This is a genomic window from Corallococcus exiguus, from assembly GCF_009909105.1.
GTDB lineage: Bacteria > Myxococcota > Myxococcia > Myxococcales > Myxococcaceae > Corallococcus > Corallococcus exiguus.
Window position 1 is genome coordinate 688,707 of record NZ_JAAAPK010000002.1, and the last position, 113,679, is coordinate 802,385.

95 protein-coding genes, 2 tRNA genes and 2 pseudogenes (2 of these 99 running past the window's edge) are annotated in these 113,679 nt (G+C 68.7%); 50 read left to right on the forward strand and 49 right to left on the reverse strand.

From position 1 onward, the window contains the following. From GTZ93_RS09210 to hutH, 12 genes are all read right to left on the reverse strand, one after another. Window positions 1-10,491 carry the 5' portion of a non-ribosomal peptide synthetase gene (locus GTZ93_RS09210; protein WP_161662739.1) on the reverse strand. 4,431 nt of this gene lie to the left of the window's left edge, so 10,491 of the gene's 14,922 nt are visible here — the first part of the coding sequence; it begins with the start codon at window positions 10,489-10,491; its stop codon lies off the left edge, out of view. Next, a complete protein-coding gene (locus tag GTZ93_RS09215) occupies window positions 10,488-12,008 on the reverse strand; it encodes an FAD-dependent oxidoreductase (protein WP_161662740.1) in 1,521 nt (506 codons plus the stop codon). The genes GTZ93_RS09210 and GTZ93_RS09215 overlap by 4 nt, the downstream gene beginning before the upstream one ends. Beyond that, entirely contained in the window at window positions 12,005-13,108 is a 1,104-nt protein-coding gene (locus GTZ93_RS09220) for a Gfo/Idh/MocA family protein (protein WP_139919547.1), read from the reverse strand. The genes GTZ93_RS09215 and GTZ93_RS09220 overlap by 4 nt, the downstream gene beginning before the upstream one ends. A gap of 47 nt (window positions 13,109-13,155) precedes the next feature. Continuing rightward, window positions 13,156-14,796, reverse strand: coding sequence for a cyclic peptide export ABC transporter (locus tag GTZ93_RS09225; RefSeq protein ID WP_139919546.1), 1,641 nt, complete (start codon window positions 14,794-14,796; stop codon window positions 13,156-13,158). A gap of 72 nt (window positions 14,797-14,868) precedes the next feature. Then, a complete protein-coding gene (gene sbnB / locus GTZ93_RS09230) occupies window positions 14,869-15,882 on the reverse strand; it encodes a 2,3-diaminopropionate biosynthesis protein SbnB (protein WP_139919545.1) in 1,014 nt (337 codons plus the stop codon). Between the two features lie 43 nt (window positions 15,883-15,925). Beyond that, on the reverse strand, window positions 15,926-16,885 hold the full coding sequence (gene sbnA / locus GTZ93_RS09235; protein WP_257979278.1) for a 2,3-diaminopropionate biosynthesis protein SbnA: 960 nt from the start codon (window positions 16,883-16,885) through the stop codon (window positions 15,926-15,928). A gap of 415 nt (window positions 16,886-17,300) precedes the next feature. Next, window positions 17,301-18,686 carry a serine hydrolase domain-containing protein gene (locus GTZ93_RS09240; protein WP_139919544.1) on the reverse strand — a complete coding sequence of 462 codons (1,386 nt, stop codon included), beginning with the start codon at window positions 18,684-18,686 and terminating at the stop codon, window positions 17,301-17,303. Between the two features lie 2 nt (window positions 18,687-18,688). Continuing rightward, window positions 18,689-19,465, reverse strand: coding sequence for a serine hydrolase domain-containing protein (locus tag GTZ93_RS09245; protein ID WP_139919543.1), 777 nt, complete (start codon window positions 19,463-19,465; stop codon window positions 18,689-18,691). 241 nt (window positions 19,466-19,706) lie between these two features. After that, window positions 19,707-20,927 carry a phosphorylase family protein gene (locus GTZ93_RS09250; RefSeq protein ID WP_139919542.1) on the reverse strand — a complete coding sequence of 407 codons (1,221 nt, stop codon included), beginning with the start codon at window positions 20,925-20,927 and terminating at the stop codon, window positions 19,707-19,709. Continuing rightward, window positions 20,924-21,379 carry a response regulator transcription factor gene (locus GTZ93_RS09255; RefSeq protein ID WP_161662741.1) on the reverse strand — a complete coding sequence of 152 codons (456 nt, stop codon included), beginning with the start codon at window positions 21,377-21,379 and terminating at the stop codon, window positions 20,924-20,926. Before GTZ93_RS09255 ends, GTZ93_RS09250 begins: the two co-directional genes overlap by 4 nt. Next, entirely contained in the window at window positions 21,372-24,833 is a 3,462-nt protein-coding gene (locus GTZ93_RS09260; RefSeq protein ID WP_139919540.1) for a hypothetical protein, read from the reverse strand. Before GTZ93_RS09260 ends, GTZ93_RS09255 begins: the two co-directional genes overlap by 8 nt. Before the next feature lie 78 nt (window positions 24,834-24,911). Continuing rightward, window positions 24,912-26,435 (reverse strand): histidine ammonia-lyase, encoded by a 1,524-nt coding sequence (gene hutH / locus GTZ93_RS09265; protein WP_139919539.1) that lies wholly within the window; start codon window positions 26,433-26,435, stop codon window positions 24,912-24,914. A 146-nt stretch (window positions 26,436-26,581) separates the two neighbouring features. Here hutH and GTZ93_RS09270 point away from each other — a divergent pair, with 146 nt between their 5' ends. From GTZ93_RS09270 to GTZ93_RS09285, 5 genes and pseudogenes are all read left to right on the forward strand, one after another. Then, a complete protein-coding gene (locus GTZ93_RS09270) occupies window positions 26,582-27,859 on the forward strand; it encodes an aspartate kinase (RefSeq protein WP_139919538.1) in 1,278 nt (425 codons plus the stop codon). 119 nt (window positions 27,860-27,978) lie between these two features. Beyond that, entirely contained in the window at window positions 27,979-28,278 is a 300-nt protein-coding gene (locus GTZ93_RS09275; protein WP_233601410.1) for a ComEA family DNA-binding protein, read from the forward strand. Window positions 28,279-28,287: 9 nt separating this feature from the next. After that, window positions 28,288-28,386, forward strand: a pseudogene (locus GTZ93_RS43405) (zinc-ribbon domain-containing protein); the annotation flags it as partial. A gap of 6 nt (window positions 28,387-28,392) precedes the next feature. Beyond that, window positions 28,393-30,306: a tetratricopeptide repeat protein gene (locus tag GTZ93_RS09280; protein WP_257979277.1), complete on the forward strand. Its 1,914-nt coding sequence runs from the start codon at window positions 28,393-28,395 to the stop codon at window positions 30,304-30,306. Window positions 30,307-30,461: 155 nt separating this feature from the next. Next, entirely contained in the window at window positions 30,462-31,658 is a 1,197-nt protein-coding gene (locus GTZ93_RS09285) for a glycosyltransferase family 2 protein (RefSeq protein WP_139919536.1), read from the forward strand. Between the two features lie 95 nt (window positions 31,659-31,753). Here GTZ93_RS09285 and GTZ93_RS09290 read toward each other — a convergent pair whose 3' ends face one another. After that, the gene (locus GTZ93_RS09290) at window positions 31,754-32,602 is read right to left on the reverse strand and encodes a C40 family peptidase (protein ID WP_139919535.1); all 849 of its coding nucleotides are present in this window, start codon (window positions 32,600-32,602) and stop codon (window positions 31,754-31,756) included. Window positions 32,603-32,736: 134 nt separating this feature from the next. Between GTZ93_RS09290 and GTZ93_RS09295 the strand changes: the two genes are divergently transcribed. The 7 genes from GTZ93_RS09295 to GTZ93_RS09325 all read left to right on the forward strand — a co-directional run bounded on the left by GTZ93_RS09295 (window position 32,737) and on the right by GTZ93_RS09325 (window position 39,728). Further along, the gene (locus tag GTZ93_RS09295) at window positions 32,737-34,425 is read left to right on the forward strand and encodes a serine/threonine-protein kinase (protein ID WP_139924199.1); all 1,689 of its coding nucleotides are present in this window, start codon (window positions 32,737-32,739) and stop codon (window positions 34,423-34,425) included. A gap of 46 nt (window positions 34,426-34,471) precedes the next feature. Continuing rightward, window positions 34,472-36,532 (forward strand): ATP-dependent helicase, encoded by a 2,061-nt coding sequence (locus GTZ93_RS09300; RefSeq protein WP_161662742.1) that lies wholly within the window; start codon window positions 34,472-34,474, stop codon window positions 36,530-36,532. Window positions 36,533-36,686: 154 nt separating this feature from the next. After that, window positions 36,687-38,309 (forward strand): Hsp70 family protein, encoded by a 1,623-nt coding sequence (locus GTZ93_RS09305; protein ID WP_120581305.1) that lies wholly within the window; start codon window positions 36,687-36,689, stop codon window positions 38,307-38,309. A gap of 9 nt (window positions 38,310-38,318) precedes the next feature. Then, window positions 38,319-38,744 carry an SCP2 sterol-binding domain-containing protein gene (locus tag GTZ93_RS09310; RefSeq protein WP_120581303.1) on the forward strand — a complete coding sequence of 142 codons (426 nt, stop codon included), beginning with the start codon at window positions 38,319-38,321 and terminating at the stop codon, window positions 38,742-38,744. A 15-nt stretch (window positions 38,745-38,759) separates the two neighbouring features. Beyond that, a complete protein-coding gene (locus GTZ93_RS09315) occupies window positions 38,760-39,044 on the forward strand; it encodes a hypothetical protein (protein WP_120581302.1) in 285 nt (94 codons plus the stop codon). Window positions 39,045-39,130: 86 nt separating this feature from the next. Then, a tRNA-Val gene (locus GTZ93_RS09320) sits at window positions 39,131-39,202 on the forward strand. A gap of 235 nt (window positions 39,203-39,437) precedes the next feature. Beyond that, complete coding sequence (locus GTZ93_RS09325; RefSeq protein ID WP_169822488.1) at window positions 39,438-39,728, forward strand: YacL family protein; 291 nt, start codon at window positions 39,438-39,440, stop codon at window positions 39,726-39,728. 99 nt (window positions 39,729-39,827) lie between these two features. Here GTZ93_RS09325 and GTZ93_RS09330 read toward each other — a convergent pair whose 3' ends face one another. Continuing rightward, window positions 39,828-40,793, reverse strand: a complete 966-nt coding sequence (locus tag GTZ93_RS09330) for a TerC family protein (protein ID WP_371878347.1) — start codon at window positions 40,791-40,793, stop codon at window positions 39,828-39,830. 392 nt (window positions 40,794-41,185) lie between these two features. Here GTZ93_RS09330 and GTZ93_RS09335 point away from each other — a divergent pair, with 392 nt between their 5' ends. Both GTZ93_RS09335 and GTZ93_RS09340 read left to right on the forward strand, forming a co-directional pair. Next, entirely contained in the window at window positions 41,186-42,238 is a 1,053-nt protein-coding gene (locus GTZ93_RS09335; protein ID WP_161662743.1) for a carbohydrate-binding protein, read from the forward strand. 249 nt (window positions 42,239-42,487) lie between these two features. Continuing rightward, the gene (locus GTZ93_RS09340) at window positions 42,488-44,119 is read left to right on the forward strand and encodes a Rieske 2Fe-2S domain-containing protein (protein WP_139918886.1); all 1,632 of its coding nucleotides are present in this window, start codon (window positions 42,488-42,490) and stop codon (window positions 44,117-44,119) included. A gap of 20 nt (window positions 44,120-44,139) precedes the next feature. Here the strand turns inward: GTZ93_RS09340 and uraH are convergent, their stop codons facing one another. The 10 genes from uraH to GTZ93_RS09390 all read right to left on the reverse strand — a co-directional run bounded on the left by uraH (window position 44,140) and on the right by GTZ93_RS09390 (window position 54,584). Next, entirely contained in the window at window positions 44,140-44,481 is a 342-nt protein-coding gene (uraH, locus tag GTZ93_RS09345; RefSeq protein WP_014397447.1) for a hydroxyisourate hydrolase, read from the reverse strand. Next, the gene (gene uraD / locus GTZ93_RS09350; protein ID WP_139918884.1) at window positions 44,478-44,990 is read right to left on the reverse strand and encodes a 2-oxo-4-hydroxy-4-carboxy-5-ureidoimidazoline decarboxylase; all 513 of its coding nucleotides are present in this window, start codon (window positions 44,988-44,990) and stop codon (window positions 44,478-44,480) included. The genes uraH and uraD overlap by 4 nt, the downstream gene beginning before the upstream one ends. Next, a complete protein-coding gene (alc, locus tag GTZ93_RS09355) occupies window positions 44,987-46,009 on the reverse strand; it encodes an allantoicase (RefSeq protein WP_139918882.1) in 1,023 nt (340 codons plus the stop codon). Before alc ends, uraD begins: the two co-directional genes overlap by 4 nt. Before the next feature lie 27 nt (window positions 46,010-46,036). Further along, entirely contained in the window at window positions 46,037-47,383 is a 1,347-nt protein-coding gene (allB, locus tag GTZ93_RS09360; protein ID WP_139918880.1) for an allantoinase AllB, read from the reverse strand. After that, a complete protein-coding gene (locus GTZ93_RS09365) occupies window positions 47,380-48,822 on the reverse strand; it encodes an FAD/NAD(P)-binding protein (RefSeq protein ID WP_139918878.1) in 1,443 nt (480 codons plus the stop codon). Before GTZ93_RS09365 ends, allB begins: the two co-directional genes overlap by 4 nt. Window positions 48,823-48,909: 87 nt before the next feature. After that, complete coding sequence (locus tag GTZ93_RS09370; protein WP_257979197.1) at window positions 48,910-49,695, reverse strand: hypothetical protein; 786 nt, start codon at window positions 49,693-49,695, stop codon at window positions 48,910-48,912. Further along, window positions 49,692-50,819 (reverse strand): hypothetical protein, encoded by a 1,128-nt coding sequence (locus GTZ93_RS09375; protein ID WP_121754909.1) that lies wholly within the window; start codon window positions 50,817-50,819, stop codon window positions 49,692-49,694. Before GTZ93_RS09375 ends, GTZ93_RS09370 begins: the two co-directional genes overlap by 4 nt. A 32-nt stretch (window positions 50,820-50,851) precedes the next feature. After that, entirely contained in the window at window positions 50,852-51,952 is a 1,101-nt protein-coding gene (locus GTZ93_RS09380) for a coiled-coil domain-containing protein (protein ID WP_139918876.1), read from the reverse strand. After that, window positions 51,949-53,202, reverse strand: coding sequence for a glycosyltransferase (locus GTZ93_RS09385; protein WP_139918874.1), 1,254 nt, complete (start codon window positions 53,200-53,202; stop codon window positions 51,949-51,951). The genes GTZ93_RS09380 and GTZ93_RS09385 overlap by 4 nt, the downstream gene beginning before the upstream one ends. 194 nt (window positions 53,203-53,396) lie before the next feature. Then, window positions 53,397-54,584 (reverse strand): phosphatase domain-containing protein, encoded by a 1,188-nt coding sequence (locus tag GTZ93_RS09390; protein ID WP_139918872.1) that lies wholly within the window; start codon window positions 54,582-54,584, stop codon window positions 53,397-53,399. A gap of 106 nt (window positions 54,585-54,690) precedes the next feature. On the opposite strand from GTZ93_RS09390, the gene GTZ93_RS09395 reads away from it, so the two are divergent. Beyond that, a complete protein-coding gene (locus GTZ93_RS09395; protein WP_139918870.1) occupies window positions 54,691-55,473 on the forward strand; it encodes a 4'-phosphopantetheinyl transferase family protein in 783 nt (260 codons plus the stop codon). 13 nt (window positions 55,474-55,486) lie between these two features. On the opposite strand, the gene GTZ93_RS09400 is transcribed toward GTZ93_RS09395, so the two are convergent. Both GTZ93_RS09400 and GTZ93_RS09405 read right to left on the reverse strand, forming a co-directional pair. Continuing rightward, window positions 55,487-56,242 (reverse strand): hypothetical protein, encoded by a 756-nt coding sequence (locus GTZ93_RS09400; protein ID WP_139918868.1) that lies wholly within the window; start codon window positions 56,240-56,242, stop codon window positions 55,487-55,489. Window positions 56,243-56,258: 16 nt separating this feature from the next. Further along, the gene (locus tag GTZ93_RS09405) at window positions 56,259-57,032 is read right to left on the reverse strand and encodes a thioesterase II family protein (protein WP_121759690.1); all 774 of its coding nucleotides are present in this window, start codon (window positions 57,030-57,032) and stop codon (window positions 56,259-56,261) included. 235 nt (window positions 57,033-57,267) lie between these two features. Between GTZ93_RS09405 and cysD the strand changes: the two genes are divergently transcribed. The 6 genes from cysD to GTZ93_RS09435 all read left to right on the forward strand — a co-directional run bounded on the left by cysD (window position 57,268) and on the right by GTZ93_RS09435 (window position 66,402). Further along, window positions 57,268-58,173 (forward strand): sulfate adenylyltransferase subunit CysD, encoded by a 906-nt coding sequence (gene cysD, locus GTZ93_RS09410; protein ID WP_120578874.1) that lies wholly within the window; start codon window positions 57,268-57,270, stop codon window positions 58,171-58,173. Next, window positions 58,173-59,438, forward strand: coding sequence for a sulfate adenylyltransferase subunit 1 (locus tag GTZ93_RS09415; RefSeq protein ID WP_120578875.1), 1,266 nt, complete (start codon window positions 58,173-58,175; stop codon window positions 59,436-59,438). The genes cysD and GTZ93_RS09415 overlap by 1 nt, the downstream gene beginning before the upstream one ends. A 10-nt stretch (window positions 59,439-59,448) precedes the next feature. Then, entirely contained in the window at window positions 59,449-60,009 is a 561-nt protein-coding gene (gene cysC / locus GTZ93_RS09420) for an adenylyl-sulfate kinase (RefSeq protein WP_120578876.1), read from the forward strand. Between the two features lie 99 nt (window positions 60,010-60,108). Beyond that, entirely contained in the window at window positions 60,109-61,896 is a 1,788-nt protein-coding gene (locus GTZ93_RS09425; protein WP_139918867.1) for an ATP-binding protein, read from the forward strand. An 8-nt stretch (window positions 61,897-61,904) separates the two neighbouring features. Beyond that, window positions 61,905-65,987 carry a TOMM system kinase/cyclase fusion protein gene (locus GTZ93_RS09430; protein ID WP_261778183.1) on the forward strand — a complete coding sequence of 1,361 codons (4,083 nt, stop codon included), beginning with the start codon at window positions 61,905-61,907 and terminating at the stop codon, window positions 65,985-65,987. Between the two features lies 1 nt (window position 65,988). Then, window positions 65,989-66,402: a BMA_0021/BMA_0022 family TOMM bacteriocin gene (locus GTZ93_RS09435; protein ID WP_161662745.1), complete on the forward strand. Its 414-nt coding sequence runs from the start codon at window positions 65,989-65,991 to the stop codon at window positions 66,400-66,402. A gap of 16 nt (window positions 66,403-66,418) precedes the next feature. Here the strand turns inward: GTZ93_RS09435 and GTZ93_RS09440 are convergent, their stop codons facing one another. From GTZ93_RS09440 to GTZ93_RS09455, 4 genes are read right to left on the reverse strand one after another with little or no spacing between them, the layout of a single operon-like run. Beyond that, a complete protein-coding gene (locus GTZ93_RS09440) occupies window positions 66,419-67,816 on the reverse strand; it encodes a SagB family peptide dehydrogenase (RefSeq protein WP_126933531.1) in 1,398 nt (465 codons plus the stop codon). A 10-nt stretch (window positions 67,817-67,826) separates the two neighbouring features. Beyond that, window positions 67,827-68,984 (reverse strand): amidohydrolase family protein, encoded by a 1,158-nt coding sequence (locus GTZ93_RS09445; RefSeq protein WP_139921034.1) that lies wholly within the window; start codon window positions 68,982-68,984, stop codon window positions 67,827-67,829. Window positions 68,985-68,987: 3 nt separating this feature from the next. Next, window positions 68,988-70,940: a radical SAM protein gene (locus GTZ93_RS09450; RefSeq protein ID WP_139921032.1), complete on the reverse strand. Its 1,953-nt coding sequence runs from the start codon at window positions 70,938-70,940 to the stop codon at window positions 68,988-68,990. A 3-nt stretch (window positions 70,941-70,943) separates the two neighbouring features. Beyond that, entirely contained in the window at window positions 70,944-73,136 is a 2,193-nt protein-coding gene (locus GTZ93_RS09455; RefSeq protein WP_139921031.1) for a TOMM precursor leader peptide-binding protein, read from the reverse strand. Window positions 73,137-73,231: 95 nt separating this feature from the next. Here GTZ93_RS09455 and GTZ93_RS09460 point away from each other — a divergent pair, with 95 nt between their 5' ends. After that, window positions 73,232-74,905, forward strand: a complete 1,674-nt coding sequence (locus tag GTZ93_RS09460) for a S53 family peptidase (RefSeq protein ID WP_139921029.1) — start codon at window positions 73,232-73,234, stop codon at window positions 74,903-74,905. Between the two features lie 29 nt (window positions 74,906-74,934). Continuing rightward, a complete protein-coding gene (locus tag GTZ93_RS09465; protein ID WP_139921027.1) occupies window positions 74,935-75,426 on the forward strand; it encodes a DUF3592 domain-containing protein in 492 nt (163 codons plus the stop codon). Window positions 75,427-75,465: 39 nt separating this feature from the next. Here the strand turns inward: GTZ93_RS09465 and GTZ93_RS09470 are convergent, their stop codons facing one another. After that, entirely contained in the window at window positions 75,466-77,055 is a 1,590-nt protein-coding gene (locus GTZ93_RS09470; protein WP_121755755.1) for an MBL fold metallo-hydrolase, read from the reverse strand. Window positions 77,056-77,220: 165 nt separating this feature from the next. Then, window positions 77,221-77,343 (reverse strand): hypothetical protein, encoded by a 123-nt coding sequence (locus tag GTZ93_RS42685; protein WP_257979386.1) that lies wholly within the window; start codon window positions 77,341-77,343, stop codon window positions 77,221-77,223. Window positions 77,344-77,864: 521 nt separating this feature from the next. Between GTZ93_RS42685 and GTZ93_RS09475 the strand changes: the two genes are divergently transcribed. From GTZ93_RS09475 to GTZ93_RS09500, 6 genes are read left to right on the forward strand one after another with little or no spacing between them, the layout of a single operon-like run. Next, entirely contained in the window at window positions 77,865-78,914 is a 1,050-nt protein-coding gene (locus GTZ93_RS09475) for a hypothetical protein (protein ID WP_161662746.1), read from the forward strand. Then, window positions 78,896-80,170, forward strand: a complete 1,275-nt coding sequence (locus GTZ93_RS09480; RefSeq protein WP_139921022.1) for a condensation domain-containing protein — start codon at window positions 78,896-78,898, stop codon at window positions 80,168-80,170. The genes GTZ93_RS09475 and GTZ93_RS09480 overlap by 19 nt, the downstream gene beginning before the upstream one ends. Next, window positions 80,167-80,778, forward strand: coding sequence for a methyltransferase family protein (locus GTZ93_RS09485; protein WP_139921020.1), 612 nt, complete (start codon window positions 80,167-80,169; stop codon window positions 80,776-80,778). The genes GTZ93_RS09480 and GTZ93_RS09485 overlap by 4 nt, the downstream gene beginning before the upstream one ends. A 6-nt stretch (window positions 80,779-80,784) precedes the next feature. Then, window positions 80,785-81,765, forward strand: coding sequence for a fatty acid desaturase family protein (locus tag GTZ93_RS09490; RefSeq protein ID WP_161662747.1), 981 nt, complete (start codon window positions 80,785-80,787; stop codon window positions 81,763-81,765). Then, complete coding sequence (locus GTZ93_RS09495) at window positions 81,762-82,991, forward strand: CapA family protein (protein WP_139919918.1); 1,230 nt, start codon at window positions 81,762-81,764, stop codon at window positions 82,989-82,991. The genes GTZ93_RS09490 and GTZ93_RS09495 overlap by 4 nt, the downstream gene beginning before the upstream one ends. 2 nt (window positions 82,992-82,993) lie before the next feature. Further along, entirely contained in the window at window positions 82,994-83,611 is a 618-nt protein-coding gene (locus GTZ93_RS09500) for an iron-containing redox enzyme family protein (RefSeq protein ID WP_139919917.1), read from the forward strand. Window positions 83,612-83,850: 239 nt separating this feature from the next. On the opposite strand, the gene GTZ93_RS09505 is transcribed toward GTZ93_RS09500, so the two are convergent. The 3 genes from GTZ93_RS09505 to GTZ93_RS09515 all read right to left on the reverse strand — a co-directional run bounded on the left by GTZ93_RS09505 (window position 83,851) and on the right by GTZ93_RS09515 (window position 84,843). Further along, window positions 83,851-83,924: transfer RNA gene (locus GTZ93_RS09505), tRNA-Arg, on the reverse strand. A 242-nt stretch (window positions 83,925-84,166) separates the two neighbouring features. Continuing rightward, on the reverse strand, window positions 84,167-84,445 hold the full coding sequence (locus GTZ93_RS09510; RefSeq protein ID WP_139919916.1) for a hypothetical protein: 279 nt from the start codon (window positions 84,443-84,445) through the stop codon (window positions 84,167-84,169). A gap of 164 nt (window positions 84,446-84,609) precedes the next feature. After that, window positions 84,610-84,843 (reverse strand): hypothetical protein, encoded by a 234-nt coding sequence (locus GTZ93_RS09515; RefSeq protein WP_139919915.1) that lies wholly within the window; start codon window positions 84,841-84,843, stop codon window positions 84,610-84,612. A 277-nt stretch (window positions 84,844-85,120) separates the two neighbouring features. Here GTZ93_RS09515 and GTZ93_RS09520 point away from each other — a divergent pair, with 277 nt between their 5' ends. Next, complete coding sequence (locus GTZ93_RS09520; protein ID WP_161662748.1) at window positions 85,121-85,639, forward strand: hypothetical protein; 519 nt, start codon at window positions 85,121-85,123, stop codon at window positions 85,637-85,639. 185 nt (window positions 85,640-85,824) lie between these two features. Further along, on the forward strand, window positions 85,825-86,358 hold the full coding sequence (locus GTZ93_RS09525; RefSeq protein ID WP_139919913.1) for an SGNH/GDSL hydrolase family protein: 534 nt from the start codon (window positions 85,825-85,827) through the stop codon (window positions 86,356-86,358). 24 nt (window positions 86,359-86,382) lie between these two features. Here the strand turns inward: GTZ93_RS09525 and GTZ93_RS09530 are convergent, their stop codons facing one another. Continuing rightward, window positions 86,383-87,399, reverse strand: coding sequence for an MBL fold metallo-hydrolase (locus tag GTZ93_RS09530; RefSeq protein WP_167547952.1), 1,017 nt, complete (start codon window positions 87,397-87,399; stop codon window positions 86,383-86,385). Between the two features lie 95 nt (window positions 87,400-87,494). On the opposite strand from GTZ93_RS09530, the gene GTZ93_RS09535 reads away from it, so the two are divergent. Continuing rightward, the gene (locus tag GTZ93_RS09535; RefSeq protein WP_121755786.1) at window positions 87,495-88,424 is read left to right on the forward strand and encodes a LysR family transcriptional regulator; all 930 of its coding nucleotides are present in this window, start codon (window positions 87,495-87,497) and stop codon (window positions 88,422-88,424) included. Here GTZ93_RS09535 and GTZ93_RS09540 read toward each other — a convergent pair. Beyond that, window positions 88,421-88,759 (reverse strand): UBP-type zinc finger domain-containing protein, encoded by a 339-nt coding sequence (locus GTZ93_RS09540; RefSeq protein ID WP_139919912.1) that lies wholly within the window; start codon window positions 88,757-88,759, stop codon window positions 88,421-88,423. The genes GTZ93_RS09535 and GTZ93_RS09540 overlap by 4 nt on opposite strands. A 37-nt stretch (window positions 88,760-88,796) precedes the next feature. Beyond that, a complete protein-coding gene (locus GTZ93_RS09545) occupies window positions 88,797-90,542 on the reverse strand; it encodes an FAD-dependent oxidoreductase (RefSeq protein WP_139919911.1) in 1,746 nt (581 codons plus the stop codon). On the opposite strand from GTZ93_RS09545, the gene GTZ93_RS09550 reads away from it, so the two are divergent. The 3 genes from GTZ93_RS09550 (at window position 90,541) to GTZ93_RS09560 (ending at window position 91,718) form a co-directional block, all read left to right on the forward strand. Continuing rightward, window positions 90,541-90,744, forward strand: coding sequence for a hypothetical protein (locus tag GTZ93_RS09550; RefSeq protein WP_139919910.1), 204 nt, complete (start codon window positions 90,541-90,543; stop codon window positions 90,742-90,744). The two genes, GTZ93_RS09545 and GTZ93_RS09550, sit on opposite strands and share 2 nt — an antisense overlap. Further along, a complete protein-coding gene (locus tag GTZ93_RS09555) occupies window positions 90,722-91,021 on the forward strand; it encodes a hypothetical protein (protein WP_257979318.1) in 300 nt (99 codons plus the stop codon). Before GTZ93_RS09550 ends, GTZ93_RS09555 begins: the two co-directional genes overlap by 23 nt. Before the next feature lie 67 nt (window positions 91,022-91,088). Then, entirely contained in the window at window positions 91,089-91,718 is a 630-nt protein-coding gene (locus tag GTZ93_RS09560; RefSeq protein ID WP_257979317.1) for a DUF2306 domain-containing protein, read from the forward strand. A gap of 175 nt (window positions 91,719-91,893) precedes the next feature. On the opposite strand, the gene GTZ93_RS42690 is transcribed toward GTZ93_RS09560, so the two are convergent. The 4 genes and pseudogenes from GTZ93_RS42690 to GTZ93_RS09575 all read right to left on the reverse strand — a co-directional run bounded on the left by GTZ93_RS42690 (window position 91,894) and on the right by GTZ93_RS09575 (window position 93,940). After that, on the reverse strand, window positions 91,894-92,157 hold the full coding sequence (locus GTZ93_RS42690; protein WP_257979320.1) for a hypothetical protein: 264 nt from the start codon (window positions 92,155-92,157) through the stop codon (window positions 91,894-91,896). A 34-nt stretch (window positions 92,158-92,191) separates the two neighbouring features. Beyond that, window positions 92,192-92,278, reverse strand: a pseudogene (locus GTZ93_RS42695) (oxidoreductase); the annotation flags it as partial. Then, window positions 92,275-92,829: a TetR/AcrR family transcriptional regulator gene (locus GTZ93_RS09570; RefSeq protein ID WP_139919908.1), complete on the reverse strand. Its 555-nt coding sequence runs from the start codon at window positions 92,827-92,829 to the stop codon at window positions 92,275-92,277. The pseudogene GTZ93_RS42695 and the gene GTZ93_RS09570, both read right to left, overlap by 4 nt. A 133-nt stretch (window positions 92,830-92,962) precedes the next feature. Next, window positions 92,963-93,940 (reverse strand): hypothetical protein, encoded by a 978-nt coding sequence (locus GTZ93_RS09575; protein WP_139919907.1) that lies wholly within the window; start codon window positions 93,938-93,940, stop codon window positions 92,963-92,965. A 156-nt stretch (window positions 93,941-94,096) separates the two neighbouring features. Here GTZ93_RS09575 and GTZ93_RS09580 point away from each other — a divergent pair, with 156 nt between their 5' ends. The 4 genes from GTZ93_RS09580 to GTZ93_RS09595 all read left to right on the forward strand — a co-directional run bounded on the left by GTZ93_RS09580 (window position 94,097) and on the right by GTZ93_RS09595 (window position 97,842). Next, entirely contained in the window at window positions 94,097-94,267 is a 171-nt protein-coding gene (locus GTZ93_RS09580; RefSeq protein WP_161662749.1) for a hypothetical protein, read from the forward strand. 343 nt (window positions 94,268-94,610) lie between these two features. Further along, entirely contained in the window at window positions 94,611-95,615 is a 1,005-nt protein-coding gene (locus GTZ93_RS09585; RefSeq protein WP_139919906.1) for a hypothetical protein, read from the forward strand. Window positions 95,616-95,648: 33 nt separating this feature from the next. Next, on the forward strand, window positions 95,649-96,422 hold the full coding sequence (locus GTZ93_RS09590; protein WP_139919905.1) for an SMI1/KNR4 family protein: 774 nt from the start codon (window positions 95,649-95,651) through the stop codon (window positions 96,420-96,422). Window positions 96,423-96,576: 154 nt separating this feature from the next. Next, window positions 96,577-97,842 carry a DEAD/DEAH box helicase gene (locus GTZ93_RS09595; RefSeq protein ID WP_139919904.1) on the forward strand — a complete coding sequence of 422 codons (1,266 nt, stop codon included), beginning with the start codon at window positions 96,577-96,579 and terminating at the stop codon, window positions 97,840-97,842. A gap of 103 nt (window positions 97,843-97,945) precedes the next feature. Here GTZ93_RS09595 and GTZ93_RS09600 read toward each other — a convergent pair whose 3' ends face one another. Continuing rightward, window positions 97,946-99,223, reverse strand: coding sequence for an APC family permease (locus GTZ93_RS09600; RefSeq protein ID WP_161662750.1), 1,278 nt, complete (start codon window positions 99,221-99,223; stop codon window positions 97,946-97,948). A gap of 235 nt (window positions 99,224-99,458) precedes the next feature. Here GTZ93_RS09600 and GTZ93_RS09605 point away from each other — a divergent pair, with 235 nt between their 5' ends. The 3 genes from GTZ93_RS09605 (at window position 99,459) to GTZ93_RS42700 (ending at window position 101,044) form a co-directional block, all read left to right on the forward strand. Further along, window positions 99,459-99,896: a DUF6210 family protein gene (locus GTZ93_RS09605; RefSeq protein WP_139918326.1), complete on the forward strand. Its 438-nt coding sequence runs from the start codon at window positions 99,459-99,461 to the stop codon at window positions 99,894-99,896. Between the two features lie 26 nt (window positions 99,897-99,922). Continuing rightward, window positions 99,923-100,672, forward strand: coding sequence for an ATP-grasp domain-containing protein (locus tag GTZ93_RS09610; RefSeq protein ID WP_139918328.1), 750 nt, complete (start codon window positions 99,923-99,925; stop codon window positions 100,670-100,672). 135 nt (window positions 100,673-100,807) lie between these two features. Then, window positions 100,808-101,044 carry an Rdx family protein gene (locus GTZ93_RS42700; RefSeq protein WP_257979164.1) on the forward strand — a complete coding sequence of 79 codons (237 nt, stop codon included), beginning with the start codon at window positions 100,808-100,810 and terminating at the stop codon, window positions 101,042-101,044. Between the two features lie 55 nt (window positions 101,045-101,099). Here the strand turns inward: GTZ93_RS42700 and GTZ93_RS09620 are convergent, their stop codons facing one another. Beyond that, complete coding sequence (locus GTZ93_RS09620; protein ID WP_139918330.1) at window positions 101,100-101,807, reverse strand: glutathione S-transferase family protein; 708 nt, start codon at window positions 101,805-101,807, stop codon at window positions 101,100-101,102. Window positions 101,808-101,937: 130 nt separating this feature from the next. Here GTZ93_RS09620 and GTZ93_RS09625 point away from each other — a divergent pair, with 130 nt between their 5' ends. Both GTZ93_RS09625 and GTZ93_RS09630 read left to right on the forward strand, forming a co-directional pair. Next, on the forward strand, window positions 101,938-102,825 hold the full coding sequence (locus GTZ93_RS09625) for a LysR family transcriptional regulator (RefSeq protein WP_139918332.1): 888 nt from the start codon (window positions 101,938-101,940) through the stop codon (window positions 102,823-102,825). A gap of 79 nt (window positions 102,826-102,904) precedes the next feature. Then, on the forward strand, window positions 102,905-103,171 hold the full coding sequence (locus GTZ93_RS09630; RefSeq protein ID WP_139918333.1) for a hypothetical protein: 267 nt from the start codon (window positions 102,905-102,907) through the stop codon (window positions 103,169-103,171). Window positions 103,172-103,292: 121 nt separating this feature from the next. Here the strand turns inward: GTZ93_RS09630 and GTZ93_RS09635 are convergent, their stop codons facing one another. The 4 genes from GTZ93_RS09635 to GTZ93_RS09650 all read right to left on the reverse strand — a co-directional run bounded on the left by GTZ93_RS09635 (window position 103,293) and on the right by GTZ93_RS09650 (window position 106,326). Beyond that, window positions 103,293-103,751, reverse strand: a complete 459-nt coding sequence (locus tag GTZ93_RS09635; protein ID WP_139918335.1) for an SMI1/KNR4 family protein — start codon at window positions 103,749-103,751, stop codon at window positions 103,293-103,295. Between the two features lie 10 nt (window positions 103,752-103,761). After that, window positions 103,762-104,403: a hypothetical protein gene (locus GTZ93_RS09640; RefSeq protein WP_139918337.1), complete on the reverse strand. Its 642-nt coding sequence runs from the start codon at window positions 104,401-104,403 to the stop codon at window positions 103,762-103,764. A 71-nt stretch (window positions 104,404-104,474) separates the two neighbouring features. Next, the gene (locus GTZ93_RS09645) at window positions 104,475-105,668 is read right to left on the reverse strand and encodes a sensor histidine kinase (RefSeq protein ID WP_180946060.1); all 1,194 of its coding nucleotides are present in this window, start codon (window positions 105,666-105,668) and stop codon (window positions 104,475-104,477) included. After that, a complete protein-coding gene (locus tag GTZ93_RS09650) occupies window positions 105,658-106,326 on the reverse strand; it encodes a response regulator transcription factor (RefSeq protein ID WP_139918339.1) in 669 nt (222 codons plus the stop codon). The genes GTZ93_RS09645 and GTZ93_RS09650 overlap by 11 nt, the downstream gene beginning before the upstream one ends. Before the next feature lie 117 nt (window positions 106,327-106,443). Here GTZ93_RS09650 and GTZ93_RS09655 point away from each other — a divergent pair, with 117 nt between their 5' ends. Next, entirely contained in the window at window positions 106,444-107,217 is a 774-nt protein-coding gene (locus GTZ93_RS09655) for an alpha/beta hydrolase (protein WP_139918341.1), read from the forward strand. A gap of 109 nt (window positions 107,218-107,326) precedes the next feature. Further along, window positions 107,327-108,496: a serine/threonine-protein kinase gene (locus GTZ93_RS09660; RefSeq protein WP_139918342.1), complete on the forward strand. Its 1,170-nt coding sequence runs from the start codon at window positions 107,327-107,329 to the stop codon at window positions 108,494-108,496. A gap of 4 nt (window positions 108,497-108,500) precedes the next feature. Here the strand turns inward: GTZ93_RS09660 and GTZ93_RS09665 are convergent, their stop codons facing one another. Next, complete coding sequence (locus GTZ93_RS09665; protein ID WP_120577785.1) at window positions 108,501-108,860, reverse strand: helix-turn-helix transcriptional regulator; 360 nt, start codon at window positions 108,858-108,860, stop codon at window positions 108,501-108,503. 197 nt (window positions 108,861-109,057) lie between these two features. On the opposite strand from GTZ93_RS09665, the gene GTZ93_RS09670 reads away from it, so the two are divergent. The 4 genes from GTZ93_RS09670 to GTZ93_RS09685 form a co-directional block, all read left to right on the forward strand. Further along, window positions 109,058-110,902, forward strand: coding sequence for a serine/threonine-protein kinase (locus GTZ93_RS09670; RefSeq protein ID WP_306464190.1), 1,845 nt, complete (start codon window positions 109,058-109,060; stop codon window positions 110,900-110,902). Window positions 110,903-110,929: 27 nt separating this feature from the next. Beyond that, window positions 110,930-111,853: a DUF2381 family protein gene (locus tag GTZ93_RS09675; protein WP_180946061.1), complete on the forward strand. Its 924-nt coding sequence runs from the start codon at window positions 110,930-110,932 to the stop codon at window positions 111,851-111,853. Window positions 111,854-112,006: 153 nt separating this feature from the next. Next, on the forward strand, window positions 112,007-113,533 hold the full coding sequence (locus tag GTZ93_RS09680; RefSeq protein ID WP_139918344.1) for a hypothetical protein: 1,527 nt from the start codon (window positions 112,007-112,009) through the stop codon (window positions 113,531-113,533). Window positions 113,534-113,604: 71 nt separating this feature from the next. Continuing rightward, a protein-coding gene (locus tag GTZ93_RS09685; protein ID WP_139918346.1) for a hypothetical protein crosses the window boundary here: on the forward strand, window positions 113,605-113,679 show its 5' portion. The gene runs 1,146 nt beyond the window's last position; the window shows 75 of its 1,221 coding nt (coding positions 1-75); the start codon lies at window positions 113,605-113,607; the stop codon falls past the right edge of the window.

The window sequence follows — 113,679 nt, forward strand, 5'->3', positions numbered from 1 at the left end:
AACGAAGGACTGCCAGACCGAGATGTCGAAGCACTGAGAAGCTGTCTGCGCGACGACGTCCTTGGGCCCGAGGCCGAGCGCAAGCACCTTGGCATGCAGGTGGTTGAGCATGCCGCGCTGCTCGACCATGGCGCCCTTGGGAGTGCCAGTGGAGCCAGAGGTGAAGATGACGTAGGCGAGGTGCGAAGGAGACGCGCGAAGCGAGAGACGCGAAGAAGGAACGTCCGCGTTCAGAGAAGCTTCGAGCGAAAGGACGCGCGGGCGAGAGTCCTCGGGAAGCAGTGCGAGGGCGGAAGCCAGCAGCGGCGCGAAGACATCCGCGACGATAACGAAGGGGGCGCGGCTGAGGGAGAGAATCTGGGCGAGGCGCTGGGGCGGATGGAGCGGGTCGAGGGGCAACCAGGCCGCACCAGCCTTGAGGACGCCAAGGTTGGAAGCGACGAAATCACAGCCACGAGGAGCCAGCAGCGCGACGAGAGAGTCGGGCTGGACGCCAGAGCCGACGAGGAGGTGGGCGAGGCGATTGGAGCGGGCGTCGAGGGCGCGGTAGCTGAAGGAAGAAGACGCGTCGCGGACGGCGACGGCGTCGGGAGCGCGGTCGGCCTGGGCCTCGAAGAGCTGATGGAAGCAGACGTCGAGAGGGACGTCAGCGTGGGTGCGGTTGAAGTCGAGGAGCACCTGACGCTGCTCGGCCTCGGGCATGAGGGGCAGCGAGGACAGCGACGCCTCAGGGCGAGCGACGGCGGCCTCCAGCACCGTGCGCAGGTGCTGGGTGAGGCGCGCGATGGTCGCCTCCTCGAACAGGTCGGTGCTGTATTCGAAGCGACCGCGCAGGCCGTCGGCGGCTGCGGTCAGCACCAGCTCCAGGTCGAACTTGGAGGTGCCGTGATCCACGTCCAGCCGGTGCAGCTCCAGGCCCGCGTGGGCGGTCTCCGGCAGGCGGGTGTTCTGGAACGTGAACATCACCTGGAACAGCGGTGAGCGGCTCAGGTCGCGCCGGGGCTGGAGCTCCTCCACCAGCTTCTCGAACGGCACGTCCTGGTGCGCGTAGGCCCCGAGCGCCGCCGTGCGCACGCGCGTGAGCAGCTCCCGGAAGGAGATCCCGTCATCCAGACGCGTGCGCAGCACGAGCGTGTTGGCGAAGAAGCCAATCAACCCCTCCAACTCGACGCGGCTCCGGCTGGCGACGGGCATGCCGATGCAGAGGTCGTCCTGGCCCGAGTACCGGTGCAACACCACCTCGAACGCGGACAGCAGCACCATGAACGGGGTGACGCCTTCACGTCGGCTCAGCGCCTCGACCGCGTCGGACAGCTCGCGGGGCAGGTGGACGAACCAGCTCGCGCCCTGGAGGGACTGGACCGCGGGGCGCGGTTTGTCGGTGGGCAGCTCCAGGACGCGCGGCGCGTCCCCCAACCGCTGACGCCAGTACGCCAGCTGCGTCTCCAGCGCCTCGTCCCGCAGCCACTGCCGCTGCCACGCGGCGTGATCCGCGACCTGGATGGACAGGTCGGAGAGCGGCGAGGGCTGGCCCCGGGTGAACGCCGCGTAGAGGGCCATCAGGTCCTCGACGAGCACGTTCATGGACCAGCCGTCGGAGACGATGTGGTGCATCGTCAGCAGCAGCACGTGCTCGCGTTCGGCCAGGCGCAACAGCGTGACGCGCAGCAGGGGGCCGCGCGTCAGGTCGAAGGGCCGGCGCGCCTCCGCGGTGGCCCGGTGCTGGACCTCCGCCTCGCGCTCAGCAGAGGAGCGCGCCGACACATCGATGACCGTGAAGTCGGGAGCCAGCGAGTCGGCGATGCGCTGCTCGGGTCCATCCACGCCCTCGTGGAAGGTGGTGCGCAAAGATTCGTGGCGATAGGTGAGGGCGGAGAAGCCACGGCGCAGGGACTCCACGTCCAGCGCTCCGCTGACGCGCACGGCGGCCGGCACGTTGTACGCGACGCTGCCCGGCTCCAACTGCTCCAGCAACCAGAGGCGCTGCTGCGCGAAGGACAACGCCAGGGACCCGGTGCGCTCCGCCGGTGAGAGCGGAGGCGACTGCCGGCCCTGCTTCGCCGCGCGCAACGCATCCACCTTCTCCGCGAGCGCCGCGAGTGTCGGGGCCTCGAAGAGGCTGCTCAGGGGCAGCTCCACCTGAAGCGCCTCGCGTATCCGCGAGACGGCCTGGGTGGCCAGCAGCGAGTGCCCGCCCAGCTCGAAGAAGTGGTCATACGCGCCCACGCGCTCCACGCGCAGGACACGTGCCCACACGGAGGCCAACAGCTCCTCGGTGAAGGTGCGCGGCGCGACGGTGCCGGACTCCACCGCGGTGGCCTCCGGCGCGGGCAGCGCCTTGCGGTCCACCTTGCCGTTGGGCGTGAGGGGCAGCGCGGCCAGGGGCACGAAGGCGGACGGCACCATGTAGCGGGGCAGGTGTCGCTGCACTGCTTCCTTGAGGACTGCCGCGTCCGGCACGTGGCCGGGCTGGGCCACGACGTAGGCCACCAGCCGCTTCTCGCCCGGAGCGTCCGAGCGCGCGTGGACGACGACGTCCCGCACGGACGCGTGGGCGCGGAGCACCGCCTCCACCTCGCCCAGCTCGATGCGGAAGCCGCGCACCTTCACCTGGTTGTCGATGCGGCCCAGGTACTCCAGGTCGCCGTCCGGCAGCTGCCGGACCAGGTCCCCGGTGCGGTAGAGCCGCGCGCCGGGCTCGCGTGAGAACGGATGGGGGATGAACCGCTCCGCGGTGAGCTCTGGCCGGTGGAGATACCCGCGGGCCTGCCCCGAGCCTCCCAGGTGCAGCTCACCGGGGACGCCCAGGGGCACGGGGCGCCCGCGCGCATCCAGCACCCACGCGGAGGTGCCGGGCAGCGGGCGCCCGATGGTGGGCTCGCTGCGCGCGTCCTGGGGAACCCGCGTGAACGTGGAGTAGGTGGTGTCCTCCGTGGGGCCGTACAGGTTGAAGACGTGCTCCACCTGACCCGTGCGGTACAGGTCCGCCACCAGTGAGCCCGGGAGCGCCTCGCCCGCCAGGTTCACCGTGCGCAGGGACGCGGGCAGTGCACCGGCCCGCACCAGCTCCGTCATGGCCGACGGCACCGTGTTGACGAGCGTCACCTCACCCGCCGCCGCGAGCCCCGCCAATGCCAGCGCGTTGTCCGCGAGGATGACGGTGCCTCCCCGTGCCAGCGGGGCGAACATCTCGAAGAAGGACAGGTCGAAGCAGAACGACGTCGCGGCCAGCACACCGGACAGCTGCTCGCGCGAGAACACCGACAGCGCCCAGCGCAGGAAGGCCACCGCGCTGCGGTGCTCCAGCGCCACGCCCTTGGGCCGGCCGGTGGAGCCGGACGTGTAGAGGACGTAGGCCAGGGAGTCCGGCCCGATGCTCGCGGGCGCCAGCGGAGCCAGCGACGCGGGGACCTCCGCGCCCGCCTCCAACCGGACGACCCGCGCTCCGTGCGAGGGCAGCGTCCCCTCCAGCTTCGCCGTGGTGATCAGCACAGGCGCCTGGGAGTCCTCCAGCATGAAGGCCAGCCGCTCGGCGGGGTAGGCCGGATCCAACGGGACGTAGGCGCCGCCCGCGCGCATCACACCCAGCAGGGCGATGACCAGCTCGGGCGTGCGCTCCAGGCACACGGCGACGCGAGTCTCCGGACCCACGCCCAGCTCACGAAGCGTGTGCGCCAGCTGGCGCGTGCGCGACTCCAGCTCACCGTAGGTGAGCCGCCGCGCCTCGTGCACCAGCGCCACCGCGTCCGGCGTGCGCGCGGCCTGCGCCTCCACCAGGTGGTGGACGCACGTCTCCCCCGAAAGGTCGGCGCGCGTCCCGCTCCACGCGCGCAGTTGTTGCCACTCGCGCTCGGGCAGCAGCTCCGCCCGGTCGTAGCGGTCCTGGGGTGCCTTGGCCATGGCGCCCAGCACGCTCAGGTAATGCGCCTTGATGGACTCGACCTGCTCTGCGCCCAGGCCGTTGCAGTCCAGGGCGATGTGCAGCTCGGTGCTGGCCGTGTTGACGTTGAAGTAGGCCGTCCAGGCGAAGTACGTCTGGTCGGTGGCCATCATGTCCAGGACCTCCAGCCCGCGCAGCTCGCGCAGCCGGTCCAGGATGTGGAACTGGGTGAAGTTGAAGGCCGTGTCGAAGAGGGGCTGACCGCCTCCGAAGGTCTTCTGCAGCTCCGCCAGCGGGAAGCGCCGGTGCGGCAGCCGGGCGCGCTCCGCCTCGAAGGCATCGCGCGTCAGGTCCAGCCACGACCCGCCCGCCACGTCCATGCACAGCGGCAGCGTGTTGAGGAAGATGCCCAGCACCTGATCGCCGCCGGGCACCTCAGGGCGTCCGTTGGCGATGATGCCCGTCATCACTTGGTCCTTCCCGGTCAGCAACGCCACGACGCGCGCGTGCGCGGCGACGAGGACGCTCTTGAGCGGGAGGGTCGTCTCGGTGGCGATCTGCTTGAGGCCGGTGAGCACCTCGTCGGCTACCGGGAAGATGATCCGCAGGTGCTGTCCGGCCGGCTCTCCTTCGGCCAGCGGCCAGGGCATGAGCGGGGCGCGCTCCAGCCGGGACAGTTCCCGGGCCCAGAAGTTCTTCGACGCCTCGGAGGCCAGCGCTGCCCGCTCCAGCGCGATGAAGTCCCGGTAGGTGGTGGCGGGCGGAGGCTCCACTGGCGTCGGGCCATCCAGCGACGCCACGTAGAGCCGCAGCAGCTCCGACCACAGCGAGGCCACGCTCCAGCCGTCCAGGAAGGGCTCGGACAGGGTGATGCGGAAATCGTCGTCGGTGAGGCGGTGGACGTTGATCCGGATGAGCGGCGGCGCACGCCAGGTGAAGCCCAGACGGCGCTCGGCCTGGCTCCAGGCCTTGAAGTCCTGCCGCTGCTCCTTCTCCGGGCGATCCCGCCAGTCGAACACCGCGAGCGGCGCCTGCGCGTGCGTGTACACCAGCTGCAACGGCTCGCTGAAGGAGACGTCGAAGGCCGAGCGCAGCATGGGGTGGCGCCGCGCCATCTGTTCGAGCGCCCGTCGCAGCGCGTCCTCGTCGAAGCGCACCCGGACGTGGAAGCTGGTGAGGTAGACCTCGTAGCCCTGGCGCAGCTCCGCGTGGAAGACGAAGCCCGCTTGCAACCGCGACAGCGGATAGGCGTCCGAAAGGCCCGCGGGCAGCGCCGCGAGGTCCGCGTCGGACACCAGCGAGAAGGGCTCGGTGCGCACGGCGGTCTCACCCGAGCGGCGCAGCGCCTGGGCCAGCGCGCCCACCGTCTGGTGGTCGAACATCTCCGCCACGCTGAGCGTGAGCCCCCGCTCGCGAGCTCGCGCTACCACGCGCAGGCTGCGGATGGAGTCGCCTCCCAGCTCGAAGAAGTTGTCGTCCACGCCAACCTGATCCACGCCCAGCGCCTCGCTCCACACCTGGCACAGCAGCCGCTCCAGGTCGTTGGTGGGCGCCACGTAGCCCTCGCTCAACGACGGGCGCAGGCGCTCCGGTGCGGGCAGCGCCCGGCGGTTCACCTTGCCGTTGGCGGTGAGCGGGAGGGTGTCCAGGAAGACGAACGCGGCGGGCACCATGTGCTCGGGCAGCCGCTCGCGCAGGAAGGCGCGCAGCTCGCCCACGGTGGGGGCTTGCGCGCCCGGGCGCGCCACCACGTAGGCCACCAGTTGCTTCTCGCCAGCGGCGTCCTCGCGCGGCACGACCACCACTTCGCGCAGCGCGGGGTGCCGGGCAATGGAGCTCTCCATCTCACCCAGCTCGATGCGGAAGCCGCGCACCTTCACCTGATCATCCAGGCGGCCCAGGTACTCCACGTCGCCGTCGGGCAGTCCGCGAGCCAGGTCTCCGCTGCGGTAGAGACGGGCGCCTGTCCCGGGGCGGAAGGGGTCGTCCAGGAAGCGCTGCTGATTGAGCTCGGGCCGCTGGAGGTAGCCGCGCGCGACGCCCGCGCCGCCGACATACAACTCCCCGGGCACGCCCACTGGCACCGGCTGCTGGTGCTTGTCCAACAGCAGCAGGGACAGGTCCTGGATGGGCGCGCCAATCACGCTGCCCGGCGCCTCGTCAACGTCACGCGCGCGGAGGGGCCGGTAGGTGACGTGCACCGTCGTCTCGGTGATGCCGTACATGTTGACCAGCCGGGGCCGCGCGTCCCCGTGGCGCTCGAACCAGGGCCGCAGGCTGCCCAGCGGCAGGGCCTCGCCGCCGAAGATGACGTGGCGCAGGGCCAGGGCGTCGGCTGGCACCGTCAGGTCCTCATGGATGAGCGACCGGAAGGCGGACGGCGTCTGGTTGAGGACGGTGACCTGCTCGGCGCGCAGCAGCGCGTGGAAGGCCTCCGGGGAACGGCTCACCCGGTACGGCACCACCACCAGCCTGCCGCCGTACAGCAGCGCGCCCCACAGCTCCCACACGGAGAAGTCGAACGCGATGGAGTGGAACAGCGTCCAGACGTCGGAGCTGTCGAAGCGGAAGTCGTCCCAGGTGGCGTCGAAGAGCCGCGTGACGTTGGCGTGCGTCACCTGCACGCCCTTGGGGCGGCCCGTGGAGCCCGACGTGTAGATGACGTACGCGAGCAGGTCGCCCGACACCGCGACCTCAGGCCGCGAGCGAGGCGCGTCGGTGAGGCCCGGCGACTCCTCATCCAGCGCCACCACGTGGACCGCCACGTCACCGAGGGAGTCCGCCAGCCGGCGCTGCGTGAGCAGCACGCGAGCCTGACTGTCCTCCAGCATGAAGCGGGCCCGTTCGGCGGGATAGGCCGTGTCGATGGGCACGTACGCCGCCCCCGCCTTCAGGATGGCGAGCACGGCCACCACCATGTCCAGCGAACGCTCCAGGTACAGCCCCACCAGGTCGCCCGGCACGACGCCCTGGCGCACCAGATGGTGGGCCACCTGGTTGGCGCGGGCGTCCAGCTCCGCGTAGGTCCACGAGCGCTCCTCGAGCGTCACCGCCACGGCGTCCGGCCGCTCCGCCGCGCGCGCCTCGAAGCGCTGATGCAGACAGGCCTCGCCCCGGGGCTCCACTCGGAGCGAGCGGGGAGGACGCGTGAGCGCCTCGCGCTCCTCCGCTGACAGCAGGGGCAGCCGGGAGATGGGCCGCGAGGGATCCTCCGCGATTCCCTCCAGCAGCCGCTCCAGGTGCCCCGCCATGCGGACCACGGTGGCCGCGTCCAGCAGGTCCACGTTGTAGCGAAGCGAACCCGCGAGCGTGCCCTCCACCTCGGCGAACGTCAGCGTGAGGTCGAAGGGGGCGACGTGTCGCGCGAGCGCGAGCGACTCCACCTCCAGCTCGCCCAGGCGCATCCGCAGCCCGCTCTCATCCAGAGCGAAGCCGCTCAGGTCCTCTTGTCCAGGCAGCGACGCGCGCTGCAACACCAGCTCCACCTGGGCGAGCGGAGGCCGGCTGGGATCGCGCCGCACGCGCAGCCGGTCCACCAACGTCGTGAAGGGCAGCTCCTGGTGGGCCAGCGCGTCCACCACCACGCCCCGCGCGCGCTCCAGCAGCTCCAGGAAGGACGGCTCGCCGCTCAGGTCTCCGCGCAGCACCACCTGGTTGACCAGGTAGCCCACCACGCTCGCCAGCTGCGGCCGGGGGCGGCCGTTGACGGGAGAGCCCACCCAGACGTCCTCCTGCCCGGTGTAGCGGTGCAGGAGCGTCTGGAACGAGGCGAGCAGCAGCGTGAAGAGCGTGACGCCGCGCTCGCGGGCCAGCGTGAAGAGCCGCCGGGCCAGCGGCGCCGGAAGCCGGAAGGCATGCGCCGCGCCCGCGTAGGTCTGCACGGGCGGACGCGCGCGGAAGCGGGGCAGCTCTAGCGGCGTGGGCTCACCGGCGAGCCGCTCCTTCCAATTCTCCCAAAGCCGCTCGCCGTCGCGCGCGAGGACTTCGCGCAGCTGGCGCTCGACGCCGGGCATGTCCAAACGCACCGGGGGCAGGGCCGGCGGCTGGTGACGGAGCTCGCCCTCGTACAGCGCGCCCAGGTCGTGGAGCAGCACCGCCATGGACACCAGGTCCACGATGATGTGATGGACGCCCAGGATGAGCACGTGCTCGCCCGCCGGACGCGCCAGGACGTGCACGCGCATCAATGGCCCGGAGGCGAGGTCGAAGGGCCGGGCCGCCTCGTCGCCCAGGAATTGCTCCAGCCGCGCCGCGTCCCACGCGGTGGCGTCCTCGTGGACGAAGTGGACCAGCGCGTGGGGCAGGATGCGCTGGACGGGCTGGCCCTCCACGCGGACGAAGAGGGTGCGCAGGCTGGCGTGACGGTCCACCAGGGCCTGGAAGGCGCGCTGCATCGCGGGCACGTCCAGCGCGGAGCGGATCCGCAAGGCCTGCGTGACGTTGTACTCGGCGGTGTGCGGGGAGAGCTGGTGCTGGAACCAGAGCCCCCACTGGCCGGGGGTGAGCGCGTAGTCTCCGGGTGCCACCGTCGCCGTCTCGGAGGCGGGCACGTGCTCCGCGGCGTCGAGCGCCTGCACGAGGAAGCCCGCGAGCTCCTCCGGCGTGGGGCCGCTCAACACGCGCTGGAGCGGGAGCGTCACACCCAGGTGCTGCTCGACGGCGTGGCCCAGCTCCACGATGCCCAGCGAGTCCAGTCCCAGCTGGCTCACCCGGACCGCCGGCTCCACGGCGGACACCGGGGCGCGCAGGGCCCGCGCAAGCTCGCGCCGCACCCAATCGAGCAGGGCCTGCTGCCGCTCGGCGACGGGCATGGCCCGCAGCGTGGCCACGTCCGGCCCAGGCCCGGCGTCGGGGCTCGCGTCGTCAGCGGAGGCGCGCGTCAGCACGGAGCGGCCCACCACCCGGATCTGGCCCTCGCCCAGCCACTGCCGGCACGTGCTGCGCATCAGCTTGCCGCTGGAGGTCTTGGGCACCGCGCCGTGGGGCACCAGCACCACGGTGTCGAGCCGCAGCTCGTGTTCCTGCTCCATGGCCGCGCGCACCGCGGCGGCCACCTCCTCCACGTCCACCGTCTCGTCGCCCACCTCGACGACCATCACCACCCGCTCGCCCTCCGACGCGTCCTCGGAGAAGGCCGCGTTGCAGCCCGGCCGGATTGCCGGGTGGCTGCGCTCGGCCGTCAGCTCCAGGTCCTGGGGGTAGTGGTTGCGGCCGCGGACGATGATCAGGTCCTTGCGGCGGCCGGTGATGAAGACCTCGCCGTCCTGCACGAAGCCCATGTCACCCGTGCGCAAGAAGGGGCCCGTGCCATCCGCCAGACGGGCACGGAAGATCTCCTCGGACATCTCGGGCCGGTTCCAGTAGCCGGCGGCCACGCTGGGGCCGGACACCCAGAGCTCGCCCACCTCGCCGGGGGCCCGGAGCTGGCGCGTCTGTGGCTCCACCACCAGGATGTCGTGGTCGGGCAGAACCCTTCCGCTGCCCACCAGCACGCGGGCTTCCGGCGCGTCCGCGCTCGTGGGCACGGGCCGGTGGTCCTCCATGCTGGACGCGACCACCGGGAACAGCACGGGGGGCGCGGTCGTCACGCAGGCGGTGAGGGCGAGCGTCGCCTCCGCCAGGCCGTAGCCCGGCATGAAGGTCTCCATGCGGAAGCCCTGGGGCGCGAAGGTCCGCGCGAAGCGCTCCAGCGTGTCCGGGCGGATGGGCTCCGCGCCGTTCATGGCTCCGCGCCAGTGGCTCAGGTCCAGCGTGGCCCGCTCCTCCGGCGTCGTCTTGCGCACGCACAGGTCGAACGCGAAGTTGGGGCCGCCGGACACCTGGGCGCGAAACCGAGACATCGCCTCCAGCCACCGCAGGGGCTTGCGGAGGAATGAGAGCGGCGACATGAGCGTCACCGGGTTGCCCGCGTACAGCGGGTTGAGGATGCCGGAGATGAGGCCCATGTCGTGGTACGGCGGCAGCCACATCACCCAGCGGTCGTCCTGCCGCAGGTCCAGGCCCAGCGTGATGATCCGCATGTTGGCCACGAGGTTGCCGTGGCCGACCATCACGCCCTTGGGCATGCCGGTGGAGCCGGACGTGTACTGGAGGAACGCCAGCGACTCGGCCTTCAGCTCCGGGCGCCGCCAGCCGTCTTCCAGCCCCTCGGGCAGCGCGTCGGTGGCGATCCACTCCAGGTCCCGCAGCTCCGGCGCCAGCTCGAAGATGTACTCCGCCAGCTCCAGGATGAAGGACGTGGTGAGCACCACCGTCGCCTGGGCGTCGCGGATGATGGCGCGCAGTCGCGGCAGCGTGCGCTCCAGCCGAGTCGGATCCGGCGGATACGCAGGCACCGCCACGGCGCCGCCCAGGACGCAGCCAAAGAACCCCGCGATGTATTCAGTGCCCGGCGGGTAGAGCAGCATCACCCGCTGTCCCGAGTGCCGCTCCGCCAGCCGTGCGCCAATGCGCCGCGCCCGAGTGAAGAGCCCCGCGTGCGTCAGTACGGTCTCCTCGCCCGGTTCGTCCTCCAGGAACGTGTAGACGGGGAAGTCCGCGCGCGTCTCCACCCGGAGCGCGAGGAGGTCCATCAGCGTGTCGGCCTTGGGATGAATGACTCGATCGTTCATGGCTCGGGGCGGGGCGGCGCGGGACGCGCGGAAGAAACGGAGAGGAGGGAAGCGTGGGGTGAAACCCGGGCGGCGATGTGTTCGGCCACCCGCAGCGACATGGCGATCACCGTCAGCGTCGTGTTCACCGCGCCCGCGGAGGGCAGGAAGCACGAGTCGACGACGTAGAGGTTGTCCATCCCGTGGACGCGGCAGTGCGGATCCAGCACGGAGGTGGCCGGGTCTTCGCCGAAGCGCGCCGTGCCCACCAGGTGCCACAGGTCCGCGGGGCTGCGGGGCGCCAGCACGACGGGGAAGCCGGCCTTCTTGAAGATGTCGATCGCCATGCGCCGCAGGCGCCGGAACGTCTTCACGTTCGGCCGGGGAGGCTCCATCCGGACGATCTCATCGCCCTGGAACACGAAGCCGGACTCCTTGCTGGCCACGGCCTCTGTCATCAGGAAGCACGTCACGCTGCGCTCGACGATGAACCGCACGAACGGCCGAGCCACGGCGGGCACGCTCTTCCACAGCGGCAGCTGGCCCGCGGCCTGGATGACGCCCAGGGGGTAGGGCCATTCCGCGGAAGGGCCATAGAAGGAATTGATGGCGAACGTCTTCTGGTGCAGGTCCGGCACGCGCTTGAAGCCGCGCATGGGGAACACCAGCCCCGCCGTGTGTCCCGCGAGATAGCGGCCCAGGCACCCGCTGGCGTTGCCAATGCCCTCCGGGTGCGCGTCATTGCGTGAGCGCCGCAGCAGCAGTGGCGTCCGCGCGAAGCCCGCGCATACGGCCACCACGTCCGCGTCCACCTCCCACGTCTCGCCATCCTGTTGCAGCAGTACGCCCGTGGCCCGGAGCCCATCCGGCGTGGTGAGCACCCGCAGGCACTGCGTCCGCGTGAGCAACTGGACCCGCCCCGTCGCCAGAGCAGGGCGCAGCGCGGCGATCTCCGCGTCCATCTTCGCGTCGCGCTGGCAGTAGTGGCCGTCGCACCGCGCGCACAGGATGCACTTGCCGCCAGGCCCCACGTCCACGGCCTTGGGGATGTACGAGACGGGAAGCCCCTGAGCCCGCAAGCGCTCCACGATGGGCGCGATGTACGGCTCGTGCTCGATGGGCCCGTGCGGGAAGGGGCGGGAGCGGGGAGGCTCGGAGGGGTCCTCGTGCGTCGAACCTCGGACGGCGTAGAGGTGCTCCGCCTCGTCGTAGAACGGCTCCAGGTCGCTGTAGCGGACGGGCCACGCGGGGGACTCGGCAGTCTCCGTGGCGGTGGCCTGGAAGTCCTGCTCGCGCAGCCGGTAGAGCGCCGCGCCATAGAACTTCGACGGCCCGCCCACGAAGCTCTGCTGCGTCCCCTGCATGAACTCCTGCATGTGGATGCTCGCGTCCGCTCGCGAGGGATCCGGCCGCAGGAAGTCCCCTTCCTCCACCACCAGGACCCGAGCGCCCCGCCGCGAGAGGCCATGCGCGAGCGTGCTGCCGCCGGGGCCGCTGCCGATGATCACCACGTCGCAGCTGCGAGGACGCGGGTTCATGACTGGCCCCCCGCCAACGCCGACAGGGAGGCGGCATCCTCCAGCCGGGCAGGCCTCGTGACTGTGCGCTCCCGGGCCGATGTGAGCAGGGCCTCGATGACGGCCAGGTCGTGCAGGGCCTCGCGGGGGCTGTTGCGGATGGGCTGACCCGCGCGCACCCCGGCGTGGAAGTCCTCGAACTGCCGCACCATCATGTCGGCCGAGCGGACCTTGAACACGGTCCGCTTCAGGCCCCGCACCAGCTCCACGCGGTCATGCATGAAGAAGATGGATCCGTGCGTGCCTACGATGTGCTTGCGGCCGAAGCGGTCGCGCACGGGCCGCTCGGCTCCGGAGAGCAATGCCTTCACCACGCTCCAAGGCGTCAGCCGGACCGGCTCCAGCGCGTAGCTGACGGAGTAGTTCGCCACGAGCCCGCTCTCGAACTGGAGCGACGCGGCCAACGTGTCGGCGGGAGGCAGCGCCGGATCCACGCCGCGCACGAAGGCGCTGACGTGCGACACCTCGCCCAGCATCAACCGCAGGGCGGCGATGTCGTGCACCCCGCCGTCCAGCAGGAAGCCGCCCGCGTACCCCGGCTCACGGCGCCACTGCGTCTGGAACCACGGCGTGGACTTGATGGGGACCAGCGTCGGGTAGTGGCACAAAAGCGGCGTGCCAATCTCCCCCGAGGCGATCAGCTCCCGGACGCGCCAGGCCGTCTCCCAGAAGCGGAAGTTCTCCGCGACGTACCAGACCTGATCCGGGCGCGGCGCTTGGAGCGTGAGCAGCGCCCGCGCGCGCTCCACCGACTCGGCGATGGGCTTCTCGCTGAAGACATGCAGGCCCCGGCCCAGCGCCGCCGCGATGGCGTCCGACGCGGGCAGGATGGGCAGCGCCACGTCCACGGCTTCAATCCCAGGCATCTCCAACGCCCGGTCCAGCTCCGTGAACACCTCCACCGGTCCTGGCAGCTCGCCCGCCACGGCCTCCGCCTTCGCCCGCGTTCGGCTGAAGACACCGGCGATGCGGAACGCTCCGCTCAGCCCGCGCAGTGCGGGGACGTGCGCTCCCCGGGAGAAACCGGCTCCCAGCAGCAGGAGTGGAATCGGGCGGCTCATCGGGCGTCAGGGGCGTTGGGGTGGAGAGCGGGGCGCATGCGAAGGCCTCACGCCGCCGAAGCGGGCGCCGCCGCGACGGTCTTGCCCAGCTCCAGCTTGATGACCCGGTGCGCGAGGTGGAAGTAGCGGTCGTCGTGCGTGATGACGAGCACGCCCTTGCCCCGCGCGGCCAGCTCCGGAAGCAGCCGGCGGTAGAAGACCTCGCGGAACTCGGGGTCCTGATCCGCCGCCCATTCATCGAAGAGGTAGAACGGCTTGTCCTCCAGGAGCGCGACGACCATCGCCAGGCGCTTGCGCTGGCCGGTGGACAGGCTCGTCGTGGAGAACCGCCCGTTGACGACCTGGAGCTTCGAGTCCAGTTCGAACAGCCGCAGGTATTCCTGCACGCGGCCCTGGAGCTGGGCGGGGTCCACGCCGCGCAGGTTCTCGAAGAGGTGGAAGTCGGTGAAGATGGCGGAGAACGTGTTGCGGTACGCCTCCCGGTTCTGGTCCGTCACCGGGACACCGTTCCAGAGCAGCTGTCCGGACCGGGGCGTGTAGAGCCCGGTGAGCAGCTTGGCCATCGTCGTCTTGCCGCTGCCGTTGCCACCCACCACGAACACCAGCTCACCGGAGCGCAGCGCCAGGTCGATGGGGCCCACGCGGAACGCGGCCTCTTCGGCCCCGTCGCTGAACGCGTAGGTCACCGACTCGACGACCACCTCCTGCCGTCCGTCGGCGGGTAGGGTCAGCGGAGTGGAGGAGGGCTCCTCGGTGAGCGACTCGGTGAGAGACAGCTCCAACTGCTGGAGCTTGTCGAGCGCGATGCTCACCTGGGGCCAGCGGCCCACGTCCTCCAGCAGCCCGCGGAACGGCCCCCACATGTACATCAGCGACAGCACGTAGCCGCGCGTGGCGTCGGTGTCGTGCGCGCTGAGGGCGAAGACGCCGAAGAGCATCACGCCCAGCACCAGCCAGGTGAAGAAGTGCACGAAGCTGCCCAGCAGCGCGACGCTGATGGCCGCCTGCATGCCCTTGAGCCGGGTGCGCTCCACTGCGGGCGCGTAGTCCTCCTCCATGAACGCACGGCGGCGCGACCCGTGGAGCTTGAGCTCCTTGATGCCGTCCAGCACCTGCTGCTGCTCGCGGAACAGGTCGTCCTGGGTGTCGCGCTCCTCGCGCCACAGGGGGACCATCTTGCGGGTCGCGAAGTAATAGAAGACCACCAGCAGCGTCATGGCGGGCAGGACCAGCGTCATCCCGCGGGGCGACAGCCACGCCATGTATCCCAGGCAGCCGAGCACGATGGTGGTGCAGACGATGAGCCCGGGGATCTTCGAGGCGATGTTGACGATGGCCTGCACATCCTGGGAGAGCGCCGCGAGCACGGGCCCCTTGCCAATGATCTCCAGGCGCCGGTAGGGCGCCACGAGGATGCTGCGGCCCAGCTTGAGCCGCAGCTCCGCGGTGATGGAGCGCGACACCTTCGCCAGCAGCAGCTCCGGCACGGTGTTGCCCACCAGCACGCCCACGCTCAGGGCGAAGAAGCCCACGATCAGCGTCTTCGGGGTGGACTGGTCCGTGCCCAGCACGTGACTGATCAGCGCGAGCAGGGCGCTGTTGCAAAGGCCGGAGAAGATGCCCGTGACCGCGATGGCGAACATCGAGGTCCGGGAGCGACGCAGCAGGAGCGACAGCAGGGAGAACATGGAGGGCCTCTGCGGCGTGCCACTGCCCCAGATGCGGCGGGAGGAGCCTTCTTCCCCGCACGCAATGGGACGTCAGCGGGTGAGCTCCCAGAAGAAGTCGTTCACGGCGACGTGTTCGTCACGAGCGACGGCGACGTCGTAGACCCACTTGCCGACCGCCAGGTCCAGCACGCCGAGTCCGAAGGGCGAGAAGATGATGGGCTGGGTGCGGTCCACCTGGCAGCGGCCCAGGATGAGCTGCGCGAGCGTGCCCGTCACGAACCCCCGTCCACCGCTCAGCTGCTCCGCGAGGTGGGGCGACGTGTTGGCCTTCATCACGTGTTCGACGTCGTCGACGATGTTGTGCGAGGCCAGGAGCAGCTCGGGGGCCAGGTCCCGCAGGGAGATGTTGAGGACGATGGGGTTGTGCGCCAGCAGGGCCGGGTCGCGGATGTAGGGCGTCCCGGCGACCGTCGCCAGGACGAGCAGGTCGCTGGAGCGCACCACGGTCTCCAGCTCCGTCTCGCAGCGGATGACGCCATGGCGCGTCGGCCGGCACGACTCCCGGGCGAAGCGCTCGGCCTCCGCGGGGACCAGGTCGTGCAGGAGGACTTCGTCCACCTCCCAGCCCAGTTCCATGAGGAACGTGTAGATGTAGCGGGCGATGAGGCCATTGCCCACGATGCCCAGCCTGCGCACCTGGCGCTTCCGGCCGTTGAGCCACTCCGCCGCCAGCACCGCGGATCCCGCGGTCCGCGCCGCGGAGATGATGGAGCTCTCCAGGCACGCGAAGGGGTAGCCCGTCTCGTAGTCGTTGAGCAGGAGCACCGCGGAGGCGCGAGGGAAGCCCTTCGAGACGTTGTCCGGGTAGCTGGCGATCCACTTGATGCCGGACACGTTGGTGGTGCCGCCCAGGTAGGCCGGCAGCGCGATGATCCGGTCGCGCGGCCTCTCCGGGAAGCGCAGGAAGTAGCTGTCCGGGTTGACGCTCTGCTTCTCCTCGTGGGCGAGGTAGGCGTCCCGCACGCGGTCCACGCACTCCTGGGTCGCGCCCTGGATGATGGAGTGGATCGTCTTTCCGGTGATGACGTTGAAGGGGAAGGTCATGGGGTGTTCGAGGGCTCGTGGACTCGAGCAGGGGCGCGGCGGCTCAGGAGAAGCGCGCGGTCCAAGAGGGGGAGAAGATGGTGTCCAGGTATGCCGTCCCGCGGTCGGCGCACATGAAGAGGACGGTGGGAGGCGTAGGCAGCTCGCGGAAGCGGGGCAGGTAGCGTTTGACGGCCGCGAAGCACGAGCCCGAGGACCCGCCCACCAGCAGGTTGTGTTGCAGGAGCAGCTCCCGGCAGCACTGCACCGTTTCGTATTCCGGCACCAACACCACGTCATCGATGAGCGCGTGGTTGACCAGCTCAGGCCGCACGCTGGCGCCAATGCCGGGGATGAAGCGCTTGCCGGCCGCCCCGCCAAAGATGACGGAGCCCTGCGCGTCCACGGCGACCACGCGGATGGAGGGGAACACCTCCTTGAGCCGGCGGGACACGCCCGCGATGGTGCCGCCCGTACTCACCCCGACGAAGACGTAGTCGAGCCGCTGGAACGTCCGGCGAATCTCCTCGCCGGTGAGCCAGTAGTGCGCCTCGACGACGTCAGGGTTGCCGTACTGGTTGGGCCAGAAGGCGCCCTGGATGGTGCCGCAGAGTTCCCGCACCTTGTTCAGGCGGGTCTTCAGGTAGCCGCCCATGTCGTCGCGCTCGGTGACCTTCACCACCTGCTCGCACGTGCGCTCCAGGAAGGACTCGTAACCGGGCGTGATGTTCGGATCGATGACCGGGATGAACTTCAGCCCCAGCAGCTTCGCGTACGTGGCCAGGGCCGACGCGAAGTTGCCGGAGGACGACTCCACGATGGTGGAGCCCTCGTGCAGATCCCCTCGTTCGGCGGCGCGCTTGAGGACCCACAGCGCCGGCCGATCCTTGAGGCTGCCCACGGGATTCTGGCCTTCCAGCTTTGCGTGGAGATCCAGTCCCTCCCACATCACCCGCACAGTGGGTGTTTCCTTCAGGACGAGCTGCAGCGCCGCAATTCGTTCGATGAGGGGGGTGGGTATCACGGTGAGTGCTAGCGTTAGCCACTCAATGCTTGCAAGTCAACAATCGTTGGGAATCCGTGACAGAGTAGCATTTCATGTCACAAGGCCGGGCTGGACCTGACGAGGACGTCACTCGTCGCGCGGATCCACGACCGGCCTCATGGATGCGGACGACCCGCCGAAGGTTCACGGGCGGTCGTGTTGCCGTGGCGTGACGGGGGCTGCTGGGGGGTTCACCCAAAGTGATCCCTCCTCGAAACGACCCGCTCATCCCCATCGCAGCGAAGCACCGGGCGGCCCTGGAGAAATACCTCTCCTTCAATCCCGGGCAGAACTTCGCGGAGACGCGGCGTCCAGGGGCAAGGTCGAGCACCACGTCTGGGTGACCGCGGACGAGGCTTCGAAGCGATAAGCGAAACGACCGCCTTCGCGGTGTCTACTCGTCCGCCACGTCGAGTTCCGAAATCAGCCCTGCCGGATCGAAGCGGACCTTCCAGCGCTGCGTCACGTCCTTGCCGAACACGGCACGGTAGGTCCGTGACAGGTGGTCCGAGGAGTCCTCCAGGAGGACCCACCGGCTCAGCGGAGGCATTCCGCCGAGCTTCATGCGGAACCACTCGTTCATATCCGCGAGCTCGTCCTTCGCGGTCCCGCTGAAGTGGCGGGCGTCCGCCTTGCCCTGGATCAGTGCGGGCAGGAGTTGCTTCAAGGCCTGCGTGCGCTCGGGCGTGGCGTCGGAGATGCCAGGCTCGTTCAGGAAGGGCGGGGGCGACAGGTAGAAGTTCGCCACGCCGTGGGCGAGGGTAGGGACCAGCTTCCGCTGATTCGTCAGCACCACCACGGCCAGCTTGTCGTCCGGGTAGTAGACCGTGTCGGAGAGGGCAGGTCCGCCGCTGTGGGCCACCTCGCGACGTCCCCGGTACTGACCCACGGTCCAGCCCACCGCGAAGCCGCTGGGCTTGCCGTCGTTGAGCGTGGGCTGCGTCCACATGGCGGTGCGCAGGTCCGCGTTCAAGAGCTTGTCGCTCATCAGCGCGGCTGTGAATCGGGACATGTCCGTCACGGTGGAGAACAGGCCGCCGGCCGACAGCGTGTAATACGGATACATGAACCAGTACTGCTGCTGGTTGTCTGTCTGCCATTGATAGGTCGCCGCGCGTTCCGCGACGACGTCGCTGGTTAGGACGACGTGCGCTTCGGTGAGGGTGGCGTGGTCGAAGCCGCTGTTCGTCATGCCCAGGGGCGTGAAGATGCGGTCGCGCAGGAGCTGCTCGTAGGGAGCACCGCCGACCTTTTCCAGGACATGGGTGAGGAGGACGAAGTCGTCCGACCCATAGGCGTTCTTCTCACCCGGTGTTGACGCAAGCGGGGCCCGCTTCGCCACATCGATCGCGGCCGTGACGCTGGCGTTGTCCGCGTCCACGGGGCCAGGCTTCAATCCAGACGTGTGGCTGGCGAGGTGGCGCAGGGTGATGTCCTTCCAGGCCGGAGGACACTCGGCGATGTACTGACAGACACGGTCAGCGAGCCGGAGCTTTCCCTGGCCCACGAAGTCCATCAGCAGGACCGCCGTGAACATCTTTGTGCCGGAGGCAATCTGGAACGCCGTGCGCGTGCTCGCGGGGGCTTTCCATTCCAGGTTCGCCGTGCCGTAGGCCGCGAGCTTGATGACCTTGCCGTCACGGACGACCGCGACCGCGGCGCCAGGGATGTGATTGCGAGCCATCTCCGCCCGCAGGAACGCATCCACCTTGTCCGGCGCGGCCCATGCTGACTGTGACAACCCAAGGAGAAGCAGCAGGCCCCATCGTTGAATGTTCATGATCAGTTCTCGGTGCTCGGAAGCCCCAGGATTGATTCGGCAAAGTCGAACAGCTTCGTGTCGTCTGGCCGCAGGCTGCTCAGCGACCGGTATCCCAGGGCGATGTTCGGAACGTTCCCGGCTTCGCCCGCCGAGATGCCGCTGTCCGCCATGCGCAGGGGCTTGAACACAACGCGCTGAGCAAGCTGCGCGTAGGACTGGCCGGAAACCCGCTCCAGGATGGCCTGCACGAGAATCCAGTTGGTGATGTTGTAGTCAAAGCGGGATCCCGGCGTGAACACCAGGTCGCCGCTCGCGTATAAGGTCACGGCTTCTGCCAGAGGTCGTGTTTCACGCTCGATGCTGGGGTCTTTCTTGGCTGCTTCCATGAGCCCATTGGGTAGGCCGCTGCCGTGGCTGATCAGATAGCGCAGGGTGAGCTGCTTCCCCGTATCCGCGCGGTACTCCGGGAGGTAGGTGAGGATGGGTGCGTCGAGCGCCAGCTTCCCCCCATCCACCAGCTTCAGAACGACGATGGCCGTGAGCCACTTGCTCACGGAGCCCACGAAGAAGCGGCTGTTCCGCTTGATGGGGCGAAGGGTTTCGGCATCCGCGAGGCCAAACGCTTGGACGTAGTCCACCCGTGTCCCCTTGCCCACGAGGACGACGCCGTTGAAACGCGTGTCTGCGGCGAACTGCCGAATCCGTTCCTGGACTCGATCTTCCGCACGCGAGGGAAACGCGAGACAGAGGCCCATCAGCAGCCCGAGCGAAGCCAGTTTGAAGTGATATCCGGACATGATGTGCCTTGATGTGGGGCCGCCGGGAGTCAGACCCCGGCTACGCCGGGAGTCAACTCCGATTGCGCGAACGAGGCATCAATCGTCGGCTCTTGCGCCATCCCACTCATATTCGTAGAGCGCTGATTCGAGTGCGCCGCAACTACGAGTCATCTCCGTGTGTAAGAACACGTCGACCTTGGCAGGTACATCCCAGACCAGAAGGACTCACCCATCCGTGATTCTCGTCAGGTTCCGTGCGTTAAAGAAAACGCTCAGCGAATCGGCCGGTTATTCTCGCGCTGACGAAGCCTGCATACGACTGATAGCGGTCGTTTTTCTCCCCGTCAGCAAAATCAACTATTGACTTGACCACGAATGCGTCAGGCCTTGGTTCACTTGCCTCTTCAGCGGCAGCCAACACTCCATATGCTTCCATATCAATGCCGAGGAGTTCTCTGTGCTGGGAAAGAATTCGAGTGGAGGTTTGTCGATCTGCTAACACCGATGCTCCAGAGGCGATTGGTCCGACCCTGAGCGACAGTTCAAAAGGAGGACGTTCCGCAGGGTAGGAATTGCGAATTTCCGACAAGAGAGCAGTGTCTTGAGAGAGTAATTTGAATTTATCCCTAAGTGATACGTCAAGAGGAATTTGATGTGGTGCTGGGAGGAACTTTGCCACGCTTTTTTCGGAAATCCACTTGCCGCTTCCCCAGTCCCATGACGGATTTGAGACGAGAAGGTCACCTAGGTTGATCCGCTCTTTAACGCCTGCAGCTATGCCAGTCATGCAAATAAAGCGTGGCCGGAATGTATGAATCATTTTCGTGGCCAAAATTGAGGCTGCGGGCATGCCCATCCTTGCTGCAAAAGCCGCATGGACCGTTCGCGGTTGCCCGTTACTAAAATATTGTCCACTCCAGTAGATCGTATGGTCTCCGGAGATGCTTATCTGTTTCCAATTCCAGGGCAATGCGAGAATGTTGGTTAACTCTGGAGAGTAGAGTGCACACACAATGGCAAGGTCGGACCTGTACTCGGCTGGCTCAGACGCTTTGCTGACGATTGAGGCAAGAATTTGGCGAACTCTGGCTTGAAGAGCAAGTTGCCACTCGTCGCTTGAGAACTCGAAATAGACAAGCGTAAGAAGCTTGCTTGAGAACTTAAGGGTGCCTTGTTTTAGGATTTTCTCATGTCCAGTGATGCCGATGATATGCGCGGGAAGGTGGTAACTGCCTGTCCGAGTCAGCAGTTCATCAAGCAGGGCGAATCCGGCGTTCTCGTCGGGATCCTTGTCTCCGCGCAACGGCAGGGCAATGTCAAGAATCATTAAGTCAAATCGCGTCGACTCCAGTCTACGTTTTGCTGAGAATATGTCGCCGGCATATTCGATGTTTGATATTGCTATTCCATCGATGCTTGTCAGCGCTTGGCTTATTTTTATGCGTTTTTCGTTATTGTCTTCGATTATGATGATTTTCATTGGGTTGGTCCTTTCTTTGTCGTGACCTTCGAAAGTAGTCGCGATAGTGCATCCTGCCAGCCATCTAAGGTTACGCTGTAATAGACGGTTCCCAGGTAGTGGCCAGGATGAGATGCGTGAAGGTCTTTGTTGAGTTCTTCTAGCGTCAAGGAGTTTGGTCCTTGGCCAAATCGATCAAACTGAGTGACAACGATGGCGGGGGTATTGATGTTTCGTCGTTTCATGTGTCGAAGCAATTCTCGACCAGCGTAGGCCTGGGGTCGCCCGCCTCCTTCTTCCGATGTTATGTCAAATGTTGGCATTGTCATGTCGAGGATGACAACGTCGTGGGTTTCGGCGATGATTGCCTGGAGCCCGCTCTGCAGCGAACGCGCCTCCTTGATTTCTGCGGTTATTATCGTTGCGATGAAATCAGAGATTCGATTTCTCTTGTCTTCGTCGTCTTCAATCAAGAGTATTTTCATGGTGGTAAATGGGCAGTCCGAAAACAACGGAGAATCTTGAGTTAGCTGTGAATCCGAAGTCGAGGTCGGGGATGACTCCTAGATCATGGTCAAGAAGCTTGGCTAGCTTGTGAAACCCTGTCCCTCCTTCTCTACTGACAGATGCAACATGTCTGCCTTCCTTTAGGTCGGCGCGAATGGCAGATATTCGCGTCGTCGCTTCGGTGAGATTGAAGTCATGACCGAGTTCGTTTTCAACAGAAATGTAGACTGATACTCCATTGGTCTTAAAGGACACGCTTGCTGTTGGACGGTCTAGGCAGGCGTGCCTGGCTATGTTTTCGAAGATTATGAAAAAGATGTCCGCGAGAGTTGCAAGGGATCGCCCTGGAATGGTCAGCGATGACTCTTTCTGGGTGGGAATGTCGACGGCAATGTTCGGTGCCGCTATTTTTACCGTCTCGATCCCGATCCGGATTGCGTCGGCAAGCTGGAAAGGATCGTTTTCTGTTGTGTTGGCTCTGCGGAACCAAGTGCTGACTCTGTCGAAGGCTACTCGGGTTTCAGTCTTGGCGACACGTATTGCGTTTGTCATCTCGCTAAAGTCGTGATGGTCGTTGAGCTTTTCAGCCTTGGCTTCCAGTTCGTCAAGCAATGCGCTTGCTCTGGTTTTTGCGATGTCTGTGATGTGGCCACTCAAGAAAGACAGGCAGTCGTCGAGGATGCTGTTGAAGTGCTCGATAATGAAGTCGACCAGTCGATCTGCAGTGACCTCTGGCGTGACATATTCAGACATTATCTTTAGAGATAGATCGGTTATTGGGAAGTCAAAAAAACCATTCGGATTGTCATTGGTTCTTACTTGAATCCATGATTTGATTTCATCCACCAAGTGGTCGAACTTTTCTGAAAAGTCGGCGATCAGGGCGGCGACCGCTTGGCGAAGCTTGGGGTCTTCAAGTTGAAGCCTGTCGGCCCAGTAGTTATTTGACTTATAGCCCTTTGAGCCGATGTCGCGCGAACTGACGAGTTTTGCTGCGTCGACTGGTTTTCGAAGATGCGCAGCAAGTGTCCCATGGCGAATTCGAACACTTAGATACTTGTCTAACCCATGTTCTGGGCTCAGTGTGTACTCTTTCAATAGGCGACTAACCATTGACACGAAAATGGATGTTGTTTCGTTTTTTGGAAGTGCGAGGCTGAATAGGCCTTGGAGTCCGCCAGTTTCATGCTTTCTGAGCATCGACAGGAAGTCCATTGAATCTGTTTGCTCTGTCTTCTCTCTGCGCAGCGCAACGTAGCGATTGAAGCTTTCGTTGATTTCTTCGGCGACAGTTCGTTTGATGCTGTCCGTGTCGACGTATATTTTACTCTGCTCGACTTCTCTGATTCGTTTTTGAAGCATTAGTTTCTGGAGTAATGTTTTTGCTTCGACTTGGTAGGTCTCAAGTTCGGCCTCGTCCAGCTCTGTCAGAAGTCTACAGATAGCAAGGCGCTCTTCCGTTAAGGCCCGGGAGCTGCCGAATAGGCCGGAGCGATCCAGAATTGATTCTACGCAAACATTTCGAAGTAGATATATGAGTTTGCTTTTGGGGAATAGGTGCTTGATGTTTTTGAGGTCTGATGGGCGCTTAATTTTATGGCCATTGAGGAAGTCTAGTAGTGCGAATACGCATTCGGAATCGTCCTTGCCCTTTTCGTGTTTCGATGTCATCTCGAAGAGGATTGGAATCGAGATGTTGCCGGGTTCGACTCTTTGCGGAGCGGCATGAAGCGCCTTGGCTGCTTCTGCTATCGGGAGAACGTCGAAAATCGAGCGATCATCCGCGAAGTGCTTTGTGATTTTGTCAGCGCACTGCTCGGGCTCGTCTGCGGCCAGGAGCGCGCGACAGGAAATGCAGATCGCTTTGCGTTTGTAGTAATCAAAATTGCTGGCTTCAAGCCGGGTGCATGTCTCTAAGGCCTCGTTGAGCCTTTTTGCGCCGTATAGCTGAATGGCGCTACGCAACAACGTCTCGTCGCGCTGTATGTCGTCTTGGTGTTCGAGCAGTGAGGTATCTCTGCTTGCCACTCGGAGGACATGCTTCTGAGTGGATGAGGCGGGTGATTGTGCTTCAAGATGCTTTAAGTAGTAGGCCCGTTCCCTCCCGCCAGCTGGAAGACTTATTGCTCGGATTGGATGAAGGCGCGGCGCAAACAGGGCGGAGTAATGTGTGATGTCACCTCTTTTGACGTCGGGATGGTTCGAAATTTCGCGACCAGCTTGACCAATCACGGCGCTTGCCCAGGAGTCGCCAAAGAAATTGATCGAACGTTTGGCCAAATCGATGACGTCATCGGTGGAGAACGAACCTTTTGTGATGACTGTAGCCAGGCGCGCAATTATTTTCTGAAAAAGAGGGCCGTCTGGGCGCTCTGGTTTGGACTGGATTCGTGCGAATGCCTGAGCGGCAGTTAGGAGTGCATCGGATTCCGTCGGATCCTGGACTAGAATTTCGTTGGCTAAAGTCCAAGCGAGTTGATGGTCTCCTTTGAGTAATGCGTCCGTTGCTGCTATCGATCGCGGGGTGGCAATCGGCATTGCCGCTTTCAATGGTGCGCCTGTTACAGCCAGCAAGCCGCCTATCCTACCATCACCCGTATGGGCATGTAGCGTGGCTAGATGCGGGGCAACGTTGTTTGCAAACTGTTCAGGGGCTCTGATTGAAAATATTGGCGCAAGACAGACGAGTGCTTCATAGTAGTCGATGGCTGTGCCTGAAAATTCGTATCTCAGTGCGCATGCTGTCGACTCAAGCGAGAAGGAAATGTCTGGTATTGCGTGATACTGGAGAAATGAGTCCAGGTCGAACGGAATCTTGAGTGACTCAAATTCTCTTTTTATGAAATTGAAATATTGTCCAGGAGTGACTGTCGGTTCGACGCGAACGCTTACGTAGTATGCGATCACGCCGGCCAAGCCTAGTTCGCCGCCCTGTTGAACTGATTCTGCATATTTTTTCTGCGCCTCTAGTCCTGCTGCCGCCTGAAGCAGGCATAGTCGACGCTTAATGAGCCATAGTGACTGTCCGAACTCGTCTTGTATTGAGTTTAGTATGTTTTCGCATAGCGGATAGTTGTCCAGCAGGAAGGCGCGTTGGAATTCGATTGACTTGTTTAGAAATGATTTAATTGTTGGTGTGTGTGCCTGTAGGAAAGTGGAGGCCCAGATGAATTCTTGATCCGGCGGGATGCTGGGCAATGTCGGATATTTGTGGAGATTGTTGAAATCTTTGGGGTAGGCGGCTGGGAATGCTTCTCGCGCAAGTCTGGCGTTTCTGTGAATCCAGCCGAGAAGGGCTCCGTATTGTTGTGGTGGGAGGGTTTCTCGGGCTTGTTTGATGACGGAGTAGGGGTCCTGGTTTCCCCGTAGCGCGTTGATTAGTTTGTCGGCTGGGCTGTGTTTGTTTTTTTGGGGTGACATGGGTGGGTTTGGTTGTTGGTGGTTTTTGGTTTTGCTTAGTGGCTGTGAAAGTGTTTAAATGGTGAAATAGGCAAGAGACTAGCACGCTGAGTTAACTGCATCGCGCAGTGCTCCGGACTCAACCAGCGCCGTGACCGCGGTGATGTCGTGATGCAGCTCGCGGTCCCGGTCCATGTGCGGAACCTTGCTGCGAATCAACTCATACGCCGCCAGGACACCCTTGCCGGGCTTCACCGGCTGACGGAAGTCCAGCGCCTGCGCCGCGACCAGCAACTCAATCGCCAAGCACGAACGCGCGAACTCAGACACCTGCCGCCCCTTCAGCGCCGCAGTCATGCCCATGGACACGTGGTCCTCGCGGCCCGCGGAGGAGGGGATGGAGTCCACCGACGCCGGGTGGCTCAGGATGCGCGACTCCGCAACCAGCGCCGCCGCCGTCACCTGCGCAATCATGAACCCGGAGTTCAACCCGCTGTTCTTCGCCAGGAACGCCGGCAGACCCGACAGGCTCGGGTTCACCATCTGCTCCACTCGCCGCTCGCTAATTGACGACAGCTGCGTCAGCGACATGGCCACCACGTCCATCGCCAGCGAGATGGGCTGGCCGTGGAAGTTGCCTCCGGAGATGATGTTCCCCGTGTCCGCGAACACCAGCGGATTGTCCGTCCCGCTGTTCACCTCCACCTCCAGGATGCGCCGCGCGAACGCCAATCCCTCTCGCGCTGAACCGTGCACCTGCGGGATGCACCGCAAGCTGTACGGGTCCTGCACCTTGCTGCAGTTGACGTGCGTCTCCACCAACTCGCTGCCCTTCAGAATCCGGCGCAGGTGGTCCGCCACCGCCTTCTGACCCGCGTGCGGACGCACCGCGTGGATCTCCGGCAGGAACGGCTTGTGGCTGCCCAGCAGGCCCTCCACCGTCATCGCTCCCGCGATGTCCGCCACGTCCGCCAGCAGCTCCGCTCGCAGCTGCGTCAGCGTCCCCACCGCGCACATCGCCTGCGTGCCGTTGATCAGCGTCAGGCCTTCCTTCGCCTCCAGCACCACCGGCTTCAGGCCCGCCTTCTCCAGCGCCTGCTTCGACGGCATCCGCACGCCCTCGAAGAACGCCTCGCCCTCGCCAATCAGCACCAGCGCCAGGTGCGCCAGCGGGGCCAGGTCTCCGGACGCGCCCACGCTTCCCCGCTCGGGGACCACGGGCACCACGTCCTTGTTCAACATGTCGATGGCCAGCCCCAGCGTCTCCATCCGGATGCCGCTGAAGCCCTTCGCCAGCACGTTGCACCTCAGCAGCAGGAGCACCCGGGCCTCCGGCAGGGGCAGCGGATTCCCCACGCCACAGGCGTGCGACAGGATGAGGTTTCGCTGCAGGTCTCGCAGGTCCTTCCGGTCGATTCGCACCTCCGCCAGCGTGCCGAAGCCCGTGTTGATGCCGTAGGACGGCGTGTCTCCGGCCGCCACCCGGTCCACCAACGCTCGGGAGGCCTGCACCCGCTTCGCGGCTTCGGGGGCGAGTTCCACCGTGACTTCGTGGCGGGAGACCTGGAGGATCTCCTCCAGCTTCAGGGTGTCACCATCGATGAGGAGGCGGGGGCGGGACATGAGCGGGCTACTCCGGGTATGCGGCTTGAAAGTCGTTGGGCCACGAACGCTAGCGGATTCGCGGCAGGCAGGTTGAGGGCCCTTTACACCCAGGCCCCGGCACTCATATAGCCTGCGGCCGTCCGTGCAGGGAGGTCGCAAACCCCGTGGCCCTCATCGTCCAGAAGTACGGCGGTACCTCGGTGGGTGACACCGAGCGCATGAAGAACGTCGCGCGCCGCTGCATCGCCGCCCAGAAAGCGGGCCATGACGTCGTGGTGGTCGTCTCCGCCATGTCCGGTGAGACCAACCGCCTGCTCAAACTGGTGGCGCAGATCACCGACCGGCCCGACGAGCGCGAACAGGACGTCGTCGTCGCCACCGGCGAACAGGTGTCCATCGGGCTCGTCGCCATGGCCATCCATGCGCAGGGCGGGAAGGCCGTGAGCTTCCTCGGCCACCAGGTGCGCATCGTCACCGACAGCACCTTCTCCAAGGCGCGCATCAAGAGCATCGACGCGGAGCCCATCCGCGCCGCGCTGAAGCAGGGGAAGATCGTCGTCGTCGCCGGCTTCCAGGGCGTGGACGAGACGGGCAGCGTCACCACGCTCGGCCGCGGTGGCTCCGACACGACGGGCGTCGCGCTGGCCGCGGCGCTCAAGGCCGACGCGTGTGAAATCTATACGGACGTCGACGGCGTCTACACCACCGACCCCAACGTGTGCCCGGCCGCGAAGAAGCTGGACCGCATCACCTACGAGGAGATGCTGGAGCTGGCCAGCCTGGGCGCCAAGGTGTTGCAGATCCGCTCGGTCGAATTCGCCATGAAGTACAAGGTGCCCCTGTGGGTGAAGTCTTCCTTCACCGAGGATCCGGGCACGCTCGTCTGTGAGGAGGACGCATCCATGGAGGACGTGCTGGTTCGAGGGGTCGCCTACGATCGGAATGAGGCGAAGATCACCGTGGTGGGCGTGCCGGATCAGCCGGGCGCCGCGGCGAAGCTCTTCGGGGCGCTCGACGCGAAGCACATCGTGGTGGATCTCATCGTGCAGAACCTGTCCCGCGAGGGGCGCACCGACGTCACCTTCACCGTCGCCAAGTCGGACTTCGCCAAGGCCCACGAGGTCGTGAAGCAGGCCGCGCAGGACGTGGGCGCCACCGGCGTCGAGGTGGATGACACCATCGCCAAGGTGTCCATCGTCGGCGTGGGCATGCGCAACCACTCGGGCGTGGCGGCGCGGATGTTCCAGACGCTCTCCCAGGAGGGCATCAACATCCAGCTCATCTCCACGTCGGAGATCAAGACCTCCTGCGTGATCCACACGAAGTACACGGAGCTGGCGGTGCGCGCGCTGCACACGGCCTTCGGGCTGGACGCGCCGCCCCCCGTGACGGCCACGCCCACCGTGTCGGAAGTGGACGCGCTCCAGGGGCAGAAGGCCTGAAGCGGTTCGGGCGCACGTCCGCGCTCGCGGCGCTGTCCCTGGGGCTGCTTGCCCTGGGCTTTACCGCCCGGGCGCGGTGGCCGGATTCTCGGCCCTCGCTCGACTGCCCGCCGGAGGCCGTGCGGCTGGACCCGGCGGGACTGGCCACGTGTGGTCCGGGGGCGGTGCCCAAGGGGGCGCAGGCGCTCGCGCTGGGGCTCAAGCTGGACCTCAACGCCGCCTCCGAGTCCGAGCTGGCCCTGTTGCCCGGTGTGGGCCGCGACCTGGCCAAACGGCTGGTGTCCGCCCGCGAGGAGCAGGGCCGGTTCTCGAACTGGGAGGACGTGGACGCGGTGCCCGGTGTGGGCGCTGCCAAGTTGGAGACCCTCCGGGCAGCCACCGTGCTGGACGCGGCGGCGGCTGATGGGGGCGTGTGGTAAGCACGGCCGGTGCAGATCGCCTGCCCGCAATGCTCGATGCAGTACGTGCTGGATGCCCGACTCCTGCCGCCAAGCGGCGCGTCGGTGCAGTGCACGCGGTGTGGCCACGTGTTCATGGCTTCGCCCACCGGCGTCATGGCTCCCGCGCCGAAGATTCCTCCGGCGGGTGGGGGAGACCGGACGGGCGCGCAGTCGTCCACGCAGATCTTCGGCGGTGAGAGCGCTTCCAACCTGAAGTCCACGAACCTGTTCGCGGGTTCCACCACGGCCTCCGGGTCGTTCGTTCCACAGCCGACTCCGGCTTCGGGTGCGCTGACTTCGTCCGGCGTGATTCCTCCGCCTCCGTCCATCGCTCCGGTCGCGGCGCAAGCTCCCGTGGCGTCCGGCGCACAGGCTGCGGCGGTGATGGGCACGACGCGGGCCTTCGGGGCAGTGGGGCCCGGTGTGGGAACTCCTCCTCCCGCGGCGCCGCCGGAGCAGGGTGCGGCACCCGGGTCGACGACGCGCGCGTTCGGCGCTGTCTCCGCGTCGTCCTCGGGTTCGTTCCGCCTCGCGGAGCCCGGCTCTTCATCGCGTGGGCCGGAGGGTGGGGGAGCGACGCGTGCGTTCGGCGCGGTGCCGGGTCCCGCGCCTTCGGGTGCCGCCGACGCGGCCATTGGAGCAACGCGTGCGTTCGGCGCGGTGTCGGGTCCCGCGCCTTCGGGTGCCGCCGATGCGAGCATTGGAGCGACCCGTGCGTTTGGCGCGGTGTCGGGCCCCGCGGATTCCGTTTCGGTGTCGGCCTCTCCGGTGTCCTCCGCCCCCCGTTCCTTCGAGAGCATCTCGCCTTCGGGCGACCCCGCGGATCCACCGTGGTCGGCGGCTGGCGGCTCCCGCTCCAAGCTCGTTCCGGAAGGCCACGGCGACGCGCCCTGGGCGACCTCTTCACCGACCGCGACCGTCTCCCTGCCCGACGACGACGCGCCCTTCGCTCGCACCGAGCCCTCGAAGCCCTCGGTTTCGCCTTCCGGCGCGTCGGTGCTCGGGGGCGGGCTGGACCGGCCCCTTCCTTCCCGGAAGCCCTCCGGCGACCTCCCCCCGGAGCTGCTCGGAGCGTCTTCCCGCGCCGACGCCATCGTCATCGAGGACGGCAGCCGGCGTTCCTCCGGGATGAGCCGGGTGCTCCTCGGGCTCACGGTGCTCGCGGGCATCGTCCTGGCCGGGTACCTGGCGTATCCCGTCTTCCGTGACCGCAACTCGGCCATGCCCGTGGAGGCCGTGACGAAGAAGGAAGAGGCCGTGCGGGCTCTGCGCCTCGATGACGCTCCCGCGCGCGAACAGGCCATCCAGAACCTCAAGGCCCTGGCCACCGCCCACCCCAAATACGCCGAGGTCCAGGCCGAGCTGGCCGTGGCCTACACCCTCCAACTGGGCGACCTGCACGCAGAGTTCGACCGATTGAACCTCCAGGCGGCCGCGATCAAGCGGGAGATCGATGCGGTCACCACCGCGAAGTCGTCGCCGAACTGGATGGGCCAGGCCAACGCGCTCCATGACGACCTGCGCGCGACCGAACGCGACATGCAGCCGCTGCGCACCGACATCGCCGAGCGGCGCAAGGCGCTCGACGCGCTGATGGAGACCCTCCGGGCCGCTCCGGACGTGGAGCCCGCCGCCACCGTCGCCGCGCGCCTCAAGGCCCAGGCCCTCTACGCCGCGGTGACCGGTGCCCCCAACGCCCTGGGCCTCGCGGAACGCCTGCGTCAGGTGGAGCTCCCGCCGTCCTGGAGCATCCTCGCCCGCGCCGAATACGCCCTCAGCTCCGGCACACCCGCCACCGTCGAGGCCGTCTCCAGGGAGCTGGAAGCCCTGCGCGCGCAGGACCGGTACCTCTTCCGCGCCTTCGTCCTGGGCGCCCGGCTGGCCATCCGCCAGGGCGACCCGGACACGGCCCGGAACCTGCTGGACGAAGTGGTGGCGCTCAACCCCAAGCACGACCTGGCCAGGCGCATGCTCGCTCAAACCGCGGCCGCCGAGCCCTCGCCCTGAAACGTTGACCGGATCACCTCCGCCTCACCCTGGAGAAACTCCAGTCCGTCCCGGGGGCTCGGTGGCTCCCTCGCCCTGAAGTCCCTCTGGACGCCCAGGCATGCACCTTGCTTCGTCCCTGGGTGTCGAGGACTCGGGGTTCGGAGGGTGGGTCGATGGCGGAGGTCTTCTTCTGGTGCGCGGCGCTTGCGCTCGTGCACACTTATTTTCTCTATCCCTTGAGCCTGTTCGCCCTGGAGGGCGCGGCCCAGGTCTTCCAGAACCTGCGCAAGATGCGCTCGGGTGAGGCGGCCAGCGCGGGCGTCAAGGCCGGGCCGTTGCCCTCGGTGAGTCTGGTGGTGGCCGCCTACAACGAGGCGGACTGCATCGAGTCCAAGCTGCGGAACAGCCTGGCGCTGGACTACCCGGCGGACCGCTTCGAGGTCGTCATCGGTTCGGACGGCTCCACGGACGGCACGGACGGCCTCGTGCAGCAGTGCGCGGATCCGCGCGTGCGCCTGTCGCCCGCGGCTCGCGCCGGCAAGACGACGGTGCTCAACCGCTGCATCCCGTCCGCGCACGGCGACATCGTGCTGCTGTCGGACGCGAACACGATGATCGACGCGGACGCGGTGCGGAAGATCGTCCGCCACTTCGAGGATCCGGAGGTCGGCGCCGTCTGCGGCAAGCTGCGCCTCTACAACCCCACGAAGCAGGACTACGAGGAGAGCGCGTACTGGAGCTACGAGTCCCTCATCAAGATGTACGAGGGCCGGCGCGGCGCGGTGGTGGGGGCCAACGGCGGCCTCTACGCCATCCGGCGCTCGCTCTTCACCCAGCTGCCGCCGTCCACCATCGTGGATGACTTCGTGATTCCGCTGCGCATCCTGGAGAGCGGCTTCAAGGTCGTCTACGAGGAGGGCGCCGTCGCTCACGAGGAGACGACGGAGGACTACGGCAAGGAGTTCGGCCGGCGCGCGCGCATCGCGGCGGGCAACTTCCAGAGCCTGGGCCTCGTGCCCGGGCTGCTGCTGCCCACGGCGGGCTTCGCCGCGTTCGCCTTCTGGTCGCACAAGCTGTTGCGCTGGTGCGCTCCCGCGCTGATGGCGCTGGCGCTCGTCGCCAACCTGTTCCTGCTCGACAGTGTGTTCTACCGCGTCACGCTGGGCGCGCAGCTGGGCTTCTACGCCCTGGCGTACCTGGGCCGCTCCGGCGTCTTCAAGAGCGGCGCCGCGAAGAAGGCCACGTCCATCGCGTACTACTTCGTGACCATGAACGCGGCCATCGCCGTGGGCTTCTGGCGCTTCCTGCGCAACTCGCAGCGCGCCGCGTGGGACCGCACGGCTCGCGTGCCGACGTCCACGTCGACCTGACCTTCAACCGAATTGGCAGTCCAGGCCCGCCGGTTCCCCGCGGCGCTCCGGCTGGTTCCGGAAGCGCACGGATGGAATCGGCGGGCTTTCCTTTTTCAGCGGGCCGCCACGGCCAGGGGCTTCGCCGGGCCGGAGGGCAGCACGCTGCCGAACGCGGCGAAGAGCTGGCCGGTGAGCACGTGCGGCTGACCGGGGCCGGGGCTTCGCAGCATGTCGTTGAGCACCTCGCCCGTCTTCGGATCGCGGGCCATGTGGGGGCGCGCCAGGTTCATCTGGTAGCGGACCACGCCGCGCTTCACCCGGTGGATGACGGTGACCGTGCCGTCCGCGTCCACGCCGTCCACCAGGCCCACGTGGGTGAGGCCGTCGTTGCGCCGGCCGTCGCGGTTCTGATCGTACGTCTCGCGGAAGAACACCAGGTCGCCCGGTACGGGGCGCCCGCTCGTGTACACACGGCCGTTCGCCTGGGCGTAGCGGTACATCGCGGTGACGCCGTTGTCCCCGGGCTTGAGGGTGCCCCGGAACTTCACGCCTGCCTGGGAGTAGGTGGCGTCGATGAGCGCCGTGCAGTCCGCCGGGTAGCGCTTGCCGTTCACCTGCACCGACGACTGGCCCACCAGCGCGCGCGCCGTGGCCAGCACTCGCTCGCGGGGATTGGCCGTGGGGGCAGGGCTGGCCGTCTGCTTCGCGGGCGTGACGCGCGCCTTCGCCGGGGCCTTCTTTGCTGGGGCCTTCGCCACCGCCGGGGCCTTGCTCGAAGCGGAGGTCTTCGCGGGGGCGCTCTCACGGACCGCCACCTCCGCGGACAGCGCGGCGCGCGGGAAGGCCGGCGGGGAGGCGGAGCGGTAGCGCACGGCATCCGACGCCACCCAGGCCCCCGTGGGAGAGCCCGTCGCACAGCCCGTCGTCATCGCCAGCATCGCCATCCATGCGCCCAGCTTCATGGCCACCTCGTCCTGTAGCGTCCTGGGACAGAGGCTCCCTCCGCTGGCGCGTGTAGGCAAGAAAACCACCCAGGCAACCGGGCGGAGCGGCTCGGGTTTTCGACCGGGGGCGGGTGGGGTATTGCTGAAGGGGAATGCCCACCTTCCGCCGCGCTCTCGCCCTCGTGCTCCTGGCCACCGGTTGCTCGCACATGTCCTTCGACAAGGCCAGCGAGCTGGACACCGTGCAGGCCTACCAGGACTTCCTGCGTGAGAACCCAGAGGATCCCGAGGCCCTGACGGCTCAGGGGCGCATCGAGGGGCTGGAGTTCGACGAGGCGAAGCGGCTGCACTCGGTCATCGCCTACAAGCGCTTCCTGGAGACGTACCCGGACGCGCCGCAGCAGCAGCGGGTGAAGTCGCTGCTGGAGGGCCTGCGCTTCAACGCGGCGAAGGAGGCGGACACGGAGGCCGGGTGGCGGCAGTTCCTCGCCGAGCACCCCGACGGCACCCACCGCGACGAGGCGCGCACCCGGCTGCAGGCGGCGCAGGAGCGCGACGTCCAGTCGACCACGGACCTCAAGCGCGTGTCCCAGCTCCTCCAGGGCGAGGCCGCCGGCGCGCGCCGCGAGGAGCTGGAGCGCAAGCTGGACGACGAGTCCTTCGCCCAGGCAAAGGACGCCGGAAAGCTCTTCGCCTACCTGCGCGACTTCCCCTCGGGCGCGCACCGCGAGGAGGTCCGCGTCAAGCTGCTGGAGCTGGAGGTGGAGGGACTGCTCGTCTCCGGGCTGGTGGACGAGGCCGAGGCGAAGGTGAAGCTCCACCCGCTGGGGCCGAAGCTGACGGGCTTCCCCACGCGCCTGGCCCGCGCCCGCGAGGAGCAGGGCGCTCTCTCCCGCACCGAGCCCGCCGTTCGCGCGATGCAGGCGGGCCACTACCTGCGCGACCTGGAGGACCTGAAGCGCGCGCTCGTGGCGCCGGATCCGCTGGACCGCTGGCAGGCGGCGGAGGAGCTGGGCCAGCACGTCTCCGTGCGCGCGGTGGATCCGCTGCTGGAGGCGCTGCGCACGGCGCGCAACCCGCTGATCCGCCAGAACGCGCTGTCATCCCTGCGCTCGGTGCTCTCCGCGCTGCCCGCCCCCGTGGCCGGCTACGAAATCGCCGTGCGGCTGGAGTCCCTGCGCGAGCGCGCCAGCAGCCCGGAGCTCTACATCACCGTGGCGGCGCTCCTGGACCTGAGCGGCCAACTGGAGCAGGCCGCCAGCCAGTACCAGCGCGTCTATGAGTCCGGTGGCACGGATCCGGTGGTGCTCTGGCGCTGGGTGCAGCTGCGCGAGCAGCGCCGCCAGGCGTTCTCCGCGGCGGTCGCGGCCCGGCAGCTCGCGGTGTGGGCCCAGACGACCGCGCGCGAGGAGCTCGTGTCCGCGGAGGGTGGGGTGCCCCTGGCATCGGCCCGTCAGCTCTGCGCGGCGGTGGTGGACGCGCGCTTCGCGGCCCAGGCCATCGCCCGGGTCCGCAACGAGAAGACGGAGTTCCCCGAGGACATGGACACCTTCGAGCGCACCGCCCAGGACGCGGTCCGCCTGGCCGAGGCGAAGCTCGCGGACGCGGAGCTGCTCCTGCGCCAGCAGCATCCCGGCGTGCGCACCTGCGCGGATCAACAGGTCGCCGAGCGCCTGTCGCAGGGAGTGAAGGAGCGCACCCAGGCGCTCCAGCAGGCGACGAGCGCGAAGCTGCCCAAGCCCGTGGGCACGCTGCTGCTGGAGCTGGCCCGCGAGCGCGATCCCTCCCCGGAGGTCCGCGCAGCGGCGGCCTCCCGGTTGGCTGGATCCACCCCTCCCTGAGACGGACTGGCGGACCCGACGGCGGCGGTTAGAGTCCCAGCCCCCCATGGCCGCCCCCCTGCCGCTGATCCACGCCGTCCCCTCCGGAGCGCCCTCGCGCGGTCTGGACCTGGATGGCGCGCTCAACGACGAGCAGCGCGCGGCCGTCGAAGCAGGGGAGGGGCCCGTGCTGGTGATTGCTGGTGCGGGCTCCGGCAAGACGCGCACGCTCACGTACCGCGTGGCGCGCATGCTGGAGCGGGGCGTCCCGCCGTCCTCGCTACTACTCCTCACGTTCACCAACAAGGCCGCGCGCGAGATGACCCGCCGCGTGGAGGAGCTGGCCGGCGGCTTCGCGGACGTGGGCAGTCTCCTCGGAGGCACCTTCCACCACGCGGCGCACGTGCTCCTGCGCCAGCACGCGGGGGCGCTCGGCTTCTCCACCGGCTTCACGGTGTTGGACCGCGAGGACGCGCGCGACCTGATGGCCACGTGCCTGGCGGAGCGGAAGCTGAGAAGCGACAAGCGCTTCCCGCGTCCGGACGCGCTGTTGGACCTGGTCTCCCTGGCCACCAACCTCCAGCAGCCCGTGTCGCAGGTGCTGGTGGACCGGCGCAGGGAGATGCTGCCCGTGGCCCCGGAGGTGTTCGCCACCGCGCGCCGCTTCCAGCAGCGCAAGGCCCAGCTGCACCTGATGGACTACGACGACCTGCTGGCGCACCTGAAGCGGCTGCTGGAGGACCACCCGTCCGTCCGCGCGGAGCTCACCGGGCGCTTCAAGGGCGTGCTCGTGGACGAGTACCAGGACACGAACCGCCTCCAGGGCGACCTCGTGGACCTGCTCGTGGGGGAGCGCCGCAACCTCACCGTCGTGGGCGACGACTGCCAGTCCATCTACAGCTTCCGGGGCGCGGAGTTCACCAACATCATCGACTTCCCCCAGCGCTACCCCGGCTGCGGCATCTACCCGCTCACGCGCAACTACCGCTCCACGCCCCAGGTGCTGCGGCTGGCCAACGCCGTCATCGAGCGCAACACCCGCCAGTTCCCCAAGGCGCTCGTGTCCAACGGCGCGCCCGGTCCCGTGCCCCAGGTGGTGCCCACCCGCGACGTGAAGGCCCAGGCCGCCTTCGTCGCCGAGCGCGTCCTGGAGCTGCGCGCCCGGGGGCAGCGGCTGGAGTCCATGGCGGTGCTCTACCGCGCCCACCTGCACTCGCTGGAGCTCCAGCTGGAGCTGACGCGCCACGGGCTGCCGTTCCGCGTGCGCTCCGGGGTGCGCTTCTTCGAGCAGGCCCACGTCAAGGACGCGCTCGCCCACCTGCGATGGGCGCACAACCGGAACGACGAGCTGGCCTTCAAGCGGCTCGCGCGGAAGCTCTCCGGCGTGGGCACCGCCAGCACGGAACACCTCTGGACCGCCCTGTCCGCGCTGCCTCCGGAGCTGTCCCTCCCGGACGCGCTGTCCCACCCGGACGTCCAGGCCCACGTGCCGCGCAAGGCAAAGGCCGGCTTCCTGCGCTTCCAGACCCTGATGACCACGCTGTCCGTCCGAGAGGCTCGGAGCCCCGGCGCGCTGCTCGCGGAGGTGCTGGCGGCTCGCGAGCCCCCGGCCACGCCGGACGGGGTGGACCCCCGCGCGGAGGACCTGCGCCAGCTCCAGGAGTTCGCCGGCCGCTTCGAGGACGTGCCCCGCTTCCTGTCCGCCATCGCCCTGGTGGCCGAGTTCTCCGCCCGGGCCGCCCTGGAGGGCGACGGGGAGGCTCCGGACGACGTGCTCACCCTCACCACGGTCCATCAGGCCAAGGGGCTGGAGTGGCGGACCGTCTTCGTGCTGAGCCTCACCGACGGGCGCTTCCCCCTGTCGCTCGCCACGCGCGACCTGGAGAACGAGGAGGAGGAGCGCCGCCTCTTCTATGTCGCCGTCACCCGGGCCCGGGAGGCGCTGTGGCTCGTGTACCCCCACACCTCACTGCCCCGGGAGGACGGGCGGCTGCTGCTCACCCCGTCCCGCTTCCTGGCCGAGCTGCCGGTGGGGCCTGACGCGGTGTGTGAGACGCACCCGCCCCCGGAGCCCGACGGGCCGATCCGCCTGCGCGACCTGGGGCCGGATCCAGACCGGGAGTTGTAGGCCAGGCCCGAAATCAGCCCACCTGGTGGGCAGGCTGGCCAGAACTACAGTCAGGGAGGAAGCGTCCGCCTAGAAACGCGCACGCGACGCCTCGACGTGCTAGAGAGTGAGGACGGGCGCGGCCTCTCCCCCTGAGCCGTGCACGTTGACCTTCATGGCGGACAGACCTCGCATCGTCGGGATTGACCTGGGCACCACCAACACCTTGGTGGCATCCGTGCGCAACCGCATCCCGAAGATCGTCCCCACGGACCGCGGCAACCTCATCCTGCCCTCCGTGGTCGCGCTGTCCGCCAAGAACGACCTGCTGGTCGGCGGCGTCGCCAAGGACCAGATGGTGACCAACCCCAAGAACACGCTCTGGGGCACCAAGCGGCTGATCGGCCGCAAGTACCATTCGAAGGCGGTGGAGGACCTCAAGGGGTACTTCCCCTACGACATCGTCGAGGACCCCAACGGGGACACCGCCGTCACGATGGGCGGCAAGCTCTACACGCTGCCGCAGGTCTCCAGCTTCGTGCTGTCGCAGCTGAAGACGATCGCGGAGCAGTTCCTGGGCGGCCCCATCGACGCGGCCGTCATCTCCGTCCCCGCCTACTACAACGACAACCAGCGCAACGCCGTGAAGGAGGCCGGGCGTCTGGCCGGCTTCGACGTCAAGCGCATCGTCAACGAGCCCACCGCCGCGGCGCTGGCCTACGGCTTCAACCGGGGCCTGGATCAGAAGGTCCTCGTCTATGACCTGGGCGGAGGCACCTTCGACGTCAGCGTGCTGCACCTGGCCGGCAACGTCTTCGAGGTGCTGGCCACGGGCGGCGACTCCTTCCTGGGCGGCGCGGACTTCGACAACCGCATCATGGAGTACGTGCTGGAGCGCTTCCGCGACGAGACCAAGGTCGACCTGACCGAAAGCCCCATCGCCCTCCAGCGCATCAAGAACGCCGCCGAGGCGGCGAAGATCGACCTGACGCTCATCCCGAACGTCGTCATCGACCTGCCCTACATTGAAGAGCGCAAGGGCAAGCCGTTGGATCTGCGCATCCCGCTGACCCGCGACTACCTCAACAACCTCACCGGCGACCTGGTGGACCGCACCTTCGACATCTGCGACCGGGTGCTCGCGGAGAAGGGCATCAGCCGCTCGGAGATCGACGAGATCATCCTGGTGGGCGGCCAGAGCCGCATGCCGCTGGTGCAGCAGAAGATCCAGGCCCACTTCGGCAAGGCCCCGCGCAAGGGCGTGCACCCGGACGAGTGCGTGGCCCTGGGCGCCGCGCTCCTGGGCGACTCGCTGGGCAGCATCGACGCGGTGACGCTGCTGGACGCGCTGTCCATGCCCATTGGCTACGCGATGCCCAACGGCCGCGTGAAGCGCATCATCGAGAAGAACTCGCTGATCCCGATGGTGAAGAGCTTCCGCCTGCCGCCGCCGCAGCAGCCGGGCGCGCAGTTCATCGAGCTGGACATCTACCAGGGCGACAGCGACCTGATGGTGGACAACGAGTACCTGGGCACCGTTCGCGTGCCGGCCGCCGCCGCGGGCCGGAAGATCGACTTCCGCCTCACCGAGGAGTGTCTCCTCCAGGTGCAGGTGGAGGACGCGAGCGGCATGTCGCGCAAGGTGGATCTGGCCACCCGCGACACGCCCGAGCAGTTGAAGAAGGCCCTGCAGGAAGTCGCCTCGCGCAACACGCCGGCTGCTCCGTCGAGCAGCAGCGGGCCGAGCGATGACCGCGGCCTCTTCTCCAGCATCAAGAGCATCTTCCGTAGGGGGTAGGGAGGCGCGATGCCGAAGTTTCCGTCGAAGGAATGGCTGGACGAAGCCGTCCGGCTCACCAATGCAGACCCGGAGTGCGCCATCGCCGGCAAGGGATGGAAGGGCGACTTCGGGGCCATCATCGAGGCGGAGAAGGGCAAGCTGGACAAGTCCTTCGTCGTCCACGTGGAGCCCGGGGACTGCGACATCAAGCGGGCCCGCGTGCTGTCGGATCCGGACGACCTGGACGAGCTGGAGCCGGTGTACCTGGCCCGCGCGCCGTACTCCGTCTGGAAGCAGCTGCTGCTGGGCACGTTGGATCCGGTGGAGGCGGTGCTCAAGCGCCGCATCTCCATGCGGGGGGACCTGCAGCCGCTCATCGAACGCATGCGCTACAAGGGCATCGCCGACCGCGTCTTCGCCGCGCTGAAGACCGAGTTCCCCGACGGCCCCTGAGGCCAGAGGACACCCATGGGCATCCGCGACGACTTGAAGAAGCAGGCGCTGGGACTGTCCAGCATGGCCATGGAGAAGCTCATGGCCGACGAGAAGCGCGCCATGGCCGTGGCCCAGGCCATTGGCCGGGTCCAGCGCGGAAAGCAGGCCCTGGACCGCGGACAGGAAGAGGTCATGAAGGCCCTGCACTTCGCGCCGAAGGGCGACTTCAAGGCCGTGGGGAAGCAGCTCGCGGGCCTCAAGCGCCGCCTGCGCGAGCTGGACGAGAAGCTGGAAGCGCTCGCGGAAGAATCCTCCTAGAAAAGGCGTTGACACCCACGCGCACGAATGGCATTTACCGCCGCGTCCGTTGCGCAGCGGTGGCGCGGCGGGCGGCACAGACAGCAGGGCGCGTAGCTCAGCGGTAGAGCACTGCCTTCACACGGCAGGGGTCGCAGGTTCGAAACCTGCCGCGCCCACTCAGAAAGGCCGTGAGTCCTCAGGGGCTCGCGGCCTTTCGCTTTTCCAGCTCCTGACAGTTGCTGTTCGCCGGGCGGAGGCGCCCGTTGGCTGCCGCACGCAGCCGGGCCGCAGTGTCGGGTTCCGGCGCAATCGGCAGGGTCGGGGCGTGGCCGGAGATCCGCGGACTGTGCGACCTTCCTGGCCGTGCCCAGGACATTGCGATTCACGTGGGATCAGCAGGGACGGGCGGTCGTGAGTGGCCTGCCGCCCGACGACGTGCTGGCGGACTACCTCGCCCAGGAGCTGCGGCCGGATGCGAACCGGGCGCAGGGGATGCTGCGCGAGCTGACGGCGCTGCGGCAGGGACAGCGGGAGCGGTGGGACGTCACCGGGGAGACCTGGAGCCTGGAGCTCAACCGGGCCCGGGCCTCCATCCACAGTGAGGTGGCCATCCCCGGCCGCTCCCAGGACCTGCCCCTGGAGGAGTTCGAGGACGCCATCCGCTCCTGGCTGGAGTTCATGGAGCTGTCGCGGGGCCACTGAAAAAAGAGGCCCGAGCCCCCATGCGCTTCGAGGGCCCGGGCCCGGAGCCCCACACCCCATGGGACCCACAGCCGGAAAAATGTTGGTTCCGCGGGAGCGTCAGCTCTTCGCGGTGGCCGCCGCGTCGCGGCTCACATCCGAAGACGCCTCAGCGTTGGGCGCGTGCGGCGGCGTGTTCTTGGCCTTCACCAGCGAGGCCACGATGCTTCCGCCCAGCACCAGCGCGATGACGCCCAGGGAGACGGCCGGGGACAGGTGCACCACGTCCACCAGCGCCATCTTCGCGCCCACGAAGACGAGCACGCCGGACAGGCCGACCTTCAGGTAGGTGAACTTCTCCATCGCGCCGGCCATCAGGAAGAAGAGCGAGCGCAGGCCCAGGATGGCGAAGATGTTGGACGTGAAGACGATGAACGGGTCGCGCGTCACCGCGAAGATGGCGGGGATGGAGTCCAGCGCGAAGAGCACGTCGGACGCCTCCACCAGCATCAGCGCCATGAGCAGCGGCGTCGCCAGCTTGCGGCCGTTCTCCACCGTGACGAAGTGCTGCCCGTGGAAGTGCGGCGTGGAGGGGATGACGCGGCGGGCGGTGCGCATCAGCCAGCCGTCCTCCGGGTGCTCTTCATGGTTGCGCTGGATGAAGAGCTTCACGCCCGTGATGATGAGGAAGGCGCCGAAGACGTAGATGAGCCAGTGGAAGCGCTCCAGCATCGCCACGCCCGCGAAGATCATCGCCGCGCGCAGCACCAGCGCGCTCAGGATGCCCCAGAAGAGGACCCGGTGCTGGTAGAGGGCCGGGACCTTCATCGTGGAGAAGATGACGACGAAGACGAAGATGTTGTCGACGGAGAGCGACTTCTCGATGAGGTAGCCGGTGAGGAACTCCATGCCCGGCCCGGCGCCGTAGCGCCACCACAGGAAGGCGTTGAACGCCAGCGACAGGCTCACCCACACCGCGCTCCAGGCCCCGGCCTCCTTGAAGCTCACCGTGTGCGCCTTGCGGTGGAACACACCGAGGTCCAGCGCGAGCATCGCGAAAACAAACGCGATGAAGCCACCCCACATGAGGGGGCTGCCGATGGTTTGGAAGGATTCCAACGAGTTCACCTGGGGAAGGCACGGGGAGCCAACCCCTCTCAAATAGGAGCGTCGGCACTCTTCGGCAAATAGAGAATCCGGACGCGATACTTCGGGAAAACGGAGGTGTCATCCGGAGCAGGCGTCCCGCCGGGGGCTCTTGAGGCCCTTGTCGCCAGGGGAAGTGTTCATTTCCGTCGCGGTTTTCAATGACCCCGGCTGGAGAACGCTTTCACCGGGCCATTGAGACCAGCCGAGCGCCCGAACCTCCCGTGGCATGTGAGCCCGGAGGCTTGGAGCGTGGGTGACGGGGCCGCCGGCGAAGGCGTCGCGGCCGCTGCCCGTCTCGAGGGCCCCCGAGCACGGAAACCCCCTGCCCGATGCGGAACCGATTTGTCTTCACGTCCAGCGCGCTGCTGGTGGCGCTCCATGCCTTTGGCTGTGGCGCGAGCCCCGAAGGTGACACGACGACCCCGACCGGCGAGGTGGGCCCCCCCGCGCCCAGCCCCGCCCCTGGCGTCCCCGCCACGCCCCTTCCGGTCCCCGAGCCGGAGGGCACTCCGGAGCCCGTCCCCTCGGAGACGGAGGCCCCGCAGGACCCCACGACGCCCACGCCCACCGCACCGCCGGAGGACACGCCGGCTCCTGCTCCGTCGGGCGTGGACGGCTTCGGCGTGACGATGCTGTACCCCTCACTGCCGGGCGGTGAGTCCTGGGCGCTCGCGGAGGATGCCACCGCGGACAAGCGCTTCGATCCGCAGGGGACCATCACTCGCAACGCGGACGGCTCCTGGAAGATGAAGAGCACGAAGGTCCGCATGAGCGCCTACCCGGCCTCGGGCTACGACGCGAAGCAGATCGCCACGTATGACCGCGACGTGCTGGCGAGCCGCGGCTACATGCAGGCGGCCAACGACTGGAAGAACATCGAGATGACCGGCTTCGTGAAGGTCAACGCGGTGAACAACACCCAGGACAACTTCGCCTGGTACGCGCGCGGCGGAAAGCACAACGACAACAGCTCCGGCTGCGAGGGCAGCAGCTACAAGGGCGGTCTGCACTACGACGGCCGCGTGCGCTGGGAGAAGGAGACCTGGCACGTGTCCTACGACCAGGCGCCGTACAAGCCGGCCACCTCCGCGCTGAAGGGCCGCTGGGTGGGCTTCAAGGCCGTGATGCACAACGTGCCGGGGGCGAACGGCGCGGAAGCGGTGAAGCTGGAGCTATACCTCAACGACAACGCCGACAAGGTCACCTGGACCAAGGTCTACGACATGACCGATGACGGCGGCTGGGGCAGGGATGCCCAGCACTGCGGCGGCTCAGTGGGCGCCATGCCGATTACCTGGGGCGGCCCCATCGCCACGTTCCGCTGGGACAACGCCACGGACGTGGACTTCAAGTGGATGAGCGTCCGGGAAATCCAGCCCTAGCCAGGCCGCACGCCGCACGTCCTGAAGGCAGCAGGAGAGGGGGGCCTCGCGAGGGCCTCCCTCTTTTTTTGTTCGCCGCCTGACGTGGCGGGCGTGGGCTTTCCGACAGGAGCGGCGCGCCGGGGTGCCGCTGGAAAGAGACGCCCTAGCTTCGCAGCCTAGCTGACGCCGGGGCCGTGGGCCGCGCGCACACAGCCACTCCAGGGCGCGGTCCTCCCGGCCGGGCCCTCCACACGAGGGACGACGTTCATGCGGATCACCTTCCTGGGTCATGCGGGCTTCGCGGTGGAGACCGCTGGAGCGCTCGTCGTCATGGATCCGTGGCTGACGCCCCAGGGGGCCTTCGACTCCGCGTGGATGCAGCTGCCGCGCAACCACCACCTGGCGCCGCGCGTGAAGGAGCTGCTGGAGACGCCGGGCAAGGAGCGCTTCCTCTACATCAGCCACGAGCACAAGGATCACTTCGACCCGGAGTTCCTGGCGACCATCGCGAAGCGGGACTTCACCGTGCTGGTGCCCAAGTTCCGCCGCTCGGAGCTGCGGGACATCTTCGAGAAGTACGGCTGCAAGCGCGTCATCGCGTGCGAGGACTCGCGCGAGATTCCCATCAAGGGCGGCTACATCAAGCTCTTCGTGTCGGAGCAGGGCACCAACCGCGACTCCAGCGTGATGGTGCGCGGCGACGGGCAGTGCTTCCTCAACATCAACGACTGCAAGATGCACGACCGCCTGGTGCGCGTCATCGCGGAGGAGGGGCCCATCGACGTCTTCTCCGCCCAGTTCTCCGGCGCCATCTGGCACCCCACCTGCTACGAGTACCCGCAGGAGACGTACTCGGCCATCAGCCTGAAGAAGCGCGACAGCAAGTTCGAGGCGGTGGCGCGCGCGTTGGAAGTGGTGCAGCCCCGCGCGTACATCGCGGCGGCGGGCCCGGCGGCCTTCCTGGATCCGGCGCTCTTCAACCTGAACTTCCAGGACGTGAACATCTTCCCGCGCGCGCCCGTGCTCTTCTCCTACCTGGAGAAGCGCATGCCCACGCTGCCCACGCGCTATCTGGAGCCCATGCCTGGGGACGTGCTGGACGCGGGCTCGCTGGAGTTCGTGTCGCAGGTGCCGGAGCGCGTGACGACGGAGAACTTCCAGGAGTACCTCCACACGTACGCGAAGGACATGGCCTACGTCTTCCGCGAGCGCCGCCGCAACCTGATGCGCGAGGAGGTGGATGAAATCCACGCCCGCCTGCGCGTGGAGCTGCAGCGCAAGCTGGACCTGTTGGATCTGCACGACCGCGTGGGCATGCCGTTCTACGTGGAGCTGACGGAGGCGCCCACGCGGCTGCTGCGCGTGGACTTCAAGGGCCGCCGCGTGGATGAAGTGACGGAGATGCGCGACAAGAGCCGCTACGCGATGAAGGTGAGCGCGAGCGACATCGTGCGCGTGTTGGACCGGAAGCTGAACTGGGAGGACTTCCTCTTGTCCTTCCGCCTGCGGCTGTCCCGCAACCCGGACGTCTACGAGCCCGTGCTGCACGGCTTCCTGGGCGTGGAGGTGGAGGACATCCGCGAGTTCTGCGACGGCATCCGCGCCACGGAGGCCCAGAAGGAGCGCACCGTGGTGGAGGCCGGCGGCAAGCGCTTCACCATCCAGCGCTTCTGCCCGCACCAGGGCGCGGACCTGGCGGAAGGCTGGGTGGAGGAGGGCCGCTACGTGGTGTGCCCGCGTCACCGCTGGCAGTTCGACCTGCAGAACGGCGGCGCGTGCAAGTCCAACAACTCCTCGCTCTGCGCGGAGCCCGTCGCGGACAAGCCGGAGAAGGTGGAGCGCGGCGGCGACAAGGCGCCCGCCGTGGACAAGGCGCCCGTCGAACCGCCGCGCGTCTGACGCTTCAGCTACCCCGGCCTTCAGCTTCCCCGATAGGTGGAGAAGCCGAAGGGGCTCAGGAGCAGCGGGACGTGGTAGTGCTCGTCGGTCGCGGTGACCTCGAACACGACCTGCACATACGGGTAGAAGCCCCGCTGCCCCCGGGCCTGGAACCAGGCCCCGGTGTCGAAGGTGAGGCGGTACACGCCGGGCTGAAGCTTCGTGTTCGCGCCCGACAGGTCCTTCACCCGTCCATCCGCGTTGGTGACGCCCCGGGACAGCTCCCGGAAGTCTTCGCCCGAGCGGGCCTCCAACGTGAGGGAGAGCCCCTCCGCGGGACGGCCCGTGCTCGTGTCCAGGACATGCGTGCTGAGGGTGCTCATGACGCGAGGAGCTTCTCCAGTCGGATGCGGGTGATCTTCGCTTGCTCCCCGGCCGCGATCTTCAGCTCTTCGTCCGGGGTGTGGTGCATGCGGTCCTGGAGCAGGTCCAGCATCTCCGCGGCGCTCTTGCCCGTGGCGCAGACGAGGAAGATGAAGCCGTAGCGGGACTCGTAGTCCCGGTTGCCCTGGGACAGTGCCTGCAGGACGCCTTCATCCGCGCCGGCCACGCCCTTCTGCTCCTGTGACGACCACTGCGCGGTGGAGGCGAACTTCTCCCGCAGCTTCGACACGTCGCCGATGCGCGGGTGGTGCGTGAAGGCCTCCCTCCAGTCCTCCGGCCCCGTGCGCGCCCAGGCGTCCACGGCCTCCGCGTACACGTGCTCCGCGTCGCGGAATGGGCGGACGGCCAGCATCCGCTGGACCCACTTCGTGCTGCCGCAGCAGCGGGTGAAGGCCTCGGTGGCCTCCTCCGTCGTGGCGGTGTTCAGGCGCTCCAGCGGCGTCGTCACGCCGGCTCCCCGAAGAGGCGCAGCCGGCTGACGCCGCCGTCCGGGAAGATGTTGAGGCGCACGTGGGTGATGGGGCCCACGTCCTTCAGCTCCTTCTCGAAGACGTGGCAGTGGTCCGCCTGGAGCTTCGACTGGGGCAACAGCTCCTTCCACTGGAGGTGCGTCGCGTTGGCGAAGTCCAGCAGCGGCTCCTCCAGGTGGATGCCCTCCAGCGAGCAGCGGTCCGGGAAGTTGCCCTTGAAGTAGTGGGTGTCCACCTCCGCGCGGCGCAGCGTGCCCGCCGTGGCCAGCTTCACGACGATCCAGTCGAAGCCCGGCACGCGCTTGCGGCGCGTCTCCCAGCCCTCGCCCATGTTCGCCGCGCGGCCCGGAAAGATGAGGTTGTCCTTCGTGCCGAAGAACTGATCGTTGCACGTGACGATGGAGCCGCCGTTGGCCGCCGCCGCCAGGTCCACCAGCCCGGCCTTCTTGAGGGCGTGCCAGTCCGGCAGCACCTGCCCGTGCACGCGCAGGCGCGCGACGCCGCCGTCCGGGTAGATGTTGAGGCGCACGTGCGTGAAGCGCCGCTCGTTCGCCACCGCGAAGAGGTTGCGAGAACCGCCGCGCAGGCGCTGCTTGGGGACCAGCTCCGTCCAGCGCGACACGTCCTCCGCCAGCGACTCCGGCGACGGATCTCCGTCCACCTCGCACGCCTCCAGCGAGGCGTACTCGGGGAAGTTGCCGAGGAAGTGGTTGGTGTCCACGTCGATGCCGTGGATGGCGCCGGGCAGGCCCAGCTTCACGATGCACCAGTCATAGCCGGGCACGCGCTTGCGGCGCGTCTCCCAGCCGTCCATCCACTTGCCGCGCTCCGTGAACTTGTCCGCGATGAAGACGCCGCGCCCGGCCTCCAACATCGACTCCTTGGGCGCGAAGAACTCGTCGTTGGCCAGCAGGGCCTTGCCGCCCACCTTGCGTGCGGCGAGATCAATCAAGTCAGCGAAGGCGACGTGCATCGCCCCGGGTGCTTCGGCTTGCATCGGCATTCCTCTCCCGGACCGTCGGGGCTAGCCGCGCGGCAGCCATTGGCCGATGCGCGGGCCCGTCAGTCCCTCGGTGGCGTCGAAGATACGCTGGCCGCGCAGGTATGTCCTCATCACCCGGCCTTCCAGCTCGCGTCCGGCGTAGGGCGTCAGCCGGTGCCGGTGGCGGATGTCCTCGGGCGCCACCTTGAAGCGCGCCTCCGGGGCGAAGACGACGAAGTCCGCGTCCAGCCCGGGCTGGATGGCTCCTTTGCTCCCCGACAATCCAGCCAGCTTCGCGGTGCGGTGCGCCATGCGCTCCACCAGCGCGTCCAGGCCCAGGCCGCGCGCGCGCATGCCCGTCCACACCGCGGACACGCTGAGCTGCAAGCCGGCGATGCCGCCCCACGCGCCGGAGAAGTCTCCGGCCTCCAGCTTCTTGAGCGCGGGCGTGCAGGGCGAGTGGTCCGACACCACCAGGTCGATGAGGCCGCTCTTCACCGCGTCCCACAGCCGCTCGCGGTTGGCCGCCTCGCGGATGGGCGGGGCGCACTTGAAGTGGGTGGCGCCGGCTTCAATCTCCTCCGCCGTGAAGGTGAGGTAGTGCGGGCACGTCTCCACCGTGAAGGGCAGCCCTTCCGCCTTCGCCTTCGCGATGTCGTCCAGCGCGTCCGCCGCGGACAGGTGGACGATGTGCACGGGGCCGCGGTGCTTGCGGCACAGGTCGATCGTCATCCGGATGGCGTCCACCTCCCACGCGGCCGGACGGGACGCGAGGTAGCTGGCATACGCGCGCACGTCGCCCGCGAAGGGCGGTTCATGGTCCGTCAGTTCCGCGTGGACCAGCAGCGGCACGCCCGCCTTCGCGAGGATGGGCATGGCCGCGTCCAGCACCTCGCGCGTGGCGGCGGGAAACTCATCCACGCCCGAGTGCACGAGGAAGCACTTGAAGCCCGGCGCGCCCGCTTCGACCATCGCCTGGAGCTCGTGGGCGTTGCCGGGGATGACGCCGCCCCACAGGCCGTAGTCGATGGCGCACTGGCCGGACGCGGCCTCCGCCTTGGTGCGCAGCGCGGCCAGGGACGTGGTCGCGGGGATGGAGTTGAGCGGCATGTCCACCACGGTGGTGATGCCGCCCGCCGCCGCCGCCGCTGTCGCCGTGGCGAAGCCCTCCCAGTCCGTGCGGCCGGGCTCGTTGATGTGCGCGTGGCTGTCCACGATGCCGGGCAACAGCGCGTCCCGGCCCAGGTCCACCACCTGCGCGTCCTTCGGCACGTCCACCGTCGCGTGGATGCCTTCGATGCGCCCGTCGCGCACCACCACCGCCGCGGCGCGCGTGCCCTCGGGCGTCACCACGCGCTCGCTGCGAAACACGGTTACAGATGCACTCACGTCTCGAACTCCGTCGTCGCGTAGTCCGCGAGCGCGCGGAAGTGGCGCTCGCTGTCATCCAGGTAGAGCTGTTTCGTGATGCCGCCCACCAGGCGGGGCAGGCTGTACTTCATGCCGGAGATGCTGGCGCCGCCGAAGCCCAACGAGAGCAGGCACCCGAAGGTGTAGTTGAACACGCCGCCCAGCCATGGCGCGGTGCCGGGCTGCTTCTCCTGGAACTCGAAGGAGGGGCCCAGGTACGGGTGGCGCAGCAGGTCCGCGTTCCGTTCGTTCTCCGGCGGCGTGAAGCGGTCCTTCCACAGCGCGATGTGCGGGTGCAGCTCCGCCAGCTCCGGCCGCAGTGACAGGTCCGTGGTGAAGCCGGACGCGATGATGAGGAAGTCGAACGCGTGCGTCGCGTGCGGCGTGCGCACCACGGCCATGCCGTCCTGCGCCTTCACCTCCACCCAGGGACTCTCCGCGTGCAGGTGGAAGTGCGGGTGGCGGCGGGCGCGCTCGAAGGTGTCGCGCGGCGGCAGTTGGCCCATGTCGATGATCTGCCGGATGAAGCGCCAGCGCTGCGCGTCCGGCAGGTCGCCGTGGTGGCGCAGGAAGCCCGCGAACTCCGCCCAGCGGTAGGGGTTCACGTTGGGCAGCTTCTTGCGGCGGTAGAACAGGTCCACCTGGCCCACGCCCATCTCCAGCGCCACGGAGGCGTTGTCGAACGCGGAGGCCCCCGCGCCCAGCACGCCCACGCGCTTGCCCTTCAGCGCGGCGAAGTCGATGGGGTCATGCGTGTGCGCCCACAGCGCGCGCGGCAGCGGCTGCACCTCTGGCGGCGCCTCCCAGCGGCCGGAGCCGTCGATGCCGGTGGCCAGCACCACCTTTCGCGCGAAGAGGAACTCCGTCTCACCGTTGTGCGCGGCGGGGACCTCGAAGCAGTCCAGGTCCTTGCGCCAGTGCAGCGCGCCCGCCTTGGTGCCGCACCTCACCGGGATGCCCAGCACGCGCCGGTACCAGAGGAGGTAGTCCGCCCACAGCTCCTTCGGGATGAGGGCCACCTGCTGGAAGCCCTCCGCGCCGTGCTGCGCTTCGTACCAGGCGCGGAAGGAGAGGTTGGGGATGTTGTAGTCCGCACCAGTGAGGTACTTGGGCGTGCGCAGGGTGATCATCCGCGCGAATGTCTTCCAGGGCCCGTGGAAGCCGTCCCTGCCGTCGTCCAGCACGAGCACGTTCGTCACGCGCTCGCGCATCAGTCCGAACGCCGTGCCCAGCCCGCTCTGGCCTCCGCCCACGATGAGCACGTCCAGGATGGGACGTCCGTCCGGCGTGGAGCGCGGCGGCACCCAGCCGCGGGCGGGGTACGACAGGATGTCCAGGTCGCGGCGGAGGGCGTCTTCCAACGCCTCCAGTCCCTGCGGTGGACGATACGTCGAGGCCAGCGGGTCGCGGTCGGGCATCGTGCCTCAAGCAACCCATGCCCGGATTCTCCATGCAAGGGGGCCCCCCTGGCATTCGCCCCGACGGGCGGGTTCCGGACGACCGCCTCAGAGGTGCGAGGTGGGGCCGGCCGCCTGGGGCACGAGCAGCTCGAAGCGCACGCGCGCGTTGTCCGTGCGCATGCCGGCGGGGCCTTCCAGGCCGAGCGCGTCGGCGGGCAGCAATCCCTCCCAGACGCGCACACCGTCCGCGTACACGGTCAGCACGTTCGCGTCGATGCGGGCGCGCAGCACGTGGGACTCACCGGGGGACAGCCGATCCAACGGCTCCATGAAGCGCGGCCGCACGGTGGTGTAGCCCGCGTTGCCGCACTCGCGGCTCTCGTGGTCGTCCGGGTTGGACTTGAACTGGACCACGATGCCCGCGGAGGGCGCGATGCGCCACATGGCGTAGATGACGTTGCAGCCGTCCCGCGCGCGCAGCTTGAGGCCCACCTGTTCGCGCTGCTGGCCCGACGCCAGCGGTACAACCTCGCTGGTGGCGCCCAACCACGTGAAGCGCAGCTCCGCCTCGTCCCCCGTCGTTTCCGGAACGACCGCGCGCTGGCGCGGCCCCTCGATGGCGAACTGCGTCCCTTCCTGTTCCTCTTCCTCCTGGAGGTTCTCGACCTGGCCTTCGGTGACGTGCAGCTGCCCCCGCGTGACGGGGGCCAGTCCGTTCTTCGTGGCAGGAGGGTCGGTGCGCAGCGCGCGCGTGCTGGAGGATGCGGGGGATTCCATGGGCTTCCTCGCGCTGTTGCAGGCGCCGTGGCTCAGGAGCAGTGCGCCCGCCCACAGCATCAACACGCCCGACGTCCCGAGCGCCACCCACCGCCGTTGCCTTGCGTCGCTCATGGGCCCGTTTCCCCTAGAAGCGTGCGGAGGGTCTTCAGATGCGCGCCCAGATAGGCCTGCTCCGCCTGCAGCCGCGCCAGCTCCAGCAGCAGGTAGTCCCGGAAGCGGCGCACCTGCCGCGTCTGCAGTTGCTCCACCTCGCGCAGCTGGCCCTGCAGGTCGGACACCAGCGCGGACACCTCGCCCAGCCGTTGCTGTTCACTGCGCTCGGTGATGCGCAATTCGCCCAGGAGCTGGCGCACCCGCCGGGGCGCTCCATCCACCGCGTCGCGCGACTCCAGGCGGCGGCCCTCGCGGGCCTGGGCGTTGGCCCGGCCCTGCCACAGCTGGCCCAGGTTGTAGCCCAGCGTCAGCTGACCGAAGAGGGGCGTGCTCTGGTCCACGTCGAAGACCTCGTCGTAGCCGCCGCGCACGCTCAGGCGCCACGCGCCCGCCGTGCGCAGGCCGCCGGACAGGACCTCGACTTGATCATCCGCGGCCTCGAAGGCGCTGATCAGCGCGCCCAGGGTCTGCCCCTCCGGTACCGCGGGTTCGAGCGCCAGCCGCTCGCGAGCCTGGGCGGTGTCGCGCGCGAGCGAGCGCAGATGATCCAACCGCACCTGCACCGCGTTGAGCTCCTCCAGCGTCGCGCCGCCGTCGCGCAGGTCGTCGCGCAGATGGGCCACCAGCTCCTCCGCGCGGGGCAGGGAGGTGGCCAGTGCTCGGGAGCGAGCGTCCAGCGCCGCCGCTTCTCCCAGCCGCGAACCCTGATCCACGGCGCTCTGGAGCGCGGCGAGCGCCTGGTAGCGACGACACTCGGCCTCCGCGCGCGAGCGCAGCGTGTGGCCCCGGTAGAGGCCCACGAAGTCGTAGCCCAGCCCCGCGGTGACGCGCAGCTTGGGAGAGCCCAGGGGAAAGTCGTCCGAGCCGCCCGTGGCGTCGCCCGCGTTCACCGCGCCCACACTGGCGAACACCTCCGGCGCCAGCTCCAGCACGGCCTCCGCCTTCGCGGTGCCGCGCACGCGTTCGCAATAGCCCTTCGCGAGGTCTCCCTGGGCCCGCACCGTCCCCGCTTCTTCCGCCGGCGCCACGCCCGCCCACAACCCGAGCCCCAGCAGGGCTCCCCTCGCGAGGCTCGTCCGCATCCTCCGCTTCCTTTCCGATTTCACGACGGGGTTCACAGCATCAACGGGGGATGGCCCAGGTGAAGCAGCGGCTCGCGTGCGCTCGGGGCATCCCGAAGCTGGAGTTCCACCATCACGCCTCGCAAGTGGTACTGGCGGATGGGGTGCTGCTGGGAGATCTCGCCCTCCAGCACGGGTCCCACCATGCCCACCTCGCGGCACCAGAAGATCTTGAGCGCGCAGGTGTAGAGCGGGGTGCCGGCTCGGGCGTTGGGCAGGTTCTCGTAGGGCACGAAGGCCACGTTGAGGTTCTGCTCCACCGCCTTCAGGTACGGCGAGCCATGCACCACCTGGAGCAGGTGGTCGAAGCGGCGGATGCGGTCGTCCAGCGCGCGCACGTCCGCCTCCAGGCTCTTGCGCTGCGCGTCCGCGCGGGCCAGCGCCAGCACCGACTGGGTGTACTCACGCTCCAGCAGCAACGTGTCCGTCGTCAGGCCCTCGGCGGCGGTGTCGCGGCCCAGGCCGTTCTCCGCGGCGGTGAGCCCCTCACTCTCGCGCCGGAGCGTGTCCAGGCGCATGTCCAGGTCCACCGTCTCCTGCGCCAGGGACAGGTTGCTCTGCGCCATCTGCGCCAGGTGGTGGTTGGCGGTGAGCACGTCCTCCCGCTCCATCAGCTTCGCGCCGTAGAGCGCGTTCGTCCGCGTGCGGGACAGGCCGCTGAACGCGCGGTTGGACTCGGCGATCTCCTCGCCCGTGCGCAGGTACTCCTGGCGCAGCGCGGACAGCCGCCGCGCCAGCCGGTCGCGGGAGCGCTTCTCCCCCTTGAGCGCCACCACGAAGCGCTGCTGGAAGGACCGCTCCGCGGCCACGGTCCGCTCGGCCTCCAGGAGCCGGTCCGACGCCTCTCGCCGCCGGGCCATCAACCCGTCCCGCTCCGACTCCTGCTGTGCCGCCTGCGCGTTGAGCGCCAGCACGTTGGGATCAGTGGGCGAAAGGATGGTGGGCGCCGCCCAGCTGGTGCTCGCCAGGAAGAAGCCCTGCACCACGAGGAACGACATCAGGCCCAGGAGGATCAGCGCCAGCAGCACCGAGCCCATGAACTTGTAGGCGGACACCGCGATGGAGTTGAGCCGGTTGGCGACCTGCTGGTTCATGACGGGGTTCCTTCGCCTGCGGAGTTGGACGTGAGCTTCGCGGGGGCGGGAACGGGGGAGGGCGCCGGCGCCGTCGTGGGACTGCCGCGCGTCTCCCAACTCCCGGAGTCGAGCGTCAGCAGCGCCAGCGGCGTGAAGAGCGCGTACGTCACCGGCATGAGCAGCGCCATGGGCAGGAAGCTCGCGGGATGCACGCGCCGGTCCTCCGGCAGGTAGCGCGTCTCCATCCGGTAGATGAAGCCCAACAGGCCAATCACCAGGAAGTGGAACGAGAGGATGTCCCAGAACTCGCCGTTGAGCAGGTTGTGGACGATGACCACCGGGTACGCCAGCAGCAGCGCCAGCTGCGATACGTAGTGCACGGTGATGACCGGGTGCAGCCGCCACGCGTGCGACAGGCCGCAGATGAGGTCCACCAGGTTGGAGCGCCGCCAGCGCAGCTGCTGACTGAAGTAGCCCGCGAGCGTGGAGGGCGCGGCGGTGAAGCAGTACGCGTCCAGCGTGTAGACCGTCTCGTAGTCGTGCTTGACGATCTGCCGCGTGAGGAAGCGGTCCTCGCCGTACTTGATGGGGATGCCCGCGATGGCGCGCGCCTCCAGGATGGGCTCCAGCTCCAGCAGCACGGAACGGCGATACGCCGTCAGACAACCGGACAGGCACATCACCTGTCGGAACGAGCGCTCCAGGTCCTTCAGCCACTTCTGGGCGAAGTGGAACTTGATTTCGATCATCCGCGTCAGCCAGTTCTGGTGACGGTTGATGACGAAGGTGCGCCCGCCCACCGCGGCGACATTCGGGTGCACGAAGCGGCGGATGAGCTGGCGCACGGCGCTCTTCTCCACCACCACGTCGGAGTCCACGGAGACGATGATCTCCGCGTCCTCCGCGGCGCGGACGCCCCGGTTGATGCCCTTGCGCTTGCCCATGTTCTCCGGGTTGCGCATCACCCGGACGTTGGGGTGGCCCTCCGCGGCCTTGGTGGCCCACGCGACGCTGTCGTCGCGCGAGCAGTCATCCACGACGATGATCTCGGTGAGCTCGCTGGGATAGTCCTGGTCCAGCAGGGCCCGGACGGTGTGGAAGATGCCCTGGCCTTCGTTGAACAGCGGAACGACGATGGCGACCTTCGGACGGTAGGAGTCGTCCACCCGTTCGAACCGTCGCCCCTTCAGCCGCCGCAGGAAGGGGCCGAGGATGTAGCGGTTCATCAAGACGACGATGAACAGCAAATGGATGGGAAACAGTTCCATCGGTCCCGCGCGCCCCCTCACGCCCCGGAAGGGCCCCGGGAACCTCCCGGAGCCCTTCCTTCCGTCCCCAGACGGCCGCTTCACCCCTGTGAAGCGCCCGGAAGGTTGGGGTGCCTCGTACGTCCCGCCAACTGTCCGGGACCGGTGGGCTGCCCGGTGATGGAAACCGTGCGGCGCGAGCCTTCAGCGCGGGCTCAGAACGTCCGCAACAGGGCCAGGTCGCGCTCCAGCTCCGCCTCCCGCGCCTGACGCAGGGCCGGGGAGGGGAAGGCGATGGCCGCCATTGATTCGGTCGCGGCGGCGGCGATGCGGTCCACGCCGTCGCGGGAGATGACGCCCGCGTGGAACGCGTCCACCGCAGCGCCCACGTACGTGTCGAAGAAGAAGACGTGCTTCGCGCGCCAGGCGTCCCGCTTCTCCTGCGGCGTCGCCACCACGTCGTGGATGAACACGGCGCGCACCGCCTGGGGCAGGGACTCGCGCATGCGTGCGCCGAACTCCACGTCGCCCTGGCCGCTGTCGCCCACGAAGACGAAGCCGTACTCGGGGAAGAGGCGCGCGTACTGTTCGAAGTTCTCGAACTTCTTCTGCGCGATGCGCGTGTTGCCCACGAGGTAGAAGAAGCTGCCAGAGAGCATCACCGCCAGCGGCACGCCGCGCTTGCTCAGCGAGTCCAGCGTCGCGTTCTCGATGAGGCCCAGCGGATCCTGCGGGCGCGCACTCACGAAGACGAGGTCGCCCGCGCGGCCCGGGATGATGCCCGGCCCCCGGTCCAGCTCCTGGTAGAACGCGAGCACGCCCGGGTACACCGTCTTCGGCGGGTAGCGCTGGTCCACCCAGTTGGCGAAGAACGTGTCATCGATGTCGCTCAGGACCTTGTTCTCGCCGCTGGGAAAGGCCTGCGCCTCGCGCTGGAAGTGGGCGAGCAGTTCGGTGCGCACCACCATGTCGTCCACGTCGTCGAACACCAGCTTGTGCAGGTCGTGGTACTCGCCGCCCGCCTCCAGCAGGTTCTTGAACCCGGTCAGCTCGCGGCCCTTCAGTCCCAGGAACAGGTCGCGCAGCCGCGCTTCCGCCTGCGCGGGCGTGGCGCCCTTCTGGAGCGCGGTGGCCAGCGACGCGCGCACCGGCAGGGACAGCTCCGCCGCGCGGCGCGTGCACAGCAGGTCCAGGAGCGCCGTGTGGTTGTCCGGGCCCACCAGCCGGTCATCCAGGTCCGACAGCAGGCGCACCAGGTCCACGTTGGACAGGAGGAAGTTCAGCTCCTCGCTGGTGGCGCCCTCCAGCAGGTCCAGGATGCGGCGCTCGTCGTTCCGGTCCGTGTGGCCCGTCATGTCCCGGCGCAGCGCCTGGAGCTTCGTCGTCGCGGTGGTCAGGTCCATGAGTGTCTCTCCCCCCCTCAGCGTAGGGCCGTGAAGCCTACGCGCCCGCTGAGCGGCCGGACCAGCCCCCGTGACAGGCGCGACGGTTCCTGATTGCCTGCACGACATGACGGTGCCCCTCTCTTCCATGCCCCTCGACCTGCGCCCCGACGAGGTCCACGTGTGGATCGTCGAACCCGAGCGCATCGACGACCCGCGCCTCCTGGAGGCCTACAAGGCCCTGTTGGACACAGGCGAGCGCGAGCGGCAGCGGCGCTTCCACTTCGAGCGGCACCAGCGGCAGTACCTGGTGTCCCACGCGCTGGTGCGGCTGACCCTGTCGCGCTACGCGCCCGTCGCGCCGGAGGCCTGGCGCTTCGTCCCCAACGAGTACGGCCGTCCCGCCATCGTGGGTCCCGAGGGCCAGTGGCTGCGCTTCAACCTGAGCCACACGGACGGCATGGCCCTGGTCGCGGTGGGCCGGGACGTGGACCTGGGCGCGGACATCGAAGACGCGGAGCGGCCCGGCGAGACGGTGGAGATCGCCGACCACTACTTCGCGAAGACGGAGGTGCAGGCCCTGCGCTCGCTTCCCAAGGAGCGCCAGCGTGAGCGCTTCTTCGAGTACTGGACCCTGAAGGAGGCCTACATCAAGGCGCGCGGCGCGGGCCTGTCCCTGCCGTTGGATCAGTTCGGCTTCGACCTGGTGCCGGGACAGATGCCCGGCATCAGCTTCGACCCGCGGATGAACGACCTGCCGGACGTGTGGCAGTTCATGCAGCACAAGCCGTCCGCCCGGCACCAGGCGGCGTTGGCCTTCCGCAGGCCCCGGAGTGGGGCGCTCACGGTGCGCTGGCAGCACACCGTGCCGCTGGCCGGGGACATGGCCCCAATCATCAAGACGGCCTAGCGGGTCGCTGACGTCAGGCGGCGGGCGGGCCGTCCAACTCCACGAAGCCCCCCGGAATGGGGCCTGTCGCGCGGTGCAGCTCCAGGACGATGTCCGGCGGGTAGGCCGCTTTGAGAGCGCGCTGGTAGCGCAGGTGGAGCGCGTCGTAGCTGCCCCGCTTGAGGCGCAGGATGCTCCAACCCGCCGCAGCGGCTACCAATGCACCGAGCACGCCCAGGGTGAGCGCGGCCTGGGAGACCACGGCGGCCAGGACGGCGGCCACCGCCACCACGGCGACGAGCCAGCCCGTGCGGAGCGCCTTCCCCAGGCGGAGGTACCTCGCCAGCTCTTCGGAGGTGAGGGCCCGCGCGGCCTCCTCGTGAGCGCGCTGCTCCTCCTCGTCGGAGCCCTCCGTCTGGTTGAGGTGGACGCGGACGCGATACCAGGAGGGCTCGACATGGAACCGGTCCCCGGCGGACGTGATCTGTGGGCGCGGACTGCGAAAGTCCTCGCACCCACCAGCCATCGCGGTTCCCGATCCGAGGTGGAGTCCCAGCTCGTTCCCGACCGTGTCGAACCGTTGCCCGGGCGACGGGACGAACGGCTCATCGACGTGGATCTGGAGGAGGTAGCGGCCGTCCGCGCTGGTGTCGATGACGAGCACCTCGCCGCGCGCGGCGCTCTCCTTGAGCGCCTTTCCCTCGATGGCACGCTTCGCCAAGGGGAGTCCGGCGTCCCAGACTCCCACGCAGGCGATGTCCGTCCCCGCGTGGATTCGGTGCTGGGCCATGGGTGGGACTATCGCCTCAGGTCGTGGCCGTCATCCAGCGCGTCAGGTCCTCGCGCACGGCGGCCAGCACCGGCGGTCCGTGCGTGCGGATGAAGAAGTGGCCTCCCTCGAAGTGGCGGAGGCGCACGTCGGCGGTGGACTCCGCGCGCCAGTGCTCCATCACGTCCAGGCCCACGTGCTTGTCCCCCTTGCCCGCGTACACGGACAGCGGGATGTCCAGCGGGGCCGTGTCCTTGCCGTTCTCCGACCAGGCCAGCGCGAAGTCCGCTCGCAGCGTGGGGAGGATGAGCTCCAGCAGCTCCTTGTGCTGGAGGACCTCCTCCGGCGTGCCGTCGTACTCGCGCAGCTTCGCGATGAACCCCGCATCATCCAGCGTGTGGATGGGCTCCCGGTCGTTGTGCGACGGCGGGGGCGCCGCCGCGGCGATGAAGCCCAGCGGCTTCGGACCACCCTGGCGCTTCAGCGTCCGGGCCACCTCCAGGCCGATGCGCGCCCCCATGCTGTAGCCGAACAGCGCGAAGGGCCGGTCCATCAGCGGCGTCAGCGCCGGCATCAGCACGTCCATCAGCTCCGGCATGGACTTGAGCGCGGGCTCCATCAGGCGCCGCTCGCGCCCGGGCAGCTGCACCGCGCACAGCTCCACGCCCGTGGGCAGCGCCATGCCCCAGGACTGGTAGATGGCCGCGCTCCCGCCGGCGAACGGCAGGCAGAACAGGCGCAGGCGCGGCTCCGGGAGCGGCTTGCGGGACGGGAACCAACGGTCGAGGACGGGAGGGGTTGCGCTTGCCATGGCGCGGCCGTCTATACCATGCGCCCCCCTCACGGAAACCGCCTCCCGCACACCGCGTGGGGGCCCCGGGCACGCACCGGGAGTGGGGCCGTGAAACATCCATCCCAGCAGGTCCTCCGGCCATGTTTCATCGCCCCCTCCGGCATGTCGCATCCGGCGTGTCTCACACTCGCGGAAGCGGAAACCTTCACGGCCACGGTTGGGCGTGGGAAGGGTTGTGGTAGCTTGCCTGACCGTGAGCTACGAGCTTTCACATCTTGAGGCGCTGGAAGCCGAGTCCATCTTCATCATCCGGGAAGTCGCGGCGGAGCTGGACCGGCCGGTGCTGCTCTTCTCCGGTGGGAAGGACTCCGCGGTGATGTTGCACCTGGCGGTCAAGGCCTTCTGGCCCGCACCGCTGCCGTTTCCGCTGATGCACGTGGACACGGGGCACAACTTCCCGGAGGTCATCCAGTATCGCGATGAACGGGTGGCGGAACTGGGCGCGCGGCTCATCGTCGCGTCCGTGCAGGAGGCCATCGACGCGGGGAAGCTGACGGAGGAGAAGGGTCCTCGCGCATCCCGCAACCGCCTGCAGACGCAGCCGCTGCTGGAGGCCATCGAGAAGAACGGCTTCAACGCCGTCTTCGGCGGCGCCCGGCGCGACGAGGAGAAGGCCCGCGCGAAGGAGCGCGTGTATTCCTTCCGCGACGAGTTCGGCCAGTGGGACCCGAAGAACCAGCGGCCGGAGCTGTGGTCGCTCTACAACGGCCGCCACCGCCGCGGTGAGCACCTGCGCGTGTTCCCCCTGTCCAACTGGACCGAGCTGGACATCTGGCAGTACATCGGCCGGGAGAACGTGGCGCTGCCGTCCATCTACTACACGCACCGGCGCGAGGTGTTCCGCCGGGACGGCATGCTGATGGCCTGGTCGCCCTTCATGTCCATGATTCCCGGCGAGACGGTGACGACGGAGACGGTGCGCTTCCGCACCGTGGGCGACATGACGTGCACCGCGTGCGTGCCGTCCACCGCGTCCACGGTGGCGCAGGTCATCGATGAGGTGACGGCCTCCCGCGTGACGGAGCGTGGCGCCAGCCGCGCGGACGACAAGTTCTCTGAGACGGCGATGGAAGACCGCAAGCGCGAGGGATACTTCTAGTGGAACTGCTGAGATTCGCGACCGCAGGCTCCGTGGATGACGGCAAGAGCACCCTCATCGGGCGGCTGTTGTACGACACGAAGTCCATCCTCGAGGACCAGCTCGCCGCGGTGGAGCGCACGAGCCAGGCCCGGGGCGACGAGTACGTCAACCTGGCGCTGCTCCTGGACGGCCTGAAGGCCGAGCGCGAGCAGGGCATCACCATCGACGTGGCGTACCGCTACTTCTCCACGGCGAAGCGCAAGTTCATCATCGCGGACACGCCCGGACACCTGCAGTACACGCGCAACATGGTGACGGGCGCGTCCACGGCGGACCTGGCGCTCATCCTGGTGGACGCGCGCAAGGGCGTGCTGGAGCAGACGCGGCGCCACGCGTTCATCGCGTCGCTGCTGCGCGTGCCGCACCTGGTGCTGTGCGTGAACAAGATGGACCTGGTGGACTACGACCAGGGCGTCTTCGACCGCATCCGGGAGGAGTTCCGCCAGTTCTCCATGAAGCTGGACGTGTCCGACCTGTCGTTCATCCCCATCTCCGCGCTGGGCGGGGACAACGTGGTGACGCGCTCGGAGAAGATGTCCTGGTACCAGGGCCCCACGCTCCTGCACCACCTGGAGAACGTGCACATCGCGTCCGACCGGGACCTCATCCACCTGCGCTTCCCCGTGCAGGGCGTCATCCGGCCCGCGTCCGCGAAGAAGTTCCACGACTACCGCGCGTACTCCGGGCAGCTGCTGGGCGGCGTGATGCGCCCGGGCGACGAGGTGATGGTGATGCCGTCCGGCTTCACCACGCGCATCAAGGCGCTGGAGCTGGCCGGCAAGCCGCTGACGGAGGCGTTCCCGCCCATGTCGGTGAACGTGTCGCTGGAGGAGGAGCTGGACATCAGCCGCGGCGACATGCTGTGCCGCCCGGGCAACCCGCCCACCGCGAGCCAGGACATCGACGCGATGGTGTGCTGGCTGTCGGACTCGACGCAGCTCAACAGCGGCTCGCGTCTGGCCATCAAGCACACCACCCGCATGGCGCGCGCCATGGTGAAGCAGCTGCACTACCGGCTGGACGTCAACACGCTGCATCGCGACGACCAGAGCCCCGGCTTGAAGCTCAACGAGGTGGGCCGGGTGACGCTGCGCACGACGGTGCCGCTCTTCTTCGACGAGTACCGGCGCAACCGCAGCACCGGCAGCTTCATCCTCGTGGACGAGGGCACCAACGCCACCGTGGGCGCGGGGATGATCAACGGTCCCGCGGTGGACAGGTAGGGGAGTGGCGATGCAACAGCGTCCGGGCTTCATCCTCTGGTTCACTGGCATGTCCGGCGCGGGCAAGAGCACGCTGTCCGCCGCGGTGGCACGGCAGCTGTCGCCCGTGCAGCGCGTGGAGCTGCTCGACGGGGACGAGGTGCGCACGTACCTCTCCCGCGGCCTGGGCTTCAGCCGCGCGGACCGCGAGGAGAACGTCCGGCGCATCGGCTACGTGGCGCGCGTGCTGGCGAAGCACGAAGTGGGCGTCATCACCGCCGCCATCTCGCCGTACAAGAACTCCCGGGACGAGGTGCGCGCCCTGGCCACCCAGGCCGGCATCCCGTTCCTGGAGTGCTACGTCCAGGCCAGCCTGGACGCGCTCATCGCCCGCGACGTGAAGGGGCTCTACAAGAAGGCCCTGGCCGGGGAGATTCCGCACTTCACCGGCGTGTCGGACCCGTACGAGCCGCCCGAGTCCCCGGAAATCACCGTCCGCTCCGACGCGGAGACGGTGGATGCGGGGCTGGAGCGCATCCTCGACACGCTGCGCGACCGGGGGCTCCTGGCTCCGGCCGCGAGCGCCGCTTAAGGCAAGGGCCCGCCGCCCCGGCTGAATCCGCCGGGGCGGTTCGCGCGCGTCCTTTTCGGCTAGGCTTGCGACCCTGGAGGGGGTCTGAAGGCCGTGCCGATGCTCGTCTACAACCCTGGGCAACCGGATGAGCTGTCCTACCCATTGGGGGACGTGCCCATCACCATTGGCCGCGCGGACGACCAGGGCATCTGCATTCCCCACCGCAGCCTGTCGCGCCAGCACGCCCGCATCGAGTCCTCCGACGGGCGCTTCTTCGTCACCGACCTGCAGAGCAAGAACGGCACGTTCGTCAACGGCGTGCAGATCCGCCGCAAGGAGCTGCGCCCCGGCGACACGCTGACGCTGGGCGACCTCGTCTTCCTGCTCACCCACGAAGCACCACCGGCCGCACCCGCGGGCCCGCCCGGCTCGGCGTCCGGCGCGCCCGACGAACCCCGTCCCCAGCTCACGCGCGCGCTCACCCGCGTGCCGCTGAAGACGCTGGTGAAGGCGGTGTCCGGTTCGGAGAAGTCCGCGGTGGAGGCCCCCAGCACGGCCACGCGCGCCCGCGAGCGGATGCGCATCCTCCAGGAGGTGGCGAAGCTCTTGTCCGTCACGGACGACCTGGAGGCGCTGCCCGGGAGGGTGCTGGACCTGGCGTTTCAAATCCTCCACGTGGAGCGGGGCGTCATCCTGCTCATGGACGAGGGCACGGGGAAGCTGGAGCCGCGCGTGACGAAGACGGCCGAGGGCACGGCCGTGCGCGGACCCATCTACAGCCAGAACATCGTGGACTTCGTGCTGCGCCGGAGCGTGGCGGCGCTCTTCTCCGACGCGGTGAATGATCCGCGCCTGGGCGCTGCGGAGTCCGTCATCTTCAGCTCCATCCGCGCCTCCATGTGCGTGCCGCTCAAGCCCCGCGACGAGGTGCTGGGCGTGCTCTACGTGGACAACGTCTCCACGCCCAAGAGCTTCTCCGAGGACGACCTGGAGTTCCTCGTCGCGTTCGCGGGGCAGGCGGCGCTCGCGCTGGAGAACGCGAGGCTCTACCGCCGCATCGAGCAGGAGACGGTGCAGCGCATGCAGCTCATCATGGACGCGAAGCTGGCCTCGCTCGCGGCGCTGGTGGGCGGCATGGCGCACGAGCTGCGCAACCCGCTCAACTTCATCAGCAACTTCGCCGGCCTCTCCGTGGGCCTCACGGAGGACCTGGCCAGCGTGCTGGAGCCGCAGCGCGAACGGCTGACGGTGGGCTCCGCGAGCGACGTGGATGAAGCGCTCGCGTGCCTGCGCACCAACGTGCAGAAGATCAACGAGCACGGCCGCCGCGCGGACGCGCTCATCCAGAACATGCTCCAGCACGCGCGCCGCTCGCCCGGTCCGCGCGAGCAGGTGGAGCTGAACGCGCTGGTCGCGGAGAGCGTCGCGCTGGGGCAGGGCGGCATGCGGGGCGAACCCCTGACCGTCCGCCTGGAAGCCGAGTACGACCCGGCCGTGGGACGGCTGGAGCTGAGTCGCGCGGACGTGAGCCGCGTCATCATCAACGTCGTGGACAACGCGCTCTACGCCATGCGTCAGAAGCGCCAGACGCAGGGGGCCACGTACGTGCCGGTGCTCAAGGTTCGCACCCTCGCGCGTCAGGAGCAGGTGGAGGTCCGGCTGCGCGACAACGGGCCGGGCATCCCCGTGGAGAGTGCGGGAAGAATCTTCGACCCCTTCTTCACCACGAAGCCACCAGGGCAGGGGACGGGGCTGGGGCTGTCGCTCAGCCATGACATCATCGTGCAGGGCCATCAGGGCACGTTCCGCATGGAGTCGGTGCCGGGTGAGTTCACGGAGTTCGTCATCACCCTGCCCATGCGGGGGGGACGGTCATCAATGGAGCGAGGCTCGGGAACGCGATGAAGAACCCAATGGATCCCCAGCTGTTGGAAGCCTTCCAGGGCCGGTACGAACTCCTTTCGGAGCTGGGCGAGGGCGGCTTCGGCCGCGTCTACAAGGCCCGCCAGGTGACCACCGGCCAGAACGTGGCGGTGAAGCTCCTGCGCCTGACGGACGGCGCGACGCCAGAGTCCGTGGAGCGCCGCAGCGCGCGCTTCGAGCGCGAGATGAAGCTGTGCGCGCAGATGCACCACCCGAACATCGTGCGGCTCATCGATTCAGGCCGCGCGCAGGGCGGCGCCGTCTACTCCATCTTCGAGTTCGTGCCAGGGAAGAACCTGGCGCAGGTGCTCGCGGAGGAGGGCGTGTTGGATCCGGTGGAGACGCGCCACCTGATGCTCCAGTTGCTGGATGCGCTGGCGTGCGCGCACGCGCAGAACGTGGTGCACCGCGACCTGAAGCCCGCGAACATCATGGTCGTGCCCACCGGCGCCCGTCGCAACGCGCTGGTGCTGGACTTCGGCATCGGGTCGGTGACGGACGAACTGACGCGCACGGAAGCGCAGCCGCGCATCACGTCCACCAATGAATCGCTGGGCACGCCGTCGTACGCGGCGCCGGAGCAGCTTCGCGGGCAGGCGCCCACGCCGCGTTCGGACCTGTACGCGTGGGGACTGGTGTTCCTGGAGTGCCTCACCGGCCGCCGCATCTTCGAGGGCGCCACCGTCGCGGAGGTCATCTTCCAGCAGCTCTCCTCGGAGCCGGTGCCCATTCCGCCGGCCATCGCCGCGCACCCGCTGGGCAAGCTGCTCCAGCGCGTCACCTCGAAGGACCCGTCCCAGCGCACCGTGTCCGCGGAGGTGCTGCTGCGCCAGTTGGAGGCGGTGGACGTGTCCAACCTGCCGCGCCGGCCCTCGCCCGTGCGCATCCAGCCCGCGGCGCCCAACGCCGAAACGGCGACGGTGGAGCTGTCCAGCCGCACGCCCAACGCCATGTCCACGCGCTCGCGCCGGTGGGCGGAGGGCGAGCGCCGCCAGCTGACGGTGGTGTGCTGCACGCTGTCCGCCACGCAGACGACGCCGGGGCCGGTGGACATCGAGGAGTTGGATCACGTGCTGGGCGCCCAGCAGGAGGTCTGCATCGAGATCGCCCGGCGCTACAACGGCCACATCGCCAGCGCGTTGGGCGACATCGTCCTCTTCTATTTTGGCTATCCGGCGGCGCGGGAGGACGACGCGCGGCGAGCGGCGCAGGCGGCGCTGGACATGGTGGCGGAGGTGAAGCGGCGCGGCCGTGCCATCGAGGCCGAGCGCGGCACCCGGGTGGAGATCCGCGTGGGCCTGCACACGGGCCTGGTGGTGTCGCGTGAGCAGCGGGATCCCACGCTCTCCGGCCTGGGCTTCGTGGTGGGCACCACGCCGAAGCTGGCCTTCCGCCTGTCCACGTCCGCGCCTTCGGGCGCCATCCTCGTCACGGGTGACACGCAGCAACTGGTGCGTAAGCACTTCCCGTTGGACCCCGCGCCCGCGTCCCCGAACGAGCTGTTGCCTCCGGGCCTGGAGACGTTCGTGCTCCAGGGCGCGGACGCGACGTGGAGCGGCACCGACGACGCGCTCTCGCTGGTGGGCCGTTCACGCGAGCTGGACCTGGTGCTGTCGCGCTGGGAGCAGGCGCGCTCGGGGCAGGGGCAGGCGGTGCTCATCACCGGTGAGCCGGGCATCGGCAAGTCTCGCCTCATGCGCGAGCTGGGAGACCGGCTGGGCGCGGAGCCCCATACGTGGCTGGAGTCCCGCTGCACGGAGGACAGCTCCGGCCAGGCGTATGCCCCCGTGGTGGACCTGCTCACGCGGATGCTGGACCCGAACCGCGACCTGCCGCCGGAGGGCCGGCTGACGGGCCTGGAGGCGCTGCTGTCCGGCTACAGCTTCGAGCTGCCGGAGACGCTGCCCCTGTTCGCGTCGCTGCTGTCCCTGCCGCTGCCGCCGGAGCGCTGGGCTCCGCTGGACGTGTCGCCCTTGAAGCACCGGGAGCTCACGCGCAACGCGTTCCTCGCTGCGATGGCGGAGCGCCAGCCCGTGGTTCTGGCGCTGGAGGACCTGCACTGGGCGGACCCGTCCACGCTGGAATTGCTCAAGGCGCTGGTGGAGGAGGTGTCCTCGTCGCGCCTGCTCGCCGTGTTCAGCGCGCGGCCAGAGCTGGAGCCACCCTGGGCCGCGTCGGCGGTGACGCAGGTGCAGTTGGGCGCGCTGGCTCGCGGGGAGGTGGAGCGGCTGGCCACCGCCGCCGTGGGAGGCCCGCTCTCGCCGGAGGCGTTGGAGGAGATCGCCACGCGCACGGACGGCATCCCGCTGTTCGTGGAGGAGTTGGTGCGCACGCTGCGCGAGTCCGGCGCGCTGGTGGAGCGCGAGGGCCGCTTCGCGCTGGATGCCAGCAAGGCGGGCCCCGCGGTGCCGGGCACGCTGCGCGATCTGCTCGTCGCGCGCCTGGATCGGCTGGGCCGCGCCAAGGAGACCGCGCAGATCGCCTCCGTGCTGGGCCGTGAGCTGACGCATGAGCTGCTGCGCCATGTGAGCCCGCTGACGCCCGACGCGCTGGAGGCGGACCTGGATCGGCTGGTGGGCTCGGGGCTGCTGCACCGCAAGCGCCGGCCGAAGGGGCCCGTGTACCTCTTCAAGCACGCGCTGGTGCGGGACGCGGCCTACGACTCCATGCTCAAGCGGTACCGCCAGCAGATGCATGCGAAGACGGCGGAGGCGATGGAGGCGCACTTCCAGGAACAGGTGGAGTCGCGGCCGGATCTGCTCGCGCACCACTGGGCCGCCGCGAACCTGAAGCGCAAGGCCATCATCTACGCGCAGAAGGCCGCGTTCGCCGCGCTGGTCCGCTCCGCCTACCTGGAGGCCATCCTCTTCGCTCGGCTGGGCCTGTCGTGGCTGGACGCCATCGACGACCCGGTGGAGCGCGCGCAGCTGGAGCTGAGCCTCAACGGTGTGCTCGCGCCGGCGCTGATGTCCACGCAGGGCTGGCGCTCGCAGGACCTGCGCAACGTGGCCGAGCGCTCACTGGAGCTGCTCTTCACGGTGGGAGAGAGCCCCTACGCGGCACCGACGCTGTGGGTCCTCTCCATCTTCTACCACCTGGGAGGTGACCAGCGCCGGGTGCGAGGATTGTTGGAGCGGTTGGTCGCGCTCGCGCAGCGCACCGGAGACGCGGGCCAGGAGGCGGTGGCGCTCACCATCCTCTCCAACATCGAGCTGCTGGAAGGCCGCCTGGGCGAGGCGAAGGCGAAGGCGGACCGGTGCCTGGCGCTCTTCGACCCGGTCGCGCACCGGATGCACCGCATCCTCTACGGACAGGACACGCGCGTGGGCGGCGAGTCCGTGCTGTGCCGGGGAAAGTGGCTCTTGGGCTTCCCGGACCAGGCGAAGGCGCACGGCGAGGCCGCGGTGGCGTGGGGCCGCGAGCTGAACCACGGCACCAGCATCGGCCTGTCGTTCATCTACCTGCTGTTGATTGCCCAGGAGCACGGCGACCGGACGGAGGCGCTCCAGCTCATCTCCCAGCACACGGAGCTGTCCCACCGCTACGGCCTGCTGGAGCAGTCCGTCTACGTGGGCATCCTGCGCGCATGGGCCATGAAGGACCTGGAGGCGATGCGGCGCAGCATCGCGCTTCGCGAGGCGTTCGGTACGGAGATGGATCAGCCGGCGTACTACGCCATGCTCGCGGAGCTGGAGCTGGAGCTGGGCCACGTGGAGGCGGCGCTCGCCTCCGTGGAGCGCGGACGGCAGCGCGCGCAGGCCCTGGGCGAGGCGTACCACGAGTCCAAGATGCTTCACGTCAAGGGGCGCGTACTGCTGCAGCGGGATGGAAACACTGCACTCTCCGCGGAGACGTGCTTCCGGCAGGCGGCGGAGGTGGCACACGCACAGGGCGCGCGGATGCGGGAGTTGCAGGCCGTCACCGCCCTGGCACGGGTGCTCCAGGCATCCGGGCGACAGGAAGAAGCCCGGCAACGCCTGCAAACGGTCTACAGTACCTTCTCCGAAGGATGGGGAACCCCGCCCGTCTCGGAGGCCCGCGCGCTGTTGGATGCGCTGGGAGGAGAAGGCTGACATGAGCAAGAAGAAGCCGGAGTCGAAGGTCGCGCCCGCACGGGCTCGTCCGGTGGCGCGCAAGCCCACGCGGGGTCCGGAGTCCAAGGCCTCGGTGAATGACTGGCAGGCCGTGTGGATGCGCGCCGTCGCGCTCGCGTGGAAGGAGCCCGAGTTCGAGGCGGCCCTCCAGAAGGATCCGCGCCAGGCCCTCAAGAAGCGCTTCGACTTCGACCTGCCCGCCAGCATCCACCTGAAGGTCGTCCCCTCCACCGCGAAGGACGCGGTGACGGACGGCACCTGGAAGGTGAACAACGCGGAGGTGGAGCTGCACCTGCCGAAGAAGCCGGCGGACGTGGCGGACCACGCCGTGGCGCTCTCCAGCCTCACCGACACCTACGGCCGCTCGCACTGCTGCGGCAGCCCCTGCTGCTGAACGGCGCGCGGGGCGCTCAGCGGTCCGGAGAGTCTCCTCCCGACACCGCGAAGGCGCCCACGCTGGCCTCGCCGAAGCCGTCCACGCCCGCCACGCGCTGGAAGAAGTCCGGATCGCTCCGGCCCAGCGCGTAGGGCCGCAGTCCCTGCGCGGTGGACACCAGGTAGAGCGTCTGCACCAACGCTCCCGTGTCCTGCAGCACCAGCGAGTACGCCAGCGTCTCGTACTTCCACGCGAGCCGGGGCACGCGCGCGGCCACCACCATCAACACCTCCGGCCGATCGAAGGGCTCCACCGGCGCACGGGCTTCGTCCAGCAGCGCGTGGAACTCCGGCGTGGGGCCGCTCAGCTTCTCCAGCCGGTGGCCCAGCGGGTCGTAGTGGTAGGCGCCCGGGGCCAGGCCCTGGCACTCGCCCACCATGGGGTAGAGCTCCAGCGCGTACGCCGCGCCCGCGCCGGGGTAGGGCCGGTCGGTGACTTCACCGTCCTGCGTGGTGCGCACTTCGCGCACGCGCGCGGCGCGGTAGAGCAGCTCGCCCAGCTGCTTCACGGTGAGCGGTGAAGCGCCACGGCCTCGCAGGCTGCGGCGGTCCTCCAGCACCTCCGTGAAGGAGCGGTCGCCGCCCGCGCGCAGCGCCTCCAGGTCTGGCCGGTACAGCTCCACGACCTCCTCGGTCACGGTGGGCTTGAGGGCGGGCGGGTTGGGCAGCTCTCCCCGGAAGCGGTAGGTGGCCCCGGCGCGCGTCTGGTGGCCCCAGCCGCGTGAGCGCAGGTGGAAGAGCAGGTCGTGCGGCTCCCACTGCTTGAGCGCCGTCTGCGTCTCCTCCGACGCCGGCACGTCCAGTCCGTTGGGGACCAGGATGCCCGTCTCCGCCAGCAGGCGCACCAGCTCGCGCAGCGTGAAGGACTCGATGCCGGTGTTGAACTGGTTCAGCCGCGCCAGCAGCGTGGGGCGGGCCATGTCGAAGAGCAGCGACACCACGCGCCGGTCATGCAGCGCAGCGGTGGCGTGCACCGTGGGGCAGTCCAGCACCGCGCGGCCCTCCGCCATGCGCGTGTGCGCGAAGCGTGACAGCTGCAGCGGTTGGGCCGCGTCGAACGTCGCGCGGTGGCGCAGGAACGAAGCGGACGCGGGCGTGAGCGTCAGGAGCAGGTTGCCGCGCTCCTCCACCGTCCACGACAGCAGGCCGCCGTCTCCAGCCAGGTCCAGCCAGTACCACGCGAGCGTCGTGTCCGAGCCCGCGGCGGCCGGCACCTCCGTCTCGTGGATGCCTCCGTCCGCGAGCGACTCGAAGACGGCGCGCACACCGGGGGCCAGCGGGCCCAACCGCAGTGAGCGGCCAGGGCCCTCCACGCGCGCGTCCTCCGCGTCGGGGCAACGCAGCGCCACACCTTCGGCGAGCGACAATCTCATTCGTGATGCCTCACGGTTCCACACCGTAGAACCGAGTCGGGTTTTCCCAGAGAACCTTTCGTAGACGACTTTCGGTCATCACGTCACGCAAGGACAGCATCGCACCCAGTACATCCTCGCCGTGGTCGAGATGCGGGAAGTCGCTTCCGAAAACCAATCGGTCCTCCGGGAGGTGGCGCATCATGTCAGACAAGTACGGCTCGTCCGGTTCCATGGAAACGAAGCAGTGCTGGCGCAGGTAGGTTGAAGGGAGCTGTCGGATGGTGGCGGAGACCTCTGCACCCACAGCGCGATATTCCTCATCCAAACGCCACGCCCAGTACGGCAGCCAGCCGCAGCCCGCCTCCATGGCGCCAATGCGCAGGGCCGGGTGCCGCTCCAGCACGCCGCCCTGGAGGAGCGCGAGCAGCCCCATCATCAGCTCCATGGGGTGGGCGCAGACGTGGTTGGCGAAGCGGGTGTCGAAGCGGTCCGCGCCCGCGGACGGCACGTAGACGTGGCCGCTGCCGTGGAGGACCACCGCGAGTGAGAGCTTCTCGCACTCGGACCAGAAGGGCTCGTAGGCGGCGTCCGACAGGAGCCTGCCTCCGATGGGGTTGGGGCGCACCATGACGGCGCGCCAGCCGAAGCCCGCGACGCGGCGGACCTCCGCGACCATGGCCTCCGGCTGGTGCCGGCTGATGAGTCCCACGCCACGCAGGCGCTCCGGCTGGTGCGCGCAGAAGCCATGCAGCCAGGTGTTGTAGACGGACGCGAACGCGGTGGCGACGCGGGGCTCGAGCGGGGAGAAGCCCTCCAGGAGCAACGCATAGGTGGGGAAGAGGGCCGCCATGTCCACGCCGTCGCGATCCATCTGGGCCAGGTACACGTCTGGACGCTGCAGCAGTTCATTGCGCCCCAGCTGCGCGTAGGAGCGCGCGGAGAACTCCAACCACGCCTTCTCCGGCATGTGGTTCCACAGCGGCTTGCCGTCCACTTCCGGCAGGGGCAGCACGGGCAGCAGGCCCTGGGGGCCCAGCCGCGCCAGGCGCTCCTCCAGCGTTTCTTCCGGAAGGCGTCCCAGGCGAGGCGCGTGCCGGCGCAGGCCGGGCTCCAGCTGCTCCGCCCACAGGCTCAGCGGCTCCAGGACGTGCCGGTCCGCGTCGAAGATGTGAAAGCCGTCGCGCATCCGTCAGGGTCCCCAGCTCGCGAGCTCGTCGCGCACGTCCTTGAGCAGTGCTTCCAGCAGGCCGGTGCGGCGCGCCTGGGTGCGGAGGGCCTGCTCCTCCGAGACCTCCAGCGTACCCGGATGGCCACCGCGCGCCGCCACCTCCCGGTCACACAGCTCGCGAAGGAATTCGTGGTGCTGCGGCTGGAGCGCCTGGAAGCCTTCGCCCCAGCGGGCGACGAAGTCCACCAGCACGTCGCGTGAAGCCTCCGGCACTTCGCGGCGATCCGGCAGGTCGCGGCTCAGGCGCACGAAGAGGTCCGGGAACACGTCGCGCATCGCGGTGGCGAAGCCGGGCGGGACGTAGACGGGCTGCGTGTCCGGGACGAGGTCGCCCTGGCGCTCGGTGGCCAGCACGGCGTCGAAGTCCGTGAAGAGGCGCTCATGGCGGCGGCGCTCGTTCTGGTTGCGCGCGAGGAAGAACACCGCGCGTGGCAGCATCGCCGGGGCGGTGCTGCGCACCTGAGCGAGCGTGTCCCCCAGGGCGTGGCGCTCGGACGGCGTCAGGGCCCAGGCGCCGGTGGCCTCGCGCAGGAAGCGGTCGGTGACGGCCTCCGGCCAGTGGGGCTCCTCCACCTGGGGCGGGCGCCGGATGCCGGCGATGAACCCCCGGATGCGCTCGCAGGCGGCGTCCCAGGTGGACAGCCGCTCCACCAGGTCGCGGAAGCCTTCGAGCAGCTGGGGCCGCGTCATGCCCAGGGGCATCACGTTGAGCACGATGGCGCCCCGGTCCTTCGCGTGCGCCTTGCGGGGCGTGGCGAGCCGGCCTTCCGCGCGCAGCCGCGTCCACAGCTTGGTGCCGCGCGGAGCCTGGAGCGGTGCCACCACCACCCAGGGCAGGTGCGTGCGCTGGATGTTCGCGTGCAGCGAATCGAAGACCGCGGGCGTGTCGTTGTCGAACCCGACGATGAAGCTGCCCCGGGGCCCGATGCCGTGCGCCTGGATGTGCAGTAGGTCGCCCACGAGGTCCGCGCGCACGTTCTGGTGCTTCTGCGCTTCCTTGAGCGCGCCGATGTCGAAGGACTCGATGCCCAGGACGATGGTGTAGAAGTTCGCGTCCGCCATGCCCTCCAGCAGCGCGGCGTCGCGGCTCAGGTTCATCGTCACCTGGGTGAAGAAGCGCAGCGGACGGGGCAGGGCGCGGTTGAGGGGCACGAGCCCCGCGAGCACCTCCTTCGCGTACGCCGCGTCGCCGATGAACTCGTCGTCCGCGAAGAAGACGCCCTCCGCTCCGAGCGCCGCGTGGGCGCGCACCTCGTCCAGCACGCGGTCCACCGGCTTGTGCCGCTGCTTGCGGCCGTACAGGTAGATGACGTCGCAGAACGAGCAGTCGAACGGACAGCCGCGCGTGGTCTGCACGGAGCCCCACGCGTAGCGCGGGAGGTCCGTCGCGATGGCGTCCCAGCGGGGCAGGGGGCTTTCGTTCAGCGAGGGCTTGTCGAGCTGCCGGTACTCGGGCGCGTACTCGCCCCCGAGCCAGTCCGCGAGGAAGCGCGGCCAGGTGCGCTCCGCCTCGTTGACGAAGAGGGCATCGAAGAAGCCCCGGTAGTCCTCCGGTGCGGCGGAGATGGCGGGACCGCCCGCGACCACGGTGGCGCCCAGGTCGCGGAAGTGCCCGCCCAGGAAGCGCGCTTGGTAGGTGAGGGCGGAGTACATCACCGACACGCCGACGATGTCGTAGTCCGGCAGCTCCGTGTCCGCGCGCAGCTGGCCGTGCAGTTCTTCGTCCCAGATGTCGACGGTGAAGGCGTCCGGCGTGAGCGCCGCGAGCGTCGCGCAGGCCAGCGGCGTCATCGTCGCGCGCTTCACCAGGCCGCGCTCGGGGTCGAAGTCCTCCGTCTCCCGGTCCACGTGGCGCCGGTCGGGGCCACACTGGACGAGCAGGATGCGAGGCTTGGGTTCAGGAGGAGGCGCCATCGCTCAGAAGTAGAAGGGCACGGGGTTGAGCTGCGCTTCGGTCTTCGGGGCCTTCAGCCACCCCATCCTCACGGGGACGTCATACAGCCGTCCGGGGCCGAGCCTCGGCCAGAAGTGACGCAGCCCCGGGACGATGACCTTCACCGCGGATACGCCCACGTCGGGCCGTGATTGCTCCACCACCAGCGTCTCCAGTCCCACGCTCGCGGCCCGGGCTACGCACTCGCGCACGTCGTCCCGCAGGTCGTCATGCCACACGCGCGGAAAATCGGCGCGGACGCGCGCGGGGACCAGGTCGTTGGGAAAGAGCCAGCTGACGTCGCTGTGCGCGCTGGCGTCCCAGGGTGATGGCGACAGGTCCTTCGGGTCGTAGCACTGGGCCACCTCCGTGAGCGCGCGCTGCACGGCGAGCTTCGCGTCGAAGTGGCAGCCGCACCCGGCCCAGGCCCGGCCGCGCTCCGGAGACCACACGAGCGCGGCGAACACCGGGATGCCCAGGTCGTGCGTGAGATCCAACACCGACAACTGGAGGCCGAGCGACTGGTAGTGCGCGCTCACGGACGCGAACCACGGTTCGTCGAAGGAGCGCAGGTCCACGCGCGGACGGCGCAGGCGGTTGTACCACCAGAGCGCCACCGCATCGCGCTCCACCAGTTCCAGGAAGCCCTGGAGGATGGCCTCCTCCACGCAGTTGCCCGCGGCGTTCCCGTTGGAGTTGAAGAAGCAGAACGGCCCGTCTCCGAGCGGGGGCGCGGGCGCGAAGAGGTACGCGAACGACGTGGGCACGTACTTGTGGACCCCGTGCGTGAGTGAATACGCGGGGCTCCAGTCCATGGGTTGATCCGCGTACGGATTGGGCACCGCGGTGCGCATGTCGCGGCTCGCGCTTTCGGGCCGGGACTGGAACTGCGCGGCGCTGAAGTGCTGGAGCGCGTCCGGGTGCACGGCCTGCGCACCCAGCTGGGACGCCGTGGCGTGGACTCGGGGTTCGTCGCCCTGGAACACCGCGCTGTAGCGCTCCAGTGCTTCACACAGCGCGCCCGCGCGGGCCTGGGCCTCCGTGCGGCCCTTGCCGCTGGCCACGCGATGGAAGTCGTCGGAGGCCGGCGCGTCCGTCCACGGGCACACGCGGAAGACAGCGGACTGGATGTGGCCCAGCGGTGCGTCGCCCGGGACCGCGCGCAGGTCGCTCACCACGCCCGTCACCGGGCTGATGAGGTGGCGGTGGCGCTCCCAGGTCTGCTCGGGCGTGAGGATGCGGTGGCCGCCGTCGTCGGTGAAGCGCTTGGAGCGCGAGGCCAGTTCCAGGGGCTTCTTCGCACGCGCCTCCATCCAGTGGGGGTCGCCGCAATCCGGGCACTGCGGACGTCGCGCCACCGCGTGCGATTCCAGCTGCCAGGTGGCGAAGTCCAGCGTCCACAGCCGCGTCTGTGCCGGGCCTCCAGGTCCGTCCACCACCCACCGGGCCACGAGCGTCGCCGCGAAGGACAGCCCCGCCTTCGCGGTGGTGGGCAGGCCCGTGCGCGGCGGGCGGATGGCGCGCGGCGGGGGGCCCTTGCGCGCGAGGTACTTCTCGATGGGGCGGTTGTCCAACAGCCGCGCCGTGAGGCACGTCCAGCAGGCGCGCTCACCGGGGCCCACCACCGGGCCCGCGTGGCACGCGGTGCCGGACACCTTCAGCGGGAGGAACGCGGCGCCCGCGCTCCGGGCCTCCCGGGCCAGCGCGAGCGCTTCGGTCGACAGGTAGTCGTCCACCAGCAGCACGCGGCGGTCGGCGTCGTCGCGCACGTCCAGGCCGGTGTCGCGCAGCGCCTCCTCCAGCCCCTCGCCATCCTCGCCGTCCACCGCGTGCACGGAGACGGACACGTCCAACAGCCGCCCGGCCGCGGTGGCCGCGCCCACGCCCAGCGACTCCCAGAAGCCGGCGACGCTGGCGTCGAAGACGTCGTGTGCCTCCTCCACGTGTCCGCGCTCCTCCAGGAGCGACAGCGCGTAGAGCACCTCCGGCGCGGAGGCCCGTCCCGCCAGCGCGGCGATGACGTTCGCCACGGTGCGCTCGCCATCCAGCAGGGGAACGATGCTCGCGTGCAGCTCCCCCTCCAGCAGGAACTGGGCGCGCTCCCCGACGAGGAACACGCGCCGCGCGTCGAGCACCTCGGCGCGCAGGTGGGGCTTGATGCGGAGGACTCGGTCCATGGGCAGGCGGGCGAGCCTAACCGGGGCCCGCGCTCGTGGATACGACCTGGCCCTGCCTTCCGAGGGCCTGGACTCCGCGTGGTAGAACGCCGCGCATGGCCCGCATCCCATTGACGCAGAGCGCGCGTGTGTCCCCGGCGTCCCTCCACCCCCCGCTCCGGAGCCGCGCCGCGACCGGCAAGGTGGAGGTCACGCTGCTGTTGCGTCACGGGGCGCCGCTGCCCACGGTGGAGGAGCTGTGCGCGAACCCGCCGCGCCGCCCGCTCACCCATGACGAGTTCGAGGCGAAGTACGGCACGAACCCGAAGCACCTGGCCGCCGTGCGGCGCTTCGCGAAGAGCCATGGCCTCACCATCACCACGGAGCGGCGCGACCGGAGCTACGTCGTGCTCCAGGGGTCCACGGCCGCGATTCGCAAGGCCTTCGAGGTGGACCTGCGGCGCTACACCCACGGGAAGACCTCCTACCTGACCCACACGAAGCCGGTGTGCCTGCCGCGCGCGCTGCAAGGCGTGGCGGAGTGGGTCCTGGGCCTGGACACCCGGCCGCTCGTCACCCACAACGCGGCGGCCCTGCCCATCCCCGCGGAGATGGCGAAGCAGGCCGGGCTGCGCACGTACACGGCACCCCATGTGGCCAGCCTCTACCGCTACCCCCGCAACCAGGGGGAAGGCCAGTGCGTGGGCATCATCGAGCTGGCGGGCGGCTACAAGCAGTCGGACCTGGATGCGTACCTGAAGTCCGTGGGGGTGGAGCGCACGGCGCCGGTGGTGAACGTGGGGCCGAACAAGGCGGGGCTCCTCAACACCGCCTCCAATTCGGAGGTCACCATGGACGTGGAGTTGGTGACCTCGGTGTGTCCGGCCGCGCGCGTCGTCGTCTACAACGCGGGGTCGAAGGACTACTCGCTGCGCGACTACCACCGCGTCCTGTCGGAGGCCATCAGCGACCGGGAGAACCGGCCGTCGGTGCTGACCACCAGCTGGTCCTTCTACGAAGGGTCGCTCATCCAGCAGGGCGAGGAGCTGGCCTTCGAGCGGCTCTTCATCGAGGCTGCGCTGCTGGGCATCACCGTGTGCGCCGCGTCTGGAGACCTGGGCTCGCAGGTGCCGGTGAATGCCCGCTCACCCACGGGCGCCATCACCCTGGCGGCGACGAGCTACCCCGCGGCGAGCGCGCTGGTGCTGGGCTGCGGCGGCACCACGCTGGAGGCGGTGGGGGACGTCCTCCACCACGAGCGCGTGTGGAACCGCCTGGGCGAGGCGATGTCCATGGGCCCCAGCGCCACGGCCGCGGGCGCGAGCAGCGGCGGCGTCAGCACGATGAACGCGCTGCCGCTGTACCAGCACGGCATGGGCGTGCCGCACCTGGTGAAGTCGTCGTGGAAGAACGGCGTGTTCGAGGTCTCCCGCAGCACCGGCCGCGGCGTGCCGGACGTCGCGGCGAACGCGGACCTTCACACGGGCTATCAAATCGTCTTCAAGGGCCAGCAGGGCGTGGCCGCGGGCACGAGCGCCGCGGCGCCCATGTGGGCCGCGCTCATCGTCCGCCTCAACGAGGCGCTGGGGGAGCGCGTGGGCTTCCTCCACCCCCGGCTGTACGCGCTCGTCACCGAGGGACAGCCTGTCATCCGGCGCATCACCCACGGCGGCAACGGCGCGTACTTCGCCAGCGACGCGACGTTGTGGAACGCGTGCACGGGCCTGGGCACGCCGGACGGCGAAGCGCTGCTCGCGGGCCTGCGCAGACTCCAGCGCCGCAAGCACTGACGGACTCCCAGCGTCGAGGACTCCTGGTCATGGGGCTGCACGCCAACCTGAAAGCACTCGTGATGAGCGGAACAGCTTTCAGTCTGATGTTTGGGTACTTTGCCTGGAGCCTTCACGGCACGGAGCAGGCACTGCTGGCCCGGCCGATGGTGCCGGGGCGCATGCTCGCGATCTCGGTGGAACTCGGGGTCGGGAAATCCAAAGACTACTGGAGCGTGAAGCCGCGCTACGCCTATGAGATCAAGGGCCGCTCGTATGTCGGCGAGGACCTGTCCAATTCGCCTCCGAGGGAGTACCGGCTCTGGAACCCCCAGCCGAGCCCGGAGCTGACGCAGTATCTGGCGCGCTACCCGGTGGGCGCCACGGTGCCCGTGCACTACGACCCAAGGATCCCAGGGCGCAGCGTGCTGGAGGTGAACACGGGCGCCGCACTCGGCTTCACGCTGGCCTCGGCGGTGGCGGGCCTGGGCGCTGTGCTGCTGTTCTTGTGGTCCCGGCGCGCCGGTTCGCACGCGCGCTGAAGGCCCGGCGTCATCCGCCGGGCCGTGTCGCGTCCCGGATTACTCCAGGATCTGCTCCATGCTCAGGAAGGGCCGGGCGGCGGGGATGTTGCGGCCCTTGCAGACCTCGATGAACTTGTTGGATTCGATCATCTGGGGCGCGGTCTCGTCGTACTGGAGCACCATCACGTGGCGCAGCCAGGGCTCCTGGCCCATGGCGTAGATGAAGACCTCTTTCGGATTGAGGTGATTGAGGATCTCCGTGGCGCGGGCGCTGTCGGAGCCGTTGAGCCGCCGCGACTGATCCATCTTGCGAGGCAGGGGCTGGCTGAGCAGCGGGCCGTACATCCAGCTCATCGGGCCGCCTTCGCACTCCATGCCCAGGTAGAGCGCGTCCAGCGGGCCCACCAGCTTCGACAGGTGCTGGTACATGCGCGGCTCCAGCGCGTTGGAGTCCGCGGCCATCAGCATGGAGCGGCCGGCCAGCCGCACCAGGTGCGCCGTCTTCGCCTGCACCGCCAGGTCGCTGTGCTCGCCGATGAAGGGGATGCCCATCAGCGACCCGCCGGGGATCTTGATCTCCTGCAGGTCGTCGATCTCGATGACGTTCTTGAAGCCCGTCTGCTCCAGCACCAGGCGCAGCGAGGGGTCCGCCAGCGAGTACGCGTTCGAGCGCGGCACCACGATGGTCCCGATGCGGTGACGCAGCTGCAGCAGCGTCTCCATCATCAGGTGGTCCGCGTGGCCGTGGGTGATGAGGACGTAGTCGATCTTCTCCGGCAGGTCCGCGTGGGTGAAGCGCCGCTGGTCCGTGGGGAACTCGTAGCTGATGACGGGGTCGGTGAGGACGGACACCTCGCGCGTCTCCATCAGCACGCACGCGTGGCCGAAGTAGCGCACGCGCACGCCGGAGCCGGTGTACGGCTCGGGCTTGCGAGGGGCGGTCTCCGTGAAGAGGTCCGCGAAGGCCTCCGAGGCGGTGGACGGCACGCCCAGCATCTCCGCCACCTGCCCGGGGCTGCCCGGCGTGTGGCGCATGCGGAAGAGGGCGTCGATGCCTTCGTGCTTGTAGGGCACCTGGAGCCACAGGGGCGAATCGCCCTCCAGGCGCGGGGTGCTGAAGACGTACTTGCGCGCGTCACCGGCCACGCGCATCAGCGAGATGCTCTGCGCGGATTCCTTGTAGAGGCTGCTGCGGTAGAGCAGGGGCTCCATGATGCGGGCGTTGGCGCGGTGGGCCAGGTCGTAGTGCAGCTCCACGAAGCCGCGGAGCATGTCCGGCACCTTGGCGTAGAGCGGCTCCAGGGACTCGCCCTTGGAGCTGGCCAAGAGCTGCTCCAGGTCCGACACGGCCTTGGTGTAGGCCAGCATGTCCGCCTGCTCGCGGGTGGTTCGGTCGAGCAGGGCCTTCACCTCGTTCACGCGCGACACGGGGTGGTTGATGAAGGGGCCGCCCATCAGCGCCGGGTTCTGCAGCGCGGCCACGTGCACGTCCGGGTTCGCGACGAACGACTGCATCAGCTTCAGGTGCAGGCGGGAGACGAACAGCGGCGCCGTGGCGGGCGAGATGAGGTACCACCAGACGTACCACTGGTTGAACAGCGGCTCGATGGCGACATCGGGCTTCAGGTACATCGGGCGGTCGAGCATGGAGTTCTCGCGAAGGTGGGTGCGCAGGCCCCGGGCAGGCCCGGGAGCACGCAGGCCCGCCAATGTCGATGATTCCCGCCCTGACTTCAAGGTGCCGACTTCCGGGCCAGACCTGGAAGGCGGCGATGGGGAGCGTGGAGACGACGGCGCGGCGGAGTGCGCGGTTCAGCGCGTCTCCTTCGCGTGGCGCTTGGCGAGTTGCTGCTCCAGTTCTTGGCGAAGCCGTTCCGCGCGCTGGGGTTCAGGAGGCTGGTAGGCGGTGGCCAGGAACGACATGAGCGCGTCCATGTCCGAGGGCGCCAGCAGGCGGGTGTCGCAGCCGGTGTCGGGCTTCAGGCGCGATGTCTCAGTTCATGACGCCGAGAAGAACTGGGAGCCACGGGCCCTGCCTGTGCTGAGCGCCGAAGAGGTGCAGGGCTACGTCGGCAGTCTCGGGGAGCGCTGCACGTATCGGGACGGACGCCTCGTGCATCCGAGCTCCGTCTCACGCAAGGACCGCCCTGACAGCCGCGGGTTTCGAGAGCGCGCTGAATGGGATGTCAGAAGCAGGGCGAACCTGGCGTCGAGCGCCGTCCCATGCTGCTCGAATTGGTGGTGCGTACGCTCTCCGCGCCCCCGCGTGACGCCGGGTCCCATCGAGGGCGCCGGGGATGCACGGCCGGGCAGGGGCTTGCCGCCTGTGCAGCCGAGCGCTCCACCCTGTGCAGCAGGCTGCACACCCGGCGGGGGCGCGGGGCGGCGGCCGGGCCCAACCCCTCGGAAGGAGGGGGGCTTCTCGGCTGGCCCTGTTGGTGCACTGCTAACGCTCCATGTGCCGGGAACGCGCAGCCCCCCCTTTTGACGGCCTTCGCGCCGCCCAGCCCAGCGAGCACACCCGCTGGCTGGCGGAGCCCGATGAGCCCGCGCTGCGCGAGCTGCTCCACGCGCGCTACGCCGGGAGCTACTCCTACCGCTTCCTCCATGAGCCTGGAGGGGCCTCGCGGCTCTGGGGGGCCGGCGCGCTGCTCAGCCTGGGGGAGTTCGACGCCCAGGGCACGCTCCTCTGGCACACGGGGCTGTGGTGCAAGCCGGGGCGGGACTCCCTGGATTCGGGGCTCTCCATGGCCCTGCCTGGCCGGCGCACCGCCATGGACCGCTCCGAGCACGAGCGGCTGTGGAGCCACCTCCTGGAGCTGCTCAAGGCGCGCGTGGGCTTCCTGCACCAGCAGACGTCCACGCTGCACCTCATGGCGCAGCGCTACGCGTCGCGCTTCATGCGGGCCGTGCCGGTGGGCCTCATCGTCGACTACACCGAGGGGGAGACGCTGGTGGGGGTGGAGGGCTCGGGCCTGCCGATGCAGGCGCTGGCGATGACGACGGTGCTCGCGCCGCTGCCTCCGCGCCGGCGCTTCCTGCCCGCGGGGCCGTGGGGGGAGTGGCTCGCGTCCATCCTCGCCGCCTCGGGCCTGCCGGGGACGGTGGAGCTGACGCCGCTGGAGCGCCGCCCTCACGCCGGGGGCCTCGTGCTGCGCCCGCTCGACTGGAACGAGTCCCTGCGGCTCGAACGGCGGGAGCTGATGGGGCCTGCCGGGGAAGGGCAGGGGGCCACGGCGCTCCCGTCCTCGCGGGCGCGCGTGGACCTCGTCCACCTGTCCATGGGCGAGCCCCAGCGGGTGGCCGAGGCCACGCCCGTGCTCCTCGCGGCGGGCTACCTGCCGACGGGCCTCCGCCAGCGCCTGGACGCGCCCGACGACATCGTCTTCCAGCACCTGCCGGCGCCGGAGCGGGCGCGCGAGGCGGTGGGGCGGGCGCGGCTGGACGGCGAGGCGGCCCGGGCCCTGTGGAGCGGATGGGTGGAGCGATGCGCGCGAACTTCGTAGACACGCTCCTCGCGCGGCTGGACGGCGAGGTGGCCACCATCTGGGCCACGGTGCTGCTGCGCATCGACGCGCGGCCCGACGTGGCGCGGCTGCGCGGGGCCTTGCGCGCCCTGGTGCGCGAGAGCGAGCGCCTCAACGTGGCCTGGGACGACGCGCACGGTGCGTGGGTGCCCGCGCCGCGCACGGACGAGGCGGTGGACGCGGCCCTGCTGGAAGGCGCCGAGCCGCTGGATGAGCCCGAGGCGGTGACGCGGGTCATCAACACCCGGGTGGACCTCGCGAGGGACGTGCCGCTGCGGCTGCACCTCCACCCCCTGGCCGATGGCGCGCCGGGCCCGTGGCTGCTCGCCGTCCAGCTCCACCACGCGATTGGGGACGCCAAGGCGCTCGCCCACCTGCTGGAGCGGCTCTGGCTGCACTGCGCGGGGCGCGCGTCGGAGTCGCCCCCGCTGGGCCCCTCGACGCTGACGGATGGCAAGGTGCTGCTCGCGGCGCTGCGCGGGCCGGGCCGGGTGCTGGGCCTCGCGAGCCCCCGCCGCCGGCTCCTCGCGCAGCGGGGCCTGGGCCTGCGCCGCAGTGGAGACACCGCGGGCCGCTCGTTGATGGCGACGGCGCGCCTGACACTCCCGGCTGGCCGCACGGACGTCCAGGCCTCGGAGGTCTTCTTCGCCGCGCTGCTGGCGGGCGTCGCGCTGCGCGAGCCCACGAAGGACGGGCTCATCCGCCTGCGGGTGCCGGTGGACCTGCGGCGCATGCTGGGGCTGGGGCGGATGCTGGGCAACGGCTGCTCGACGGTGCCGCTGGAGCTTCCCCTGCGGGAGGTCCGCGCCCGGCTGGAGGACGCGCCCGCCCTGGCGGCGCTGATGCGCGAGGCGCTGCGGCGCGTGCTCGACGAGGGCGTGCACTGGACGACGGCGCTGGAGTGCATGGCGGTGGCGCGGCTCGCCCCGGGGCCCGTGCTGCGGCGCAACGCGCGCCCCGGGCTGGTGGCCGAGCCCCGCACCAACACGCTGGTGGCGACCTACCTGGGGCAGCTCGACAAGCACTTCGTGGACGCGCCCTTCCGCATCCACTCCCTGCGCAGCCACACGGCCACCTGGGGCGCGACGGGCCTGGGCTTTGGCGACACGCTCAACATCAACACGGCGACGTTCGAGGGACTGTGGACCCGGGGCGAGCTGCGCGACTTCACCGAGCAGCTCGCGGGCTGGGCGTCCTCGGGCTTCGGGCTTCCGGCGGAGGTGGTGGGACCATGAAGGGGCTTCGCGACGCGCCCGCGCTCTACCTGGGTTTCATCTCGCTGCACCTGCTGCTGGGGCACCTGGGCTCCAGCCTCGTCTACCGCCTGCGCTTCGGCCACAGCCCGCTGGCCTACCGGAGCACCGGGGCCGACTCCGCCCACACGCGCCTCACGCGGCGGATCAGCGGCGCCTCGCTGGTGTGGGCCGGCTCGGTGGTGGCGGCGGCGCTCTGGCCGCGCTGGTCCGAGCTGCCCTGGGGCCGGCCCCTGCTGGCCCTTCCGCCGGAGGTGGGCTGGGCGCTGGGCGTGCTCGGGCTGGTGGGCATGCTGGCGGCGCAGTACGGCATGGGCGCAACGTTCCGCATCGGCGTGGACGCAGGGGAGGCCCCGCCCGTGCTGCACGAGAGAGGACTCCACCGCTACTCGCGCAACCCCATCTACGTCTTCTCCTACCTGTACCTCGTGGGCGCCTCGTTCTGGGCTCCGTCGCTGGTGACGCTCGGGGCGTGCGCGGTGCTGGGGGGGCTGTTCCACGGGCTGGTGCTCCAGGAGGAGCGCTACCTCTCCGCCCGCCTCGGCGAGGCCTACGCGCGCTACCGCCAGCGCGTCCCCCGCTACCTCTGAGGCCCCATGCAGCCCGCCCTCGCCCCCGTCTCCGCTTCACCCGCTGCCCCCGCCGGGCCAGGCCCCTCCCGCGACGAGCTGGTGGAGCTGCTGCGCATCCGCCCCGCGCGGGCTCTGGGCATGGCGGCCCTCCACCTGGGCGTGTGGGGGCTGGCCGGCGTGGGGCTCGCGCACGTCAGCGGCTTCTGGCTGAAGCTGCCCCTGTGGCTGCTGGCGGCCCAGGGCGTCATGGGGCTCATCCAGCTCGACCACGACGCGTGGCACGACACCCTCTTCCCGAGGCCCTGGCAGAACCGCCTCTTCGGCAACGGGCTCAGCCTGCTCGTGGGCATCGCCTACGAGCCGATGCGGCACGACCACCTCGCGCACCACCGCTGGAACCGCACCGAGAAGGACCCTGACGCCTACAACGCGGGCCGCCGCTCGCCCGGGCTGTGGGCACTCTTCTACGCCACCGTGCTGCTGGGCCTGCCGCTCAGCCTCGTCTACTTCAACGTCCTCTACCCGGTGCAGCACTTCGACGCCGCCCGCCTGCGCCGCCATGCGCGGGTGCTGCTCGGCTACGGGGCCTTCTACGCGCTGCTCTTCTGGCTCCTGGCGGGCCACGGACTCCTCGGGGGCGCGGTGGAGTGCTGGTTGCTGCCGGTGCTCTTCGCCAGCCCCCTCAACGGGCTCAAGTCCATCTCCGACCACCACGCCAACGTCTGGCGCGGCGACCGCTTCCACACCGCGACGACGGTGCGCAGCACCCGGCTCGTCACCTTCCTGTGGAACGGCCTCAACCACCACCTGGACCACCACCTCTACCCGCGGGTGCCCGGCTACAACCTCGCGCGGCTGCACGCGCGCCTGCGCCCCGTACTGCTCGCGCGCGGGGCCCCCGTCTTCGACAGCTACCTCCACGTCATGTGGCGAGCCCTCCTGGCCGGCCCCATCGTGGTGGAGGAGGACGTGCGACTCGTCACCCTGGAGCGAAAGCGCCCATGAACGCCCTGCGCCGGCTGTACGCGGACATCCGCTACGAGGACGGCCGCTGGCCGCTGTCCCGGTGGGACCTCAACCTGCGCTACATCACCAAGAGCCTCCTGCACCTGCCGGAGCCGCGCTCGGCCGAAACCGGGGAGCACTTCGCGCGAGTCGCCCGGCACCTCGCCTCGGGGAGCTGGCGGCACGCGGGCGCGCCGGAGCTCCGGCTGAGCGCCGTGGGCGACATGATGTGGATTCGCAGCGGCTTCCACCGCGCCCTCTCTCCCGGCGTCCGTGAGGTGATGGCGGGGGACGCGGTGGCCTTCGCCAACCTGGAGACGCCGGTGGACCCGGCGCGGCCCGTGCCCCGGCGCGTCTACGAGACGCTCCACTACAACGCCCCGCCGGACTACCTCGCGGCTTGGGAGGGCACGGCGCGCCACCGCGTCTTCTCCCTCTGCAACAACCACGCGCTCGACCAGGGCGCCGAAGGGCTGGAGCGGACCCGGGGGACGGTGCTGGCCTCCTCCCAGCACCGCTGCGTGGGAGGCCCCCGGCCGGAGGACGCGGTGGCCGCCCTGGAGGTGGGCGGGGTGCGGATGGGCATCGCCGCCGTGACGTATGACATCAACCACCTCGTGGGGGCGCCGCCCGCCGGGGTGCCGGTGACGCGGCTGGGCAGCCCCCTCCACGCGCCGGACTGGGAGCGGCTGGGCGCGCTCATCGACGCCGCTCGCGCGGTGGGGCCGGACCTGGTGGTGCTGATGCCGCACTGGGGCTTTGAGTACGAGTACTGGCCCGAGGCCCTCCAGCGCGAGCACGCCTGCCGGCTCATCGAGCGCGGGGCGGACCTCCTCCTGGGCTCCTCGCCGCATGTCCTCCAGCCGGTGGAGTGGGTGTCCATCGACGGCGCGGACGCCACCTGCCCCACGCAGGTGCGCCGGGGCGGGCCCGCGCGGATGGGGCTCATCGCGTACTCGCTGGGCAACTTCCTGAGCATCATGCCCACCGTGGCGTGCCAGACGGGGGCCGTGCTGAAGCTCGCGCTCGCCCGGGACGCGCGGGGCGTGCTCCAGCCGGTGGATTTGCGCGCGGTGCCCACCGCCTGTGGACGGGGACTCGGTGGGGAGGGGTTCCTCGACGCGGGCGTGGTGCGCCTGGACGAGCTGCCCCCCCAGCAGGCGGCGCCGCACCTCGCGCATGCCCGGCGGACGTTGGGCGCGCTGCTTTCGGACCGGAGGGACTGAGGATGTCGTCGATTGATGAGCAGTTGGAGGCGCTCGCCGTCGGGATGGCGCGGCAGGTCGCGAGCTGGCTGCCGGCGGTGACGCCAGAGCGCTACGTGGCGTTCCTCGACATGATGTACCACTACACGCGGCGCAGCGGAGACCGGCTGCGGCTCGCGGCCGAGCGCGCCACGCTCCCCGAGCTGAAGGCCTTTTTCGCGGAGCTGGCGGGGGACGAGCAGTCGCACTACCTGCTGGCCAAGGCGGACCTCGCGGCCTTCGGGCGCAAGCCCTCGTCCGACACGCCTCGCGAGGTGGCCGACTTCCACGCCTTCTGGGAGGGAATCGGGCCGGAGCGGCAGCTCGCCTTCCTGGGCGCGCTGCGCGTGCTGGAGGGCGTGGCGCGGCACCTGGGAGGCGAGGCCCGCCAGGGACTGGGGCGGCTCGGGCTGGAGCGGACGAAGGCGCGCTTCATCCTCGTCCACCTCGACGTGGACCTGGAGCACGGCGCGCGGGCCCAGGCGCTCTGCGCGGCGCTGGGGGCCGGGCACCCGGAGCCGCTGCTCGAAGGGGCCCGGCGGGCCGCCGACTTCTGGGTGGCCATCCACCGCGCGGCGCTGGCCGGCGAGTCGCGGCCCTGAGCGGGCGCCTCAGCGCACGGAGGCCGGGCGCGTCGTGCATCCCGCCGGTGACGACACGGCCCCGGCCTGCCCATGACGAATGCCCTGCCTCCGCGCTCGCCGACACTGCAGGGCGAACACCGCGCGCAGGAAGAGCATGACTTCAGGAGGGGCAAACTCGGTACCAAATCCAGCGAACCCGCCTGAACGTCACCGGACAGAAAAACGCCCTGCTTCCAAGTGGTTGGCAAGCAGGGCGATGACCCCGACAGGAATCGAACCTGTGGCCTGCGGTTTAGGAAACCGCCGCTCTATCCAACTGAGCTACGGGGTCGCAAGGTCGCGGGCGTTATAGCAGGCGACCCGGGGCACGCAATGGGTCTGATGTCCCGCCTGGCGCGCTCTGTCCTCTCCCACCCGATCTCCGAGGGCGACCTGGAACCCGAGGTCGATGGGAGGGGAGTGTCCCGGCTCAGTTCGTGGTGTTTCACGGCGAGTTGGGGTCGCTTGCCCCGAGCCTCCACTGGGCCGGATGAACGCTCGTCCATCCGGCCAGGGAAGAGGCGGTGGCGGGATTCAGCAATTGAGGATGCAGATCTCGTAACGATTGCGACAGCCTTGCATGCACGTTGTGCTGGTGGGGGAGCACCCATCGATGCAGCTGTTGCGTTGGTTCTGACATTTCTGCGCGCAGGTGACGGCGGCTGCGTGGGTGTCACCCATGCCGGGCGCCTCCTCGGTCTGCACCTCACTGGAAGATGCCGTGTCGAGGGATGGCTCGGATTCCATGGGCCCGCAGCCCGCGGCAAACAGCAGGCTGCCAAGCGCGACCAGCCACTTCGTGCGGTTCATCATGGCGCTACCTCCGTGCGTTGAGTTGATGAGCGCATGCTATCCCAGAACTGGAGTGAATCTCAGGGGAAGGTGGCGGAGTGTGGATGGGCTTGTTTGGAATGGAAACGTCCATTGCCGGTGTTTGAAATGCTTCCGGATGGGCTTGGGCCCGTCCGGCCACTGGCTCAGTAGCCGGTGCCGCCGCAATGATTGTTCATGCCGTCCTCGGTGCCGTATGGGATGCCGTCCTCGCAGATTTGACGACTGGGCGCGTAGACGTCCTGCCAGATCATGCCTCCAGGCGAGGGGACCAGGGTGAAGGCGGAGCCAGCGAAGTTTGACGTCCAGAAGCCCATGACGTCAGGGCTGCCCTGCACGGTATCGAGCAACTCGGAGATCGTCTTGCGCGTGTAACGCATGGAGGGAGCCTTTGAGAGGAGGGGGAGGCGGCGAAAGTCGAGACCCTAGTCTGCGGCGGGGTCCTGGCGCCAGGCGATTGCGCTCTTGGTGAAAGATGTCATTCAGGGCGTTACGGCCAATCATAAACAAGCCACCCAGAAGACCGCGCGCCCATCCGGCCACTCTTCTCTACATCTGGATTGCCGGTTGTCAGCTTGAACTGGCTAGTCGGCTTTTGCTAATCTATGTCTGGTTCGTCGAGCTGCCTGGAGCGCCAGGACCGCGACGCGCCGCGGAATGCCCTCGTCTGGAGAAATCGCCATGCAAATGCTGTCACGAACCCTGGGCGCACTCTCGATGTTCATTGCACTCTTCACGCTCACGGCATGCAATCAGTCCGTCGAGTTCAAGGGGGAGCGTTACAATGACACCATTCGGGGCAATGGCTGGTCAGTTTCCGCGACCTACAGAATCAACTTCCTGACGACGAGTGCGGCTGGAAGCAGTGCGGGGCTGGAGTTGAGCCTCGACGGACTCGGCGAGGCTCCTCCCGGCCTCAAGAGCCCCCAGGTCATCATCGAGGGGCTCAATTCGAGCGGCGGTTCGTTGGGCAAGGCCGGGTTCAAGGTCACCCAAACGAATGCGGGCACGTACGTGCTGGAGGACCCGGAGGCCGTGGATGCGTGGTTGGCCGGTCTCAAGGATCCGGCGTCCCTCCAGGCGCTCCTCGACCTGAGCGACACGGGCTCCCCGTTCGGAATTGCCTTGTACGGCGACGGCGCGCACCTGGGTTCGGCCGTTTTCGGCGCGAAGTGAGAGGGCTTCTCTTCCTCTTGTGTGTAGTGGGTGCCGTGCCCTTTTGGGGCGCGGCACCGCCTCTTGGCGGCCTGTGCTCGCATGACACGGCCCCCCTCTCGCGAATCGCCGTGTTGGGCGCGAGCGTCTCCGCCGGGTTCGGTTGGGATTGGCATGAGGGTCGAGAGAGGACGCTGGCCGACCTCATGGCCCATTCCCTGAAGCCGGGGTCCGTCACCCCGCGCAGTTTCGCCAGCCCCTGGTTCTTCAAGGATCCGTCCGCCGTCGGCGGACGGCTGGTTCACGCGGTGAGCGAGTACAAACCGACGCTGATCATCGCCGTCGACTTCCTCTTCTGGTTCGCCTACGGCGCCGGGCTTGATGAGGCGCAACGCCTGGCGCGACTGGAGCAGGGACTGAAGCTGCTCCAGACACTTCCTGGCCCGCTCCTCGTTGGCGATCTTCCGGACATGTCGTCGGCGGAAGGAAAAGCGCTCGAGCCCGGCATGGCCCCCTCTGCCGAGGTCCTGGCAAAGCTCAACCAACGCATCGCTGAATGGACGCGCCAGCGAGGGGACTCTGTGATTGTCCCGCTCGGTTCATGGACGCAACAGGGGCCGGCGCGACGGATGCTGCAGAAGGACGGACTCCATCCGACGCGTGAGGGTGGGAGGTGGATCGCGACGAAGACGATGGAAGTCCTACGGGACAGCTGCCCCTCCATGGAGAAAGGGAGCTGAGCCACATCCCGCGCTATCCGAGCGTCACTCCGCCCTGACCTTCGCGCCCTCCCAGCGCTGGCCGGAGCTGTAGTTGAGCGGGATCCACCGGTAGCCCTTGCCCTCCGCGCTCAGCCGGCCCAGACCCGGAAAGGGCATGTGCGCCAGGCCGATCAGATCGCCGCGCTTCGCCGCTTCCGTGAACGCCCGCGCCCTCTGTGCCGCGGCCGCGCGCTCATCGACGTCGTAGGCGACCGTCACCGAAGGCTCGCGCAACTGCACCGAGCCGAAGTGCATCAGGTCGCCCCCCAGGAGCAACCGCGCTCCACGGCTCTCCACGACGTAGCCGCTGTGCCCCGGCGTATGTCCCGGGGTGGGGATGGCCCGGATGCCTGGAACGATGGCGTCCCCATCTCCGAACGTCTTCAGCTTCCCCGCGTCCTGGTACGGCCCCACCATCGCCCGCGCCTCCTCGAAGAACTTCGGGTCCACCGCTCCCTTCGCCCGGTCATCGCGACCCAGCCAGAAGCCCACCTCTCGCGCGTGCGCCCGGAGGATGGCGTTGGGGAACGCCCGGCTCGTCTTGGACATGAGCCCACCCGAATGGTCGGAATGGATGTGCGTCAGCAACACCACGTCAATCTGCTCAGGGCGGTAGCCCGCCGCCTGGAGGCTTTGCTGGAGCTGGCCTCCCACGCCAGGACCGAAGAAGCTCCCCACGCCCGTCTCCACGAGCACCAACGTGGTGCCGGTGTTGATGAGGAAGGCGTTGATGGACAACTCGACCGGATCCTCCAGGTGGTCGCGCGAGAGCAGCTCCTTCACCCGCCCTGGCGTCGTGCCCGTCGCCACCTCTCTCACGGTCTGGGGAACAGTGCCGTCGGACAGCGCGGTGACCTCGAAGTCGCCGAGCATCAACCGATGGAACCCGGGGGCCTGGGCCCGGACCTGGGGCGCGGCGGCGTGGACGGCGGACGAAAGCAGGGGAGCACCACTCAGCACCAGCAGGGGGAGGGCGCGAGAGACAGCGAGGAAGGCACCGCGAGCAAGGGGAGTTGTCATGCGCGATGAGATACGCCCCGCCTCCGCTGGGATAAACGGGAGCACTTCGCACACTGCGTTTCACCGCTGAAACAATCCGGAGCGGGAGGTGGAAGATGGACACGTTCACGGCGATGGAAGCCTTCGTCCGCGTGGTGGAGACCGGCACCTTCACCAAGGCGGCGGACGCGCTGGGCCGCCCGAAGGCGGCGGTGACCCGGCTGATCCAACAGCTGGAGGCGCACCTGCGCGTGAAGCTGCTGCACCGCACCACGCGCCGCGTGACGGTCACCCCGGAAGGCATGACCTACTACCAGCAGGCCCTGCGCCTGTTGGGCGAGGTGCGGGAACTCGAAGCCACGCTGTCCCAGTCACGGCGCGGTCCCCGGGGGCGCCTGCGGGTGGAGTCGAGTGGGACGATCTCCCGGCTGCTGCTCATCCCCGCGCTGCCGTCGTTCTACGCGCGCTACCCCCAGATTCACATCGAGCTGGGCGTGAGCGACCGCGTCGTGGACCTTCTCGCGGACAACGTCGACTGCGCCATTCGCGGAGGACCGGTGAAGGACGAATCCCTGGTGGCACGACACCTGGGCGACCTCTGCTATTGGCTGTGCGCATCCCCCCGCTACCTGGAGCGCCACGGCGCGCCCCTCCACCCGCAGGAGCTGGCGGGTCCGGTGCACGCGGTGGTCAGCTACTTCTCGTCGCTGAGCGGCAAGGAGCTTCCCCTCGTCTTCGTTCGCGAGGGCGAGCGGCTGGAGGTCCAGGGTCGAAGCCTGCTCACGCTCAACGAAACCAATGCGTACCTGGCCGCGGGACTCGCCGGCCTGGGCGTCATGTTCGCTCCGCGTTTCGTGTTGGAGCCATACCTCGCGTCAGGAGAGCTGGTGCGGGTGCTGGACGGCTGGCGGCCCGAACCCCGGCCCCTCTTCCTGGTCTACCCGCCTACACGTCAGCTGGGCGCCGGAGCGCGGGTCTTCATCGACTGGTTGACGGAGCTGTTCGCGAGCCGGCCCAACCTGTGGCGCGATGAGGGAGGTGCCTAGGGCGCGCTCATGGGGGCTGAGTAGTGCACCGGCGGTGACTCGCCTGGGAAGGTGGGGATCCGGTCGAGGAACTGCTCGTCCACGAAGCACCAGGCCCAGTTCTCTCCAGGCTCGAACGATTTGATGACCGGGTGGGCGCTGGCGTGGAAGTGCTGGGTCGCGTGGCGTGACGGCGAGTCGTCGCAGCAGCCCACGTGCCCACAGGTCAGGCACATCCGGAGATGGACCCAGTCCCCTCCGTCCTTCAGACACTCCATGCATCCGTGGCTGCTGGGGTGGACGGGAGCTGTCCGGTGATGCTGGGTGTCTTCCAGGTGGGGACATGCCTTCTTCATGGCTCGCGCTCCGTGTTGGGGCCTCCGACCGATGGCCTCATGGTGTCGAACATGGGGATGAGAGGGGGGCTGTCGCAACGCGCGTGGCGGCGGAGGCCAGGCAGGCATGCAGCTGCGCCACCACGGCCGCACCCTCTCCAATCGCTGCTCCCACCCGCTTGACGGAGTCCGAGCGCGCATCGCCGATGGCGAACACTCCGGGCAGGCTCGTCTCGAAACCCAACGGCTCCCGCCCGGCGGCCTCCCAGGCTTCCGCCTGGAGCGGCTCCTCGCCGAGCACCGCGCCCGTGCGCACGAAGCCCTTCGCGTCCAGCGCCACACCGCAGCCCGTGAGCCACTCCGTGGCCGGATCCGCCCCGATGAAGAGGAAGAGGTGACGCACGTCGTCCGCCTCCTCCCGCCCGCTGGGTCGGTGCCGCCAGCGCACGCGCCGCAGGCCGCGCTCGTCCGAGCCCACCAGCTCCACCACCTCCGTCTCCATCACCAGCTCGATGCGAGGGGACGCGGCCAGGCGCTCGACGAGGTAGCTGGACATGCTCGCCGCGAGCTCCCTGCCACGCACGAGCACGCGGACCCGACGCGCGTGGCCCGCGAGGAACACGGCCGCCTGGCCCGCGGAGTTGCCACCGCCGACGAGCATGACCTCCTCGTCGGCGCACATGCGCGCCTCGATGGGGCTGGCCCAGTAGAAGACGCCACGGCCCTCGAACTGGCCGAGGTTCGCGAGCGCGGGACGGCGGTAGCGCGCGCCACTGGCCACCACCACGGTTCGCGTGCGCACCTTGCGCCCGTCGGTCAGCTCCAGCGTGAGCGGCGCGCCAGGGGCGGCACAGCGCAGGGAGGCGACCTCCGCCGGGATGGCCATCTCCACGCCGAACTTCTGCGCCTGCACGTAGGCGCGCGCGGTGAGCGCCTGGCCGGTGATGCCCGTGGGGAACCCCAGATAGTTCTCGATGCGTGCGCTCGCGCCCGCCTGCCCCCCGAAGGCCCGCTGATCCAGGACGAGCACCCGCAGCCCCTCGGAGGCCGCGTACACGGCGGTGGCGAGCCCCGCGGGCCCCGCGCCCACCACGGCGACGTCATAGTGCGTCTCGAAGGCCCCCTCCGGCAGCAGGCCGAGCGCTCGGGCAAGGGTGCTTTCGGAGGGATTCTTCAGGACCGAGCCATCCGGGCACACCACGAGCGGGAGCTCCTCCGCGTGTGGCGAGTAGCGCTCGAGCAGCGAAGCCGCCTCCGCGCCCCGCGCCGGGTCCAGCGCGAGGTACGGGTGGCCATTGCGCGAGAGGAAGCCCTCCAGGCGAACCCTGCCCGCGCCCTCGGGAGGGCCCACCAGGACGGGCCCACCGGCGCCTGTCTCGAGCAGGCCCACGCGGCGCAAGATGAGGGCGCGCATGATGCGCTCGCCGAGGTCCGCCTCCGCCACGAGCAGCGCACGCAGCCGGTGCGGGGGGATGACCAGCGCCTCCACTTCCCCTACCGCGTGAGCGTCGACAAGCGAGGGGCGTCCGGAGAGCTGGGCCACTTCACCGAGGAACTGGCCCGGGCCCTCCTCCACGATGGGAATCGAGTGTCCCAGGCCATCGCGCCGGGAGAGGGCCACTCGGCCCTGGGCGAGCACGAGCATCCCAGGGCTCGGTTGCCCGGCCGCGAAGAGGCACTCCCCATCACGAAAGTGCCGGACCTCACCGAAGCGCTGCATGCGCTCGATGTCCCGGGCGTCCAGGACGGGGAACATCTGGGGACGGCGCGACTCGAGGTTCGGAGGCAAGGGAGGGGGATGCATGACCGTGCTCAATGCATGGGCATGGGACGCGCGGGCGACAGAGCACGGGCAGAGCGCTGCTCCGGCCGCCCGCCTTCCCTCCACGGCACCGCCGTCACCGGGGAAGGGACTCCAGGGCGTGGATGGCCTCGAAGAGGACCCGCTCTCCAGCCTCCCGAAGGTGGACGCGGACGGCCTGGATGCCTTCCCGCGCGCCCGATGAGGCGGTCTACGGCCTGGGCCACTTCGTCGAACGCCACAGCGACGGCAGCACCGCCGTCGGTCACGACGGACGCAACCAGGCCGGCTTCCGCGCCAGGTTCTTGATGCGTCCGCAATCCGGCGACGGCATCGTCTGCTTCAGCAACTCCGGCAGTGGCCTGGCTTTGGACCGCGTCGTCTGCCTGTGGGGCTCCGACGTGGCCAAGGTCGAGCCGGTGACGACCGTGGCGCATATCGACGGACACGCGCAGAGCCCTTCAGCGCTCAAGTCCGAGTAACACGGCGCGCTGTTTCTGGTGTTTCATCTCCCGCACTGTGCCTCACCACTCCGAACCACGAGTCTCCATGATGGCAATCAAGGCCTGCTGGGTCCTCTTCGCCGCCCTCTGTCTGGCCGTGGGCCTCTATCCCGGCAGCTACTTCCTCGCAGCCTCGAACTTCGGACTCCGTGCCTTGAAGAGCAGCGAGCTCCTGACCGACCCCGTCTGGAACGCGGCCTTCTACACGCACATCGCCCTGGGAGGCCTCGCGCTGGCCATCGGCTGGACCCAGTTCGTCGCGAGATTGCGACTCAAGCGCCCAGGCGCACACCGGCTCCTCGGAAAGGTCTACGTCGGGGCGGTCCTGCTGAGCGGGCTCGCCGGCGTCTACGTCGGCTACTTCGCCACGGGTGGCGTCATCTCCGCGTCCGGCTTCGTCAGCCTGGGCATTGTCTGGCTTTATACCACGGCCTCCGCCTATCGGCTCATCAAGAGCCGGCGACTCGAAGAACACCGGCTCATGATGACCTACAGCTATGCCGCCTGTTTCGCGGCAGTCACGCTGAGACTCTGGATGCCCGTCCTGACTCACGCCCTGGGCGACTTCATCTCGGCCTACAGAGTCGTCGCCTGGCTTTGCTGGCTCCCCAACCTCGGCGTGGCATACCTCATCTCGCGCAGACAGCTCCAGGCGCGCGAGCTCGTGCCTTCGTGACGAGACCTCGGTTCCGAGGCTCCTCGCTCCTGTGCCGAGGCCGTCGCGGCCTCCATCCAGGAGGCCAGGAAGCGACCGTGCCGAATTGACGCGCTCAGGATGGAGCGACCAGGTTCTGGGTAGGCACAGGTGACGAGCGCAGACCTATCGGCGAGCGGTAGCGGAGTCTTGGTGCTCAGTGGCTCGCCTTGGGGAAGTGAGGACGCAGAGCGGCGGCAAAGAGGAGGTCGAGTATCCGGTCGGGCAGGATGCGCACCAGGCATAGCAGCGCGGCTTCGCGGCCAACGGTGTAGCGAGTGCGCGGTTTGCGCGCCGTCACTGCCTTGGCGATCACCTTGGCCGCGGCTTCCGCGGGCAGGCCCGACTCGATGGCCGACGCGGTCTGCGCGTTGATGGCTTGCACCAGCCCGCCGTACCGCTGGCTTTGCTCGGGCGTCATGGTCGCGCCGGACACCCGCGAGGACGTGGAACCCCCGCCGGGCCAGTTCGCGCGCCGTGGCCGCGCCGATGCCGGTGGACGCCCCCGTGATGATGGCGAGCCCTTGGATCCCAGAAGTCATGACCGAGTTCCCTTCTTTGAAGAGCGAGGAGCAAAGCGCGCTGCCAGGAGCTGCGTCCGCTGCTCCAGCGTCTCCATCGACGGCTTGTCCGCGAGCAACCCATCGAGCGCGAGGAGGAAGACCTCGGAGCTCGGTTCATCGCCCAAGATGGCAACCACGCACTCGAGCACGACCTTGCGATAGAGCGCCTCGCTCTCGGGATCGATTCGCTCGCACGCATCGAGGAACTCGCTCCCCATGGGCGCCCCGACCATCTCAGCCCAGGGCTCGAGCGCCATCAGACGGCAGACGCTGAGCAAACGCTCATAAGCGCTGCCCGGGCCGTTCGCCGCCTCCTTCGCGGCGGGGTGCCGAGAGATCAGCCAGTCCACGAAGACGGCCCGGTAGATCTCTTCTTTGTCCTTGAAGGTCCGATAGAGCAGCGTGCGCGAGAGGCCGGCTCGTTTGGCGATGTCCTCCAAGGCCGTCTTCGCGAAGCCGAAGTTGAGGAAGCACCAGCGCGCGGCGGTCAGGATCCTCGCGCGGCGGGCGGCTGCCTCGTCGTCTGTCATCGTCGCTGACATTATGACACTTTGACAATCACAGTTCCTATTGTCAAGTTGCTCCAGGTCGCCCCAGAACCTGCCAGTCGCCCACGGCCACCCTGCGCTCCGGTACAGGTTTCGGGGGGCTTCGACGGGTCCCCTATTCGACCGCGTAGCCCCCCAGCTGGCTGCGCGCGAGCAGGTACATCTTCCACATTCCCAGAAGCCGCTCGAAGGTCACCAGGGTGACGTGCTCCTTCTCCAGCGCCTTCTTGAGGATCAACCCCCGCAACCGCGCCGCGAGATCCGGCTGTGCACCGACCTTCGTGGCAAGGTCGCTGTCGGTGACCGTGACGTGATAGCGCACCGTGTGTGAGTCGGTGATGCTGATGCTGGGGGCGCCGGCGGCCTTCGTGACCAGGCCACCGTTGCTCAAGTGCTGGAGCCCCTGGTGCAGACGGCCCGTCTCGCGAAAGAAGAGGTCGGCATCGTCCATGTCCCTCGGCTGGACCAGGGAGCCCCGGCTGTGGGGCGCCCGCAGCATGGGCTCACAGAACCTCCAGTCGTCCCCGGGTGACAGGTTGTGCCGCGCCTTGTTCACGAGGAACATCAACATGTCCTCGGTCTGGATCCGCGCATGGAGGGCCGTCTGTGCGGCTTCCTGGATGAGCACTGCCAGCGGATCCGGGCTGCTGGCGATGCCCACGGCGGCGCTGATCCCCTCGGGATTCCCCATCATGTCCTTGAGCTGCTTGGAGAGCTCGACCTGATTGATGAGGGTACGAGCCGTCTCATGGGACCGCACGAAGAGGGCGTAGGCCCTGGCGGCGGCCTCATAGTGGTACGCGTTGGTCAGCCGCAGCGCCCCCAACATCACCTTGAAGCTGGGGGACTCCCGGGCCGCGCGGTCGATGACGCTCTGCCCCTTGGCGGCATGCGCGCTTTCATGGACGAGGGTCAGCGCCAGGACGTCGGGTGCCATCGCCGTGAAGTCTGGTGCCAGCAACACGCGAAGGTTTTCCGGCGTGGTGCAGGCCTCGCGACCAAAGGTCTTGTTCCACGCGTTGATGCGGAAATAGGTCTGGGGCGCGGCCACCCAGGTTTCGATGACCTTCAGTATACCCCTGACGGATCGCATTCAGTGCGCCCAGCAACGCGTGGTGGACCGGCACACCCCGACGCCAATGACCTCCGTGGGTGCGTCCGAGGAGCCGGAGATTGTCGTCGTCGAGCGGGCCAAGGAAACCATGGCGGTCGTCGGGCGCAGTTCCTGCTCTTCGAACACCTGGCACAGATGGGCACGCTGAAGCACCTGGGCTCACGCAGCGGAAACCTGGAGGCCTACGTGCTCCTGGGCCAGGAGGTCCGGTACATGGAGGAAGCCGGCAACCTCCAGGCGGGGCGCATGGAGGCGTGGCATTCGGACAAACTCCCCGGGCCGCTCCACGGTGCCCGTTCCCCTTGACGGGGGCAGGGACAGGAGGTCTCGGTGCACCCATTCCCGTGACACGTGCCTGCGGACAGACTGCGCGCTTTCGACGCTCGTTCACCCTTCGAGGACGCAGGCCATGTGTGCATTCTGTGATCTGGGGATCTGCCACGACCCGGCGCATCGAAGTGGAGCGCTGATCGGTGAGTGGGTTCGCGACACGTGTCGTTTCTGCTCGCTCGGCATCTGCGCGGAGCACGGTCCCCAGGGGCCGAGCGTGGGTGAGACTCCCGTTCGGCTGTTCGATATCCGGAGGTCCCGCCCGTCCGCGAGCCTCACGCCCGCGCCCTTGTTGGAGGTCCCTCGAGGCCTCTTCGCCATGCCCCGTGCTTCGACCACCGGGCAGGTGCACCTGCATCCCAGTCAGGCCCAGGAGGCGCTGATCATCTCGGGGATCCTCGGCTCTCCGATGGGGACGACGCACGCCATCCCGAAGAACATCCATCGCTTCTGGACCGGCGGACCCATGAGTCCCGCGGTGGTCGACGAGCTGATCTCCGATGGGATCCGGGCGAAGCGGGCGGGCTGGACGTGTCACCTCTGGTATTCCGACGAGGTCGAGCGGGTGCTGGACTCGCACCTCGAAGGGGCGATCGCGAAGACGAAGGGCGTCTTCATCTTCTCCAAGCGCCCTCAAGCGCCCCAGGACAAGCGGCCCCTGCGCGCCACCCAACGGCGCAGGCTGGAGCAGGCGGGCTTTCGGGTCCTCGCCATCGAGCGGCTCGACAGCGGTGGCTGGTTGACGGAGCTGGCGAGCCGGGCCGGCAACTCCGCGCTGGCTGGCATCTGGGATGACGTCAAATACTTCTCGGACCTGGCGCGACTGCTCTATCTCTACTTCGTCGGGGGCATCCACATGGATGTCGACATCTCGCTGGGCGACATGGACCTGACGCAGCAGTATTTCCACAACGACCCGGCAGGACAGGTCCCGCTCATGGGCAGCCTGCTGCGTGACCAGCGCGACGCGTTGATTCCGAAGCTCCGCTACCTCAAGCGGATCCGTCAGCAGAGCGTGCTCACGCAAGAGGAGTACGACGAGTACAGGGAGGCGCTGCGGGCGGCGGTGACCAAGGGCGTGAACGCCGCGGGCATGTTGAACGCGTTGATCGCCTCGCGCGGTGGCACCACCCACCTCAAGGACGCCATCGCCGAGTACCGTCGGCGCACCGACGGCACCGGGGACTTCATCACGGGAATGGGGCTCGCCCCCATCCTGCTCCTCGGAAGCGCAAGGGCGGGCAACCTGGACCAGGCCCTGAAGTGGACCGTCCCGCCGTACCTCGTGCGCCTGGATCCGGACACCGAGGAAAGCAACCTCTGATGGATCAGCGTGAACTCACCCTAGACTCCGCGGATGGACTGGCCGCTTCTGATTGAATTCGTCCGCCAGCGTGCCCCGGAGTTCCTGGCGCAGCTGGAGGGTGTCCCGGATGCCTCCATCCGGGCCCTGACGGCCGACCGCGGCGCGGCGCTGCCCGCCTCCTATGTGGAGTTCTTGCGACGCATGGGCAGCCACAGCGGTGGTTGGGCTCCGTTCGGCGCCACGCTCGACCCCCATTTCGCCGCCATCGTCGAGCGCCTCGACCAAGAAGATGAAGATGCCCCGCCGTCCGACCGCTTCTTTCCCGTGGCCATCGAAACGGACGAATCAATGGTGGCCTTGTATGACTACTACTTCGATCTACAGCGCGTCGAAGGGGACGATGCTCCGCTCGTGATGCTGGAGGCGGGTGTTCCGTATCAATGGCAAACGCCAGTCGAAACCCACGAAACCTTCAACGAGCGGGTCACCTGGAGCCTGTTCCACCGCTTCCAGTTGCGCCTCTGCGCCGAACGCGAGGCGGTGACCCTGGGCGGCACCCTTCGGGCCGGCGAAGGACGCGCCGGGCTGCAGCAGGCACTGGTGCTGTTGCAACGCGCCGGGTTCGAGCCAGCCCTTCCACCGCTGGGCCGGGTCGCCTGCTTGCGAGCGGGAGGCATCAGCGTCCTGGCTCGCGTGAACGAAGACTACGAGCTGCTGACGCTGCTGCTGGGCGGCGACGACCGCTTGTCCTTGAACGCGCTGGCTGATCAGCTGCTCGCGGGCCTGCCTGGTGCGCGGCGTCCATCGGGTCCGCTCGAAGGCTGAGGCAGGCTCCTGCTTCCCATGGGGAGCACACGCAGGGCTCAGCCGGACACCCCCGCCGCCCAAGGCCATCGTGGAGCCGCCGCGCGTGAAGCCGCCGCCCCCCGCGCAGGTAGGATAGGGTTCGACGCGTCGTGCTACCCAGGGTTCTCCTCCCATGACCTTCGCTTCACTTGGCCTGTCGGACGCGCTCGTCCGCGCCGTGGCCGAACTTGGATACGACGAACCCACGCCGGTGCAGCGCGCGGCCATCCCCGTGGTGCTGCGCGGCGGCGACGTCCAGGCTTCGGCGAAGACGGGCTCGGGGAAGACCGCGGCGTTCCTGCTGCCCCTTCTGGAGGCCTTGCGCGCCCGGCCGGGTGGGACGGTCCGGCCGGTGCGGGCCTTCATCCTGGTCCCCACGCGGGAGCTCGCCGCCCAGATCGTCGACTCCCTCCAGCGGTATGGCCGTCACCTGAAGAAGCCGCTGAAGACCTGCCTCGCGGTCGGCGGCGTCTCCGCGAACCCGCAGATGCTGGCGCTCCGGGGCGGCGCGGACGTCGTCGTGGCCACACCGGGCCGCGCGCTGGACCTCGTGGATCAGAACGCGCTCCGGCTGGGGGAGGTGGAGACGCTGGTGCTCGACGAGGCCGACCGGCTGTTTTCCCTGGGCTTCGCTGACGAGCTCAACCGCCTGCTCACGCTCCTGCCCGCGCGCCGCCAGAACCTGCTGTTCTCCGCCACGTTCCCGCCCGCCGTGCGTAGTTTCGCGGAGCGACTGCTGCACGAGCCCACGCGCATCGACGTCGATGACGGCGAGTTGCCCTCCGCGGACCAAATCCTCCAGCGGGCCATCCAGGTGGATGCGCCCCGGCGCACGATGCTCCTTCGGCAGTTGCTGGAAACCCACGCGTGGTCCCACGTCCTCACGTTCGTCGCCAGCCGCTACGCGGCGGACCATGTCGCGCTGAAGCTCAACCGCGCCGGCATCCCCGCGACGTCGCTGCACGGAGATCTCAGTCAGGGGGCCCGCACGCAGGCGCTCGCGGACTTCAAGGCGAAGCGCGTGCGCGTCCTCGTCGCCACCGACGTCGCCGCGCGCGGCCTGGACATCGCGGGCCTGCCCGCGGTCGTGAACTACGACCTGCCGCGTTCGACCGTGGACTACGTGCACCGCATCGGCCGCACGGGGCGTGCGGGCGACCAGGGCGTGGCGATCAGCTTCGTCAGCGCGGACACCGAAGCCCACTTTCGTCTCATCGAGAAGCGCAACAACCTGTCCGTCGCGCGAGAGCAGGTGGCGGGCTTTGAGCCGACGCAGACGGCCGTGTCCGCCGCACCGCCGCTGGATCCGAACGGCGGCGTGAAGGGCCGGCGCAAGAGCAAGAAGGACAAGCTGCGAGAAGCCGCCGCCGCCGTCCCTCCCCCGAAGCGCAAGCCGTAGCGCCCTTCATTTCCGCGAACGCGGCGAATGGGCTGGGGGGGCTTCCGGCCGTCATCTGCTGAAGGCAAAGGCTCTGATGAGGGGGCTTCAGCGACATCCCGCGCTATCCGAGCGCCGCCTTCCCGTCCGGCTTTCGCTGGAACCGGTAGAGCACGAAGCCCACCGCGAGCGCGATGGCCCCGGCGACGAGGTTCTCTCGCTCCGCGCTCAGCGCGAAGACGACGCACAGCGCGGCGGCGGCGAGGGGAATCACGGGCCCGCCCGGGATGCGGAACGCGTTCGGGGGCGCCTGGAGCTTGCGGCGCAGCACGGGCACCGCCAGGGCGGTGCCGAAGTACGTGGCGAGCCGGGCCACCACGGAGAGCGTGGCGAGCACCTCGAACGAGCCGGAGAACGCCAGGGGCAGGGCGATGGCCGTCTGCGTGAGGATGGCGACCGTCGGAGTGCGGTAGCGCGGATGCAGCGTGGCGAGCGCGGCCGGGCCAAAGCCATCCTGGGCCAGCGCGTACAGGTAGCGCGGTCCGGCGAGCACGGTGTTGCTGTTGGTCCCCAGGATGGACAGCACCCCGCCCACCGTCATGAGGAGCCCACCCCAACCCCCGAGGAACCGCTCGGCGGCGTTCGCGAGCGGCGTCTGCGCGTCCGCGACCCCGGGCAACGTGCCCAGCGCCACCCACTGCACCGCCGTGTAGATGAGCGTGACAACGCCTATCTGCACGATGAGCGCGAAGGGCACGTCGCGGCGTGGGTTCTTGAACTCACCCGCCGGAGCCGCCGTGTTCTCGAAGCCGGCGTAGGCGAACAGCAGCAGCAGCACCGCGGACCCCAGGTTGCCTCCATCCCTGGGAGCCACCGATATCGCCAGCGGGACGGACACGGAGAAGAGGCCCACGGCGATGAACACCAGCAGCGGCACCGTCTTGGTGACGGCGAGGAACACCGCGGTGCGAGCGCCGCTCTTCACGCCCACGACGTTGATGGCGGTGAGCGCGAGCAGGGGCACGGCGATGGCCAATCCCTGGCCCAAGCCCGAGTTCGCCGCGGGCCACAGGAAGCCCAGCGCGCGGGAGAAGCCGACGGACAACGAGGCCACGGACGAGACGCGCGCCAGCCACGTCATCCATCCGACCTGGAAGCCCACCCGTTCTCCAAAGGCCTCACGCGTGTAGAGATAGGCGCTGCCGGGCTTGTCGAAGTAGCTGGCCGCCTCCGCGAAGCAGAGCACGAGCAGCAGCACCGCCAGCCCCGCGAGCACAACGGCGCCCGTGCTGGCCGAGCCCAGGTTCGCGGCGGCCGCCGCAGGCAGCAGGTAGACACCACTGCCGATGACGTCGTTGATGGAGAAGCCGACGATTTCCCAGCGCGATACCGCGCGCCGCATGCCTGGCTCAGGAGGAGGCGAATGGGTTCCGGTGGTCATGGAGGGAAGGGGAGGGGAACCCACTGGAGCACAGATACGGCGAATCCGCGAATTCGCGAGAAGCCGTGCTCGTGCTCGTGCTCGTGCCCTGGGCGTGGGTACGGCGCTTGAGCCATGTCGCTTCAGATGGGCATACTGGATGGGCGGCCTCTCGCTCCAGTCGATGCGCTTTGAGGGGCACGCCCGAGAAGGCTCCATGTCAACCCTGCCGCTGATCCGGCTCTATGATTCCGCGAGTCTGGGTCTCATTCTTCTTTGGCCGACCGGAATCCTCTATTCAAACCAAGCTGGAGGATCCTTTTGTCTGCAGCCACAGGCGGAGGGCGCATTCCTTCCGCTCGTGGACGAGTTGGTGGCGCAAGCGGAACTGCTGCACCAGCACTTCACTGGACCCAAGTGGCGGGGCGCATGCGCCAATGGAATCGACGAAGAAACGGCCCAGGAGATCGAGCGAATCCTTGGCCTTTCATTTGTCACGCGGGAGTTGGGCGTTCGAGTCGATCGCGCACGGCTTGGGGAATCCCATGAGGCTTGGGTGTACGTAGAGGTTCCGGCGCAGCCTGAGAACAGGTCGGTCTGCCTTGAGCGCATCCCCGCTTCACAGGGCATACTGACCTGGCCAAATAGCGACTGACGCCCACGTTCACCAGGATGGCGACGATGATTCGCTGCGCATTCATTCAGGAGCTGGGCTCCGGTCGCATGGAGCCAGAGATGCGAGCGCTTCTCGAAGAACTCCGGGAGCGCCAGATTGCCGTCGAAACATTTACCGCGAAGCAGCTCTCCAGGGCCCAGTTACCGTTGGCTCGGGACGTCCTGGTGGCGGGCGACGTACCGACGGTACTGGGAGCGCTGAAACAACTCGGAATCCCTGCACCCGAGACCCACGATTATCCGCCAAGCCTGAGTTCCTTTCTCCACCGGCGTGTCTGGCGGAGCACAGTGAGAGACCTGAAGGCGGCCGTCCTCCACGAAGCAGGCCCTCCGGTTTTCGCCAAACCCACTGGGCGCCGTAAACGGTTCACGGGACACGTCTTCGCGTCAGTGGAGGATCTGCTCTATCTGGAGCGCGCATCGGCGAGCACGGAAATCCTCTGCTCGGAAGTGAGCCGATGGCAGAGCGAGTTTCGTGTCTTCGTCGTGCACGGCACCGTTGTCGGGACTCGTCACTATGGAGGCGACCCTTCCCTTCGAATCGATGAAGGGCAGGTCAACCGGGCCGTCCAACTCCTGGAGGAGGCTGGAGAGGGTACAGCGGGATATGCGGTCGACTTCGGCGTGCTTGAGTCTGGCCAAACCGCCATCGTCGAGTGGAACGATGGTTTTTCGCTGGGCGCCTACGGCTTGGGACAAGGCCCCTATACCGATCTGACGCTGGCCCGCTGGCTGGAGCTTGTACGGCCTGGATGACGTCCAACGCTCGGAGTGCGACACAGGGCCGTCCGCTGAGCCTCCGGAGTGCTGGCGCGGGGCGGGGCGGGGAGCCACGATGGTGAAGGTGCCGCGCATTCCCGCGCGGTGTCCCATTCCGTCAGGAGGCACACCATGGCCGACGCGAAGGTTTCCATCACCTACTGTACTGCTTGAGGCTACCTGCCCCGGGCCGCCCGTGCGGCGGCAGCACTGAAGGACGAACTGGAAGTGGATGCGGAGCTGAAGAAGGGCGGGTCGGGGGTTTTTGAAGTGGCGGTGGAGGGGAAGGTCGTCATCAAGAAGACCGGCCTGGCGTTCCCCACCGAGCAGGAGGTGGTGGACGCGGTGTTCCGCGCCCTGAAGCCTTGACGTCGATGGCTTCGCCGCCCGTTCCTGGGAGAGCGGGCGGACGGGGCTCCCCAGTTCACGCGGGCAGCCGTCGCAGGGCCTCCGCGAGGCGGATGTGCCCCTGGAATGCGCCGCTGCCCTGCGGCGTCTCGCCCTTTTCAATGGCATGGGCGAAGCGCACGCCGGCGTCCGTCTCCAGCCGCTCGAAGAGGCCCTGGAGCTTCGGGTAGTCGCGGCGGTCCAGCACCTCGTGGTACCGGGTCCACCGGGCGATGCCGATGAAGTAGGCGTCCGCCAGCGTGCGGTGGTCGCCTAGAAGCCATGGCGTGTCGCCCAGCAGTGCCTCCAGGTTCGCGTGCGCGGAGACCACCTTGCGGGCCCCCAGGTTCCGCAGCGCCTGCTTTTCGGACTCCGGCAGCTCGGCGTGATCGAGCGCGTACCAGAGCGGCGAGAAGGCGCCGAAGAAGGTGGTGTTGAGGTACGCGAGCATCTGGTTCAACCGGTCGAAGTCCTCGGTGCCCTGGGCGAACGACAGCCCGGTGCCCACACCGCGCGCGCCCAGGTGGTTGAGGATGGCCATGCTTTCGCTGATGCGGGCGCCCGTCTCCGTCATCAAGGTGGGCGTCTCCGCGACGGGGTTGATCCGGCGGTAGTCCGCGGTGGTGACGTCCTCCGGCATGGCGATGCGGCACAGCTGGTAGGGCCGGCCCAGCCACTCCAGCGCGACGATGGCTCCAAACGAGCAGCCCGAGGGGACACCGTAGAAGAGGGTAGGCAATGCCATGGTGATGCTCCTGTCCGAAGGGGAAGGCGTGATGCCTTCGATGGGGACAAGATGGCCGTGGCAACGCGCGCAGTGTAGACAGCGGAACGCGAACGCAAGGTCCACACCCGTGGACGATGAGGCGCGGCCCTTGAATCTCAATGACATCCATCTCTTCGTCCAGGCCGTGGAGAGCGGTGGCTTCGCCGCGGCGGCGCGGCGGCTGGGCATTCCCAAATCCACGGTGAGCAAGCGTGTGGCTGAGTTGGAGGACGCGCTGGGCGCCCGGCTGATCCAGCGCACGTCGCGGAGCTTCACGCTGACGGACGTGGGGCGGGACTTCCTCGACCATGCCCGCGCAGCCGTGATGGAGGCGGAGGCCGCGGAGAACGTGGTGCGCCGCCGGCAGGCGGAGCCCCGTGGCGTGGTGCGAATCACCACGTCGGTCCCCACGGCGCAGTTCCGGATCGCGGACCGCCTGCCGCTGCTGGCGCTGGCGCATCCCAAGGTGCGCGTCGAGCTTCACGCGACGGACCGCTTCGTGGACCTGGTGCAGGAGGGATTCGACATCGCCGTGCGCAGTCACTTCTCGCCCTTGCCCGCCTCGGGCCTGGTGCAGCGCCGGCTCGCGGTGGAGTCCACCGTCCTGGTGGCGTCGCCCGGCTACCTGTCCAGTCGCGGCAGGATTCGCAGGCCCGAGGATTTGAGCGAACACGACGGCCTCCTGACCCACGCCATGGCCACGCAATGGCGGCTGCGCGGGCGGGCGGGGGAGACGGTCACCGTGACGCCGCGGGCACGCATGACCGCCGATGAGACGCTGGTGCTCTTGAAGGCGGCCACGGCCGGACTGGGCGTCGTCTGTCTGCCGGAGACCTTTACCCTCGTGGACGTGGAAGCCGGGCGGCTGGTGCGTGTGCTTCCCTCCTGGACCGCGGGCACGGTGACGACGACGATCTTGACGCCACACCGCAGGGGCCAGCTGCCCGCGGTGCGCGCCGTCATCGACTTCCTGATGGAGGGCGCCGGCGAGGATTGAGCGTCCTCTGCGCGGGCTTCCGGGACTGTCGGTGTAGGCCGGGTATACTTCGAGTGCAGTACCCCCTCACGGAGGACGCATGCGAACGTTCGTTTTCGGTGGTCTGTTGGCGACGGCGTTGATGGCGGTGGGCTGTGGTGGTCCGGTGGAGCAGGAGGAATCCCTGGACCTGGGCACGCAGAAGGCTCCGCTTCCGGACTGTTCGGTCAGCCCGGACGATCTCCGCAATTACTACAGTGATCCCGGCCACACGGACCTGATCGGCCAGTTCGGCTGCTGCTCCGGTGGTCTGTACACCTGGGGCATCAAGTCATCGCCGTACATCGACTTCAACGCTTCGTGCTAGCCATTGGGCTAGGCCTCCGCGCCTGAGCTCCCCACGTATCCCGGGTGGCTTTCCGTGCTGGCGCTGGGAAGCCGCCTGTCAGCCGACCCGTTACGACAGAGGAAGTCCCTCCCGGGGGTGTTCACCCGTCCAGCCAGTACGAGAAGCCGTCGCTAGCCATCGCACGCTCCAGGAACTCTGCGAACGAGGATGCGATGCGCTTCGCTACCGGATACGTCTCATGCCACGCATCGAAGAGCGGATACGAGCCGCCTGCCTGCTGGGCCACGTCCAGGATGGCGTAGTTGGTGTCCTGCATGTCCACCAACGTGTACTGCGAGGGCGCCCCGTACTCGTCGGTGTCCCGCCCCAAGATGGCAACGCGGGCCCGGCGGATCTCCGCGAGCGAGAGAATGCGGTAGCTCGCGTCGGGCTCTTCCTCGAAAAGCGTTCCGCCATCGGAATGCAGATAGAAGGCGCGCAGGTCCGCATCCAGCTTCCATCCGATGCGAGCCTCGAAGGCCGCGACCTCCGCCGGAGTCGCTGGTGGACGGGGGAAGTGGAGGCGGGAGAAATCCTTCAGCAGGTTGTTCATGGACATGGTGGCGCCCTCAGTCCGCGTAGGGCCGCTCGGGGCCAGGTGTCAGCCACTTTCCTCCGGGTGCATAACAGGCGGGGTAGGCGCTGTTGAATTCGAGGTGTACGTCGGGCGGGACAGGAAGAATGTTGCCAGGATCGAGCGGAGGGCCTCCATGCAGCAGGTCATAGATGTGGTGGCCGGGCCAACTGGTCTTGCCCGTCTTCGGCCAGTCGCCGAACTCCGCACTCCAGTCACGCCGGAATGCGGTGCGACCGCGTTCCCAGATTTTCCGCTGCGCCTCGCCGTCGGACACGGACAGGTAGTCGCAGCAGCAGTGGGTGATGGCGAGGCGGCCGCCGGCCTCCGCAGGCATGAAGAGGTAGCGCCCCTGCCAGTCGCCCTTGATGTCGGCCAGCCACATGCAGCCCATGAGGGGGAGTCCCTTGGCCGTGCACTTCGACTCGCAGCGGGACAGGAACGCGGCGCTGCACTGCCAGGGCCCGTAATAGATGGTCGTCCGGAGTTGGCCGCCGTCCGGCGTCGTGAAGATAGGGCTGACCCACTTCGCGCGCGCTGGGTTTCCGCCGCCGCCGACGGTGGCCGAGCCGCACCCGACGAGAGTGAGAAGAACAGCAGCGCTCACGGCGCTGCGGAGGGCGACAACGGCTGTCATGGCAATCCATGACAGCACAGCCACGACTGCGAGGCCAAGCGTTCGCTGCAACTCATGGCTGGCATGTCGCCCTATCCCCGCCAGCTCAGTCGCACGCGCGTACCTCGGGGCTCCAGTGCGTGGATGGACAGCGTCCACCCGAAGCGCTGTGCCAGCCGTTCCACCAACGATAGGCCGATGCCGTGGCTCTCACTCCCAGGCTCGGCTCTGCCAAAGCCAATCCCTGTGTCAGTCAGGATCCAGGCCGACGGTTCGATGGTGATCACGATGCGACCCTCGTCAGTGTAGGCGAGCGCGTTCTTGAGGAGGTTGCCCATCATCACCCTGGCGACGGATGCAGGGACGGGCGCTTGGACTTCGCCAGCGGACTCGATGGTGAGCTCGATGCCTTCACTGCGCCGCAGGTGCCCGTACAGCCCGAGCAGCTCTCGCGAGACGCGGTGCAGATCGCAGCGCTCATCGGAACGGCGCTCGCGGGCCAGCCAGAGGATGCCCTCCGTCAGCAGGCCCATCTGGCTCACGGCCCGGCGCAGCCGTTCGAACGTCTCCGCGTCTCTTGGCGGGTCGAGTTCCAGGATCTCCACCGCGCCCTGGGCCACGGCCAGCGGAGTGCGCAGTTCGTGACTCGCGTCGCGGTTGAACCGCCGCTCACGCTCCAACTGCTCCTGGATGCGCGCGTCGCGTGCGAGCAGTGCATCCCGCAGCGCCCGGACCTCAGACACTCCGCCGTCATCGTCGGGTGGCGGTGCGCCTTCGGCCCGGATCCACTCCACCATCCGCTCCAGCGGCCGTCCAAGCCGGCGGGCCACGAGGCGGGCGAGGAGCGCGGCGGCCAGCAACGCCAGCAACGCACTCGTGAGAAGCAGTCCCGCGGTCCGTTTCAGATTGTCCGTCGTGCTCGTCAGGCGCGTCACGTCGAACGCGAAGTACCGGCGTTCTCCACCAGCGCCGGGGCGCACCGCGACGTGGAAGTGTCCGTGGCTCCCGGCGGGCACCTCGTACTCTCTCGGAGGCGCGTCCGGACGCAGGCGCTCCGCGAGCCAGGGCGGCAGCGCGGAGTGGCCGTCATACCGCGTGATTCCGGGGACGTGACCTGGCTCGCTCCGGTCCGCTTCCGCGGCCACGATGCGGCTGAAGATGACGTCCTCGAGGTCGTAGCTGAAGAGCGTGAAGAACCCGCCCATCAGCACCAGCGCGAATGCGGCGGACAGCCCCATGGCGCGCTGGAGTACGGCGCGCACCGACCTGCAGGATTCAGCGCGCATCCAGGCGGTACCCCTCGTTGCGCAGGGTGGTGATGGCATCGTCGAGCCCCAGCCCCGCGAGCGCTTTGCGCAGGGCATAGACGTGCGTGCGCAGTGCACTGGACTCGGGCGCGTCGTCCCCCCAGAGCCGCTCCGCCAGCGTGGCCGCGGGAACGGATTCGGGGGCGGCCTCCATCAGCCACCGCAGCAGGAGTGCCTCGGTGCGGTTGAGCCGGACGGAGCGCCCACCCCAGCGCGTGTGCCCGCTCTCCGGTTCCAACGTGAGCCCGCCCCATGTGAGCTTCCTCCCGCTCGGAGGCACGGGCCGGCGCGCCAGGGCTTCCAGGCGCCAACGCAGCTCCCGGAGCGAGAACGGCTTGACGAGGTAGTCGTCCGCGCCCGCCTGGAAGCCCGCTTCCTTGTCCTCGAGCGTGTCCCGGGCGGTCAGCATCAGGATGGGGACGAGCCGGGGCGCGACCTGCCGGTATCGCTCGCACACCTCAAGGCCGCTCATTCCGGGCAGCATCACGTCCAGCACGATGACGTCGTACGGGTGGCCCAGCGCGAGCGCGAGCCCCTCGGGCCCGGTGCTCGCGAAGTCCAACTGGAAGTCCGGCTCCAGGAACCGCGCGATGTTGGCCTGGAGGTCGCGGTTGTCCTCGATGACGAGCACGCGCATGGAAGTAATCCGGATGCTACCCGCAGCTACGTCAAACGAATGTCAGCGCGTGGGTGACGCCTGGCTGACCGCCGCTCCCGCACCCTTCACGGCCTCTCTCCAACGAGGAGTCCCGTGATGATGCGTTCGCTGTTCCTGGGTCTGATGTTCCTGGTCACCTCCGTGGCCCACGCCGCGAGCTCCGCGGTCCCCCTTGAGGTCCGCGCGGAGGATGGGGAGCGGATTCCCGCGTGGGTCCTGGATCCGGAAGGGAAGGGGACGAATCCGCCCGTGGCCGTCCTGCTTCACGGCCTCACCCGGAGCAAGGACGACTGGCTGTCGGATTCGGAGCCGACCTTCGGGGGGGCCCTGACGGAGCATCTGCGGAGTGCCGGCTATCGCGTCTACCTCATGGATGCGAGGCGGCACGGCGCACGCGCGACCCCCGACGCGCGGCCCGGAGCCCTCGCGAAGCGAGCGCACGCAGGGGAGCCCGGTCCCTATCAAGCGATGATTGTCGACACCGTGCGCGATGCGCAGGCGCTCCTCACGAAGGTGCTCGCCAACGGCAAGAAGCCGCCGAGAGTGCTCGTCGCCGGCTACAGCATGGGTGCCCAGGTGGCACTCTTGCTGGCCTCGCGCGAGCCTCGAATCACCCATCTGGTGACGATGGTGCCACCCCATGTCGACCCCGCGCTGGGCGACGCCGCACCGGTGAACAGGATGGGCCAGGTTCATCAGGCCTGGCTGCTGTTGACCGCGAACCGCGATCCCTTCTCCACCGAGGAGGACACCCAGAAGCTGTTCAAGGCCGCGCCCTCCAAGCGCAAGACGCGCCGGGCCTTCGACAGCGGGCACGCCCTGCCGCGCGAGTACCTGGACGAGGTCCGTCGCTGGTTGGGCGAGACCTGACAGGCCAACGGAGTGGACCTTTAGGATTCGTATATCTGGACTTTAAAGGTCAACTTCGCTCAGACTCCCGGAGGGACGCCGCCGCCTCTCTTCCGCCTCCCGAGGAGCCATGCCCGACACGACGACCGACGACCTGGCACGCACCGAAGCCTCCCCGCGCCGCAGGCAGCTTCCGCCGACGCGTGAGAGGCCCGTGCACCTGTTCACCATCGACGGCATTCGTTACGAGGCGGTCCGCGAGCTGGTGCTGATGCCGACGGGTGAGCTGCTGATGCTGGCGCAGCGCTTCCCGGAGCACGACAACGCGCTGCCCGGCTTCTGCCTCGTGCGAAGGCTGGCGAACCCCTCCACCTATCTTAAGCGCAAGCGCCTGGGAGAGGAGATTCAGCTGGCCTTCCGCCTACGCCACCCGGCCATTGCCCAGGTCTTCCACCGCAAGGTGCACCAGGGGGCGCTGCACGTCGTCATGGAGTCGGTGGCGGGTCCTTCGCTGGAGACGCTGGTGAGTGCGGGCGTGGTGCGCGGCCGGCCCGTCTCCGAGGCGTTCGCCCTCTACGTCGGTGCGGAGATCGCGGAGGCCCTTCAACACGCGCACATGCTGACGGACGCGACCGGCCAGTCGCTGGGCGTCATCCACCGTGACGTCAACCCCCGGCACGTCTACGTGGGGACGCAAGGCGAGGTGAAGCTGGCGAATTTCGGCGCGGCGTACTCGCTGGTGGTGGGGCGCGCGGAGTCGCCCGCGAACCTCGTTCGGGGCGATGTGGCCTACGCCTCGCCGGAGTACCTGGCGCGAGCGCCGCTTTCGCCGCGCTCCGACGTGTTCAGCCTGGGCGTGTTGCTGGTGGAGCTCTTCACCGGCAAGCACCTCTTCGACGTGGAGGACGTGCCGCTCCCTCCCGCGAACTTGCGCTATCTCTTCACGGAAATCGTCTCCTCGCTGCCGCTGACACAGATGCAGGTGTTGCTGGCGAGCTTCGGCCCGGAGGACGTCGAGGAAGCCGTGGCTTCACTCTCCGCGGACGTGAAGGCGATGCTGCATGTCGCGCTGCGCGCCAACCCCGAGGAGCGGTTCGCCACGGCGGCGGACATGCGCGATGCCATGCGAGTCGCCCTGGCGAAGCGGCACCCGGGCTACGGCCGGCAGGAAGCCGCGGCGGAGTGGGCCCAGGTGCTGGTGGAGGGCAGCGTCCTTCGCGACGACGTGGAGTTCGGCGAAGGAGACCTCTTCGGCAATGGGCTGGACGCCTACGGGTTGGAGGACCTGGAAGAGGAGTAGGGCGTCAGCGCGCCAGCGCCGAGGCGACATGGAGGAGGGCCGCGAGGTCCTCCGCGTCCAGCTTGCGCGCGAGGTGGAGAAGACGCCGCAGCTCTGGAGCGTCCTCTTCCTGCGGCTTGGGCTTCGTGCCCTTGCGCACGTCGCCCGTCGCGGTGAGCCCCATCAGCTTCTCGGGGGACACCCGCAGCTCCCGGCAGAGGCGGTAGAGGGAGGGGACGCTGGGAAGCATCTTCCCTCGCTCCAGGCGGTTGTAGACGGGGTGCACCAGTCCCACGCGCTCCGCGACTTCGGCCTGCGTCAGGCCCAGGTGCTGACGGGCGGCGCGGGCCTCCGTTCCAATGGTGATGCCGAGTTCTTCGTTCATGGCGGGCGCAGCGTAGCCGAGGACACGGAGGGGATGAATGCTGGAGGTCGGAAAGGTCTCGATGGACTCCACGGGTTTTCTGTCGGACGCGCGCGAAGGGGAGGGGTTCCCGGGTTTCTCATGTCCTTGGTAGGGTGCGCGCCCCCGCTGGGAGGACGCCGCATGCAAGACGCCTGGGAGCCCGAAGGAAGGCCGTCATGATGCGGGGGCCGCCTCCGGCCGTGCTGTCTCCTGGGGTCCAGGTGCTGGGCTACACGGTGGAGCGCCAGCTGGGGCAGGGCGGCTTCGGCACGGTGTACCTGGCGCGCTGCGAGGGCCAGCGCTGTGCCCTGAAGCTGTTGCACCTGCCGCGAGTGGGGGAGCGGGCGGAGCGCGAAGTCTCCATCCTCACCCGGCTGCGGCACCCCAACGTGGTGGGGATTCTGGGCCATGGCTACTTGCCGGTGGTCCAGCCGCAATTCGCCGTCATCGCCATGGAGTACGTGGACGGACCCCGGCTGGACGAATGGGCGGACGCGCACAACCCCACGGCGCGGCAGGCGGCGCACGTGCTGCTGGGGGTGGCGCGGGGGCTCGCCGCGACCCATGCGGACGCGGTGGTGCACCGGGACGTGAAGGAGGCCAACATCATGGTGCGCGCCTCGGATGGCGTGGCCAAGCTGGTGGACTTCGGCATTGGCGACTACGCGGGCGCGCGTGACTTGACGGCGGACATCCTCCCGCCCGGGACGGTGGACTACCGCGCTCCGGAGGCGTGGCGCTTCCTGCGAGCCCACCGCGAGGCGCCGGACGCCCGTTATACGGCGGGCCCGGCGGACGACTTGTGGGCGCTGGGACTCGTCTCCTACCGGCTGCTGACGGCGCGCTTCCCCTTCGATGGCCCGGACGCCGCCGGTGTGACGGAGGCGATTCTCTCCAGCGCGCCCACGCCGCCGCACGAGGAGAACGCGCGGGTGCCCCGGTCGCTGGGTGACGTGTGCCTGCGGCTGCTGGGGAAGACACCCGAGGCCCGCACGCCGAGCGCCCAGGTCGTTTGCGAATCCCTGGAGCAGGCGCTGCGTGGCGCGGACGCGACGTGGGACGTGCCACTCTGCGACGCCTACGCCGAGGACTCCGCGACGACGGAGGGGGAGGACCCCGACTCCTTCGATCAGTGGATGCACGAGCCCCGGCACCGTCCCCGACGGGGCAAGCGCCTTCCCCCGAGAGAGGCGCCGGCGATGGGCGCGGCTGACCTGGCGAAGGAGGTGTCGCCTCCCGCGTCGACCGTGCGTGTGTCGCCCGGGAAGCGCGGGGCCTTCCGCGCCTGGACGGCGCTTGCCGGGGCGCTCGTCGTGGCGGGGGCAGTGTGGGGACTCGGGATGTCTCGGGTCGCGGAGCCGGGTTCCCTCCGTCAGGAAGTAGCGACCTCTGGCAAGTCATCTCAAGCTGACCGCGCCGCAGCTTTCACCGGACCGAAGGCCCCCGCTGCGGCCGTCGCTCTCCCCGCGACGCTCCAGGAGGTTTCAGCCACCGTGACGACGACGCCGAAAGACACGCTGCCCCTTCAACTCCCCTCGAAGCCCACGAAGAAGGGCATGCGCGCCATGGCTCGTGCGGTCGGCACGGCGGCGGCTTGCGCGGCGCTCGGATGTCCTGGAACCCAGGTGCGTTCGAGTCCTCCTCCCGAGCCTTGCCCGGTGGGCGCCGTGGAGGCCATGGAGAAACGGCACGTCCGCATTGGTCAATTGCTCGACGCGGGCTTTGGCTTCGATGAGCGGTTCGTCTCCGTCCAGGAGGGCCCAGGTCAGGTGACCCTGGGTGGCCGGGCGGGGGACATCCCGAGCTTGACGTTGCTTTCGGGCCGGCTCTTCGTGAGAGACCGCGTTTATGGACGACTGACATGGGCAACGACGAGGAAGGGCGAGAGCTTTCCCGTGTGCTTCGAGGTCTACGACACGACCGGTGGGCGAGGCATGGTGCGAGAGCCTGGAGACGAATCATCAACCAGTGCTCGTATTTTCAACCTCGCGACCCTGAAGGCGGTGAGCGAGTTCAAGTAGCCAGACGCTTCTGGGAGAAATCGCCGAGTGACCTCGTCCTCCATTGCCATTCTTCTGGGACTTCTGCTCGCAAGCGGAGCCGCGACCGCGCAATCCGAAGCCTTGTATTTCGGGCCCGGAGCGCGCCGGATCGAGTTTTCCCCGGAGGAGGTCCAAGCCGCATCTGAGATTGTCATCAGCGCGGGGCTCTCAACGACGCTCCTCTTCGATGTCGACTTGAAGCGCGAGGATGTCGAGTTGGAGGGGCGGGACCGCTTTGAGTTGGTGGACCTGGGGCAGACCACGCTTCGTCTGGTGCCGTCCTCTCGCGTGACTGCCGCCGAAACGTTTCGGCTGGTCGTGCACTTCAGGGACGGGGCCGCGCCAGTCAGCGCGTCCTTTCTTCTGCGAGTTCACCCCGTGAAGGCCCAGCCCCTCGTCGAGGTCTATCGGCGGAGGCGAACGGTCGCGACCTATCAGCAAGAGGTGCGGGAGCTTCGGGCCGAACTCACGCGCGTCAAGGAGGAGAACGCACGGGTGGTGGCGGAACATGAAGCACCTGCTGGACTGGCGGGGCTCATCTCCACCGGAGCCATGGATGAACACGGCGTGCTTGGAAGTAACATGAGCAAAGTCGGCTTCCTGGATGCCGAGAAATGGCTCACGCCATCCCTTGTCAGAAGCTACCGCTCCACTGCGAGGGTCGCGGTGGAGACCAAACTGGCAATAACGGCCAGTGGTGCACCGTGGCGCGCGAAAGGGGCGATGCTTCGAAACAAGGCCGGAGCAGAGTTGAAGGTGCTTCGCATCTGGCAGGAGCAACCCATTTCGGACGAAGAGTTCAAGCTCCTTGTGGTCGAGGCCGAGGCCCCGGCCGCCTCCGTACAAGGCCCCTTCTCGCTCAAGCTGTGGGAGGCGGACGGGCCACGGACCCTCACGCTGCGGAACATCACGTTCCCTGAATGGCCCTGAGACCGCCATAGGCTCATGTGGGCAGATATCCGGCTGGGGCCCCATGCCGCGGGCGGCGCAACTGGGGCGCCATGCAGGCGATAATCGCGGAAAACGGGGCGGATCTTGCCTCGCCAACCAGCCGCCCCGAACAGGGGACGAGGGGGAACCCCCATGACGACGACCATCCAGCGCAACGCGCCCCGGCCCATCGAGACGAAGCCCGCGGAGCGCCCCGTGGCGCAGACCCCGACGCAGCCGCCCGCCCGGAATGAAGCGGTGCGTTCCGGAACGGGGACGGACGGGTTCCAGCCGACGGCGGGGACCGCGGGCACGCAGACGGCGAACCGCCTGGGCGCGACGCCCGCGGGGGCGGAGGAGGTGCGGACGACGAGCGCGACCCCGGTGGCGCCCGCGGCGCTGTCGCCCACGGAGCTGCGTTCGGCGCAGCAGGCCATCGCGAACTCCAGCGACGGCCGGGACGCCACCGCCGTGTCCGAGTGGCTGCGGAACAACCCGGACCCGGCCAAGCAGGCGGCGTTCATGGACATGATGTTCCAGTACGGCCCCGTGGCGGGCGGCATCCTGGACAGCGTGCAGCGGCTGCCGGAGGCGGACCGCACGCGGCTGTCCCAGGCGCTGGACAATGCCTACCGCTCCGGCGCGGTGTCTCCCCAGGAGTTGTCGGCGGCGGTGGCCACGTCCGGCCGCGGCGCGCTGCCCGGGGCGACGCACGAGGGGCTGGCGGGCATCATCGCCGGCACGGGCAACCCGGACCTCATCGAGACGTATGCGAAGGCGGAGATGGACATCGTCCGCGCGAGCGGCGGGGATGATCAGCAGCGAAGCGCGGCGGTAGCCACGGCGCTGGGGGGCATGCCGCCGGACCGGCTCCAGTCGTTCCTGTCGGCGAACCGGGAGGGCATGGCGGATGTCATCAAGAACATCAACGCCTCCGGCCCGGACGCGAGCTCCTCCCCCGCGCTGGGGCGCCTGCTGGACGCCGCCGGGCGCATCAACCCGCCCACGGCGGAGTCGGTGCAGGTGTTCACGGACTCCATCGACAAGCTGGGGGAGAACCGCGAGTCGCGCGCCGCCGCCGCCCGCTTCTTCACCCAGCATGGTGACGCGGTGCTGTCGTCGCTGCAGGACAGCTCTGGCTCGCTGGGGCTGGATGGCCAGAAGAAGATGTCCGAGTTCTTCGCCCGGACGCTCTTCTCGCCTCCGCAGGACTTCGCGGGCAGCGACGCGTTCCGCCAGAACGTCATGCAGCGCCTGGAGACGATGAACACCGGGCTCGCGCAGCACGCCAACGAGAACCCGCCCTCGCAGGACGCGAAGCGCAGCGCGCGCCTCATGGGCAGCCTGGTGGGCTCGCTGGAGGGTGGCTTCCAGGTGTCCCTGGACGAGCTGGGCAAGCGCAACGAGGCCGTGAAGGGCATGGTGGATCTGCTCTTCTCCGCCAAGTCGCTGCTGCCCAACCTGCCCATCCCTGGCGCGGGCAAGCTCAAGGACCTGACCGTTGATCAGCTCCAGCGCTGGGTGACGTCCAGCCTCCAGGAGCGGGCCCAGCAGCCCTCGCAGGCCATCCCGTTCCACCGCACCTTCGGTGAACAGATCGCCAACCCGGACCTGCGCACCGACTATGATGCCGCCCGCGGCGACGCCTTCCTCAACCGCCAGCGCGGTCTGAGCCGGTAGCAGCGCGGTTGCTCCGGGGGGCGTGAAGGGGAGGGGGCCGAGCGCCTCCTCCTCATGCACTGGAGAAACGCATGTGGCTCAAGTGGTCGAGCGGCGTCGGCGTGGCGGGCTCCTTGCTCCTGGGCTTTGCCCTCAACGGGGTCCTC

Excerpts from the sequence above, each read along its gene's own strand:
- GTZ93_RS09385 (WP_139918874.1), bottom strand. The coding sequence starts at position 53,202 with ATGGAACTGTTTCCCATCCATTTGCTGTTCATCGTCGTCTTGATGAAC.
- GTZ93_RS09260 (WP_139919540.1), bottom strand. The coding sequence starts at position 24,833 with ATGTCACCCCAAAAAAACAAACACAGCCCAGCCGACAAACTAATCAAC.
- GTZ93_RS09390 (WP_139918872.1), bottom strand. The coding sequence starts at position 54,584 with ATGGACCTGACCACCGCGACGACGAAGCTCCAGGCGCTGCGCCGGGAC.
- GTZ93_RS09655 (WP_139918341.1), top strand. The coding sequence starts at position 106,444 with ATGATGCGTTCGCTGTTCCTGGGTCTGATGTTCCTGGTCACCTCCGTG.
- GTZ93_RS09465 (WP_139921027.1), top strand. The coding sequence starts at position 74,935 with ATGGGGCTGCACGCCAACCTGAAAGCACTCGTGATGAGCGGAACAGCT.
- GTZ93_RS42685 (WP_257979386.1), bottom strand. The coding sequence starts at position 77,343 with ATGGACGCGCTCATGTCGTTCCTGGCCACCGCCTACCAGCCTCCTGAA.
- GTZ93_RS09290 (WP_139919535.1), bottom strand. The coding sequence starts at position 32,602 with ATGAAGCTGGGCGCATGGATGGCGATGCTGGCGATGACGACGGGCTGT.
- GTZ93_RS09670 (WP_306464190.1), top strand. The coding sequence starts at position 109,058 with ATGATGCGGGGGCCGCCTCCGGCCGTGCTGTCTCCTGGGGTCCAGGTG.
- GTZ93_RS09455 (WP_139921031.1), bottom strand. The coding sequence starts at position 73,136 with ATGGACCGAGTCCTCCGCATCAAGCCCCACCTGCGCGCCGAGGTGCTC.
- GTZ93_RS09635 (WP_139918335.1), bottom strand. The coding sequence starts at position 103,751 with ATGTCCATGAACAACCTGCTGAAGGATTTCTCCCGCCTCCACTTCCCC.
- hutH (WP_139919539.1), bottom strand. The coding sequence starts at position 26,435 with ATGTCCCGCCCCCGCCTCCTCATCGATGGTGACACCCTGAAGCTGGAG.
- GTZ93_RS09335 (WP_161662743.1), top strand. The coding sequence starts at position 41,186 with ATGCGGAACCGATTTGTCTTCACGTCCAGCGCGCTGCTGGTGGCGCTC.
- GTZ93_RS09305 (WP_120581305.1), top strand. The coding sequence starts at position 36,687 with ATGGCGGACAGACCTCGCATCGTCGGGATTGACCTGGGCACCACCAAC.
- GTZ93_RS09425 (WP_139918867.1), top strand. The coding sequence starts at position 60,109 with ATGCTCGTCTACAACCCTGGGCAACCGGATGAGCTGTCCTACCCATTG.
- uraH (WP_014397447.1), bottom strand. The coding sequence starts at position 44,481 with ATGAGCACCCTCAGCACGCATGTCCTGGACACGAGCACGGGCCGTCCC.
- GTZ93_RS09620 (WP_139918330.1), bottom strand. The coding sequence starts at position 101,807 with ATGGCATTGCCTACCCTCTTCTACGGTGTCCCCTCGGGCTGCTCGTTT.
- GTZ93_RS09500 (WP_139919917.1), top strand. The coding sequence starts at position 82,994 with ATGTCGTCGATTGATGAGCAGTTGGAGGCGCTCGCCGTCGGGATGGCG.
- GTZ93_RS09375 (WP_121754909.1), bottom strand. The coding sequence starts at position 50,819 with ATGCGGACGAGCCTCGCGAGGGGAGCCCTGCTGGGGCTCGGGTTGTGG.
- GTZ93_RS09220 (WP_139919547.1), bottom strand. The coding sequence starts at position 13,108 with ATGAGCCGCCCGATTCCACTCCTGCTGCTGGGAGCCGGTTTCTCCCGG.
- GTZ93_RS09215 (WP_161662740.1), bottom strand. The coding sequence starts at position 12,008 with ATGAACCCGCGTCCTCGCAGCTGCGACGTGGTGATCATCGGCAGCGGC.
- GTZ93_RS09300 (WP_161662742.1), top strand. The coding sequence starts at position 34,472 with ATGGCCGCCCCCCTGCCGCTGATCCACGCCGTCCCCTCCGGAGCGCCC.
- GTZ93_RS09485 (WP_139921020.1), top strand. The coding sequence starts at position 80,167 with ATGAAGGGGCTTCGCGACGCGCCCGCGCTCTACCTGGGTTTCATCTCG.
- GTZ93_RS09380 (WP_139918876.1), bottom strand. The coding sequence starts at position 51,952 with ATGAACCAGCAGGTCGCCAACCGGCTCAACTCCATCGCGGTGTCCGCC.
- GTZ93_RS09460 (WP_139921029.1), top strand. The coding sequence starts at position 73,232 with ATGGCCCGCATCCCATTGACGCAGAGCGCGCGTGTGTCCCCGGCGTCC.
- GTZ93_RS09600 (WP_161662750.1), bottom strand. The coding sequence starts at position 99,223 with ATGCGGCGCGCGGTATCGCGCTGGGAAATCGTCGGCTTCTCCATCAAC.
- GTZ93_RS09370 (WP_257979197.1), bottom strand. The coding sequence starts at position 49,695 with ATGAGCGACGCAAGGCAACGGCGGTGGGTGGCGCTCGGGACGTCGGGC.
- GTZ93_RS09605 (WP_139918326.1), top strand. The coding sequence starts at position 99,459 with ATGTCAACCCTGCCGCTGATCCGGCTCTATGATTCCGCGAGTCTGGGT.
- GTZ93_RS09475 (WP_161662746.1), top strand. The coding sequence starts at position 77,865 with ATGTGCCGGGAACGCGCAGCCCCCCCTTTTGACGGCCTTCGCGCCGCC.
- GTZ93_RS09340 (WP_139918886.1), top strand. The coding sequence starts at position 42,488 with ATGCGGATCACCTTCCTGGGTCATGCGGGCTTCGCGGTGGAGACCGCT.
- GTZ93_RS09630 (WP_139918333.1), top strand. The coding sequence starts at position 102,905 with ATGCGAACGTTCGTTTTCGGTGGTCTGTTGGCGACGGCGTTGATGGCG.
- GTZ93_RS09395 (WP_139918870.1), top strand. The coding sequence starts at position 54,691 with ATGACGGTGCCCCTCTCTTCCATGCCCCTCGACCTGCGCCCCGACGAG.
- GTZ93_RS09520 (WP_161662748.1), top strand. The coding sequence starts at position 85,121 with ATGCCCTCGTCTGGAGAAATCGCCATGCAAATGCTGTCACGAACCCTG.
- GTZ93_RS09450 (WP_139921032.1), bottom strand. The coding sequence starts at position 70,940 with ATGGCGCCTCCTCCTGAACCCAAGCCTCGCATCCTGCTCGTCCAGTGT.
- GTZ93_RS09250 (WP_139919542.1), bottom strand. The coding sequence starts at position 20,927 with ATGAAAATCATCATAATCGAAGACAATAACGAAAAACGCATAAAAATA.
- GTZ93_RS09295 (WP_139924199.1), top strand. The coding sequence starts at position 32,737 with ATGCCCACCTTCCGCCGCGCTCTCGCCCTCGTGCTCCTGGCCACCGGT.
- GTZ93_RS09435 (WP_161662745.1), top strand. The coding sequence starts at position 65,989 with ATGAGCAAGAAGAAGCCGGAGTCGAAGGTCGCGCCCGCACGGGCTCGT.
- GTZ93_RS09570 (WP_139919908.1), bottom strand. The coding sequence starts at position 92,829 with ATGACAGACGACGAGGCAGCCGCCCGCCGCGCGAGGATCCTGACCGCC.
- GTZ93_RS09590 (WP_139919905.1), top strand. The coding sequence starts at position 95,649 with ATGGACTGGCCGCTTCTGATTGAATTCGTCCGCCAGCGTGCCCCGGAG.
- GTZ93_RS09665 (WP_120577785.1), bottom strand. The coding sequence starts at position 108,860 with ATGAACGAAGAACTCGGCATCACCATTGGAACGGAGGCCCGCGCCGCC.
- GTZ93_RS09285 (WP_139919536.1), top strand. The coding sequence starts at position 30,462 with ATGGCGGAGGTCTTCTTCTGGTGCGCGGCGCTTGCGCTCGTGCACACT.
- GTZ93_RS09560 (WP_257979317.1), top strand. The coding sequence starts at position 91,089 with ATGATGGCAATCAAGGCCTGCTGGGTCCTCTTCGCCGCCCTCTGTCTG.
- GTZ93_RS09585 (WP_139919906.1), top strand. The coding sequence starts at position 94,611 with ATGCCCCGTGCTTCGACCACCGGGCAGGTGCACCTGCATCCCAGTCAG.
- cysC (WP_120578876.1), top strand. The coding sequence starts at position 59,449 with ATGCAACAGCGTCCGGGCTTCATCCTCTGGTTCACTGGCATGTCCGGC.
- GTZ93_RS09525 (WP_139919913.1), top strand. The coding sequence starts at position 85,825 with ATGGCCCATTCCCTGAAGCCGGGGTCCGTCACCCCGCGCAGTTTCGCC.
- GTZ93_RS09440 (WP_126933531.1), bottom strand. The coding sequence starts at position 67,816 with ATGAGATTGTCGCTCGCCGAAGGTGTGGCGCTGCGTTGCCCCGACGCG.
- GTZ93_RS09280 (WP_257979277.1), top strand. The coding sequence starts at position 28,393 with ATGGCTTCGCCCACCGGCGTCATGGCTCCCGCGCCGAAGATTCCTCCG.
- GTZ93_RS09515 (WP_139919915.1), bottom strand. The coding sequence starts at position 84,843 with ATGCGTTACACGCGCAAGACGATCTCCGAGTTGCTCGATACCGTGCAG.
- GTZ93_RS09555 (WP_257979318.1), top strand. The coding sequence starts at position 90,722 with ATGCCTTCCCGCGCGCCCGATGAGGCGGTCTACGGCCTGGGCCACTTC.
- GTZ93_RS09430 (WP_261778183.1), top strand. The coding sequence starts at position 61,905 with ATGGATCCCCAGCTGTTGGAAGCCTTCCAGGGCCGGTACGAACTCCTT.
- GTZ93_RS09330 (WP_371878347.1), bottom strand. The coding sequence starts at position 40,793 with ATGTGGGGTGGCTTCATCGCGTTTGTTTTCGCGATGCTCGCGCTGGAC.
- GTZ93_RS09535 (WP_121755786.1), top strand. The coding sequence starts at position 87,495 with ATGGACACGTTCACGGCGATGGAAGCCTTCGTCCGCGTGGTGGAGACC.
- GTZ93_RS09650 (WP_139918339.1), bottom strand. The coding sequence starts at position 106,326 with ATGCGCGTGCTCGTCATCGAGGACAACCGCGACCTCCAGGCCAACATC.
- GTZ93_RS09595 (WP_139919904.1), top strand. The coding sequence starts at position 96,577 with ATGACCTTCGCTTCACTTGGCCTGTCGGACGCGCTCGTCCGCGCCGTG.
- GTZ93_RS09550 (WP_139919910.1), top strand. The coding sequence starts at position 90,541 with ATGACCGTGCTCAATGCATGGGCATGGGACGCGCGGGCGACAGAGCAC.
- alc (WP_139918882.1), bottom strand. The coding sequence starts at position 46,009 with ATGCAAGCCGAAGCACCCGGGGCGATGCACGTCGCCTTCGCTGACTTG.
- GTZ93_RS09545 (WP_139919911.1), bottom strand. The coding sequence starts at position 90,542 with ATGCATCCCCCTCCCTTGCCTCCGAACCTCGAGTCGCGCCGTCCCCAG.
- GTZ93_RS09640 (WP_139918337.1), bottom strand. The coding sequence starts at position 104,403 with ATGACAGCCGTTGTCGCCCTCCGCAGCGCCGTGAGCGCTGCTGTTCTT.
- GTZ93_RS09470 (WP_121755755.1), bottom strand. The coding sequence starts at position 77,055 with ATGCTCGACCGCCCGATGTACCTGAAGCCCGATGTCGCCATCGAGCCG.
- GTZ93_RS09495 (WP_139919918.1), top strand. The coding sequence starts at position 81,762 with ATGAACGCCCTGCGCCGGCTGTACGCGGACATCCGCTACGAGGACGGC.
- GTZ93_RS09245 (WP_139919543.1), bottom strand. The coding sequence starts at position 19,465 with ATGTCCGGATATCACTTCAAACTGGCTTCGCTCGGGCTGCTGATGGGC.
- GTZ93_RS09510 (WP_139919916.1), bottom strand. The coding sequence starts at position 84,445 with ATGATGAACCGCACGAAGTGGCTGGTCGCGCTTGGCAGCCTGCTGTTT.
- GTZ93_RS09530 (WP_167547952.1), bottom strand. The coding sequence starts at position 87,399 with ATGACAACTCCCCTTGCTCGCGGTGCCTTCCTCGCTGTCTCTCGCGCC.
- GTZ93_RS09310 (WP_120581303.1), top strand. The coding sequence starts at position 38,319 with ATGCCGAAGTTTCCGTCGAAGGAATGGCTGGACGAAGCCGTCCGGCTC.
- GTZ93_RS42690 (WP_257979320.1), bottom strand. The coding sequence starts at position 92,157 with ATGACGCCCGAGCAAAGCCAGCGGTACGGCGGGCTGGTGCAAGCCATC.
- GTZ93_RS09490 (WP_161662747.1), top strand. The coding sequence starts at position 80,785 with ATGCAGCCCGCCCTCGCCCCCGTCTCCGCTTCACCCGCTGCCCCCGCC.
- GTZ93_RS09225 (WP_139919546.1), bottom strand. The coding sequence starts at position 14,796 with ATGTTCTCCCTGCTGTCGCTCCTGCTGCGTCGCTCCCGGACCTCGATG.
- GTZ93_RS09660 (WP_139918342.1), top strand. The coding sequence starts at position 107,327 with ATGCCCGACACGACGACCGACGACCTGGCACGCACCGAAGCCTCCCCG.
- GTZ93_RS09240 (WP_139919544.1), bottom strand. The coding sequence starts at position 18,686 with ATGAACATTCAACGATGGGGCCTGCTGCTTCTCCTTGGGTTGTCACAG.
- GTZ93_RS09445 (WP_139921034.1), bottom strand. The coding sequence starts at position 68,984 with ATGCGCGACGGCTTTCACATCTTCGACGCGGACCGGCACGTCCTGGAG.
- GTZ93_RS09405 (WP_121759690.1), bottom strand. The coding sequence starts at position 57,032 with ATGGCAAGCGCAACCCCTCCCGTCCTCGACCGTTGGTTCCCGTCCCGC.
- GTZ93_RS09400 (WP_139918868.1), bottom strand. The coding sequence starts at position 56,242 with ATGGCCCAGCACCGAATCCACGCGGGGACGGACATCGCCTGCGTGGGA.
- GTZ93_RS09365 (WP_139918878.1), bottom strand. The coding sequence starts at position 48,822 with ATGCCCGACCGCGACCCGCTGGCCTCGACGTATCGTCCACCGCAGGGA.
- GTZ93_RS09315 (WP_120581302.1), top strand. The coding sequence starts at position 38,760 with ATGGGCATCCGCGACGACTTGAAGAAGCAGGCGCTGGGACTGTCCAGC.
- GTZ93_RS09580 (WP_161662749.1), top strand. The coding sequence starts at position 94,097 with ATGGGCACGCTGAAGCACCTGGGCTCACGCAGCGGAAACCTGGAGGCC.
- GTZ93_RS09480 (WP_139921022.1), top strand. The coding sequence starts at position 78,896 with ATGCGCGCGAACTTCGTAGACACGCTCCTCGCGCGGCTGGACGGCGAG.
- sbnB (WP_139919545.1), bottom strand. The coding sequence starts at position 15,882 with ATGACCTTCCCCTTCAACGTCATCACCGGAAAGACGATCCACTCCATC.
- GTZ93_RS09645 (WP_180946060.1), bottom strand. The coding sequence starts at position 105,668 with ATGCGCGCTGAATCCTGCAGGTCGGTGCGCGCCGTACTCCAGCGCGCC.
- GTZ93_RS09610 (WP_139918328.1), top strand. The coding sequence starts at position 99,923 with ATGATTCGCTGCGCATTCATTCAGGAGCTGGGCTCCGGTCGCATGGAG.
- GTZ93_RS09540 (WP_139919912.1), bottom strand. The coding sequence starts at position 88,759 with ATGAAGAAGGCATGTCCCCACCTGGAAGACACCCAGCATCACCGGACA.
- GTZ93_RS09680 (WP_139918344.1), top strand. The coding sequence starts at position 112,007 with ATGACGACGACCATCCAGCGCAACGCGCCCCGGCCCATCGAGACGAAG.
- GTZ93_RS09575 (WP_139919907.1), bottom strand. The coding sequence starts at position 93,940 with ATGCGATCCGTCAGGGGTATACTGAAGGTCATCGAAACCTGGGTGGCC.